The 115343-nt window shown below is 71.7% G+C and carries 95 protein-coding genes and 3 pseudogenes (2 of these 98 cut by a window edge); 58 read left to right on the forward strand and 40 right to left on the reverse strand.

Translation table 11 applies throughout. From position 1 onward, the window contains the following. From ABEA46_RS10475 to ABEA46_RS10490, 4 genes are all read right to left on the reverse strand, one after another. A protein-coding gene (locus tag ABEA46_RS10475) for a VOC family protein (protein ID WP_345544491.1) crosses the window boundary here: on the reverse strand, positions 1 to 100 show its beginning. Its footprint begins 800 nt before the window's first position; 100 of the gene's 900 nt are visible here — the first part of the coding sequence; the start codon lies at positions 98 to 100; its stop codon lies off the left edge, out of view. A 219-nt stretch (positions 101 to 319) separates the two neighbouring features. Next, a complete protein-coding gene (locus ABEA46_RS10480; RefSeq protein ID WP_345544492.1) occupies positions 320 to 1651 on the reverse strand; it encodes a uracil-xanthine permease family protein in 1332 nt (443 codons plus the stop codon). A gap of 70 nt (positions 1652 to 1721) precedes the next feature. Next, positions 1722 to 2693 (reverse strand): phosphoribosylaminoimidazolesuccinocarboxamide synthase, encoded by a 972-nt coding sequence (locus tag ABEA46_RS10485; protein WP_425563180.1) that lies wholly within the window; start codon positions 2691 to 2693, stop codon positions 1722 to 1724. Between the two features lie 30 nt (positions 2694 to 2723). After that, the gene (locus ABEA46_RS10490) at positions 2724 to 3062 is read right to left on the reverse strand and encodes a hypothetical protein (RefSeq protein ID WP_345544493.1); all 339 of its coding nucleotides are present in this window, start codon (positions 3060 to 3062) and stop codon (positions 2724 to 2726) included. A gap of 86 nt (positions 3063 to 3148) precedes the next feature. Between ABEA46_RS10490 and ABEA46_RS10495 the strand changes: the two genes are divergently transcribed. Then, complete coding sequence (locus ABEA46_RS10495) at positions 3149 to 3769, forward strand: PadR family transcriptional regulator (protein WP_345544494.1); 621 nt, start codon at positions 3149 to 3151, stop codon at positions 3767 to 3769. Further along, the gene (locus ABEA46_RS10500; protein ID WP_425563181.1) at positions 3766 to 5325 is read left to right on the forward strand and encodes a DHA2 family efflux MFS transporter permease subunit; all 1560 of its coding nucleotides are present in this window, start codon (positions 3766 to 3768) and stop codon (positions 5323 to 5325) included. The genes ABEA46_RS10495 and ABEA46_RS10500 overlap by 4 nt, the downstream gene beginning before the upstream one ends. 81 nt (positions 5326 to 5406) lie before the next feature. On the opposite strand, the gene ABEA46_RS10505 is transcribed toward ABEA46_RS10500, so the two are convergent. From ABEA46_RS10505 to ABEA46_RS10515, 3 genes are read right to left on the reverse strand one after another with little or no spacing between them, the layout of a single operon-like run. Then, entirely contained in the window at positions 5407 to 6063 is a 657-nt protein-coding gene (locus ABEA46_RS10505; protein ID WP_345544495.1) for a response regulator transcription factor, read from the reverse strand. Beyond that, a complete protein-coding gene (locus ABEA46_RS10510) occupies positions 6060 to 7235 on the reverse strand; it encodes a sensor histidine kinase (RefSeq protein ID WP_345544496.1) in 1176 nt (391 codons plus the stop codon). Before ABEA46_RS10510 ends, ABEA46_RS10505 begins: the two co-directional genes overlap by 4 nt. Positions 7236 to 7239: 4 nt before the next feature. After that, positions 7240 to 7944 (reverse strand): DUF2306 domain-containing protein, encoded by a 705-nt coding sequence (locus tag ABEA46_RS10515; RefSeq protein ID WP_345544497.1) that lies wholly within the window; start codon positions 7942 to 7944, stop codon positions 7240 to 7242. A gap of 199 nt (positions 7945 to 8143) precedes the next feature. On the opposite strand from ABEA46_RS10515, the gene ABEA46_RS10520 reads away from it, so the two are divergent. Beyond that, a complete protein-coding gene (locus tag ABEA46_RS10520) occupies positions 8144 to 8296 on the forward strand; it encodes a hypothetical protein (protein WP_345544498.1) in 153 nt (50 codons plus the stop codon). 26 nt (positions 8297 to 8322) lie between these two features. Next, positions 8323 to 8811: an adenosine-specific kinase gene (locus tag ABEA46_RS10525; RefSeq protein ID WP_345544499.1), complete on the forward strand. Its 489-nt coding sequence runs from the start codon at positions 8323 to 8325 to the stop codon at positions 8809 to 8811. Positions 8812 to 8928: 117 nt separating this feature from the next. Here the strand turns inward: ABEA46_RS10525 and purD are convergent, their stop codons facing one another. After that, on the reverse strand, positions 8929 to 10203 hold the full coding sequence (gene purD, locus ABEA46_RS10530) for a phosphoribosylamine--glycine ligase (protein WP_345544500.1): 1275 nt from the start codon (positions 10201 to 10203) through the stop codon (positions 8929 to 8931). Positions 10204 to 10392: 189 nt separating this feature from the next. On the opposite strand from purD, the gene ABEA46_RS10535 reads away from it, so the two are divergent. From ABEA46_RS10535 to ABEA46_RS10545, 3 genes are all read left to right on the forward strand, one after another. Next, positions 10393 to 11253, forward strand: coding sequence for an alpha/beta hydrolase fold domain-containing protein (locus ABEA46_RS10535; RefSeq protein WP_345544501.1), 861 nt, complete (start codon positions 10393 to 10395; stop codon positions 11251 to 11253). Further along, positions 11250 to 12155, forward strand: coding sequence for a sigma-70 family RNA polymerase sigma factor (locus ABEA46_RS10540; protein WP_345544502.1), 906 nt, complete (start codon positions 11250 to 11252; stop codon positions 12153 to 12155). The genes ABEA46_RS10535 and ABEA46_RS10540 overlap by 4 nt, the downstream gene beginning before the upstream one ends. A gap of 70 nt (positions 12156 to 12225) precedes the next feature. Next, a complete protein-coding gene (locus tag ABEA46_RS10545) occupies positions 12226 to 12597 on the forward strand; it encodes a sterol carrier family protein (RefSeq protein ID WP_345544503.1) in 372 nt (123 codons plus the stop codon). A gap of 18 nt (positions 12598 to 12615) precedes the next feature. Here the strand turns inward: ABEA46_RS10545 and ABEA46_RS10550 are convergent, their stop codons facing one another. Genes ABEA46_RS10550 through ABEA46_RS10560 form a run of 3 tightly spaced genes read right to left on the reverse strand, consistent with a single transcriptional unit; the run spans position 12616 to position 15679 of the window. Next, positions 12616 to 13449 carry a heme ABC transporter ATP-binding protein gene (locus ABEA46_RS10550; protein ID WP_345544504.1) on the reverse strand — a complete coding sequence of 278 codons (834 nt, stop codon included), beginning with the start codon at positions 13447 to 13449 and terminating at the stop codon, positions 12616 to 12618. Continuing rightward, positions 13446 to 14528 (reverse strand): FecCD family ABC transporter permease, encoded by a 1083-nt coding sequence (locus ABEA46_RS10555; RefSeq protein WP_345544505.1) that lies wholly within the window; start codon positions 14526 to 14528, stop codon positions 13446 to 13448. The genes ABEA46_RS10550 and ABEA46_RS10555 overlap by 4 nt, the downstream gene beginning before the upstream one ends. After that, on the reverse strand, positions 14525 to 15679 hold the full coding sequence (locus ABEA46_RS10560) for a heme/hemin ABC transporter substrate-binding protein (RefSeq protein WP_345544506.1): 1155 nt from the start codon (positions 15677 to 15679) through the stop codon (positions 14525 to 14527). The genes ABEA46_RS10555 and ABEA46_RS10560 overlap by 4 nt, the downstream gene beginning before the upstream one ends. 143 nt (positions 15680 to 15822) lie before the next feature. On the opposite strand from ABEA46_RS10560, the gene ABEA46_RS10565 reads away from it, so the two are divergent. Together ABEA46_RS10565 and ABEA46_RS10570 are read left to right on the forward strand one after the other, a co-directional pair. Next, positions 15823 to 18987, forward strand: coding sequence for an HtaA domain-containing protein (locus ABEA46_RS10565; RefSeq protein WP_345544507.1), 3165 nt, complete (start codon positions 15823 to 15825; stop codon positions 18985 to 18987). Between the two features lie 95 nt (positions 18988 to 19082). Then, positions 19083 to 19436, forward strand: a complete 354-nt coding sequence (locus tag ABEA46_RS10570) for a potassium transporter Trk (protein ID WP_345544508.1) — start codon at positions 19083 to 19085, stop codon at positions 19434 to 19436. Positions 19437 to 19457: 21 nt separating this feature from the next. Here ABEA46_RS10570 and ABEA46_RS10575 read toward each other — a convergent pair whose 3' ends face one another. Beyond that, positions 19458 to 20069, reverse strand: coding sequence for a zinc-binding alcohol dehydrogenase (locus ABEA46_RS10575; RefSeq protein ID WP_345544509.1), 612 nt, complete (start codon positions 20067 to 20069; stop codon positions 19458 to 19460). Positions 20070 to 20188: 119 nt separating this feature from the next. On the opposite strand from ABEA46_RS10575, the gene purM reads away from it, so the two are divergent. Further along, entirely contained in the window at positions 20189 to 21346 is a 1158-nt protein-coding gene (gene purM / locus ABEA46_RS10580) for a phosphoribosylformylglycinamidine cyclo-ligase (RefSeq protein WP_345544510.1), read from the forward strand. A 38-nt stretch (positions 21347 to 21384) separates the two neighbouring features. Beyond that, positions 21385 to 22845 carry an amidophosphoribosyltransferase gene (gene purF, locus ABEA46_RS10585; protein ID WP_345544511.1) on the forward strand — a complete coding sequence of 487 codons (1461 nt, stop codon included), beginning with the start codon at positions 21385 to 21387 and terminating at the stop codon, positions 22843 to 22845. Positions 22846 to 22992: 147 nt separating this feature from the next. Here purF and ABEA46_RS10590 read toward each other — a convergent pair whose 3' ends face one another. After that, positions 22993 to 23559: a DJ-1/PfpI family protein gene (locus tag ABEA46_RS10590; RefSeq protein WP_345544512.1), complete on the reverse strand. Its 567-nt coding sequence runs from the start codon at positions 23557 to 23559 to the stop codon at positions 22993 to 22995. A 113-nt stretch (positions 23560 to 23672) separates the two neighbouring features. On the opposite strand from ABEA46_RS10590, the gene ABEA46_RS10595 reads away from it, so the two are divergent. Together ABEA46_RS10595 and ABEA46_RS10600 are read left to right on the forward strand one after the other, a co-directional pair. After that, positions 23673 to 24437 (forward strand): IclR family transcriptional regulator, encoded by a 765-nt coding sequence (locus tag ABEA46_RS10595; protein WP_345544513.1) that lies wholly within the window; start codon positions 23673 to 23675, stop codon positions 24435 to 24437. A gap of 73 nt (positions 24438 to 24510) precedes the next feature. Next, the gene (locus ABEA46_RS10600; RefSeq protein ID WP_345544514.1) at positions 24511 to 25755 is read left to right on the forward strand and encodes an MFS transporter; all 1245 of its coding nucleotides are present in this window, start codon (positions 24511 to 24513) and stop codon (positions 25753 to 25755) included. A 149-nt stretch (positions 25756 to 25904) separates the two neighbouring features. Here ABEA46_RS10600 and ABEA46_RS10605 read toward each other — a convergent pair whose 3' ends face one another. Continuing rightward, positions 25905 to 26102, reverse strand: coding sequence for a DUF3073 domain-containing protein (locus ABEA46_RS10605; protein ID WP_191170893.1), 198 nt, complete (start codon positions 26100 to 26102; stop codon positions 25905 to 25907). 166 nt (positions 26103 to 26268) lie between these two features. Here ABEA46_RS10605 and ABEA46_RS10610 point away from each other — a divergent pair, with 166 nt between their 5' ends. Further along, entirely contained in the window at positions 26269 to 26808 is a 540-nt protein-coding gene (locus ABEA46_RS10610) for a universal stress protein (RefSeq protein WP_345544515.1), read from the forward strand. 158 nt (positions 26809 to 26966) lie between these two features. On the opposite strand, the gene ABEA46_RS10615 is transcribed toward ABEA46_RS10610, so the two are convergent. Further along, positions 26967 to 27575, reverse strand: coding sequence for a PadR family transcriptional regulator (locus tag ABEA46_RS10615; RefSeq protein ID WP_345544516.1), 609 nt, complete (start codon positions 27573 to 27575; stop codon positions 26967 to 26969). Between the two features lie 2 nt (positions 27576 to 27577). Further along, positions 27578 to 28501, reverse strand: coding sequence for a DUF4097 family beta strand repeat-containing protein (locus ABEA46_RS10620; RefSeq protein WP_345544517.1), 924 nt, complete (start codon positions 28499 to 28501; stop codon positions 27578 to 27580). Positions 28502 to 28650: 149 nt separating this feature from the next. On the opposite strand from ABEA46_RS10620, the gene ABEA46_RS10625 reads away from it, so the two are divergent. Continuing rightward, on the forward strand, positions 28651 to 29448 hold the full coding sequence (locus tag ABEA46_RS10625) for a MerR family transcriptional regulator (protein ID WP_345544518.1): 798 nt from the start codon (positions 28651 to 28653) through the stop codon (positions 29446 to 29448). Positions 29449 to 29520: 72 nt separating this feature from the next. On the opposite strand, the gene ABEA46_RS10630 is transcribed toward ABEA46_RS10625, so the two are convergent. Then, on the reverse strand, positions 29521 to 29685 hold the full coding sequence (locus ABEA46_RS10630; protein WP_018173857.1) for a hypothetical protein: 165 nt from the start codon (positions 29683 to 29685) through the stop codon (positions 29521 to 29523). Positions 29686 to 30069: 384 nt separating this feature from the next. Here ABEA46_RS10630 and ABEA46_RS20385 point away from each other — a divergent pair. The 6 genes and pseudogenes from ABEA46_RS20385 to ABEA46_RS10660 all read left to right on the forward strand — a co-directional run. After that, positions 30070 to 30318, forward strand: a pseudogene (locus tag ABEA46_RS20385) (SDR family oxidoreductase); the annotation flags it as partial. A gap of 48 nt (positions 30319 to 30366) precedes the next feature. After that, positions 30367 to 30633: a DUF7218 family protein gene (locus tag ABEA46_RS10640; RefSeq protein ID WP_345544520.1), complete on the forward strand. Its 267-nt coding sequence runs from the start codon at positions 30367 to 30369 to the stop codon at positions 30631 to 30633. A gap of 46 nt (positions 30634 to 30679) precedes the next feature. Further along, positions 30680 to 31708, forward strand: a complete 1029-nt coding sequence (locus tag ABEA46_RS10645) for a DNA topoisomerase IB (RefSeq protein WP_345544521.1) — start codon at positions 30680 to 30682, stop codon at positions 31706 to 31708. Between the two features lie 9 nt (positions 31709 to 31717). After that, entirely contained in the window at positions 31718 to 32131 is a 414-nt protein-coding gene (locus tag ABEA46_RS10650; protein ID WP_345544522.1) for a fluoride efflux transporter FluC, read from the forward strand. Further along, a complete protein-coding gene (gene crcB / locus ABEA46_RS10655) occupies positions 32128 to 32505 on the forward strand; it encodes a fluoride efflux transporter CrcB (protein ID WP_345544523.1) in 378 nt (125 codons plus the stop codon). The genes ABEA46_RS10650 and crcB overlap by 4 nt, the downstream gene beginning before the upstream one ends. An 86-nt stretch (positions 32506 to 32591) precedes the next feature. After that, positions 32592 to 35723, forward strand: a pseudogene (locus tag ABEA46_RS10660) (efflux RND transporter permease subunit); the annotation flags it as partial. A gap of 1167 nt (positions 35724 to 36890) precedes the next feature. On the opposite strand, the gene ABEA46_RS10665 reads toward ABEA46_RS10660, so the two are convergent. Both ABEA46_RS10665 and ABEA46_RS20390 read right to left on the reverse strand, forming a co-directional pair. After that, positions 36891 to 37502, reverse strand: coding sequence for an antibiotic biosynthesis monooxygenase (locus ABEA46_RS10665; RefSeq protein ID WP_425563182.1), 612 nt, complete (start codon positions 37500 to 37502; stop codon positions 36891 to 36893). A gap of 140 nt (positions 37503 to 37642) precedes the next feature. Continuing rightward, positions 37643 to 38302, reverse strand: a pseudogene (locus ABEA46_RS20390) (DUF998 domain-containing protein); the annotation flags it as partial. 368 nt (positions 38303 to 38670) lie between these two features. Here ABEA46_RS20390 and ABEA46_RS10670 point away from each other — a divergent pair. Continuing rightward, positions 38671 to 40341, forward strand: a complete 1671-nt coding sequence (locus tag ABEA46_RS10670) for a DEAD/DEAH box helicase (protein WP_345544525.1) — start codon at positions 38671 to 38673, stop codon at positions 40339 to 40341. 190 nt (positions 40342 to 40531) lie between these two features. Here the strand turns inward: ABEA46_RS10670 and ABEA46_RS10675 are convergent, their stop codons facing one another. Further along, positions 40532 to 41089: a hypothetical protein gene (locus tag ABEA46_RS10675; RefSeq protein WP_345544526.1), complete on the reverse strand. Its 558-nt coding sequence runs from the start codon at positions 41087 to 41089 to the stop codon at positions 40532 to 40534. 79 nt (positions 41090 to 41168) lie between these two features. Between ABEA46_RS10675 and ABEA46_RS10680 the strand changes: the two genes are divergently transcribed. Beyond that, complete coding sequence (locus ABEA46_RS10680) at positions 41169 to 42587, forward strand: cellulase family glycosylhydrolase (RefSeq protein WP_345544527.1); 1419 nt, start codon at positions 41169 to 41171, stop codon at positions 42585 to 42587. Positions 42588 to 42620: 33 nt separating this feature from the next. On the opposite strand, the gene ABEA46_RS10685 is transcribed toward ABEA46_RS10680, so the two are convergent. After that, positions 42621 to 43946, reverse strand: coding sequence for a TlpA family protein disulfide reductase (locus ABEA46_RS10685; protein WP_345544528.1), 1326 nt, complete (start codon positions 43944 to 43946; stop codon positions 42621 to 42623). A gap of 234 nt (positions 43947 to 44180) precedes the next feature. Then, positions 44181 to 44840 (reverse strand): TetR/AcrR family transcriptional regulator, encoded by a 660-nt coding sequence (locus ABEA46_RS10690; RefSeq protein WP_345544529.1) that lies wholly within the window; start codon positions 44838 to 44840, stop codon positions 44181 to 44183. Between the two features lie 70 nt (positions 44841 to 44910). Here ABEA46_RS10690 and ABEA46_RS10695 point away from each other — a divergent pair, with 70 nt between their 5' ends. Together ABEA46_RS10695 and ABEA46_RS10700 are read left to right on the forward strand one after the other, a co-directional pair. Then, a complete protein-coding gene (locus ABEA46_RS10695) occupies positions 44911 to 45864 on the forward strand; it encodes an alpha/beta fold hydrolase (RefSeq protein WP_345544530.1) in 954 nt (317 codons plus the stop codon). 143 nt (positions 45865 to 46007) lie between these two features. Further along, a complete protein-coding gene (locus ABEA46_RS10700) occupies positions 46008 to 46403 on the forward strand; it encodes a hypothetical protein (protein ID WP_345544531.1) in 396 nt (131 codons plus the stop codon). A 28-nt stretch (positions 46404 to 46431) separates the two neighbouring features. Here ABEA46_RS10700 and ABEA46_RS10705 read toward each other — a convergent pair whose 3' ends face one another. Continuing rightward, positions 46432 to 47559: an Rv2578c family radical SAM protein gene (locus ABEA46_RS10705; RefSeq protein WP_345544532.1), complete on the reverse strand. Its 1128-nt coding sequence runs from the start codon at positions 47557 to 47559 to the stop codon at positions 46432 to 46434. Positions 47560 to 47678: 119 nt separating this feature from the next. On the opposite strand from ABEA46_RS10705, the gene ABEA46_RS10710 reads away from it, so the two are divergent. After that, entirely contained in the window at positions 47679 to 49025 is a 1347-nt protein-coding gene (locus ABEA46_RS10710) for a M15 family metallopeptidase (RefSeq protein ID WP_345544533.1), read from the forward strand. A gap of 4 nt (positions 49026 to 49029) precedes the next feature. On the opposite strand, the gene ABEA46_RS10715 is transcribed toward ABEA46_RS10710, so the two are convergent. After that, positions 49030 to 51555, reverse strand: coding sequence for an MMPL family transporter (locus tag ABEA46_RS10715; protein WP_345544534.1), 2526 nt, complete (start codon positions 51553 to 51555; stop codon positions 49030 to 49032). A 72-nt stretch (positions 51556 to 51627) separates the two neighbouring features. On the opposite strand from ABEA46_RS10715, the gene ABEA46_RS10720 reads away from it, so the two are divergent. Both ABEA46_RS10720 and ABEA46_RS10725 read left to right on the forward strand, forming a co-directional pair. Beyond that, positions 51628 to 52206, forward strand: coding sequence for a TetR/AcrR family transcriptional regulator (locus tag ABEA46_RS10720; RefSeq protein WP_345544535.1), 579 nt, complete (start codon positions 51628 to 51630; stop codon positions 52204 to 52206). Between the two features lie 79 nt (positions 52207 to 52285). Continuing rightward, positions 52286 to 53449 carry an acyl-CoA dehydrogenase family protein gene (locus tag ABEA46_RS10725; RefSeq protein ID WP_345544536.1) on the forward strand — a complete coding sequence of 388 codons (1164 nt, stop codon included), beginning with the start codon at positions 52286 to 52288 and terminating at the stop codon, positions 53447 to 53449. A gap of 69 nt (positions 53450 to 53518) precedes the next feature. Here the strand turns inward: ABEA46_RS10725 and ABEA46_RS10730 are convergent, their stop codons facing one another. The 5 genes from ABEA46_RS10730 to ABEA46_RS10750 all read right to left on the reverse strand — a co-directional run bounded on the left by ABEA46_RS10730 (position 53519) and on the right by ABEA46_RS10750 (position 58328). Beyond that, entirely contained in the window at positions 53519 to 54091 is a 573-nt protein-coding gene (locus ABEA46_RS10730) for an ECF transporter S component (RefSeq protein WP_345544537.1), read from the reverse strand. After that, the gene (locus ABEA46_RS10735) at positions 54088 to 54963 is read right to left on the reverse strand and encodes a siderophore-interacting protein (protein WP_345544538.1); all 876 of its coding nucleotides are present in this window, start codon (positions 54961 to 54963) and stop codon (positions 54088 to 54090) included. The genes ABEA46_RS10730 and ABEA46_RS10735 overlap by 4 nt, the downstream gene beginning before the upstream one ends. A gap of 40 nt (positions 54964 to 55003) precedes the next feature. Beyond that, on the reverse strand, positions 55004 to 55855 hold the full coding sequence (locus tag ABEA46_RS10740) for an energy-coupling factor transporter transmembrane component T (RefSeq protein WP_345544539.1): 852 nt from the start codon (positions 55853 to 55855) through the stop codon (positions 55004 to 55006). Further along, positions 55852 to 57693, reverse strand: a complete 1842-nt coding sequence (locus ABEA46_RS10745; RefSeq protein WP_345544540.1) for an ABC transporter ATP-binding protein — start codon at positions 57691 to 57693, stop codon at positions 55852 to 55854. Before ABEA46_RS10745 ends, ABEA46_RS10740 begins: the two co-directional genes overlap by 4 nt. A gap of 83 nt (positions 57694 to 57776) precedes the next feature. Continuing rightward, positions 57777 to 58328: an ECF transporter S component gene (locus tag ABEA46_RS10750; RefSeq protein ID WP_345544541.1), complete on the reverse strand. Its 552-nt coding sequence runs from the start codon at positions 58326 to 58328 to the stop codon at positions 57777 to 57779. A 142-nt stretch (positions 58329 to 58470) separates the two neighbouring features. Between ABEA46_RS10750 and ABEA46_RS10755 the strand changes: the two genes are divergently transcribed. Then, on the forward strand, positions 58471 to 61476 hold the full coding sequence (locus ABEA46_RS10755) for a S8 family serine peptidase (RefSeq protein ID WP_345544542.1): 3006 nt from the start codon (positions 58471 to 58473) through the stop codon (positions 61474 to 61476). A 152-nt stretch (positions 61477 to 61628) separates the two neighbouring features. Here the strand turns inward: ABEA46_RS10755 and ABEA46_RS10760 are convergent, their stop codons facing one another. Both ABEA46_RS10760 and ABEA46_RS10765 read right to left on the reverse strand, forming a co-directional pair. Next, positions 61629 to 62621, reverse strand: a complete 993-nt coding sequence (locus ABEA46_RS10760) for a pirin family protein (protein ID WP_345544543.1) — start codon at positions 62619 to 62621, stop codon at positions 61629 to 61631. A gap of 20 nt (positions 62622 to 62641) precedes the next feature. Then, positions 62642 to 62956 (reverse strand): GNAT family N-acetyltransferase, encoded by a 315-nt coding sequence (locus tag ABEA46_RS10765; protein WP_345544544.1) that lies wholly within the window; start codon positions 62954 to 62956, stop codon positions 62642 to 62644. Between the two features lie 176 nt (positions 62957 to 63132). Between ABEA46_RS10765 and ABEA46_RS10770 the strand changes: the two genes are divergently transcribed. The 3 genes from ABEA46_RS10770 (at position 63133) to ABEA46_RS10780 (ending at position 67551) form a co-directional block, all read left to right on the forward strand. Beyond that, positions 63133 to 63999, forward strand: coding sequence for an SGNH/GDSL hydrolase family protein (locus tag ABEA46_RS10770; RefSeq protein WP_345544545.1), 867 nt, complete (start codon positions 63133 to 63135; stop codon positions 63997 to 63999). Positions 64000 to 64219: 220 nt separating this feature from the next. Continuing rightward, positions 64220 to 66769, forward strand: a complete 2550-nt coding sequence (locus ABEA46_RS10775; protein WP_345544546.1) for a DEAD/DEAH box helicase — start codon at positions 64220 to 64222, stop codon at positions 66767 to 66769. 14 nt (positions 66770 to 66783) lie between these two features. Continuing rightward, positions 66784 to 67551 carry an SDR family NAD(P)-dependent oxidoreductase gene (locus ABEA46_RS10780; protein ID WP_345544547.1) on the forward strand — a complete coding sequence of 256 codons (768 nt, stop codon included), beginning with the start codon at positions 66784 to 66786 and terminating at the stop codon, positions 67549 to 67551. A gap of 35 nt (positions 67552 to 67586) precedes the next feature. Here ABEA46_RS10780 and ABEA46_RS10785 read toward each other — a convergent pair whose 3' ends face one another. Further along, positions 67587 to 68462: an SDR family oxidoreductase gene (locus tag ABEA46_RS10785; RefSeq protein WP_345544548.1), complete on the reverse strand. Its 876-nt coding sequence runs from the start codon at positions 68460 to 68462 to the stop codon at positions 67587 to 67589. A 105-nt stretch (positions 68463 to 68567) separates the two neighbouring features. On the opposite strand from ABEA46_RS10785, the gene ABEA46_RS10790 reads away from it, so the two are divergent. Together ABEA46_RS10790 and recQ are read left to right on the forward strand one after the other, a co-directional pair. Further along, positions 68568 to 69104 carry a DUF1697 domain-containing protein gene (locus ABEA46_RS10790; RefSeq protein WP_345544549.1) on the forward strand — a complete coding sequence of 179 codons (537 nt, stop codon included), beginning with the start codon at positions 68568 to 68570 and terminating at the stop codon, positions 69102 to 69104. Between the two features lie 94 nt (positions 69105 to 69198). After that, positions 69199 to 71208: a DNA helicase RecQ gene (gene recQ, locus ABEA46_RS10795; RefSeq protein WP_425563186.1), complete on the forward strand. Its 2010-nt coding sequence runs from the start codon at positions 69199 to 69201 to the stop codon at positions 71206 to 71208. Positions 71209 to 71350: 142 nt separating this feature from the next. On the opposite strand, the gene ABEA46_RS10800 is transcribed toward recQ, so the two are convergent. Beyond that, a complete protein-coding gene (locus ABEA46_RS10800; RefSeq protein WP_345544551.1) occupies positions 71351 to 72637 on the reverse strand; it encodes a TetR/AcrR family transcriptional regulator in 1287 nt (428 codons plus the stop codon). A gap of 126 nt (positions 72638 to 72763) precedes the next feature. Between ABEA46_RS10800 and ABEA46_RS10805 the strand changes: the two genes are divergently transcribed. The 3 genes from ABEA46_RS10805 (at position 72764) to ABEA46_RS10815 (ending at position 78194) form a co-directional block, all read left to right on the forward strand. Further along, a complete protein-coding gene (locus ABEA46_RS10805) occupies positions 72764 to 74068 on the forward strand; it encodes an MFS transporter (RefSeq protein ID WP_345544552.1) in 1305 nt (434 codons plus the stop codon). Continuing rightward, positions 74068 to 75867 (forward strand): glycoside hydrolase family 3 protein, encoded by a 1800-nt coding sequence (locus ABEA46_RS10810; protein ID WP_345544553.1) that lies wholly within the window; start codon positions 74068 to 74070, stop codon positions 75865 to 75867. Before ABEA46_RS10805 ends, ABEA46_RS10810 begins: the two co-directional genes overlap by 1 nt. 221 nt (positions 75868 to 76088) lie before the next feature. Next, on the forward strand, positions 76089 to 78194 hold the full coding sequence (locus ABEA46_RS10815; RefSeq protein WP_345544554.1) for an acyl-CoA dehydrogenase family protein: 2106 nt from the start codon (positions 76089 to 76091) through the stop codon (positions 78192 to 78194). 242 nt (positions 78195 to 78436) lie between these two features. On the opposite strand, the gene ABEA46_RS10820 is transcribed toward ABEA46_RS10815, so the two are convergent. Further along, the gene (locus ABEA46_RS10820) at positions 78437 to 78838 is read right to left on the reverse strand and encodes a glucose-6-phosphate dehydrogenase (protein ID WP_345544555.1); all 402 of its coding nucleotides are present in this window, start codon (positions 78836 to 78838) and stop codon (positions 78437 to 78439) included. Between the two features lie 132 nt (positions 78839 to 78970). Between ABEA46_RS10820 and ABEA46_RS10825 the strand changes: the two genes are divergently transcribed. The 6 genes from ABEA46_RS10825 to ABEA46_RS10850 are packed head-to-tail and all read left to right on the forward strand — an operon-like array spanning position 78971 to position 81929. Beyond that, positions 78971 to 79543, forward strand: coding sequence for a DNA-3-methyladenine glycosylase I (locus ABEA46_RS10825; protein ID WP_345544556.1), 573 nt, complete (start codon positions 78971 to 78973; stop codon positions 79541 to 79543). A 36-nt stretch (positions 79544 to 79579) separates the two neighbouring features. Beyond that, on the forward strand, positions 79580 to 79786 hold the full coding sequence (locus ABEA46_RS10830) for a type II toxin-antitoxin system VapB family antitoxin (RefSeq protein ID WP_345544557.1): 207 nt from the start codon (positions 79580 to 79582) through the stop codon (positions 79784 to 79786). Continuing rightward, positions 79783 to 80181, forward strand: a complete 399-nt coding sequence (vapC, locus tag ABEA46_RS10835; RefSeq protein ID WP_345544558.1) for a type II toxin-antitoxin system VapC family toxin — start codon at positions 79783 to 79785, stop codon at positions 80179 to 80181. Before ABEA46_RS10830 ends, vapC begins: the two co-directional genes overlap by 4 nt. A 56-nt stretch (positions 80182 to 80237) precedes the next feature. Continuing rightward, positions 80238 to 80468, forward strand: a complete 231-nt coding sequence (locus ABEA46_RS10840) for a hypothetical protein (RefSeq protein WP_018170431.1) — start codon at positions 80238 to 80240, stop codon at positions 80466 to 80468. Beyond that, positions 80465 to 80893 carry a TA system VapC family ribonuclease toxin gene (locus tag ABEA46_RS10845; protein ID WP_345544559.1) on the forward strand — a complete coding sequence of 143 codons (429 nt, stop codon included), beginning with the start codon at positions 80465 to 80467 and terminating at the stop codon, positions 80891 to 80893. The genes ABEA46_RS10840 and ABEA46_RS10845 overlap by 4 nt, the downstream gene beginning before the upstream one ends. Positions 80894 to 80951: 58 nt before the next feature. Beyond that, the gene (locus tag ABEA46_RS10850; RefSeq protein ID WP_345544560.1) at positions 80952 to 81929 is read left to right on the forward strand and encodes an alpha/beta fold hydrolase; all 978 of its coding nucleotides are present in this window, start codon (positions 80952 to 80954) and stop codon (positions 81927 to 81929) included. Here the strand turns inward: ABEA46_RS10850 and ABEA46_RS10855 are convergent. Further along, positions 81916 to 82764 (reverse strand): glycosyltransferase family 2 protein, encoded by an 849-nt coding sequence (locus ABEA46_RS10855; protein ID WP_345544561.1) that lies wholly within the window; start codon positions 82762 to 82764, stop codon positions 81916 to 81918. The genes ABEA46_RS10850 and ABEA46_RS10855 overlap by 14 nt on opposite strands. Positions 82765 to 82859: 95 nt before the next feature. On the opposite strand from ABEA46_RS10855, the gene ABEA46_RS10860 reads away from it, so the two are divergent. The 11 genes from ABEA46_RS10860 (at position 82860) to ABEA46_RS10910 (ending at position 104845) form a co-directional block, all read left to right on the forward strand. Then, positions 82860 to 85088, forward strand: coding sequence for an LLM class flavin-dependent oxidoreductase (locus ABEA46_RS10860; RefSeq protein ID WP_345544562.1), 2229 nt, complete (start codon positions 82860 to 82862; stop codon positions 85086 to 85088). Positions 85089 to 85324: 236 nt separating this feature from the next. Further along, positions 85325 to 87712: an ATP-binding cassette domain-containing protein gene (locus ABEA46_RS10865; protein ID WP_345544563.1), complete on the forward strand. Its 2388-nt coding sequence runs from the start codon at positions 85325 to 85327 to the stop codon at positions 87710 to 87712. Positions 87713 to 87931: 219 nt separating this feature from the next. Then, complete coding sequence (locus ABEA46_RS10870) at positions 87932 to 93997, forward strand: Ig-like domain-containing protein (protein WP_345544564.1); 6066 nt, start codon at positions 87932 to 87934, stop codon at positions 93995 to 93997. Between the two features lie 55 nt (positions 93998 to 94052). After that, the gene (locus ABEA46_RS10875; protein ID WP_345544565.1) at positions 94053 to 95024 is read left to right on the forward strand and encodes an AAA family ATPase; all 972 of its coding nucleotides are present in this window, start codon (positions 94053 to 94055) and stop codon (positions 95022 to 95024) included. Next, on the forward strand, positions 95024 to 96286 hold the full coding sequence (locus ABEA46_RS10880; RefSeq protein WP_345544566.1) for a DUF58 domain-containing protein: 1263 nt from the start codon (positions 95024 to 95026) through the stop codon (positions 96284 to 96286). Before ABEA46_RS10875 ends, ABEA46_RS10880 begins: the two co-directional genes overlap by 1 nt. Then, positions 96283 to 98679 (forward strand): transglutaminase-like domain-containing protein, encoded by a 2397-nt coding sequence (locus tag ABEA46_RS10885; RefSeq protein WP_345544567.1) that lies wholly within the window; start codon positions 96283 to 96285, stop codon positions 98677 to 98679. Before ABEA46_RS10880 ends, ABEA46_RS10885 begins: the two co-directional genes overlap by 4 nt. After that, positions 98676 to 100226 (forward strand): RDD family protein, encoded by a 1551-nt coding sequence (locus ABEA46_RS10890; protein ID WP_345544568.1) that lies wholly within the window; start codon positions 98676 to 98678, stop codon positions 100224 to 100226. The genes ABEA46_RS10885 and ABEA46_RS10890 overlap by 4 nt, the downstream gene beginning before the upstream one ends. Next, a complete protein-coding gene (locus ABEA46_RS10895; RefSeq protein ID WP_345544569.1) occupies positions 100226 to 101089 on the forward strand; it encodes a PP2C family protein-serine/threonine phosphatase in 864 nt (287 codons plus the stop codon). The genes ABEA46_RS10890 and ABEA46_RS10895 overlap by 1 nt, the downstream gene beginning before the upstream one ends. Then, on the forward strand, positions 101089 to 102459 hold the full coding sequence (locus ABEA46_RS10900) for an FHA domain-containing protein (RefSeq protein ID WP_345544570.1): 1371 nt from the start codon (positions 101089 to 101091) through the stop codon (positions 102457 to 102459). The genes ABEA46_RS10895 and ABEA46_RS10900 overlap by 1 nt, the downstream gene beginning before the upstream one ends. Before the next feature lie 17 nt (positions 102460 to 102476). After that, positions 102477 to 104111 carry a serine/threonine-protein kinase gene (locus ABEA46_RS10905; protein ID WP_345544571.1) on the forward strand — a complete coding sequence of 545 codons (1635 nt, stop codon included), beginning with the start codon at positions 102477 to 102479 and terminating at the stop codon, positions 104109 to 104111. A gap of 8 nt (positions 104112 to 104119) precedes the next feature. Next, positions 104120 to 104845 (forward strand): hypothetical protein, encoded by a 726-nt coding sequence (locus ABEA46_RS10910; RefSeq protein WP_345544572.1) that lies wholly within the window; start codon positions 104120 to 104122, stop codon positions 104843 to 104845. A gap of 159 nt (positions 104846 to 105004) precedes the next feature. Here the strand turns inward: ABEA46_RS10910 and ABEA46_RS10915 are convergent, their stop codons facing one another. From ABEA46_RS10915 to ABEA46_RS10925, 3 genes are read right to left on the reverse strand one after another with little or no spacing between them, the layout of a single operon-like run. Beyond that, complete coding sequence (locus ABEA46_RS10915; protein ID WP_345544573.1) at positions 105005 to 105469, reverse strand: recombinase family protein; 465 nt, start codon at positions 105467 to 105469, stop codon at positions 105005 to 105007. A 46-nt stretch (positions 105470 to 105515) separates the two neighbouring features. Then, complete coding sequence (locus ABEA46_RS10920; protein ID WP_345544574.1) at positions 105516 to 107354, reverse strand: cation:proton antiporter; 1839 nt, start codon at positions 107352 to 107354, stop codon at positions 105516 to 105518. 39 nt (positions 107355 to 107393) lie between these two features. Continuing rightward, the gene (locus ABEA46_RS10925; protein ID WP_345544575.1) at positions 107394 to 108419 is read right to left on the reverse strand and encodes a malate dehydrogenase; all 1026 of its coding nucleotides are present in this window, start codon (positions 108417 to 108419) and stop codon (positions 107394 to 107396) included. A gap of 90 nt (positions 108420 to 108509) precedes the next feature. Here ABEA46_RS10925 and ypfJ point away from each other — a divergent pair, with 90 nt between their 5' ends. From ypfJ to ABEA46_RS10940, 3 genes are all read left to right on the forward strand, one after another. Then, positions 108510 to 109382, forward strand: coding sequence for a KPN_02809 family neutral zinc metallopeptidase (gene ypfJ, locus ABEA46_RS10930; RefSeq protein WP_345544576.1), 873 nt, complete (start codon positions 108510 to 108512; stop codon positions 109380 to 109382). Further along, positions 109379 to 110425, forward strand: coding sequence for a prolyl aminopeptidase (gene pip, locus ABEA46_RS10935; RefSeq protein ID WP_345544577.1), 1047 nt, complete (start codon positions 109379 to 109381; stop codon positions 110423 to 110425). The genes ypfJ and pip overlap by 4 nt, the downstream gene beginning before the upstream one ends. A 382-nt stretch (positions 110426 to 110807) precedes the next feature. Then, positions 110808 to 112391 (forward strand): DEAD/DEAH box helicase, encoded by a 1584-nt coding sequence (locus ABEA46_RS10940; protein WP_345544578.1) that lies wholly within the window; start codon positions 110808 to 110810, stop codon positions 112389 to 112391. A 267-nt stretch (positions 112392 to 112658) separates the two neighbouring features. Here ABEA46_RS10940 and ABEA46_RS10945 read toward each other — a convergent pair whose 3' ends face one another. Continuing rightward, positions 112659 to 113246, reverse strand: coding sequence for a TetR/AcrR family transcriptional regulator (locus ABEA46_RS10945; RefSeq protein WP_345544579.1), 588 nt, complete (start codon positions 113244 to 113246; stop codon positions 112659 to 112661). A 106-nt stretch (positions 113247 to 113352) separates the two neighbouring features. Here ABEA46_RS10945 and ABEA46_RS10950 point away from each other — a divergent pair, with 106 nt between their 5' ends. Further along, positions 113353 to 114591 carry an FAD-dependent monooxygenase gene (locus ABEA46_RS10950; RefSeq protein WP_345544580.1) on the forward strand — a complete coding sequence of 413 codons (1239 nt, stop codon included), beginning with the start codon at positions 113353 to 113355 and terminating at the stop codon, positions 114589 to 114591. 243 nt (positions 114592 to 114834) lie between these two features. Here ABEA46_RS10950 and ABEA46_RS10955 read toward each other — a convergent pair whose 3' ends face one another. Further along, positions 114835 to 115343, reverse strand: the end of a protein-coding gene (locus tag ABEA46_RS10955) for a GMC family oxidoreductase (protein ID WP_345544581.1). 1171 nt of this gene lie beyond the right edge of the window; only the last 509 of its 1680 coding nucleotides appear in the window; the start codon falls outside the window, past its right edge; it ends in the stop codon at positions 114835 to 114837.

Consider the following 115343-nt stretch of genomic DNA (forward strand, 5'->3'; position numbering starts at 1 on the left):
TGCCGTCGAGGTCGCCCACGAGCAGCGTGACGGCCCCCATCGCGGTGTCGGGGGCGAGTCGATCGGCCTGTGCATTCACATGAATGAGAACCTCCGGCATCCGCCGATCATTCCCCCGAGCCCCGGCGACGCCCCCACGGCCGTCGAGAACGCACGTTCTCGCCGAGACCGCATGTCTTCGACGTGAACAACGTGGGGTCTCGGCGAGTAACCGCGTTCTCGACAGAAATGGGGGCGGGGTGCGCGCGAACCCTCCCGAACGGTGGATGCCGCCCCCCGGAGGACGGGACGGCCCGGGGCAGCGGCATCCACGTCCTGATTACTGCGGGTCGCCGCCGAGCTGGCCGACGGCCGGGATCGGGCCGCCGTCGTCGGCGCCGGTCTTGCGCCAGCGGGCGATGAGGTTGCCGAGGTGATAGATCAGCAGGGCCGCGGCGGCGCCGATCACGATCGCGCCGAGCTGGAAGTCGCCCCACTGCATCGTGAAGCCCGCGATCGCGATCACGAGGGCGACCGCGCCGGTGTACTGGTTGACGGGGCGCGAGAAGTCCACGCGGTTGTCGACCCAGATCTTGATGCCGATGATGCCGATGAGGCCGTACAGGGCGGTGGTCACGCCGCCCAGCACGCCCGCCGGGATGGAGTTGAACACCGCGCCGACGACCGGTGACAGCGACAGCAGGATCGCGAAGATGCCCGCGACCCAGTACGCGGCGGTCGAGTACACGCGGGTGGCAGCCATGACGCCGATGTTCTCGCCGTACGTCGTGGTGCCCGAACCGCCGAACGTGCCCGCGAGCACCGTGGCGGCGCCGTCGGCGATGAGCGCGCGGCCGGTGTACTTGTTGACCGAGGAGTCGGTCATGGTCGCGACGCCGCGCACGTGGCCGACGTTCTCGGCGATGAGCACGAGCACGACGGGCAGGAACATCGCGATGACGCTCCACGTGCCCGGCGAGCCTAAGTCGGCGATGTGGAAGGTCGGCAGGCCCACCCACTGCCCGTTCGCCACGAGCTCGTTCACCGCGGTGAAGTCGACCTCGCCGGCGATGAGCGCCGCGATGTAGCCGATGATCACGCCGAGGAAGATCGAGATGCGTCCGAGGAAGCCGCGGAACAGCACGCTGCACAGGATGACCGCGACGAGCGTGATGGTCGCCGTGACCGGCGCCAACTGGTAGCTCCGCCACGCGACCGGCGCGAGGTTGAAGCCGATGAGCGCCACGATCGCGCCCGCGACCACCGGCGGCATGAGCTTCTCGATCCAGTCGAGTCCCGCGAACTGCACGATGAACCCGACGGCGGCGAGCAGGACGCCGACCGCGACGATGCCCGCGAGCGCCGAGCCCATGCCCTGCGACGCCGTGGCTGCCGTGACCGGTGCGATGAACGCGAAGGACGACCCCAGGTAGCTGGGGAGCCGGTTGCGGGTGATGAGCAGGAACAACAGCGTGCCGATACCCGAGAACAGCAGTGTCGTCGAGACCGGGAAGCCGGTCAGGATCGGTACCAGGAACGTCGCGCCGAACATGGCGATGACGTGCTGCGCGCCGATCGCGATCGTCGCGGGCCAGTTCAGGCGTTCCTCGGGACGGACGACCTGGCCCGGTTCGACGGTCCGGCCGTTGCCGTGGAGGGTCCACAGGGGCATGTGCGCTCCTTGCGCTCGGGTGATGTGCTCGCCTCACCCTAGCGGCGCGGAAGGATGCCGCCCGTGGGCGTCACGCCGAGGTCAGCAGCTCCAGCAGCTCGCGATAGCGGGCGGCCGTGCGCTCGACGATGTCGGCCGGCAGTGCGGGCGGCTCGCCCTCGCGCGGCGGGGCCCAGTTGGCGGCCAGCCAGTTGCGCACGATCTGCTTGTCGAAGCTCGCCATGCGCTCGGCCTCGGTCGTCCCCGAAGCCCAGGCGGCGGCATCCCAGTACCGCGACGAGTCGCTCGTGAGCACCTCGTCCGCGAGGGTCAGCACGCCGTTCTCGTCGAGGCCGAACTCGAACTTCGTGTCGGCGAGGATCACGCCGTGCGCCTCGGCGGTGCGGGCGGCGCGCGTGTAGATCTCCAGCGACAGGTCGCGCAGCTCGGCGGCGCGCTCGGCCCCGACCAGTTCGACCGTGCGCTCGTACGAGATGTTCTCGTCGTGCTCGCCCATCGGCGCCTTGTACGCGGGCGTGTAGATCGGCTCGGGCAGCCGGTCGCCGTTGTTCAGCCCCTGTGGGAGCGGGATGCCGCACACCGTGCCGCCGGCCTGGTACTCGGCCCAGCCCGACCCGGTGAGGTAACCGCGCACGACGCATTCGATGGGCAGCATGTCGAGGCTCTTGACGACCATCGCGCGCCCGATGACGGCATCCGGGATCAGGTTCTTCAGGTCGTCGGCGGTGTTCGCGACGCCGTCCTCACCGAGCCCCAGCGTGTGCGAAGCGGCGAGATGATTCGGGATGCCGCGCCCCCCGTCGGCGCCGGCCAGCTGGTCGAACCACCACAGGCTGAGCGTCGTGAGCAGCTCGCCCTTGCCGGGGATGCCGGGCGAGAGCACGTGGTCGAACGCGCTCACACGGTCGCTCGCGACGACGAGCAGGCGTTCGGGCTCCGCGCCCTCGGGCGTCTCGGCGGGCACGTACAGGTCGCGGACCTTGCCGGAGTAGACGTGTCGCCAGCCGGCGAGCTCGGTCGAGGGGGAGGGGATAGCCGTCACCCGTCCATTATCGTCACTGCGCCGAGGCGGTCACGGCGTGATCTCATCGAGGTAGGCGAATGCGTCGGCCATGAGCGGCGCCCAGCGCACTGCGCGGCCCTGGTCGACCACGACCCATTCGCGGGCGACGCGGCCGCGCATCTCCATGCGCTCGCCGTCGCCCGCGGCGACGATCGCGTCGGCCCCCGCTTCGGGCACCTTGATCACGAGCGCGCCCAGATGGTTGAGGAAGGCGAACACCTTTCCGCGCACGCGCAGGCCTTCGCTGCCGAACATCGCGCCGATGTCGACCTCGGGGCGCTCGAGGTACTCGGCGGCGATCGGGTCGAGGATCGCGTGCCCTGCCTCGACAGCGGCGGCGTCGGTCATGAGCACAGGCTACGAGCCGTTCCGGGCGTCGCGCGAGGGTGGTCTCGGGTGTATAGTCCATGTGGACTAGTCGACCTGGAGTGATCGTGACGGATGCCCTCGCCCGCCTGACCCCGCTGGGGGTCATGGTGCTCGCGCTGCTCGCCGAAGGCGACATGCACCCCTACGAGATGATCCGGCTGATGCACATCCGGCGCGACGACCGGATCGTGACGATCACGAACGGCACCTTCTACCACACCGTCGCCCGGCTCGAGCGTGCGGGGCTCCTCGCCGAAGTGGGCGTCGACCGCGACGGCAACCGCCCGGAGCGCACCACGTACACGCAGACCGAGGCGGGCGCCGAGGCGGTCGTGGAGTGGGTGCGGCGAGAGCTGCCGCGGGTGGATCGGCCCGCCGAGTTCCGCGTCGCGCTCGCCGAGGCGCACGGCCTCGAGCGAGAAGAGGCCGTCGCCCTGCTGCGTCAGCGCCGCACCACGCTGGCGGAGCTGCTCGACAGCGTCACGGCCGGCCGCGGGAACGCGCTGGCCAAGGGAGTGCCCGAGCAGTACCTCCTCGAGCTCGGGCGCGAAGAAGCCCTCGCGCGCGCCGACCTCGCTTGGCTCGACGCGACGATCGTGCGCATCGAGCACCCCGACTTCGAGTGGGGCCCCGAGCGGCTCCCCTCGGAACGCTATCTCGCCCAGAGAAAGGCTGCACGACAGTGACCGACGCTTCGACAAGCTCAGCGACCGGGCCGAACCCGGCCGCGCACCCGCCGACCGGCGCCTACGCCGCCGGGCACAAGCCCCGCAGTCCATGGCCCGCCCTGTGGGCGCTCGTCATCGGCTTCTTCATGATCCTGGTCGACACCACGATCGTCTCGGTGGCGAACCCCGCCATCAAGGCTGCGCTCGACCCCGACACCAACAACCTCGACAACGTCGTGTGGGTGACCTCGGCCTACCTCCTCGCGTACGCGGTGCCGCTGCTGATCACCGGCCGCCTCGGCGACCGCTTCGGGCCGAAGAACATCTACCTCATCGGCCTGTCGATCTTCACGCTCGCGTCGCTCTGGTGCGGCCTGTCGGGCACGCTCGAGATGCTCATCGTCGCGCGCGCCGTGCAGGGCCTCGGCGCTGCGCTCATGACGCCGCAGACGATGGCCGTCATCACCCGCACCTTCCCGCCGAACCGCCGCGGCGCGGCGATGGGCCTGTGGGGCGCCACCGCCGGTGTCGCGACCCTCGTCGGCCCGCTGGCCGGCGGCCTGCTGGTCGACGGGTTCGGCTGGGAGTGGATCTTCTTCATCAACATCCCGGTCGGCGTGATCGCGTTCGTGCTCGCGTGGATCCTGGTGCCCAAGCTCGAGACCCACCCGCACCGCTTCGACATCGTCGGCGTGCTGCTCAGCGCGCTCGGCCTGTTCCTCATCGTCTTCGGCCTGCAGGAGGGCGAGAAGTACGACTGGGCGCCGTGGGTGTGGACGATGATCATCGCGGGCGTCGCGGTGATGGCGCTGTTCATCTGGACGCAGGCGCGCACCAAGAACGAGCCGCTCGTGCCGCTGCCGCTGTTCCGCGACCGCAACTTCTCGGTGTCGAACCTCGCCATCTCTATGGTGGGCTTCACGGTGACGAGCATGTCGCTGCCGCTGATGTTCTTCATCCAGCTGGCGCGCGGTCTCACCCCGACCGAGTCGGCGCTGCTGCTCATCCCGATGGCCGTGCTGTCGGGCGTGCTGGCGCCGTTCGCCGGAAAGCTGCTCGACCGCACCGACCCGCGCTTCCTGCTGGTGCCGGGTCTGCTCCTGGTCGCGGGGTCCCTGTTCTGGTACTCGTCGCTCATGAACGTCGACACCCCGATCTGGGTGTACCTGCTGCCCTCGGCGCTCATGGGCATCGGCAACGCCGGCATGTGGGGTCCGCTCGCGACGACCGCGACCCGCAACCTGCCCCCGCGGCAGGCTGGCGCCGGCGCCGGCATCTACAACACGACGCGCACGATCGGCTCGGTCATCGGATCGGCGTCCATCGCCGCGTTCATGCAGGCGCGCCTGGAGGCGAACCTGCCCGGCGCCTCCGATGCCGCGGGCTCGTTCGGAACGGGCACGCTCCCGCCGTTCGTCATCGACGGCTTCTCGCAGGCCATGGCGCAGGCCATCCTGCTGCCCGCCGCGGTCATGCTGGTCGCGGTCGTCGTGGTGCTGTTCCTGCAGCGTCCGAAACTGTCGTCCGCCGAGGACTGGCAGGCCGGTCACGCCGCGGTGCCCGCCGCCGACTGAGCAACAGTGAGAACCGGATGCCGCGACCCTCGATCGACCGGGGTCGCGGCATCCACTCTCCGTTGCGGCGGCGCGCGCCGCTCAGAGCCGCCGGCGGGCGCCGCGCTCGTGCGCCCAGACGGCGAGCTCGACGCGGTTGCGCGTGCCGGTCTTGGCCATGATGCTCGCGAGGTGCGTCTTCACGGTGCTGAGCGAGATGTGCAGCTCGTCGCCGATCTCGGTGTTGCCGAGCCCGCGGGCGACCGCGCCGAGCACGGACTCCTCGCGTTCGGTGAGCGGGCTCGCAGGCGGCCGGGGCGGGGCGGGCGCGGTGCCCGCGAACGCCTCGAGCAGCCGCACCGTCACGGCGGGGTCGATCAGCGCGTCGCCCCGTGCGGCCGCCCGCACCGCCTCGGCGAGCAGGTCGGGTCCGGAGTCTTTCAGCACGAAGCCGCGCGCCCCCGTGCGCAGCGCGGCGTACACGTACTCGTCGAGATCGAAGGTCGTGATCACGACGACGGGGATCGGGTCCGTCGCCTCGGGCCCGGCGAGCTCCCGCGTCACCGCCAGCCCGTCCATGACCGGCATCCGGATGTCGACGAGGCACACGTCGGGCCGCACCCGCCGGGCGAGCGCGATCGCGGCCGCGCCGTCGGCCGCTTCGCCGACCACCTCGATCCCGTCCTGTGCGTCGAGGATCATCCGCAGTCCCGCCCGGACGAGGTCCTGATCGTCCGCGACCATCACCCGGATGCTCATGCGCCCCACCCCCTTCTCGGGAGCCAGACGAGGACCCGCCATCCGCCGTCGGGGCGCGGTCCCGCCTCGCAGCGGCCGCCGAGCAGGTCGGCGCGCTCCTTCATGCCGCGGATCCCGTATCCGGGGGAAGTGGATGCCTCGCCCGCATCCGGTGCCTGGTTCTCGGCCTCTCCGGGCACGGGCCGCGTCGCGCCCTGCCCGTCGTCGTCCACGGTGAGCCGCACGTCGTCGGGCCCGACCCGCACGGCGACGTCGATCCGCCGCGCGCCGCGGGCGTGACGCCGCACGTTCGTGACGGACTCCTGCGCGAGATGGAAGATCGCGGCCGCGACCGCCGCGGGCACGGCGCCCGTGTCCCCCTCCACCCTGACCTCGACCTCGGGGAAGCCGTCGGTGCGGGCCAGGGTCTGCAGCTGCGCGAGCGAGGGCGTCGGGGCCAGCGGTGCGGCATCCGCCCGCAGCACACCGACCATCGCTCGCATCTCGCGCAGCGTCTGCGCCGCCTCGGCCTCGATCGTGCGCAGTACCTCGACCGTCGCTGCCGGGTTCTTGGCCGCGACGAGTGCGCCGGCCTGCGCCTGGACCGCGATCGCCGACACATGGTGGGCGACGGTGTCGTGCAGGTCGCGGGCGAGCAGCACGCGCTCGGCGAGGCGCGCCTGCTCGAGGTCGCGGGCACGCACCCTGGCGCGCCAGCGCAGCGCGATGCCGAAGGCGCCGGTGGCCACCGCCACCGCGATGCCCCCGACGACGTCGCCGGGAGTCGTGTCGGAAGACGTCAGTGACAGCACGGTGCCGATCGCCACGAGCGCCCCGCCGACGAGCATCGCCCGGCCGCTCGCCCACCGGAACAGCGCATACAGCAGCACCAGGAAGTACGCCGTCGTGAACAGCTGCGGGTCGCCGGCCGTCCACAGGCCCACCGCGGTGCCCACGACCAGCGCGACGGCGAGCATGGCGAACGGGTGCGTGCGCCGCCACAGCACCGTGGCAGACAGCACGACGAGCACGACGGCCCACAGCCAGCGCCACGGCACGTCGGGCCGCAGCAGCGCCTCCGCCGGGGCGGCGACCACGATCGCGCCGACGAGCACCGCGTCGCGCCACACGAACCGCGGCGGCGGCGGGGCGGCCTTCGGGGCGTCCCAGAGAGCACGCACCGGGCTCGTCATGCCCTCATGATAGGGGCGGCGCCGACGGCGCCGACGGGCGGCCGGACCTCGTGGCGCGCGGTCCCGGCGACCGCCGGATCACGATCTCGGCGACGATGAGGTTGATGCCCCAGCCGGCGGCCATGAGGAGCGTGTGACCCATCGGGGTCGGCGCGCCCACGAGGAGCGTCCACGGCAGGAACGTCAGCACCTGCGTGCCCGCGCCCAGTCCGATGGCGTACGCACGCATCATCCACGCCCGGTGCGTGCGGACGTCGCCGCGCCGGATCGCCAGGAAGGCGACGACGATGCCGCCCGCCATGGCCGCCGCGAGCACGAGGCGCAGCGCCGACAGTCCCGGGCCGGTGACCGTCGACGGGAGGTCGTAGAACAGGGTCATCCATGCCGCCGAGAGGGCCGAGAGCAGACCGGCCGGGGCGACCAGGCGCCCCGAGCGGCGATGCCATGCCCGTCGTCGCAGCTCGGGGGCGAACTGCAGCGCACCCAGCAGCAGGAAGACCGTCGAGCCGACGATGTGCACGATCACGGGCACCGGGGATTCGTAGAAGCGGGCGTTCGCGGCTGTGACGGGCCCGCCGAGGGCGAGCTGCGACACGCGTGAGGCGCCCGCCACGACGGGGACGAGGCTCAGGGCGATCAGGCCCGCCGGGACGAGCCGGCCTCGCCAGGTGGCGCGGGTCCGCGGCGGTGAGAGGGGGTGCGAGGTCATGCCGCCATGCTCGCGGGCGGGGCCGCCGTGCCACATCGGCCGTCAGGTCCGAAACGCCTCGTCCGATCGGCCGAGGAGATGCCGGTGCGGCGGCTGCGGCATCCATTCCCCACATCCGCCGGACGAACGCGGGCTTGCGCGCCGCGGACGCGTTGTCAACCCGTTGGCGCGCAGGCCGCAGGCGCGTCAGGATGCCGTCATGACACTCGCAGTGATCCTTCTCGTCGTCGGAATCGTGCTGCTGCTGTTCGGCGTGTTCGTCGAGGCTGCCAAGTTCCTGCTGTGGATCGGCATCGTGATCATCGTGATCGCGATCATCGCCTGGCTGCTGCGCTACATCCGTCGCAGCTAGGCTGGCGGCGTCGAGGGAGGTCCGCCATGGCCGTGGACATCGAGGTCGTGCCGATCGACAAGCCGGACGACGTCAACGTCATCATCGGCCAGTCGCACTTCATCAAGACCGTCGAAGACCTGCATGAGGCGCTCGTCGGTGTGGGAGGAGGCCTGCGCTTCGGGGTCGCCTTCAACGAGGCATCCGGAGCCCGCCTCGTCAGACGCACCGGAAACGACGATGCCCTCGTGGAGCTCGCGATCGCCGCGGCATCCGCCATCGGCGCCGGTCACTGCTTCGTGATCATGCTGCGCGACGGGTTCCCGGTGAACGTGCTCAACCAGGTGAAGGCCGTGCCGGAGGTGTGCTCGATCTTCTGTGCAACGGCGAACCCGGTGCAGCTGCTCGTCGCCGTGACCGACGCCGGACGCGGAGTGGTGGGCGTGATCGACGGCGAGCCGCCGGTCGGCGTCGAGAACGATCAGGACGTCTCGGAGCGCAGGGAACTGCTGCGAGCCATCGGCTACAAGCTCTGAGTCGCGTCCACGCGGCCGGCGTCTGGAGAGCACGCCCAGCGACTCCCGACAGGCTGAGTGGGCGGCAGCGGCAGCGGCACCTCGACGTTGCCCGCGCCGCCCGGGGCGTCCAGCTCGTCAGAGGCCTTCGGCGACGCGCGCGGCGATGTCGGTGCGGTGCTGGCCGCCCTCGAGCCCGATCGTGTCGATGGCGCGGTAGACGCGCTCGCGGGCCTGGGCGAACGTCGTGGCCACGCCGACGACGTTCAGCACGCGTCCGCCGGTGGCCACGAGGCCGCCGTCGGTCTCGGCGGTCGCCGCGTGGGCGAGATGCACTCCCTCTACGCCCTCGGCCTCGCGCAGCCCGGTGAGCGGGCGGCCGGTGATCGGGGCGGACGGGTAGCCCTCGCTCGCCACCACGACCGTCACGGCGACGTCGTCCGCGAACGCGGGACGCGGCAGATCCTCGAGGTGGCCGGAGGCCGCGGCGAGCAGCAGCTCCGACAGCGGGTCGACGAGGCGGGGGAGCACGACCTGGGTCTCGGGGTCCCCGAAGCGGGCGTTGAACTCGATGACCTTGACGCCGGCATCGGTGAGGATGAGCCCGGCGTACAGCAGGCCGATGAACGGCGTGCCCTCGGCGTCGAGCTGGCGGATGACGGGTTCGGCCACCGTACGGGTGACCTCGTCGACGAAGGCGGCCTCGCTGCCGAACTTGCCGTCGAGCCACGGCAGCGGCGAGTAGGCGCCCATGCCACCGGTGTTGGGGCCCTCGTCGCCGTCGAGCAGGCGCTTGTAGTCCTGTGCGGGGCTGAGGGGGAGCACGTGGTCGCCGTCGCTCAGGAAGAACAGCGACACCTCGGGGCCGGCGAGGAACTCCTCGACGAGCACCGGGCCCGACGGCAGGTACTCGTCGGCGTGCGCGAGGGCCGCGTCACGGTCGGACGTGACGATGACGCCCTTGCCGGCGGCCAGACCGTCGGCCTTGACCACGTGCGGGGCCCCGAGCTCGTCGAACGCGGCCTCGACCTCGGCCCGCGTGGCGGCGCGCACGGCGCGACCGGTGGGGACGCCGGCGGCATCCATGATGCGCTTGGCGAACGCCTTGGATCCTTCGAGCTGAGCGGCCATGCGGCTCGGGCCGAACACGGGGATGCCGCGCTCGCGGACCTCGTCGGCCACGCCGGCGACCAGCGGCGCTTCGGGGCCGACGATGACGAGGTCGACCTGGTTCTCGTTGGCGAAGTTGGTGACGGCGGCCGGATCGTTCGCGTCGAGTGCGACGAGCTGCGCGTCCTGCCCGATGCCGGCGTTGCCGGGGGCGGCGAAGATCTCGTGCTCGGCCGCCTCCGACCGCAGCGCCAGGATGATGGCGTGCTCGCGCGCGCCCGAACCGAGGACCAGGATCTTCACCCGCCCAGCCTACCGGCGGCACCCCTGGCCGTTTCGGGCTCCGCGTTCGCCGCCCCTCCTCTCTGTTCGTTCGTCACCTGTGCACGCGACACGCCGGGCGACGGCGTGCACGGGTGACGAACGAACAGGGCAGCAGAGGGATCGGGGCGGGGCCGATTCCTTTCGGGGCACCGCGGCGTCTGAACATGCATGACCATCGATCACGTCATCGACCGCACCTCATCCGATGCCGTCCGCGGCTACTGGCAGGCCGTCGCCCGCGGCGGTGAGGTGCCGCCGTGGCAGGACCTCGGCGCCGAGCCGGTCGGCATCGAGGCGACGCGCATCGCCGATCCGCCGGGGCTGTGGCTGCAGCCCCCAGGTGCCGATACCGGCGCGGCGGTGCTCGCGGTCCACGGCGGCGGCTTCGTCAGCGGCTCGGCGCTCACCCACTCCCGGCTGTTCGGCCACCTGGCGCTCGCCGCCGGTGTGCCGGTGTTCGCGATGGACTACGGGCTGGTGCCAGGCCACGTGTTCCCGAGCCAGCTGGAGCAGACGGCCCGTGCGTACCGCTGGCTGCGCGGCCGTGCGTCGCGGGTGGCGCTCGCGGGGGACTCGTGCGGCGCGCTGCTCGTGCTCGGACTCGCCCTGCAGGCGCAATCCGCGGATGCCGCCTCCCGTGCCCTGTTCCTGATGTCGCCGTGGACCGACCTCGACGCCGCCGGCGCGTCGTACGAGCGCGGCACCGACCCGTTCTTCACCCGTGAGGTCGTGCGTGCCCTCGCCGATGCGTACCTCGCGGGCGCGTACCGCCATGACCTTCGCACCGCGCCGCTCGAGGCCGACCTGCGCGACCTGCCGCCGACGCTCGTGCAGGTCGGCGGCGACGAGGCGCTGCTCGACGACGCCGTCGCCCTCGCGCGCCGGCTCGGCCTGGCGGGCGCCGAGGTGCGACTGGACGTCGCGCCCGGCCGGCTGCACACGTTCCAGATGGCGGTGGGGCGATCGGATGCCGCCACCCGGGCGATCGCCGAGGCCGGCGCATGGCTGCGGTCGATACTGGTGCCGTGAGCGTGTTCGAGGCCGAGACGGCGGCGGCGCGGCACGAGCTGCTCGTGCACTGCTACCGCATGCTCGGCTCGCCCGACGACGCGGAGGACGCCGTGCAGGAGACCCTCGAGCGGGCGTGGCGGGCGTGGGACGGGTTCCAGCGCCGCTCGAGCGTGCGCACGTGGCTGTACCGGATCGCCACGCATGTCTGCCTGGACCGGCTGCGCACGCGACGGGCGCACGCGACAGTCGGGCTGGACGGCATCCCCGAGTCCGCGCACGAGCCCGCCGTCGTCCTGCCGTTCCCGGGCGGCGGCGACGACCTGCGTCTCGCTTTCGTCGTGGCGCTGCAGGATCTTCCGGCCTCGCAGCGTGCCGTGCTGCTGCTGCGTGACGTGCTGCGGTTCTCGGCGATCGAGACCGCCGACGCGCTGGACACGACGGTGGCGGCCGTGAAGAGCGCGCTGCAGCGGGCCCGGGCGCGGATCGCCCGCACCGCGCCGCGCGCCGACACGGTGGCCGAGCCGACGGATGCCGCCGCCCGGCGCGCGCTCGACACGTACGTGGACGCGTTCACGTCCGGGGACGTCGCCCGTCTCGTCGACCTGCTGCGCGACGATGCCGTGATCGAGCTGCGGCTGAGCGCCGAGGGGATCGCGGGCGGGGTGTTCGACGGCAAGGTCGCCTGCGTGGCGGTGCTGCGCTCGGCCGCCGTTCCCGGCGAGTGGCGCATGCGGCCGGTCGTGGCGAACGGACAGCCGGCCGCGGTGGCGCACCGCTCGGGCGACCCGTACGGCGTCGCGGTGCTGGACGTGCGGGCCGACGGGATCGCCCGCATCACCGTGTTCGCGGACGCGTCGCTCGTGGCCCGGTTCAGTATTCAGTCCGCAGGCATGCGTGATGGGCAGACCGTCGAGGAATGACGCGAGTCGGCCTGCAGGCCATCTGCCCGCAGACGGAATCGTGGACGCCCCGGGCGCGTACGGTGGAGGCATGGCCACGCGCAGGATCTCGACCGACGACGGCCGCGCGGCGCTCAGCGCGGTCGCGGCGGCGGTGGCCGCATCCGCCCCGCCCTCCCGCACCGACAACGCGACCGCGGTGCGCTACCTGCTGCAGCTGCTGGTCGAGAAGGCGCCGGGCAACTCGGTCGAGGTGCGCGTGCCGCCCTTCGGGGCCGTGCAGGTCGTCGAGGGTCCGCGCCACACCCGCGGCACGCCCCCCAACGTCGTCGAGACCGACGCCGCCACGTGGGTCGCGCTCGCGACGGGCGCGGAGGAATGGGTGGATGCCGCCCGCGCGGGCCGCATCAGCGCCTCGGGCACGCGCGCCGACATCTCGCACCTGCTGCCGCTGCGTCCCTGACCCCACGCGGCTGGATGCCTACCGCCGCGGGATGACCACCGGGATCCCCGTCACCGGGTGCGCGAACACGTCGACCCGCTGGCCGTAGACCCGCTCGATCGCCTCCGCGGTGAGCACGTCCGCGGCCGCGCCGGAGGCCACGACGTGGCCGCGGGCGAGGAGGGTCACGCGATCGGCCACCCCGAGGGCGGCGTTGAGGTCGTGCAGCACCACTGCCACTGCGGCACCCTCCCGGGCGCGCGCACGAGCGATGCGCAGCACGTCCTCCTGATGCCGGAGGTCGAGCGCGGCGGTCGGCTCGTCGAGCAGCAGCACGTCGCACGCCTGCGCGAGCACGCGGGCCAGCGCCGCGCGGGCGCGCTCGCCGCCGGACAGCGACGAGATCGCGCGCCCGGCCAGCGGCACGAGGTCAGTGGCGTCGAGGGCCTGCGCGACCGCCGCGTCGTCGTCACGCTCGGCCGGTGTGCGCGCCCACGGCGCCCGGCCCATGCGCACGACCTGCTCCACCGTGAACGGGAACGACACCGCGTTCTGCTGCAGGAGCACGGCGCGCCGCCGTGCCAGCTCACGCGGAGGGATGCCGCCGAGTGCCGCACCGTCCAGGTGCACGTCGCCGGCATCCGGGGCGAGGTCGCCCGCGAGCACGCCGAAGAGCGTCGACTTACCGGCGCCGTTCGGACCGACGAGGGCGTGCAGCTCTCCCGCGCGGATGTCGATCGAGGCCTCAGCCAGCACCGCTGCGGTCGACCCCGCAGGAGTCACGGTGACGCCCCTTGCGCTCAGGCGCACCGGCCCGGGGGCCGGCGGCGCGGGCAGACGGGCGACGGCGGTCGCGGCCTCCACGGATGTCATCCCCACCCCCCGGCGCGTCGACGCGTGCGCAGCAGCAGCCACAGGAAGAACGGGCCGCCCACGAGCGAGGTGATCATGCCGATCGGCAGGTCGGCGAGCGGCACCGCGGTGCGGGCGACGAGATCGGCCACCGCGATCAGGAGGGCGCCGCCGAGGGCGCTCGCGACCATCAGCGGCAGGTGCGCCGGGCCGATCGCCATCCGCATGAGGTGCGGCACGACCAGGCCGACGAACCCGATGATGCCGGCGAACGACACCGCGGCGCACACCAGCAGCGCGACCATCACGATGACGGTCACCCGCAGCAGCTCGACGCGCACTCCGAGATGGCGTGCGGTGCGCTCGCCGAGAGCGAAGAGATCGAGCCGGTGCGCGACGGCCACCGCCGCGGCCACGCCGACGACCACGAGCGGTGCGACGAGCGCGATGTTCTGCCACAGCGCGCCGTTGAGACTGCCGAGCTGCCAGAACACGATCTGCTCGCGGGTCGAGGTCGTGCCGAGGAAGGTCAGGAACGCCAGCCCTGCGCCGGCGATCGCGTTGATCGCGATGCCGGTCAGCAGCAGCGTCACCACCTCGGTGCGACCGCCCGAGCGGCTGATGAAGTAGACCGAGAACACCGCGATCAGGCCGCCGAGGAAGGCGAAGGCCGGCGTCGTCCACATGCCGAACACCCCCAAGCCGAACGTGATGCTCGCCGCGGCGCCGAAGGCCGCGCCCGACGAGACCCCCACCACGCCGGCGTCGGCGAGCGGATTGCCGAAGATCGCCTGCATGAGCACGCCCGACACCGCCAGCGCCGCGCCCACGAGCAGCCCGAGCACGATGCGCGGCATCCGGATGCCCAGGACGACGCCGGCTGCGGTGGGGGCGTCCGGCGCCCACGACGTGTCGATGCCGAGGGCCTGCAGCAGCACCCCGGTCACCTGCGCCGGGGTGAGCCAGTACTGCCCGAGCCCCAGCGACACGACCGAGACCACGACGATGGCCGCGCCGAGGGCGGTCGCGGTGAGCGCGAACCGGCGCGTACGGTGAGCCGCCGGCACCGACGTGACGACCTCGACGGTGGCGGCGGTCACGACGCGGGCTCCGCCGTCGCGACCGCGGGCGAGGGCGCCGGGGTCGGCGCGTAGACGGCGCGCGCGAGCGCCCGGACGACGTCGGCCGTGCGCGGTCCGAAGCTCAGGATCTCGGCATCCGCCATGTCGACCACGCGCCGGTGCTCGCCGGCAGGAGTCTGCATGAGGGCGGGGATGCGCTCCAGCAGGCCGTCCACACCGCCCACCGACGCCAGCCCGTCGGTCATCATCACGAGCACGTCCGGCTGCGCCGCGACCAGCGCTTCGGCGGTCATGGGCTTCATGCCCTCCCACCCGATCTCGGACGCGACGTCGACGCCGCCGACGGCGTCGATCAGCGAGTCCGCCCCGGAGTCCCGGCCGAAGATGTAGTAGACGTTCGCACTGCCCCGCACATAGAGGAAGAGCAGGCGAGGACGATCGGATGCCGCACCCGGTGCCACCTCGGCGACCTCGGCCACCGCAGACGCGACGTCGGCGTCGAGTCTGTCGGCGAGCTCCGCGCCGCGCTCAGGCACGCCGAGTGCCGCGGCGATCTCGGCTACGAGCGCTCCGGTCGTATCGGCGCGGCGCTCGCTGGAGACCACGACGACCGCGATGCCGGCATCGCGCAACTGCTGGCGCACCTCTTTCGGGCCGATGGTGGTGTCTGTGAGCATCACGGTCGGCGCCAGCTCGAGGATCGCCTCGGCGTTGAGGGTGTGGCCCGACTTCGTCACGACGGGCAGATCCTCGGTGCCGGCGAACGCCGTGGATCCGTCGCGGCCGACGACGGAGTCGCCCAGGCCGAGGCCGAACACCGTCGCGGCGATCGTGCCCGAGATGTCGACGGGCAGGATGCGGCTGACATCGGTGACCTCGACCGCCCGGCCCTCGGCATCCGTCACCGTCGCCGGCAGCTCGGGGGCGCTGTCGTCGCCGACGGGCTCGATCGCGTTCGAGGCCAGGCAGGCGGTGGACGGCCCCGTCGCGGTGCGGGGATCGTCGACGAGTGTCAGGGATGCCAGCGGCACGTCCGCGTCGGGGCAGGAGGGGTCGGCGGTCTGGGCTGTCGCGGCCGCACAGCCTGAGAGCATGACGGCCGCGACGACGACGGCGAGCGACCGCAGTGCGCGGGGAGCGCGGCGGTGGAGAGACGTCAGGAGAAACATTAGGTGAGCCTTACCTTAGGCTTGACGTCGGCTGTGAGAGTGCCGTACGTTCGAGTCGATATTAGGTTAGCCAAACCTAAGTAACCAACCCGAACCGCACTGATGCATCGGTGCGCTCCGGCGTGCCCGATGCCGGAGACCACGTGAACACGCAGCCGTTCCCGGAACGCAGCCGAGCCGCCATCGCCGCTCTGCTCGCCTTCCTTCTCGCCATCGCCGGCGCCCTGACCGCCGTCCCGGCCTACGCCGCCGACTCCGCCGCGCCGACAGTCTCGGCCACCGCCATCCCGCGCGCCGGCGGCACGATCACCGTCACCGGCAGCGGGTTCGCCGGTACGTCGCCGGGGATCTACCTGGGCGTCGGGCCGACCGGCCTCGCCGGGTTCTACCAGGGCGCGACGCAGATCACCGAGGTCGTGTGGATCGCACCGGGCAACGCTGACGGCTCGTCGGCCGCGGGACGCACCGCGCCGATGTCCGCGACGGGGACGTTCACCGTGACCGTGGCGGTCCCCGCGCTCGCCGACGGCGCGACGTACGCGATCTACACGTCCAAGGCCCACGGCCAGGGCTTCGCGGACCCGAGCCAGAACACGATCACCGCGCTCTCCTGGCAGGCGCTGCCGACGCCGACCGTGACAGTGTCGAAGACCAGCGGCCTCGACGCTGCGGGCGAGACCGTCACCGTCAGCGGCACCGGCTTCGTGCCCAGCGCGCCGTCGACGAGCGGCACGCGTCCTCCGCTGGCCGGCAAGTTCACCGGCGCCTACGTCGTGTTCGGCCGGTTCGCCGACACCTGGAAGCCCTCCGCCGGCGCCACGAGCGCCGCGCGCACCGTCGTCGCGCAGAAGTGGGGCGTGCTCGAGGCCGACCTCGCCACGATCGGCGGCGCGGCGGCAGGCGGCATCGTGATCGGTGCCGACGGGTCGTTCCGGACGACCCTCACCGTGTCGAAGACCGAGGCCTCGGAGCTCGCCGCGGGCAACTACGGCGTCTACACGTACGCGGCCGGCGGAGCGACCTACGCGCCGTTCGAAACCGCCACGCGCATCACGTTCGCGGCGACGCAGCCCGAGCCCGAGCCCACGCCGACTCCGACCCCGACCCCCACGCCGACCCCGACCCCCACGCCGACGCCGACCCCGACCCCGACCCCCACGCCGACCCCGACCCCCACGCCGACGCCCACCGTTCCGCAGCCCGAGCCCGGACCGACCGGCGCTCTGACCGTGACGGTGCAGGATGCCTCGCCCGCCCTCGGCGCGACGCTCCATGTCGCCGCGAAGAAGCTCCCCGACGTCACGGGCGCGTACGCCGCCGTGATCGAGAAGGGCACGGAGTCCCAGCTCACGGCCGCCGGCGGGTACGTCGCGTTCGTGCTGCCGTTCCCGGTGGTCGCCGACGGCAAGAGCTCGTTCACCGTCGTCGCGCCGACCGACGCCCTCGACCGCACGAGGCAGTATGAAGTGCTCGTGTGGCGCCAGCACTCCTCACCGACCTCCGACACGATCTACGCCCGCGCCGACGTGCCGCTCACCGCAGCGCTCTGGTCGCAGCTGTTCCCCGGCACGCCGGTGGAGCCGGGAACGCCTGTCGACCCGGGGACGCCGGTCGACCCCGGGACGCCGGTGGATCCCGGGACGCCGGTGGATCCCGGGACGCCGGTCGAGCCGGGAACACCTGGCGAGCCGGGAACGCCCGTGGACCCGACGGCGCCCGTCGAGCCGGCCACGCCGGTCGGTCCTGCCGCGCCGACCGGCGCCGGATCGCTGTCGTGGAGCATCTCGTCGAGCTTCTCGAACTACATCACGGGGCCTATCGCGAAGGGCGCGATCGACGTGACCGGCGGCGCGACCCGCGCGGGCGGCGCGTTCCAGTTCGGGCAGATCAGCAGCACGTACGACCCCGCGACCGAGGTGGGCACCGTCTCGTACGGCGGCAGTGTGCGCTTCACCGGTCACGGCGGCATCCTCGACGTCACGATCGCGAGCCCGCAGGTCCGCGTCGCGTCGTCCCACTCCGCGACGCTCTACGTCTCCAGCGGCGGCGCGCAGGTCGCGTTCGCGACGCTCGACCTCGACGCGGCCGTGCGCAAGAGCTCGGGGGGCACCGTGAGCTACTCGCGGGTCCCGGCGACGCTCACCGACGCGGGGCGCGCCCAGGTCTTCCAGGGCTACTCGACGCAGCTCGACCCGGTGTCGTTCACTGTCGGTGTGCCGGCCCCCGCGCCCGCAGGCACGACCGGGACCGTCGCCTCGGCCGCCCACGCGTCGGAGACGCGCACCGTGCAGTCGGGGATCCCCGCGGCCCCGCCGGCCGCGACCGGGATCGACCTCGACGACGCCGCACTGGCCGAACTGCAGGCCGGGCGATCCGCGACGGTCTCGGCATCCGGGTTCGCGGCGAACGAGACCGGCATCCAGGTCGTCGTGTACTCGACGCCGACGCACCTCGGTGAGGTGACGGCCGACGCCTCGGGCACCGCCACGTGGACGGGCGCGCTCCCGGCGGCGCTCGCCGACGGCGAGCACACCCTGACGTTCCAGGGATCCGTGGACCGCGGCATCCGCTTCACGCTCGCCCGCGCCGCAGCGGTCACCGGATGCTTCGTCGAGGCGGCGAGCCTCGAATGGGGCTTCAAGGAGTCGTTCCGCACGTACCTCGAGGGCATCGCCGCCGGCAGCTGGGAGCTCGCCGACGTCGTCTACGAGTACCCGCAGTTCGTCTGGGGCGCCGGCACCGGATCCGTGGATGCCGACACCCTGACCGGGCTGGTCGCCTTCGGCGGCGGCATCCGCTTCACGGGGCACCAGGGCGCGCTCGACACGACGCTCGCGAATGCGCGCGTCGAGCTCGCGGGCGACACCGGCTATCTCGTGTTCGACGTGACCGGCACGACCCAGGCGGGCGAGCCGGTCACCGCGGCGGGAGTGCGCTTCGCGCAGTTCGCCGTGCCCGACCTCGAGATCGGCGATGACGGGCTCGTGCTCGACGCGCTGCCCGCGACGCTCACCGACGCCGGCGCCGCCGCGTTCGGCACGTACGAGGCGGGGGAGGCGCTCGATCCCGTATCGGCCGTGCTGCCGGTGGCGGCGGACTGCGCCGTCGCCGCACCCGCGGTCGAGGAAGAGGCGCCGGTCGCCGAGGCGGCGCAGGCCGACGTCGAGACCGTCGTGGCGGTTCCCGCGACCGCGCCGGTGTGGCCCTGGGCGGTCGGGGGGATCGCCCTCGTGCTCGCCGCCGGCGCGCTCGTGTGGATCGTGCTCGCCCGCCGTCGCGCGGCGGCCGGAGCGGACACCTCCGTCTGAGCACGAGCGGCACCCCGACCCTGCTGAGCACCGGCCGGGTCGGGGTGCCGGGCTCGAGGGGCGCGACTGCCTCGGGCGAGTGGGACAATGGAGACATGCCCGAGCACAGCCAGGACCGTCTCGAGACCGTGCGCGTACGCCGCGCGCCGAAGATCTCGGTGTTCCTCATCCTCGGCGCACTGCTCGGCGTGTTCGTCGCGATGATCCTGACCTTCGCGTTCAACGGCACCGCCGAGGCGAGCCCCAACACCGGCATGGAGTACTCGCAGGGCCAGGTCTTCGGGTTCCTCGTGCTGATCTGCGCGCCGGTCGGCATCGTGCTCGCCGGCATCCTCGCGCTCATCCTCGACCGCCGTTCGCGTCGGCACACGAGGGAGATAGCGGTCGATCACGAGTCGGTGCACGTCGACCCCGAACCCGGCACGAACGGCGACGGCCCGGGGCACTGACCGCCGCGGCTCGGGGAGCCGCTACGCCAGCTCGGCGATGATCGGGTGGATCGCGGCGTCGAAGGCTGCGACGTCCCCGCGCAGTCCGTCGGTCACCGCGATCGTCAGCGAACCGATCCACCACAGCCCGCGCTGACCGAGCGGCAGCACCTGCACGTTCAGTTCGAACGAGTGAGCCCGGCGCCCGACCTGGCGCTCGTGCTCGGCGATGGCTCCGGCGTACGCACGGTACGTCGTGCCGGTGCTGTGCGACGCCTCTTTGCGGTATCGCTCGTTCGCGGCCTTCGCGAACGCGAGCGCCTCGGCGGCGTGCGGCACGACCGCCCGGCGCAGCTCCGCCGCCCCCTCGGACGGGAGCGCGAGCGACAGGCCGAACTCGTCGACCAGTTCGAGCGGCACCGTCGACGGATGCGCCTGCGGCTCCACCGTCATCGCCCAGTAGGCGCGCCACTGCTCTTCGAGCGCCTCCTGGGCCGCGGCGCTGCGGTCGTTCGCGCGCGACGGGATGCCGCGCAGCTGCGGCAGCTCCTCGGGGGAGCGGATGCCGAGCACCTGGCGCAGATAGAGCGCGAGAAGCACCGGCTGACCGGCGTCTTCGCGGATCAGCCACTCCGGAGCTCCGGCGCCTCCCATGCCCCTCATTCTAGGTCTGCGCGGCCCATGCGAGGCGGGTTTTCGCGGCCTCGGACGCCCTGTCGCCGGCGCCGAGACATCCGGCGTCCGCTCAGGCGGGCCGCCGGTAGGCTGGAGGCGTGGCCTCATCCGATCGCGATGCCCCCTCCCGCCCCCAACCGCCCGTGAACCCGTACGCGGCGGCCGGTGTCGACACCGCAGCCGGCGACCTCGCCGTCGAGCTGATGAAGTCGGCCGTGCGCCGCACCCACGGCCCCGAGGTGCTCGGCGGTGTCGGCGGATTCGCCGGCCTCTTCGACGCCACCGCCTTCAAGGCCTACGACAAGCCGCTGCTCGCGACGAGCACCGACGGCGTCGGCACGAAGGTCGCGATCGCGCAGGCGATCGACAAGCACGACACGATCGGCCAGGACCTCGTCGGCATGGTCGTCGATGACATCGTCGTGGTCGGCGCGAAGCCGCTGTTCATGACCGACTACATCGCGTGCGGCAAGGTCTTCCCCGAGCGCATCGCCGACATCGTCCGCGGCATCGCCGACGGCTGCGCGGCCACCGGCACCGCCCTCGTCGGCGGCGAGACGGCCGAGCACCCGGGTCTGCTCGGCGTCAATGACTACGACGTCGCAGGTGCCGCGACCGGCGTGGTCGAGGCATCCCGCGTCCTCGGCGCCGAGCGTGTGCGCGACGGCGACGTCGTGCTCGCCCTCGCCTCGAGCGGCCTGCACTCGAACGGCTACTCGCTGGTGCGTCACATCGTGGCCGGGTCCGGCATCCAGTACGGCGACAACGCGGCGGACTTCGGCACGACGTGGGGCGAGGCCCTGCTCGAGCCCACCCGCCTGTACACGCTGCCGCTGCTGCGCCTCATCGCCGGCACCGGCGATGCCGTGCGCTCGCTCAGCCACGTCACCGGCGGCGGCATCGCCGCCAACCTCGCGCGCGTGCTGCCGCAGGGCACGTGGGTCGAGGTCGACCGCTCGACGTGGTCGCCGTCCCCGGTGTTCCGCGTCCTCGCCGACCTCGGCAACCTCCACCTCGAGGCGACTGAGGGCACCTGGAACCTCGGCATCGGCTTCCTCGCGGTCGTGTCGCCCGAGAAGGCGGAGACTGCGGCATCCACTCTCGCGAGCGAGGGGATCGCCACCTGGCAGGTGGGCGTCGTGCACAACGGCACGCGCCCGGACGACACGAACGGCCACTGGGAACAGGGCGCCAAGGGCGTCGACGGCGGCGCTGTGCGCCTCGTCGGCCGCTACGCAGACCACGCGGCTCGCTGAGCCTGCGCACACAGAACGAACGAAGGCAAGCAACACCCATGTGCGGAATCGTCGGGATGGTGGGCCGTGGGTCCGTCAATCAAGAGATCTACGACTCCCTCCTCCTCCTCCAGCACCGGGGTCAGGACTCGACGGGCATCTCCACGGCCGAGAACAACGGCGTCGTGCACATGCACAAGGCCAGCGGGCAGGTGCGCGAGGCGTTCCGCACGCGCGACATGCGCGCGCTGCTGGGCGAGATCGGCCTCGGCCACGTGCGGTACGCGACCAAGGGCACCGCATCGAGCGAAGAAGAGGCGCAGCCGTTCTACGTCAACGCCCCCTACGGCATCGTGCTCGTGCACAACGGCAACCTCACCAACACCCGTGAGCTGACCGACGAGCTCTTCCACAAGGACCGCCGCCACCTCAACACGAGCTCCGACACCGAGCTGCTCGTCAACGTGCTGGCCAACGAGCTGCAGTCCTCGATCTCGGGCCTCGAACTCGACCCCGAGCAGGTGTTCCAGGCGGTGACCCGCGTGCACGAGCGCGTCGAGGGCTCGTACGCCGCGATCGCGCTGATCGCCGGTTACGGTCTGCTGGCCTTCCGCGACCCGTTCGGCATCCGCCCCCTCATCCTCGGCACGCGCAAGAACGCCGACGGCCACTACGAGTGGGTCGTCACCAGCGAGTCGCTCGTGCTCGAGAACGGCGAGTTCGAGGTCGTCCGCGACGTCGAGCCCGGCGAGGCGGTGTTCATCGACCTCGACGGAAAGCTGCACACGCGCCAGTGCGCGACCGACCCGCAGCTGATCCCGTGCTCGTTCGAGTACGTGTACCTGGCGCGTCCCGACTCGGTCATGAACGGCATCTCGGTGTATGAGGCCCGCCTGCGCATGGGCGAGCGTCTGGCCGACACCATCGCGAAGTACACGCCGCCCGAGGCGATCGACGTCGTCATGCCGATCCCGGACTCGTCGCGTCCCGCCGCGATGCAGGTGGCCCGCAAGCTCGGCGTCGAGTACCGCGAGGGCTTCTACAAGAACCGCTACGTCGGCCGCACGTTCATCATGCCGGGGCAGGCGGTGCGCAAGAAGAGCGTGCGCCAGAAGCTCAACGCCATGTCGAGCGAGTTCAAGGGCAAGAACGTGCTGCTGATCGACGACTCGATCGTGCGCGGCACGACCTCGAAAGAGATCATCCAGATGGCTCGGGATGCCGGGGCCAAGAGCGTCACGTTCGCCTCGGCCGCACCGCCCGTCCGCTACCCGCACGTCTATGGCATCAACATGCCCTCGCGTCACGAACTTGTCGCGCACGGCCGGACGATCCCCGAGATCGCCGAGGAGCTGGGCGCCGACTTCGTCGTGTACCAGGAGGTCGAGGACCTGAAGGCCGCGATCCTGGAGGGCTCGGACGTCGAGGACCTCGACATGAGCTGCTTCGACGGCCGCTACGTCACCGGCACCGTCACCGACGAGTACCTGGCCTGGGTCGAGGGCTCGCAGGAGTCCTGACACCCTGGGCGCCGCGCCTCGCTCGGAGATATCGCGTTTCTCGGACGGGTCGGCCCGAATCGTCCGAGTCGCGCGTGATCTCCGAGCTTCGCGAGGCATCGGCCCGCGGCGTCCCCCCGGAGGCCGCGAGCCGATGCGTTCGCGTGGCTAGGCCGTGACCTTCGCGCCCTCGAGCACCTTGAGGAACGCCTTCATCCACGTGCCGTTGTCGGGCCAGGCGCGGGCCGACACGAGGTTGCCGTCGACGACGCCGCCGCCGTTCTCGAACACGCCGCCGGCAAGCTCGACGTCGATCGCGAGCTCGGGGTAGGCCGACGACGTGCGGCCCTGCAGCACGCCGGCGGCGGCGAGCAGCAGCGGGCCGTGGCAGGTCGCTGCAACCGGCTCGTTGCTCTCGAAGAAGTGCCGCACGATGCGCTTCGCGTCGTCGTTGTTGCGGATGTACTCGGGCGCGCGCCCGCCGGGCACGACGATGGCGACGTAGTCGGCGGGGTCCACGTCGGCGAAGGCGACATCGGCATCCCACGTGTGCCCGGGCTTCTCGGTGTACGTGTCGAAGCCGTCGACGAAGTCGTGCACGACGAACTGCAGCTTGCGCTTCTCGGGGGCGCCGATGTGCACCTCGTAGCCGGCCTCCTGCAGGCGGTGGTACGGGTAGAACACCTCGAGGGTCTCGGCGGCATCGCCGGTGAGGATGAGGATCTTGTCTGACATGGCGGGTTTCCTCTCTGGACGTCAGTGTCTGGTCTCAGCGTCCGCCTGCGGCGGCCGCCGCCGCGAGCCGGATTCTCACGATGTGCGAAACGCTCCGGACGTACACTGACGGCATGAGCGCACCCCTGCGCGACACCGGCGGCATCCGCTCGGCGGATCGCGTGCTGCAGATCCTCCACGAGGTGTCGGGCGACGCCGAGGGGCTGACGGCGGCCGAGCTCGCGGGGCGACTGGAGCTGTCGCCGGCGACGACGTACCGGCTGCTGGCGACGCTGCAGACGCACGACTACCTCGTGCGCGGCGCCGACGCGCGCTACACGCTCGGCCGGGCGGTCGACGGCCTCGGCCGCGCGGTGCGCTCGCAGCTCGTCGCGACGCCCGAGGTGCGCGAGATCCTCGCCCGCATGCGCGATGCGGCGCGGGCGCCCGCCTACCTCACGGTGTTCCGCGGCGACGACATCGCCGTCGCACACGTGGCGGACTCCGCGGCGCACCCGCGCATCGGCCAGCTGCACGTCGGGTTCGCCGAGGCAGCGCACGTCACAGCCTTCGGCAAGCTCATGCTCGCGGCGCGCGACGACGCCGAGGTGCGGCGCTTCCTCGAACGTCGCGGCGCCGCCGCGGTCTCGCGCCGCTCGATCACGGGCGAGCGTGAACTGCTCGAGCAGCTCGACGAAGTGCGGGCGCAGCAGATCGCCGTCGAGGTCGAGGAGTACATGCCGAAGCTCGCCTGCATCGCCGCCCCGGTGCGCTCGCGCAGCGGGCGCACCGTCGGTGCGGTGTCGTTGTCGACGACGGCCGAGGACTTCGCCTCGCGCGCCCACGAGCTCGAACGGATCGTGCGTCGGGGCGCCTGGCACGTGTCGAGCAGCCAGTAGCCCGCCGCCGGCGACCTCGGACGAGGGGATGCCGGAGCCCCGGGCATCCGGGTCCCCATAGGCTGGAGGGGTGATGTCGACCCCGCGCCCGCTGTGGCAGGGGAGGACCCTCGCGGTGGTCGGGATCGTGCTGTTCGCGTTCTCGCTGCGCTCCGCGGTGGCCTCGCTCTCGCCCCTGTTCGATCACATCTCGGCCGAGTTCGACCTGCCCGCGGCCGTCATCGGCCTGATCGGCACGGCGCCGCCGGTCTGCTACGCCGTCTTCGGCCTGCTGACGCCGGCGCTCGAGCGCCGCTTCGGGCTGGAGCGGCTCGCCGTGGCCGCGATGGTCGTCGTCGCCGCGGGCCTCGTCGTGCGCAGCCTCGCTCCCAACTCGGGACTGCTGCTGGCCGGCACGGCGCTCGTCTTCGCCGCAGTCGGGACCGGCAACATCCTGCTGCCGCCGCTGGTGAAACGGTACTTCCCCGATCGCATCGGGCTCATGACGACCGTCTACTCCACCACGATGGCGGTGTCGACGGCGCTGCCCGCGCTCATCGCGGTGCCTGTCGCGGACGCGTCGGACTGGCACCTCTCGCTCGGCCTGTGGTCGGTGTTCGCGCTCGTTGGCGCGATCCCGTGGATCGGCCTGGCGGCGCGGCATCGGGCAGAGACGGCGACGGCGCAGGTCGCCGAGTCCGACGACGACATCGAAGAGCCGAGCCCGCGGGCGTTCGGGCGCATGTGGCGGCTGCCGCTGGCGTGGGGCCTGCTCGCGACGTTCGCGGCGTCGGCGACGATGGCCTACACGTCGTTCGCGTGGCTGCCGAAGATGCTCGTCGACATCGCGGGCGTCACGCCCGCCGCGGCCGGTGGACTGCTCTCGCTCTTCGGGTTCATGGGGTTGCCGGCATCCCTCGTCGTCCCGCTCATGGTCGCCCGCTGGAACGCGACCCGTCTGCTCATCGGCATCGCGATCGCGTGCGGCTTCGTCGGCCTCGGCGGTCTGCTGCTCCTGCCGACCGTCGCGCCGTGGCTGTGGGTGGCGTTGTTCGGTCTCGCGCCGCTGCTGTTCCCACTCGTGCTCGTGCTGCTCGGACTGCGCACGCGCACGCACGAGGGCGCGGTCGCGCTGAGCGGCTTCGTGCAGAGCATCGGCTATGGCATCGCCGCACTGTTCCCGCTCGGCATCGGCCTGCTGCATGACGCCACTGACTCGTGGACGGGCCCGCTGATCGTGCTCGCCGTCGTCGTGGCCGCCGTGATCCCGGCCGGCGTCGTGGTGGCGCGGCCGCACACCGTCGAGGACGAGTGGGAGCGCCGGCACGGCGCCTGGTGACAGGCGCGCGTCGGCGCTCGTGACGCGCGGCTCACCGCACGCCGGACGTCGCGGTGCGGCATCCGGGATCCCACGAATCGGGGAGATCCCGTGAGAGCGCGGACATCATCGCGCGTATGCGCGGTGCGACGGACGGTGCGCGCGGTGGCTTACGCCTGCGACGACGAGAGCGGACTCGTCTCGTCTTCGTCTTCGTCGGCGTACTTGTCGGCCCACTTGTCGACGTACTCGTCTTCTGATGGGTGTCCGAGCTCGCGCTCGAGTGCGGAGTAGTTCACGTTGTACGTGTCGTACTTCAGCTCACGGGCGATCTTGGTGTGCTTCGCCTTCTGACGGCCACGCCCCATGCGAGACCCCCTCATTTAGAGTTGCGGGCTTTTGCGGGCTGTCAGCCTCGCAAACCCGGGCATTCACGAATCCGGCTTCGAACCGGTAAGAGTAGCATTCAGGATAACACGGAGCCCCCGCACCACGGCGGCTTCGGCCCCACCGGTGCGGGAGGACTACGGACATATGACCGACGAGGCATCCGAGACCGAAGGTGACGCCGTCAGCAACGAGGCGCTGCACGGCGCGGTGATCGTCGGCGTCGTGCCCGACCAGTCCGCGCGCGTCCTGAAAGAAGGGGCGCGCTACGCGAAGCTCTTCCAGGTCCCGCTCGTCGTGGCCCACGTCGACGTCACGCGCTTCGTCACGTATGAAGACCCGGACGGGTACGTGCACTCCGCCCCCATCGACCTGAACATCGCCGCCGGCGAGGGGGATCTGACGAAGGTGACGGATGCCGCCTCCGCCGCACTCGAGGGGTCCGGCGTCGACTGGACCACGCGTCAGCTCGTCGGCGATCCCGCCATGGCCATCAAGCACCTGGCCGACCTGCTCGATGCCCGGCTGATCGTCGTCGGGACCCGCAAGCGCGGGTTCGGCGAGTCCGTGCGCGAGTTCTTCACCGGTTCGGTCGGCGCGCGCCTCGCCCACCGGCAGCACCGGCCCATCCTGATCGTTCCGCTGGGCGAGCCCGTCCCGGACGACGAGGAGATCTGGCCGTCGTAGGCCGAGCGCGCTCGTTGAGCGAGCTAAGCGAGACGAAACGCCGCCAGCCGCCCGTCGGACTCCGCCGTGTCCGCGACATGCGCGTGGGCTGAGTTCCAGAGAGCGCCTCACGGCGTTTCGTCTTCGCTCCTTCGTCGCTCCGGGGGCGCGACCGGTGGTCAGCCGCGCAGGGCCCGCGTCACGTCGCGGGCGACGCGGTCGAGCTCGGCGGTCAGCTGATCCACGACGGTCGCGGCGAGGTCGCCACCGCGTGCCACGTGGGTGCGCAGGTCGCTGCGCACGCGGGCGCGGAACTCGTTCACCGAGGCATCGGCACGCTGCAGCTGCTCGCGGGCGAACACGCGGGGGTCGTCCTCGCGCGGGCCCTGCGGCGTGGCGGCGCGCTCTTCGCGGGAGGCGGCGGCGAGGTCGGCGCGCAGGCTCTTCATGGCCTCGCGCACGCTGCCGCGCACCTCGTCGGCGATGAGCCTCACCGAGTCGGCGAGCCCCGCCTCGATGCCCTCGAGCTCGCCGGCGCGGGACTGCACCTCGGCGTGGCCGGCCTCGGTGATGGCGTACACGGTCTTGCGGCCGTCGACGGTCTTGGTCACGAGCCCTTCCTCCTCGAGCTTGGCCAGACGCGGGTAGATGGTGCCGGCGCTGGGCGTGTAGGTGCCGCCGGTGCGGTCCGACAGCGCCTGCATGATGTCGTAGCCGTGCCGCGGCCCCTCGTCGAGGAGGTTCAGCAGGTACAGGCGCAGGTCGCCGTGCGAGAAGACGGGAGGCATGCTCACAGCTCCTCTCGGTCGAAGCCGGCCGCCGCTTCACCGGTGGCCGCTTCGTCTACGCCGGCGGACTCGGCCGACGGTGCGGAGGAGCCTGCGGGGGCGTCCGAGGAGATCGCCCGTCGCAGCACCGTCACATCGCCCGACACGCTGTGCGCGCGGACGTCGGCGAAGCTGCCGCTGAGCTCGCCCACCGAGCCGGAGTAGTTGGTGGTGGGGCCCGAGCCGTTGCCCGAGCGCACGACGCCGTCGATCTGGACGCGGCCGCTCACGCTGCGCACGACGTAGTTGGCGGGGTAGCCCTCGTCGAGGCGCACCGTCGAGTTGCCGCTCACGGTGTTGACGCTGACGGTGAGGATGTCGCCGGTCGAGTCGACCAGCGCCGCCCCCGACACGGTGTCGATGGTGGCCTTGCGCAGCGCGCCGCTGGCCGCCACGTCGCCCGAGACGCTGTTGGCGCTCAGGGCGCCGACGAGCTCGCGCACCTGCACGTCGCCCGACACCGCGTTGATCGACACGTCGCCGGTGAGGCCGTCGACGATGATGTCGCCCGACACGGTGTTCAGCGACGCGTCGCCGCGCAGACCCGACACCAGACCGCTGGCGCTCACGACGCCGAGGGTGAGGGCGACTTCGCGGGGCACTGCGACGCTGATCTCGGCCTTGGGGCCGCCGGCGCCGAAGTTGCGGAACACCTCGAGGAAGTTGTCCCACCGCAGCTGCGGGTGGTCGATCTCGACGTGGTCGTCGGCGACCTCGATGCGGAGGTCCTTGATGGTGACGCCGTGCACCTCGATGCGGGCGCCGGGCTCGTCGTGGGCGATCACGTCGATCTGGCCGCCGACGAGGCCGATCTTGAGCGTGCGCACGGTCTCGATGTCGATCACGCGCGTCTCTCCCGGGTGGATGATCCACTTCTCCAGGGTCATGACTGTTCTCCTGCGGTTCTCTCGGGGTGGTCCGTCTCGCGATATATCGCGTATGAGGCAACCATAACACGATATATCGCGAGTGTGTCAAATGTTCCGGCGAATGTCGTCTTGACCTTGACGCAGCGTCAACCTTTACCGTGGTGGACATGAACGACGACGAGGAATGGTCGATCCAGCAGATCGCCAGGCTCGCCGGCACCACGAGCCGCACGCTCCGCCACTACGACGACATCGGGCTGCTCGCGCCGTCGAGCATCGGGCACAACGGCTACCGCTACTACGACCAGTCCGCGCTCGTGCGGCTGCAGCGCATCCTGCTGCTGCGCGAGCTCGGACTGGGACTGCCGCAGATCGGCCAGGTGCTCGGGCGTGAGGCATCCGAAGCCCACGCGCTCGAGAGCCACCTCGCGTGGCTGCGGCAGGAGCAGGACCGGCTGGCGCGACAGATCACGTCGGTCGAGACGACGATCACGGCATTGAAGGGAGGTGAACGACTGATGGCAGAGAACATGTTCGACGGCTTCGACCACACTCAGTACAAGGACGAGGTCGAACAGCGCTGGGGCACGAAGGCCTACGCCGACAGCGACCGCTGGTGGCGCTCCATGAGCGCCGACGACAAGGCCGCGTGGCAGAAGCGCGTGGCCGATCTCGGTCGCGACTGGATCGCGGCAGCGGAGTCCGGCATCCAGCCCGGCAGCGACGAGGCGCAAGCGCTCGCGAAGCGCCACGTCGAGTGGCTGACCGGCATCCCGGGGACCCCGGCGGCAGCGCCCGGCGGCGACGTCAAGGGCTATGTGCTCGGGCTCGGCGAGATGTACGTGGCGGATCCGCGCTTCGGCGCGCAGTACGACTCGGAAGCGCTCCGCGCCCGGGGCGGCCCCACGCAGGGCGCCGAGTTCGTGCGCGACGCGCTCCGCGTGTACGCGGAGGCGCATCTGTAGGCGCGACGCCTGTGAAGAGTGGATGCCGCGACCCGACGGGTCGCGGCATCCACTCTTCTCGTTCCTGGGGTGTCAGGTGCGATTGCTTCCGCTGAGAACGCGGAACAGGAACGCGATGAGGGCGATGACGCCGACGATGATGGCGACCCACAGCAGCCAGTTGAGTGCGGAGCTCAGTCCGCCCACGATCGCCAGGATGATGGCGATGACGATGATGATGATGAGGGCGATGTTCACGGGGAGTCCTCCTTCTGGGTGCCGGCGCACGTGCGCCGGTTGCCTCGTGGGCACGACACGACATTGGCACCGGTACCGCCAGGCGGCGTAGTGGGTTGACGAGGCCGCCTCGCCGGTGATAGATGGCCGTAGAGCGGCGGTGCGGGGAAGTCAACCCCCGTGATGGCCCGGGCGTCCGCTCCTAGCGTCGTCCGCATGAGCACTTCGACAGGCGCCGATCCGGCCACCGCCCACCCCACCGCCGGGTTCCCCGCTCAGGATCAGGAGCAGCCGGGGACGACCGGCGAAACGCGCCCCACTCCCGACCACGGCGAACTGACGTATCAGGGTGCACTGCGTCTGGCCGAACGGCGGGCCCTCATCACGGGCGGCGACTCCGTGACGGCGCTGGCCGAGGAGCTCGGGCCCGGGGGCATCCGAGTCGACGGCGTCGCCCCAGGACCCATCTGGACGCCCCTCATCCCCGCGACGGGGTGGGACGCCGAGCGCCTCGCGACGTTCGGGCAGGACACCCCGCTCGGCCGCGCCGGGCAGCCGGCCGAACTCGCGGGCGCCTATGTCTATCTCGCGAGCGACGACGCGACGTACACCTCGGGCGCCATCCTGCCGGTGACCGGCGGGAAGGGTCTGTGACGTCCGCATCCGAGCGCGAGCGCGGGTGCGGGGAGTGAAGGAGGAATCATGCCCGGACGACGAGGATCCGCCCTCAAGGACCGCGAGCTGTACGAGGAGCTGCGCGATGACGGCGCCTCGAAGGAGAAGGCCGCGCGCATCTCGAACGCGGCGGCGAACGAGGGCCGCGGGAAGATCGGCAAGCGCGGCGGCGAGGCGAAGGACTACGACGAGCGCACGGTGCCCGAGCTGCGCAAGCGTGCCAAGGAGCTCGGGATCACGGGATACTCGGGCAAGAAGAAGTCTGAGCTCATCTCGATGATCCGCCACCACTGACGCTCAGGGGCGAGGTCGGCGTCCGGGCTCGCGGAACGGAGGACGGATGCCGAGGCTCGCGCGGGTGCGCCCCTACCGGGATCCCGGCCTGCGGCGCGTGCGCGCCGGGTCGGGGTTCCGCTACCTCGACGAGAAGGGTCGCACGCCCGCAGCCCGCCACCTCGAACGCATCCAGTCCCTCGTCATCCCGCCCGCGTGGCAGGACGTGTGGATCAGCGCCCGTGCCGACGGGCACATCCAGGCCGTGGGTGTCGATGACGCCGGGCGCACGCAGTATCTCTATCACCCGCAGTGGACCGCGGGCCGGGACCGCGGAAAGTTCGCCCGCATGCTGGCGCTCGCCGAAGCGCTGCCCCGCGCCCGCGGCCGAATCACGACGTCGCTGCGCCGTCCTGCGCTCGACCGGGAGCGGGTGCTCGCGGTCGCATTCCGGCTCCTCGACGACGCGGCGCCGCGCATCGGGTCGGAGCGATACCTGTCCGCGCACGGCAGCCGTGGGCTGACGACGCTGCAGCGACGGGATGCCGCGGTCGAGGCATCCACCGTCTCGCTCGCGTTCCCGGGCAAGAGCGGCAAGCGGCAGCTGCTCGAGATCGACGACGCCGACCTCGCCGCCGCTGTCGAGCTGCTTGCGTCGGGTCGGCCGAGATCGCCACTGCTGGCGTGGGACCGGGCGGGGCGCCGCGTGGCGCTCACGCCCGCCGAGGTGAACGCGTACGTGCGGTCCCTCACCGGCGGGCGCTTCACCGCGAAGGACTTCCGCACGCTGCGCGGGACGATCCTCGCGGCGGATGCCCTGGCCCGCATCGGCACTGTCGACACCGCCGCGGACCGCAAGCGCGCCGAGGTGCTCGCCGTGCGGGCCACCGCTGACGCGCTCGGCAACACCCCCGCCGTCGCGCGCGGCTCGTACGTCGACCCGCGCGTCTTCACCCGCTACCGCGACGGGCACCTGCTCGACCTGTCGGTCGCCCCCGAGTCGGCGATCCGCGCGCTGCTGCGCCCGGGCGGCCCTCCGTTCGTTGAGCGAGCGACGAAGGAGCGAGCCGAAACGACCAGAACGCGGCCGGAGTAGCGTGGAGGGATGCCGCAGCCTGTCGATCCCCGGGTGCTCGGGGCTGTGGCAGTCGGCGGCGCCGTCGGCGTGCTGGCACGCGGGCTGATCATCGCGCCCGTCGCGGACCCGGCCGCCGCGCCGTGGACGACGCTCGCGATCAACGGCGTCGGATCGCTGCTGCTGGGCCTCATCGTCGGATGGCTCGACGACCGGCATCCGCTGGCGCGCGCGTTCCTGGGCACCGGGGTGATGGGCGGCTTCACGACCTACAGTGCGTTCGCGGTGTCGACGGCGCTGTGGCTGTCGACGCCGTGGCTCGCCGCCGGGCTGGCTGCGGCATCCCTTCTCGCCGGCGTCGTCGGCGCACTCATCGGGCTGTTCATCGGACGCCGCATCGCCGACGTGCCCGGCGAGATCGAGCCGATCGAGGACGCCGAGTGAGCCCGTGGCTCTGGGCCGCGGCGCTCGCCGGCGGCGTCGGCGCGGGGCTGCGCTACGCCGTGGACCGCTGGCTCACCCCCGCGCGCGGCGCGCGGTTCCCGGTCGGGATCCTCGTCGTGAACGTGTCGGGCTCGTTCGTGCTCGGCGTGGTCACCGGTCTCGGCTCGGCCATGGCGCCCGAGCTCTCGCTCGTGCTGGGGCTCGGCCTGCTCGGCGGCTACACGACCTTCAGCACCGTGTCGGTGGAGACGGTGCTGCTCGCGCAGCGGAAGCAGTGGCGGGATGCCGCCCTCAACCTGTTCGGCACGCTCGTGCTCGCGGCCGTCGGCGCCGGGCTGGGGCTCTGGCTGGGAGCGGTCCTATCGCGCCTGTGAGCGCATGAAATACTGAAAACCGATACACGTTCGTATCGTGCGGATTCCCGCATCCATGCACCACCTCACCCAGCGAAGGCATTGCTGTGTCGAACCTCGCCGTCCTGAGTCTCAAGAACCGCGCACTGATCGCGCTCATCACGATCGTGGCCGCCATCTTCGGCGGCCTCGCGCTGACGAACCTCAAGCAGGAGCTCATCCCCTCGATCGAGTTCCCCGCGCTGATCGTCGTCTCGACCTATCCGGGCGCGTCCCCGGATGTCGTCAACAACGACGTGTCCACACCCATCGAGTCCGCCATCCAGGGCGTACCGGGGCTGGAGGGCACCACCGCGACCAGCACGACGAACGCGTCGATCGTGCAGGCGACCTTCACGTACGGCACCGATCTCGCGACCGCCGAGCAGAAGATGACGCAGGCGATCAACCGCATCCAGTCGACGCTGCCGACCGGGGTCGAGCCGAACGTGCTGTCGGTGAGCATCGACGACCTGCCCGTGATCCAGATCGCCGTGACCGGGTACGACGACGAAGAGACCATCCAGGCTCAGCTGGAGGCATCCGTCATCCCCGATCTCGAGGATGTCGACGGCGTCAACGCCGCCCAGATCGTCGGCGGCGTCGGTCAGCGGGTGACCATCACGCCCGACCAGGCCGCGCTCGCCGCCGCGGGCTACACGCAGCAGGCGATCAGCGACGCGCTCAAGCAGAACGGCGTGCTGTTCCCGGGTGGTGCGATCACCGAGGACGACCAGACGCTGACAGTCCAGACCGGCAGCAAGATCACCTCCGTCGACGAGATCGCCGCGCTGCCGCTCGTACCGAGCGACGCCGAGCAGTTCGCCGGCGCACAGCAGACCATCGGCGATGTCGCGACAGTGGTGCAGGAGACCGACCCGGTGACCAGCATCTCGCGCGTGAACGGTGAGCCGGCGCTGACGATCGCCGTCACCAAGCTTCCCTCCGCGAACACCGTCGACGTCTCGCGCGGGGTGACGGCGCTGCTGCCGAGCCTCGAGGACGACATCGACGGCGTCCAGTTCACCGTGGTCTTCGACCAGGCGCCCTACATCCAGCAGTCCATCGACTCGCTCGCGCAGGAGGGCCTGCTCGGCCTGGTCTTCGCGGTGATCGTCATCTTCCTGTTCCTGCTGTCGGTGCGCTCGACCCTGGTCGCGGCGATCTCGATCCCGACCAGCGTGCTCATCACGTTCATCGGCATCCAGGCGTTCGGCTTCTCGCTGAACATCCTGACGCTCGGCGCGCTGACGATCGCGATCGGCCGCGTGGTCGACGACTCGATCGTCGTGATCGAGAACATCAAACGGCACTACGTCGGCGATGCCGACAAGAAGACCGCCATCCTGCGCGGCGTGCGCGAGGTGGCGACGGCGATCAGCGCGTCGACCATCACGACGGTCGCGGTCTTCCTGCCGATCGCCTTCGTGGGCGACGTGACCGGGGAGTTGTTCCGGCCGTTCGCGATGACCGTCACGATCGCCATGCTCGCCTCGCTGTTCGTGGCGCTGACCATCGTGCCGGTGCTCGCGTACTGGTTCCTGCGCCCGGGCAAGCCGATCCTCACCCCGGAGGGGGCGGCGATCGATCCCGAGGACCCGGCCGCGCCCCCGAGCCGCCTGCAGAAGTCCTACCTGCCGATCCTCACCTGGACGCTCAAGCACTCGTGGGTCACGCTGCTCGTCGCGGTGCTCGTGCTCGGCGGCACGCTCGCCATGGCGCCGCTGATGAAGACGAACTTCCTCGGCGACTCGGGGCAGAACACCTTCACGGTCACGCAGGACCTCGGGCCGGCGCCCAGCCTCGAAGCCGAGAACGCGGCGTCCCAGCCCGTCGAAGAGGCGCTGCTCGGCATCGACGGGATCGAGACGGTGCAGGTCTCGATCGGCTCCAGCGGCTCGGCCCTGCGCGACGCGTTCAGCGGCGGCAGCGCCGGGATCACGTACTCGATCACGACCGACCCCGACGCCGATCAGGTCGCGCTGCGCGAGGACGTGCAGAACGCGCTCGCCGACCTCGACGACGTGGGCACGCTCACCGTCGGCACCGGCAACGGCGGCTTCGGCTCGAGCGACATCGAGGTGGACGTCACCGCTCCCGACGCCGGGACCCTCACCGACGCGACCGATGCGGTCGTGGATGCCGTCACCGGCGCCGAGGGCGTCGGCCAGGTGTCGAGCAACCTGTCGGCCTCGCTGCCGTACATCGCGGTGACGGTCGACCGCGACAAGGCCGCCCAGCTCGGTCTGTCGGAGGTCGCCGTCGGCGGTCTGGTCTCGGCGGCCATGCAGCCGCAGCAGGCCGGCTCGGTCGAGATCGACGACACGACGCTGACTGTCTACGTCGCCGTCTCGGACCCGCCGGCCTCGATCGACGAGCTGCGCGCCCTGCCGGTTCCGAGCGCGACCGGACCGGTGCCGCTGTCGGACGTCGCGACTGTCGAAGAGAGCAACGGGCCCGCCTCGATCACCACCGAGGACGGCCGGCGCACCGCCACCGTCACCGTCTCGCCGTCCACCGACGACCTGGCCACGGCGACCGCGTCGGTCACGCAGGCGATCGCCGACGCCGATCTGCCGAAGTCGGCCGACGCCGCCATCGGCGGTGTGGCCTCACAGCAGGGCGACGCGTTCTCGCAGCTCGGCCTCGCGATGCTGGCCGCGATCCTCATCGTCTACATCGTGATGGTCGCCACCTTCCGCTCGCTGCGCCAGCCGCTGCTGCTGCTGGTCTCGGTGCCGTTCGCCGCGACCGGTGCGATCCTCCTGCAGATCATCACGGGTGTGCCGCTGGGCGTGGCCTCGCTCATCGGCGTGCTGATGCTGATCGGCATCGTCGTGACGAACGCGATCGTCCTCGTCGACCTGGTGAACCAGTACCGCGAGAAGGGCCTGACGACGCATGACGCCACCCTTGCGGGCGGATCCCGCCGACTCCGGCCGATCCTCATGACGGCGCTCGCGACGATCTTCGCGCTCACGCCGATGGCGCTGGGGATCACCGGCCACGGCGGGTTCATCTCGCAGCCGCTGGCGATCGTCGTGATCGGCGGTCTCATCTCGTCGACAGTGCTGACCCTGCTCGTTCTGCCGACCCTGTACAACCTCGTCGAGGGCGCCAAGGAGCGCCGCGCCGCACGCCGCAGCGGCGGTGACGGTTCGGGCGACGGCGGCGACGGCCCGGCTCCCGAGGGCGAAGGCCCCGACGAGGGGACGGATGCCGCAGCCGAGCACGAGGGCGAACTCGTGGCGGTCGGCGCGCACGGCACCGAGGCGGCGGAAGCTGCCGGTGCGGCGGGACCGGTCGCCGCCGGCGCCGCGGGTGCTGCCGTGTTCGAGACACGGCGTGAGCGTCGTGCGCGCGCGACGGCCGGTGGCCGCAAGGGCGCCGTCGCCGCCGAGACCGCCGCCGTCGCCGTGCCGGTGATCGAAGAGGGCCCCGACGTCGAGGTGTCGCCCACGCAGCCTGCGCCGGAAGCGGCTGCGGACGAGCCGGGCGTCGAAGCTGTGGTGGTCGAGGAAGGCCCCGACATCGAGGTCTCGCCGGCCGAGCCCGCGCCGGTCGCGGCGGAGGCTGTGCCTGACGAGCCGGTCGCGCAGTCCGCTCCTGCCGAGGCCGAGGCCGAGGGCGAGGCGAGTGGGGCCGAGGCGACTGCAGCTGAAGCCACCGAGGCAGAGGCCGCTCAGGCTGAGGCGTCGCCGGCGGGTGCCGTCGAGCCGGCCGCGGACGAGGTCGAGGCCGAACCCGCCGAAGACGAGGCCGAGCCGGTCTCGGCCGAGTCCTCAGCCGAGGACGCGCCTGCCGAGGACGCGGCCGAGGGCGCCACTGCGGAGGAGCCGGCCGACGCGGCGCTCGATGAAGCGGAGCCCGAGGAGGTCGCGGAGGCCGAGGAGCCGACGGAGGGGGCGGAGTCCGAGGTTCGGATCGAAGCCGCTGAGTCCGAGGCATCCGGCGACGACTCCGACTCCGAGCCCACCGTCCACGAGGGCGAGCCGGTCGAGGGGACGGATGCCGGATCCGACGAGGAGCCCGCGCAGCCGGAGCCCGACCAGACCGACCACGATCAGGTCGAGCTCGACGGTTCGGCGAAGCCCGAGCGCCGCGACGACGCCTGACGAGGACCCAGGAGGGATGGATGCTCCGCGGCATGCGGCATCCATCCCTCTCTTCGTCCCGGGCACGCGAGTCCGGGGATCCCGCGGCCGAACCAGGGGAATCGCGCCGAGACCGAGGGCGACACCCCCGGGTTCGCCGACAATCCCCGGTCTCGCCGAAGCGGGGGAACTGCTCGCCGAAGCGGGGGATCTGCTCGCCGAAGCGGGGGATCTGCTCGCCGAAGCGGGGGATCTGCTCGCCGAGGCAGGGGATCAGTGGTGGGGCTGCAGCCAGGGACGCAACAGCCGCGTGACAGCGGGGAGCACGGCGTAGGTCATGACAGGGGTGAGCAGCACGGTCGACAGGAGCACGCGCGCGATCAGCGGCCACTCCGCGAACCCGGGCACGAAGCCGAGCAGCCACGAGGCGAGGAGGTTCGTGGGGAAGAAGCCGAGCCAGATCGTGACGGCCTGCTTGTAGCGCGGCGGGGCTGCCGGGATGGGCTGCTGGATCGGGCCGGTGGCCGGTGCAGCGGGGCCCCTCGTCTCGACGTGGGTCGCGAACGGAGCGTCGAACCAGCCTTCGATGCCGGTGCGTCGCTCGACTTTGACCTCGCGGGCGAAAGCACGACCGGAGTCGAGCCACCAGCCGCGCTGCGGCGAATCCTCCCAGCCCTCGAGGGTCGGGATGTCGCGGAAGCGGTACAGCATGTACCAGAGGTCGCTGCCTTCGCCCGCACGGACCCAGCCCGAGCCGAGGAAGCCCTCGAAGCCTGCGGCCAGATCGGTGCCCGCTTGCATCCAGCTCGTGGCTTCTGCGGTGCGGGACGGGTCGATGCGACGTTCGATCGCGACGGTGACGGGGTGGGCCACGGGTTCTGCCATGGCATCCATTCTGAGTCCGCTCGCGCGGCGGCGGCGTACGGCGACTCCGCAGGCGCCGGCGCGGCAGCGAGCGCGCGCGGAAGGCACAGCAGCCAGATGCCCATGGTGACGAACGCGATGAACTCGAATAGCGCGAGTGTGATCATCCCGGCCGTGAGAACGACCATGCCGGTCGCCAGCAGCGTGACGCACAGCGTCGTCGCGGCGCGGAACCGGCGGCTGCGGCCGGGAAGGGCGAGTCCCGACGCGACGGTCGACAGGAACGACAGGCCGAGGCCCGTCGCGATCAGGTTGTGCATGTCGGGACTGACGGGGATCGGGACGAGTCCCACCGCCGTCAGGTGCAGTCCCGCCGAGACGACCGACCCACGGAATGCGCGCGAGGTGCGACGACGGATCCCCAGGGGCAGCGCCACCGCGACGAGGACGCCGTAGGCCGCCAGGACGAAGCCCGCGAAGATCGCGGTGGCGTTGAACATGCGGCCCGAGAAGTCCGAGTGCGTGCCCAGCTGCGAGAAGTGGTGCTGCCACCATGTCGGGTCGTTCGTCGTCAGCACGGCGATGAGCACGCCCGCCGGAAGCGACAGCACGGCGAGCCGACCGACGCGGTGCGCGACCACGACCGGCGCGGCGCCGGTGATCGGTGCGATCTGGGCGGCATTGTCCGGTATGGATGCCGTCGGCGGTGCGTCCGTGACGAGGACCGAAGTGACGGATCCGCCGGTGGCGTCTGAAAGGGTCGTGGGATGCATTCGACTCACGATCGGTTCGGTGCGACGCGTTGTCCGGTGTCGGCGCATCCCCAGATGGACCGATCCGGAGCCTCGTCGTGGTATGACGACAGATTCCCCAGTGGAACGGGGACGCCGAACTGCACAAAACCCCAGTTCAGCGGTGACCCCCCGGTCGGCGGCAAGCCGCTGTGGCAACAGTAGCCCGCGCCGTCGGCGGAAGGCTGGCCGTTGACACAACGCGACCCGGCGCAGGAGCGTGGCCGTCGCCGCGAAGTGGACGTCGGATCGGGCTCCTCGTGCCGGAACGCGGCGTCCGGCGTGACGGGCTTCGCCGGCCGGGGAACCATGCACGGGTAACCTGGACGGGCCGGCTCACGCACCGTGCCGCGCTCGCGGCGCGCGGGTGCCCGCGGACCGCGCCCAGGAGGAGCCGGATGCCCAAGAACAAGAAGCCCGGCGGCGGCCGGGCGCCCAAGAACTACGACCCGCGCTACAACCCCCGCGCGCGAGGCGCCCAGAGCGCCCGCGGCCGGGACGCGGCCGACGACCAGAAGCGCCGGCCGGGAGAATCGTCAGCGGGCAAGACCGGCAGTCGCAGCCCCGGCCACCGCGGGTACCGCGCCGAGTCCGCCGAAGCGCCCAAGCGCCGCTGGACCGAGCAGGAGCGCGCCGGCCGCGACGAGGCACGGTCGATCCGCTCGCACGCGCGTGACGATCGTCCGCGCGACGGCGACCGGCCGCGCCGGGCAGACGGTCCGCGTCGCGACGACCGCGCCCGTCGCGACGAGGCTCCGCGCCGCGACGAGCGCGCACCCCGGGACGAGCGCGCACGCCGGGACGACCGGCCGCGGCGGGACGAGGCTCCACGCCATGGCGACCGGGCCCGCCGCGACGACGGCGTCCGTGCCGACGTCGTGCACCAGCGCCTTCGTGCCGACGCCGTCGCGCCGGACCAGGCGGAGGGAGCGACGTTCGCGGGACTCGGCCTCGGCCAGAACATCGTCAAGACGCTCGACGAGCTGGGGGCGCGGCATCCGTTCGCCATTCAGGCCGCGACGATCCCCGCGATCCTCGACGGTCGCGACGTGCTCGCGCGCGGGCGCACCGGCTCGGGCAAGACCATCGCCTTCGGCGCGCCGCTCGTCGAGAGCGTGCTGCGCTCGCAGGCCGGCCAGAAGCGCGAGTTCGGGCGCCCGCCGCGCGCGCTGATCCTCGCGCCGACGCGCGAGCTCGCGCTGCAGATCGATGCGACGATCCAGCCCATCGCCCGCAGCGTCGGGCTGTTCACGACGCAGATCTACGGCGGAGTGCCCAAGGCGCGCCAGCTGGGCGCCCTCAAGAAGGGCATCGACATCGTGATCGGCACGCCCGGCCGCATCGAGGATCTCGTCGAATCCCGCGCGCTCGATCTGTCGGAGGTGCGCGTCGCCGTGCTCGACGAGGCCGATCACATGTGCGAACTCGGGTTCCTGCAGCCCGTGCAGCGCATCATGCGACGCACGCCGCGCGACGCGCAGCGGCTGCTGTTCTCGGCCACTCTCGACGGCGAGGTGTCGGCGCTCGTGAAGGAGTTCCTCACCGAGCCTGCCGTGTACGAGGTCGCCGGCGAGACGCAGCGCTCGGGCACGATCGACCATCGCGTGCTGGTCGTCGACCACCGCGACAAGGCCGAGATCCTGCGCTCGCTCGTCGACCGCGACGGCAAGACGCTCGTGTTCACGCGCACCAGGGCGTACGCCGAGATGCTCGCGGAGCAGTTCGACCAGGCCGGGATCCGGGCGCTCGCGCTCCACGGCGATCTCGACCAGGCCCGCCGCACGCGCAACCTCGAGAAGCTCACGTCAGGGCGCATCGACGTGCTGGTGGCGACCGATGTCGCCGCTCGCGGCATCCACGTCGACGACATCGACCTGGTCGTGCAGGCCGACCCGCCCGACGAGTACAAGACGTACCTGCACCGGTCGGGCCGCACCGGTCGCGCGGGGGCGTCGGGCACCGTCGTGACCCTCGTGACCCGGGCCCGCCGCGCACGCCTGGAGGAGCTGCTCGACCGGGCCGACATCGAGGCGCCGTTCACGGAGTTCCGCCCCGGCGACGAGCTGTAGAAGGCGGCGCGCGTCGACCGGTCGCGCCGCGGAGCGCTCCCGCGGGCACATCCCCGCTCGCCCCGCGGAGCGAGGAACGAGCGACGACGAAAACGTCGCAGGGCGCTCTCGAGAACCCGGCCCCCGCGTCCGTCGCGCGCGTGGCCGGCTCCGACGGGCGACTCACCGCGTTCCGTCTCGCTGCGCTCGCTCAACGACCGAGTGGAAGCGTTTCGTCTCGCAGAGACGGGGTCCGGGCCGTCGCGCCGACGAGCGCGGCCGCAGCGCCGACGAGAAGGCCCGGCACGATCGCCGTGAGAGCGGTGATCAGGATGCCGGCGGCCACTGTCGCGAGGTATGTGCCGAGATCGGCATGGACCACGAAGCTCGTGAACACCGCACGCACGAGGTTGCCCGCGACCATCGCCACGATGGTCACCCACAGCCCGCGGCCGAACGCGCGGCCGGCGTGCGGGCGAAGGTGCTTGCGCGAGGCGGCGCGGAGCATCGCCCAGGCGACCGCGAGCATCACGAGAACGCCGACGGTGTCGGCGATCCAGAACGCCCACGTGGTCTCGCCGAGGGGCATCAGCCGCAGCGGCGGCCACAGGAACGGCAGGCCCGCCGCGGCCGGGATCGCGATGTAGGGGACCCACGTCGTGAGCGTCCCGGTGAGCGGCCAGATGCCGGCCAGCACCGCGACGACGAGCAGCATGACGAGTGTGGCCACGTCCGAGCGGCCGAGAGCGGGGGGTGTCTTCGTCGGCACCGGACGATGATAGCCTCCGTTGCGCGCGGGTTCATACCCCCCCGGCCCGCGCCGGCCCCGTCGGAGAGGACGGTTCGTCATGCTCGGTCCGCGCGCCATCCTGGCGATCGCTCTCGGTGCGCTGGTGGTGGTCGGAGGCGCCGCGGCCGCGCTGCGGACGCCGGGCCCGGCATCCACGTCTTCCTTCGTCCAGGACGACGACGGACGAGCGGTCGTCGCGAACGGATTCAACACGGCCTCGAGCTCGAAGTCGGCGCCGGATGGAATGCCCGAGTTCACCGAGGACGACCTGGCCGCCGAATATGCCGACATGGGCACGGACTTCGTGCGGTTCCTGATCTCGTGGCGCAAAGTCGAGCCCGAGCCCGGGCAGTACGACCAGGACTATCTCGACGACGTCGCCGAGCGCGTCGGCTGGTACGCCGACCGCGGGTATCACGTGATGCTCGACATGCATCAGGACCTGTGGGGCAGCGGGATCACGCCGAGCGGCGACACCGGCAACGGCGCGCCTGAGTGGGCGACGTACCTGGACGGGCTGCCGGTCGCCGACCACGACATGTGGGAGCTGTACTACCTCGAGCCCGGGGTGATCCGCGCATTCGACAACTTCTGGAACACCACCGGTGAGCATCCCGAGCTCGCCGAGCATTACGCGAACGCGTGGCGCGCCGTCGCCGAGCGTTTCGCCGGCGAGCCTGCGGTGGTCGCATACGACCTCATGAACGAGCCCTACGGCGGCACCGTGCAGGGGCCGGCATTCGAGGCGGGTCCGCTGACGTCGCTGTACCAGCGCACCGCCGACGCCATCCGCGACGTGGATGCCGACACCTGGGTGTGCGTCGAGCCCCAGGCGCTCGGGTTCAACTGGGGTCTGCCGACGGGGCTCGGCCGCATCGACGACGCGCGCGACGGCGAGTCGCGCATCGCGTTCTGCCCGCACCTGTACCCGCTGCCGATGGACCTCGGCGACGGGTTCTCGGGCACCAGCCGCGACCTCGTGAAGGGCACGGTGTCGGCGTGGGCGTCGAACACCCTGCGCGCGGCCGAGGCGCTCGGCGGCGTGCCGGTGATCCTGGGGGAGTTCGGGCTCGACACGACACTCCCCGGTGCGCTGGACTACGTCGACCTCGTGTACCGCACCGCAGACGCCGCCGGCATGGGCGTCGTGTACTGGTCGCGCGATCCGGGCAGCTGGGGTCCATATGAGACCGACGGCACGCCCCGCAACCTGGTGGCCACGATCGACCGGCCGTATCCGCGCGTGGTGTCGGGCCCCGTGTCGTCGTGGACCGTCCGCGACGGCGAGCTGGTGCTGCACCGGGACGGCGAGGCCGACGCCGACGGTGCGAGTGAGGTGTACCTCCCCGCCGACCGCTTTCCGCAGGGCGGAGTGGTCGACGGCGGTGAGGTCGTCGAGTGGGATGCCGCGACCCGCGTCCTGACGTTCACCATCGACCGCGGCGCCCCGACCGTCACCATCACGCCGGCGGGCTGACGCGCCGGGTGGGGCATCCCTGGACCCCAGGAATCAGGGGAGCGTCGCGAGGTTCGCGGCCACCGCATCGACGTTGAACCGGAGCACCGGTCCGGCCGCGTCGGCGAGCTCGCCCTGCAGCCGGACGGCGCGCGCAGCAGCCTGGTCGAATGCGCGCCGGTCGAGGCTCTTCTCGATCTCGTCGATCGCCTTGAGCGCGGAGTGGACCGGGATCCCCGGCGCCGCGGTGAGGTCGGAGCGCAGCGAATCGAGGGCATCGCGCACCGGCAGTGACCGGTAGCCGGCGAGGATGCTGATCGTCACCCACTGATGGGTGTCGGCGTCCGCCGGGGCGCCTGGTCGGAACGGTGCAACCGTGCAGGTGATCGATCCGTCTGCGGCGACGGCGACCGTCGCCTCGCTGTGGATCGATTGCGGCTGCTGCCAGGGATCGTCGGGAATCCTCAGCAGGTCGACGCCGGTCCCGAGATCGACGCGCCACGCGCGGTCGGCGGCCCGTGGCGCGAGCGGTGCGAACTGCACGACGACCGGCTGGTCGAGTCCGAACCCCGCTCCGCCGTCGATGATGTCGACGTAGGCGATCTGCTCGAACGAGCCGTAGCCCACAGCCGCGCTCCCCGCGACGGACTCGTCCAGGCCTGCCCCGCTGCTCCGGGTCGCCGACACCCTGACCGGGGTGATCGCTTCGCTGAGCTCCGGCTGGTACGGCACGTAGATCGGCCAGTCGCCGGTGAGCGGGACGCCGCTGAGGCCGGCCAGGGCGGTCTGGACGGCGTTGACGTTCGCCTCCAGCTGGTAGTACCGGACCACTCCATCGGGATCGATGAGCAGGTACGTGGGCCAGCCCGGGGCCTCGGTCGGGCGCCCGTTGGCCTGCCAGATGTCGGTGTTGAGCGTCCGCAGCGGCGAGGCCTCGGCGCCGTCGCAATGGAGCACGAGGTCGTTGCCGAGACGGAACCTCTTCGACCAGCGTCGCGCATCGTCCTGCGTCGTCGCGTTGTGGGAATCGTCGTCGTTGACGACAGTCGCGACCTGGAAGTCGAGTCCGGCACTGTTGACGTAGTCGCTGAACGCCGCGTGCTGCGTGGCGGAGGCCAGGCACGGGCCGCACCAGGTGGCACACACGTCCAGGAGGATCCAGCCGCCCTTCTCGCCGCGCAGTCGGCGCGCGATGCCGTACTGGTCGTAGCCGGTGAGGTTCGGCATGCGCTGGCCCACCCGCCAGCCCGCAGGTCCGCCGGCGGCGCGGGCCGCATCGTGTGGCACGAGGATCGCGGCGGCGGTCGCCAGACCCACGCCGGCGAGCAGGAAGGTACGGCGGTCGACGACGACAGCCGGTCGCATGGTGCGTTCGTTCACGGTGGACCCCCTACATCGATCGGCCGCCAGAGTAGGTATCGCGCACGCATCGTCGCATCGGGCATTTGCCCTATCTGTGAAGGGACGGGCTGGTCCTGGGTGCGGGGAGAGGGGGATGCCACGCCGGGCGTCGTGCCTGTGGTGACGGCGTGCCGGATCGGTCGACCTGCGTCGTGCTCGCGATGCGAAGACGGTGATGGATGCCGGACGCCCGGCATCCGCCCGTCCGACGTGTCAGGCGGAGGGGGCGCTGACCGTGGCGACCAGCACAGGGTCGCCGCCGAGTGCGAGCAGCCGTGCGCGTAGCGCGACTTCGGCGCGGCGGTACGGCTCGGCGCTGTCGTAGAGCAGTGAGCGCATGTTCGTGGCCTCGAGGAACGAGGTGATCTCGAAGGTCAGCTGCCGCGCGTCGTCGAGCAGCGGGAGCTCACCCGCGGTCATGGCGTGCTCGATGCTGCCGGCGAGGTAGTCCTCCCAGTCCCGCATGGCGGCGACGATGGCGTCGCGCACGACCCCGGGCCGCGAGTCGAACTCGACCGACGTGGCGACGAAGAAGCAGCCGCCGCGGAAGACGCGGTCGTGCGAGTACGCGAGCCAGTTCGACAGGACCGCGCACACGCGGACGAGGCCCCGCGGCGTGTCCGCGCGCGCCGGGGCGATCACGGCATCGATGAACACCTCGCGGGCCGCGGCGACGACGGCGAGCTGCAGCTGTTCCTTCGAGCCGAAGAGTGTCGCGATCCCGCTCTTGCTGTGGCCGGAGGCATCCGCGAGCCGTCCGATCGTGAGGCCTTCGAGTCCGTCGACCGTCGCGGTCTGCACGGCGTGGTCGAGCACGACGCGCCGCGATTCGTCGCCGCGCAGGCGACGTCGGTCGATCGGGGCTTGTGTCACGCTCCAAGATTACCGTACGATCGTTCGTATTTATAAGTACGATCGTTCGTATTCATCGAATCGGAGCATCATGAATCCCGCACTCCGCCTGCCGGCAGCAGCCGTCCGCACCGCCGGAGCGATCTCTCCGCACGCGGGCGCCGCCGTCGCGATGCCGTTCTTCGCGCATGTCGCAAAACCCCGCCCGGTGCACGCCGATGACGCGCCCACCATGTCGCTCGCACGCCGACGCCGCGTGCGCATCCCCGGAATCGGCCGGCGCGGCGTCGACGTGGTGGTCTACGAATGGGGGAGCGGCCCCCGGACCGTCGTGCTCTCGCACGGGTGGCTCGGGCGGGCGAGCCAGTTCTCGGCGCTGGTGCGTGAACTGGTCGCCGAGGGGTACCGTGTCGTCTCGTTCGACGGCCCGGCCCACGGCGACTCGGACGGCCGGCACATGTACCTCGTCGACTGGCTCGACGTCTTCGCCGAGCTGCAGCAGCGGCATGGCCGCTTCGACGCGATCGTCGGCCACTCGTTCGGCGGGCTCGCGGCGCTCGTCGGCGTCGCCGGAGGAGTGGATGCCGCCCGCGTCGTCACGATCTCGACACTGGCCGACGCGGACGAGCTGCTGCGGCAGTTCCAGCGCCGGCTGGGGCTGTCCGACGCCGTGACGGCGCGGCTGCGGGAGCGTTTCGCCGCTCGGTACTTCGCGGGCGATCCCGACCCGTTCGCCTGGCTGTCGGCGGTTCGGCGACCGCTGCCCGCCGAGATGCCGCTGCTGGCGCTTCACGACGAGGGGGACCGGTATGTGTCGTTCGGCGAGTCCGAGCGGGTCGTATCGGCGAACCCCGGCGCGCGGCTCGTGCCGACACTCGGCCTCGGCCACAACCGCATCCTGGCCGCCGATGGGGTGCTCGACGCCGTGGTGGAGTTCGTGACCGCGGACGCCGCTCACGTGGCACGCGCACCGCTCCCCGGCGCGAGTGCCCCCGCCGGCCACCGCGGCGCTCGAGTGGCGCAGGTTGCCGGTTCCCGGGCGTGAGGCGGCACTCTGCGCCACATGAACGGCCGGGAGCCGGCGAGTAGCGCGGTTCCGGTGGCGATGGTGGCTGCTACACGAGGCCGGTGATCACCATGTGCGCCACTCGAACGCTCACGCCTGCGGACCTGAGGCACAATCGGAGGGTGCTGATCCGGTCTGCCAAGGAAGTGCTCACGACCGGCGGCGTGATCGCGTCGGTGGTTGCGGCACTCGCCGGCGCGGGGATGCTGTGGCTCGTCGCGGTGATGGTCGTGCAGACGGTCCATGACGGCACGGGCCTGTTCGAGATGGTCGGCATCGCGCGCCCCACGCCGCTGTGGCTGGGGATCATCGCCCTCTGCCTGCTCTCGTACGCGGGCGTCGCCTTCATCGTCGACGGCATCGGCTACCTCATCCGTGCCGCCCGGGGCGAGCTGCCACGCCCCGCGGGCGACCTCCGTGCCCGCCGGGAGCACGCGCGTCGCAAGGCGTCGCGGCATCAGCGGCAGGTGTGGGCGCGGTCTGCCGAGGCGAACCGGCAGCGCGACGCCGGCGAGTAGCGCACCGGAGCCGACCGCCCGTCGTGCCTCAGAAGAGCCGCGTGGATGCCTCGTCCGCCGCGCTCCGAACCCCCGGGCCCGCGGCACGCAAGCCCGCCGCGGCACGACCTCGCGAGGTTGTGATGATGGGCGGCGCCGCCCTGGCGTCGGCGCGGGACGCGAGACCGGCGACCGGACCCCCGCGTACGGTGTCGTCTTCGGCGTGCCCGTCGAGCCCGTGCACGCGCAGCAGCGGCCGCACCCGCTTCGCCAGCCATGATCGGTAGGCCTTGGGGGCGGTCGCGGTCGCACCGGGGTACAGGCCCCGGTATGACGAGACGAGCTCGGGATGCCGCTCCGCCAGCCACTGCAGGAACCACTGCTTCGCGCCGGGGCGCAGGTGCAGCGCGCCGTACACGACCCGTACTGCGCCGGCGGCCTTGATGCGGGTGAGCGCGTGGTCGATCGCGGCGATCGAGTCGGTGAGGTGGGGGATGATCGGCATCAGGAACACCGTCACGCGGAACCCTGCCTCGGTCGCCGCCCGCACCGTCTCGAGCCGGGCCGTCGCGTTGGGCGTGCCGGGCTCGATGAGGTGCTGCAGCTCGTCGTCGAACACGGCGATCGACATCGCGAGCGACACGTGCACCTCGCGGGCAGCCTCCTGCAGCAGCGGCAGGTCGCGCCGGAGCAGCGTGCCCTTGGTCAGGATCGAGAACGGCGTGCCCGACTCGGTGAGGGCCGACACGATGCCCGGCATGAGCTTGTAGCGCCCCTCGGCCCGCTGGTACGGGTCGGTGTTCGTGCCGAGCATGACAGGTTCGTGCTGCCAGCTGCCGCGCCGCAGCTCTCGGCCGAGCACCTCGGCCACGTTGACCTTGACGACCACCTGCGTGTCGAAGTCCCGCCCCGCGTCGAGCTCCAGGTACTCGTGCGTCCCGCGAGCGAAACAGTATACACACGCATGAGAGCAGCCCCGGTACGGATTCACGGTCCAGTCGAACGGCATCGCGGACGCGCTCGGCACGTGGTTGAGGGCGGACTTGCACAGCACCTCGTGGAACGTCACCCCGGCGAACTCGGGTGTCGTGACCGACCGCACCAGACCGTTGAGCTGCTCCATGCCGGGCAGGGCGGCCGCATCCGCCACGCCCAGTTCCTGCCCCTGCCACCGCATGCATCCATGAGAACAAAGCTTCGAACTTAAGTCAAGAGTGGCGCCGACAGAATAGAACACCGCGCGGAGGGATGCTGTGCGCCTGGCCAAATCCTGCCGTCGCGGCCAGAATGGCAGACGTGACGGAGCCTGGCGGGCTCGCCACCCCCCGAGCCGCCCCCGAGACTCGTCGCGCCGCCCGAGCGATGCGCGAAGAGGCCGAGCGGCGTGCCCGCGCGAGCACGCACCCTGTCGGCGAGGACGCTGTCCGCCGGGCCTCGCTCGACGCGGATCGGCTGACCGCCGAGGTCCCGATGCCGTCGCCGACCGACACCGTGCCGCTGTTCACCGTCGACACCGCGCCGGTGCTGACGGTCGGCCCGATGCCGATGGCCGACACCGGGCCGCCGGCATCCCTTGCTCCGCCGGGCGCCCCCGCAGCGCCGGCCCTCCCGCAGACCGTCGCCCCCGCAGTGCCGATCACCCCGACGTCGGCCGACGACGCACCGTCCCCCGTGCTCGGCGATCTCGTGACCGAGGTCGTGACCCCGGCGCGCCATGTGCGACCCCGCCGGATGACACGACGCATCGCCCTGGTGGCGGGCCTCGCGACCGGTGCGGCGCTGCTGCTCGGCTCGTCGGCCGCAGTGACCGCGATCATGGCGCCGCCGACCGAGCAGGCCGACACCGCGGCCGCCCTGTCGGTCGCGCCGCCCGTCGTCGAGCAGCTGCCGGTGCCCGATGTCGAGCAGTCGCCGCCGGCTGCCGACCTGTGCACGCTCTCGACGTTCGCGAGCGCGCTGCAGGCGGGCGACGACGAGGGCGCGGTGATCGCCGCCGGCGGGGGCGAGGCGTTCCGCGCCGCGGTCGTGGACGGGCGTGCGCCGTGCGTGGACCTCAGCGATTCGTCGCGCATCTGGACCGTGCTCGACAAGCACCGCCCGGCCAACCCGCTCGAGTACCGGCCGAACAGCCTCGTGCTGCCGGACGGGGTGCGCAACATCGAGGGCGGCGCACTGCGCGCCGACGCCGCCGGTGCGCTCTCGGCGCTCGTGACGGCGGCGCGCGATGCCGGCGTCGGCGAGATCGCGCTGGAGAGCGGGTTCCGTTCGTACCAGACCCAGCAGGTGACGTACGGGCGCCACTTCGCCGAGCGCGGCGAACGTGCCGACCTGGTGAGCGCGCGGCCCGGGTACAGCGAGCATCAGCTGGGCCTCAGCGCCGACGTCGTGGCGTGCGCGGGGAGCTGCACGAGCCTCGACGGTCTCGCGGCCTCGCCCCAGGGCCAGTGGGTGGCGGCCCACGCGTGGGAGCACGGCTGGATCGTGCGCTACGTCGAGGGGGCGACGCCGGTCACGGGCTACACGCCCGAGCCGTGGCACCTGCGATACGTGGGGCCCGAGCTCGCCAAGGCGTACCACGACGGCGGCTGGACCTCGCTCGAGGAGTTCTTCGGGCTCGAGGCCGCGCCGGCCTACCTCGGCTGACCGCTCACGTCGTGTGCGGGACGCCGCCCACCTGCATCCCCGGGTGGTCGCGCTCGAGCGAAACGCCCTCTAGGTCGACGTTGGGGATGACGCGGTCGAGCCAGCGCGGCAGCCACCATGCCGAGCGGCCGAGCAGGTGCATCAGGGCCGGCATGAGCAGCATCCGCACGACGAACGCGTCCAACAGCACGCCGAACGCGAGCCCGAAGCCGATCGACCGGATCATCGTGGACTGCGAGAAGATGAACCCGCCGAAGACCGAGACCATGATGAACGCGGCCGCGGTCACCACCGACCGGCCGGCGCGGAACCCCTGCGCGACGGCCAGCTTCGCCGACGATCCGTGGACGTAGGCCTCCCGCATGCCGGACGCCAGGAAGAGCTGGTAGTCCATGGCGAGTCCGAAGAGGATGCCGACCAGGATGACCGGCAGGAAGCTCAGGATGGGACCCGTGCTGTCCAGCCCGATCAGCGACGCGCCCCAGCCGTACTGGAACACGCCGACGATGAGCCCGTAGGTCGCGAACAGCGACAGCACGAAGCCGCCGGTCGCGATGATCGGCACGAGGAGCGAGCGGAACACCATCACCATGATGAGGAACGACAGGCCGACCACCACGAGCAGATAGATCGGCAGCGCATCGCTGAGGGCCTGCGAGATGTCGATGTTGCTCGCCGCCTGACCGGCGACGCCCAGGGTGAGGTCGCCGTCGACGGGCGGCAGGGCGCGGATGTCCTGCACCAGCTGCTCGGTCGACTCGCTGTTGGGGCCCTCCTCGGGCACCACCTGGAAGGCGAGGAGCGTGCCGTCGTCGGAGGTCGCGATCGGTGCGACCGCCGCGACGTCGTCGAGGTCAGCGAGCTGCTGCGCGACCGCGACCTGGGTCGCGACGAGGTCGTCGTCGCTGATCGGATCGGATGCCGTCGCCGTGACGAGCAGCGGGCCGTTCGCGCCGGCGCCGAACTCCTCCTCGATGATCTGGAAAGCCTGGTAGCTGGTCGATCCGGCCGGCTCGCTCCCGCCGTCGGGGAGTCCGAGCCGCATCGACAGAGACGGGATGGCGATGACCAGCAGCGCGACGACCGTGCCGAGCACCGTGAGGATCGCGCGGAGGTTCGACATCGGCTTGATCTGCTGGGGCGCCTTCGCCGGTGCGGTCTCCACGCCGATCGCGGCCTGCTTGCGACGCGACAGCAGTCGCATGCCCAAGAGCCCAAGGATGGCCGGAGCCAGGCTGATCGCGACGAGCACGGCCACCGCGACGCACACCGCGCCGACGGTTCCCATGAGGCCCAGGAACGGGATGCCCGTGACGTTGAGCGCGAGCAGTGCGACGATCACCGTCGAGCCGGCGAAGACGACCGCCGTGCCGGAGGTGCCCGTCGCCAGCCCGATCGACTCGCCCACCGGAACCCCGCGGAGCAGCTGTTTGCGGTGCCGGTAGACGATGAACAGCGAGTAGTCGATGCCGACCGCGAGCCCGAGCATGACGCCGAGGACCGGGGTGATCGACGCCATGTCGACGATCCCCGAGAACGACAGCGAGGCGGTGACGCCGACGCCGATGCCGACGAGCGCCGTGACGATCGGAAGAGCCGCCGCCAGCAGCGACCCGAGCGTGACGATCAGCACGACCGCGGCGAAGACGAGACCGATCGCCTCGCCGATGCCGAAGAGCTCCGGCACGCCCTGCGCGAGCTCTGAGCCGAAGTACACCGAGACGCCGTCGATGGGCTCGGACTCGAAGTGGTCGATCGTGGTCTGCTTGGCCTCTTCGGGCAGCTCCAGCCGGGTCTCGTCGAACGTGACGTTGACGATCGCGGTCGAGCCGTCCTCCGACACCACGCCGATGCCATCCGACAGATCGAGAAGCGTCGTGCCCAGCTCGACCTGCTCGGCCTGGTCTTCGAGTTCGGCGCGGGAGTCGTCGATCGTGGTCTGCTGCGTCTGCAGCGCCGCGGTCTGCGCGTCCAGCTGCGCCTGCTGCTGGTCGAGCGCGGCGAGCTGCTGCGGGCCGGCGCCGATGGCCTCGGCCTGCGCACGCGCCGCGTCGAGCTGGGCCTGTCCGGCATCGAGCTGCGCCTGCCCGGCGTCCAGCTGCGCCTGCCCGGCGTCCAGCTGCGACCGACCGTCCGTGATCTGCGTCTGGGCGTCGGCGAGCTGTTGCGCCCCGTCCGCCTGCTGCTGCTGCGCATCGAACGGGTCGATGACCGCGGCGATGTCATCGAGGTCCTCTGCGCCGGCCGCGGCATCCGAGATCGCTTGCTTCTGCTCGTCCGTGAAGGGTGCGCCATCGTCCGTCTGATAGACGACGGATGCCGTCATCCCGGCGCTGTCGGGCAGTTCCTGGGTGAGCTCGTCCACGACGGCACCCGAAGCGGTGCCCGGGATGTCGAAGCTGTTGCTGAGCGACCCGCCGAACGCGAGGAAGGCGCCGACCGAAACCCCCAGGATCACCACCCACGCGACGATCACCTGCCACGCGCGGCGAGCGGCGAACGATCCCAGGCGATAGAGCAGTGCAGCCATCGAGTTTGTCTCCTCACGACGCGTTTGATCATACGGACCGTCTCGTCTACTTTCTGGGAGTTAACTGGACGCATGAACGAGCATCGAACGGGTCCCGTCCGCAGCGCCGCGGCGCGGGAGGCGATCCTCACCGCTACGGCGACGATCTTCCAGCGCCAGGGGTACGACCAGCTGACGATCGAGGGGATCGCGAAGGAAGCAGGCGTCGGCAAGCAGACCATCTACCGCTGGTGGAACTCTCGGGGCGCGCTCATCGCGGACTGCCTCACCGAGGGACGCCTCTTCCCGGTCGACCTCGCCGCTCCGCACACCGGCGACCTCGTGGCCGACGTCGACGCGTGGACGGCCCGGGTGCTCTCTATCCTCGCGTCGCACAACGGCGAGTCGCTCCTGCGCTCGCTGGTCGCCGCCGCGGCGGAGGACGCCGAGGTCGGCGACCACCTCAGCGCGAGCCTCGGCGTCGACCGACAGCTCACCGAGCGGCTCCAGGTCGGCGTCGATGAGGGTCAGCTGCCGGCGGACGCGCCCGTCGATCAGCTCGGCCAGGCGATCATGGGCGCCATCGTCCTGCAGGTGCTGTCACGCCGGAGCGACTACAGCGGACCGCTCCGGCAGCTCGTGCGCTTCATCCTCGGCGGCCGTTCCGATTGAAACTGAGTACCATCGAGGGTGAGATGCGATGCCAACGCGTGCATCGTCCAGGGCTCGAGGACGAGAGAGGAAGGCGCACATGGAGCGCGACATCTACGACGAGGACCACGAGGCGTTCCGCGACGTCGTCAAGGAGTTCATCAAGCGCTACGGATCCGAAGAGAAGCGCAAGCAGTGGGACGCCGACGGTGAGATCGACCGCGCGACCATGCTCGCGGCGGGCGAGGCCGGCATCATCGGCCTGAGCGTGCCCGAGGAGTTCGGCGGCGCCGGCATGCTGCAGGACTACCGCTTCCGTGCCATCGTGCTCGAAGAGACCATCGGTGCGGGCCTCGGCTCGCTCGCCGGCGCGCTGGGCATCCAGGACGACCTCGCGGTGCCGTACATCGTGCACATGGGCACGCAGGAGCAGAAGGAGAAGTGGCTCCCCGGCATGGCGACCGGCGAGATCCTCGGCGCCCTCGCGATGACCGAGCCGGGTGCGGGCTCCGACCTCCGCGGCATCAAGACGACGGCCAAGAAGGTCGACGGCGGCTACATCGTCAACGGCGCGAAGACGTTCATCTCGTCGGGCAAGACCGCCGACATCGTCGTGACGTTCGTCAAGACCGGTGAGGGCAACCGCCCCGATGCCTTCAGCCTGCTGATCCTCGAGAACGGCATGGAGGGCTTCGACCACGGCAAGAAGCTCGAGAAGATGGGCTTCCACGGCTGGGACACCGCCGAGCTCTCGTTCACCGACGTGTTCGTGCCCGACGCCAACCTCATCGGCGGCAAGGAGGGCCTCGGCTTCATCCAGCTCATGATGAACCTTCCACTGGAGCGCCTGTCGATCGGTGTGGCCGCCGCGGCCGCCTGCGAGGCCGCGTTCCACTGGACGCGCGACTACGTCCTCAGCCGCGAGGCGTTCGGCGAGCGGATCGCCGACTTCCAGAACACCCGCTTCAAGCTCGCCGACATGGCGACGACGGTCGACGTGACGTGGGTCTACAACGACCGCGCCATGATGCTCTACAAGGACCAGAAGCTGACGGCCGAAGAGGCCGCCAAGGTCAAGTTCTGGTCGACGGACCGCGAGGCCGAGGTGCTCGACATCGGCGTTCAGCTGCACGGCGGCTACGGCTACATCACCGAGTACCCGATCGCGCGCGCGTACCTCGACGCCCGCGTGCACCGCATCTACGGCGGCACGAACGAGATCATGCGCGACATCGTGTCGCGTCAGATCGTCGGCAAGCGCTGACCTCACGAAGGGTGGATGCCGCCACCCGGCGCCCCGCGGGGGCCCGGGCGGCGGCATCCGTTCTTCGTGTCAGTGCTGTCCGGCGGGGCCGCTGCCGCGCCCGAGGCCGCGCCCGGCGAGGCCCCGGCGGCGTGCGAGCTTTGCGACGCCGGCCTTGCGAAGGCGGTCGGCGATGACGATGCCGAGCGCGGTGCCGCCGACGCAGCTCGCGACCGACAGCACGAAGAAGCCGATCTGGGCGCCGATGGTCATCGACGCGAGGTCGAACGACACCGCGGCGAGGATCGGGTACAGCACGCCCACGACGGCCGCGCCCGCGTAGTACTGCCACGTGCGCCAGCTGCGGTACGCGGCGAGCAGGAACGGCAGCTCGGCGAAGAACGCCCACCACAGGTTCGTCGCGAGGTAAGGGAAGACCACGAGCCCCGAGATGAGCCCGACCAGCAGGCCGGCGAGCGGGCGCTCGATGAGGCGCAGCGCGACCACGGCGGGCATGAGCCACAGGCCCGCGAGACCCACCGAGATGAACGGCACGACGGCGAACAGCAGCGTCGACAGCGCGGTCGCGCCCCACAGCATGACGCCGCCCGCGACGCCGATCGCCGCGCACGTCAGCAGGTACGCGGTGGTCGCCCGGCTCACGAGTGCGCCTCGGCGGTCGCGCGCTGGGACTTGGGGGCGGGCGAGGCGGCGCCGACGCGCCAGTAGCCGATGAAGCTCACGTGGTCCTTCGAGATGCCGCGCTCGCCGACGAGGTGGCGACGGCCGTCGGTCGCGAGCGCCTGCTCGCCCACGACGTAGGCGTGGAACGGGGATGCCGGCAGCGCTGCCTGCTGCAGTGCCGCGAGTGCGAGCGTGCCGGGCTTGATCTCGCCTTCGCGCACGACGAAGCGCACTGTGACGCCCGCCGGGTGCGCGAACTCGAGCGCGTCCTCGGCCGAGGGCACCTCGACGATCGCGAGGCCGGACGCGTCGGACGGAAGCGAAGCGCAGATGCCGGCGATCGCCGGCAGACCGGTCTCGTCCGACACCAGCACGATGCGGTCGGTGCCGCGCGCGGGGTTGAACGACAGCCCCTCGTCGATCACGACGACGCTCTCGCCCGCCTGACACGCCTGCGCCCACCGCGAAGCGGGACCGGCGGTGCCGTCGTGCGCCGAGCCGTGGACCACGAAGTCCACGTCGAGCTCGGCGCCCGCCGTCGCGGTGGCAGGACGGAACGCGCGCACCGTGTAGTTGCGCATGACCGGGCGCATGCCGTCGGGGATGCGCAGGTACTTCAGATATCCGAACACCTTGTTCGGCTTGGCGGGGATGCGCTCCAGGCCCGCGTCGCCGCCGAGCGGCAGGAAGATGCGGAACCACTGGTCGTAGCCCATCGGGTGGAACCTGTCGATCTCGCCGCCGCCGAGGGTCACCCGGATCCAGTGGGGCGAGAGCTGCCGGGTGCGCAGCACCGTGAGGTGCACGAGACCGGGTGTCTCGGGCTTGACGAGGCGAGGGGCCGGGGCCATCAGGATGCTCCGTTTCGGTCGAAGGTCGAGCGGGTGCGCGTCACGCGAGCCCCCACGGGAAGAGCGCGGCGAACAGTACGGCCGAGACAGCCCAGAACGCCACGACGAAGACGGTGTCGCGCACGCGCCACGGCACGAGGTGCCGCTCGGTGCGGTCGGGGTGTGCGCCGAAGGCGCGCGAGTCCATGGCCAGCGCCACGCGCTCGGCGTGCCGGATCGCGCCGGCCAGGAGCGGCACGATGTACCCGAACCAGCGCGCCACGGCGGCGAACGGACCCCGCCCGCCGTGGGCGCCCCGCACGCGGTGCGCCTGGCGGATGACGTCGAGCTCGTGCCCGAAGCGCGGCACGAAGCGGAACGCCGCCAGCGCCGTGTACCCGATCCGGTACGGCACGCGCAGCTGCTGCACGCTCGCGCGCACCAGGTCGGGCCCCGTGGTCGACAGGCCGGCGATGAGCGTCAGTGCGACGATCGAGGCCAGTCGGAGGCCCGTCGCGAAGCCGACCGCGAGGGCTCCGCCGTACATCGTCCAGCCGCCGAGCTGCCACACCACGACCGACTGGTCTACGCGCGCCGCGTCGGTCCACAGCGCGAAGCCGAAGCCGATGACCAGCGTGCTGAGCGGCACTGCGAGCAGCAGCACCGCCGCCAGGCGCCGCGTGAAGTTGACCCCCACCAGCAGCACGAGATACGCCAGCAGCAGGAACGCGGCCGGGGTGGCGGCATCCCGCACGAACACCAGCAGCACCATCGCCGGGAGCGGCCCCGCGAGCTTGGCCAGCGAATTCAGCCCGTACAGGAAGCGGACCGGGGATGCCGCGACCCGCCCCGCGTAGGGGTCGACCGGGCTGTTCACGGCCGTGGCCGCGGTGAGGGGTCCCGCGTCGGTCATGCCGCACCTCCCGCGGGCGCCTGGACGGCGTCGGGCAGGTCGGCGAGGCGCGTGACGCGCGAGAGCCCGGGATGCCGCACCACGCCCCGCAGCGCGCGCCGCAGCGGCGGCGGGCGCAGGCCGGCGCGGCGGATCAGCTCGTCGTCGGCGAACACGTCGGCGGTGGGGCCTTCGGTGAGGACGCGGCCGTCGGCCAGTACGACAGTGCGGTCGGCGTGGTCGGTGACCAGCTGCATGTCGTGCGTCACCACGACGATCGTGGTGCCCTCGGCATTGAGCTCCGACAGCAGCGACAGCAGCTCGTCGGCGCGGGCCCGGTCCTGCCCGAACGTCGGCTCGTCGAGCACGAGCACCGGGGCTCCCGCGACGAGCGCGGTGCCGACCGACAGGCGGCGCTTCTGCCCGCCCGACAGCAGGAACGGGTGGCTCTCGGCCTTGGCCGTGAGCCCGAATCGGTCCAGCAGCGCCTCGGTGCGCGCGCGGACCTCGTCCTCGCCGAGGCGCTGCAGTCGCAGCCCGTGCGCGATCTCGTCGAACACGGTGTGCGCGATGAACTGGTGCTCGGGGTTCTGGAACACGAAGCCGATGCGCGAGCTCAGTGTGCGCGCGTCGGCGCGTCCGACGTCGAGCCCGTCCACGTGCACCGTGCCCTTGGGAGGTGCGACGACGCCCGCGAGCGCCTGGATGAGCGAGGTCTTGCCGGCGCCGTTCGCGCCGACGACGGCGACGAACCTCCCGCGCGGCACGTCGAGGTCGATACCGTGCAGCACCTCGCTGCGTCCGCGCCGCAGGGTGAGGTCGCGCACGGTGATGAGCGGGTCGGGCGCGGTCTCGCGCCCGCTGTGCCGGGCCTCGTGGGCCGATCCGGACATCGGAGTCTCTCGCGTTCTCCGGAGGCTCGGGCCGGCGGCATCCGGAAACGGCGCGATCGTCCGATCTCCGGATGCCGGCGAGCGGGGTGCGACCGACGGCCCGGCCTCCGCCTCCAGCGACGCGTGCAGCTCGGCGGGCGTCAACGGCAGGGGGTCGAGCGCGAAGCCGGCGCGGCGCAGTCGCAGCGCGGCGATCGCCGACACCGGCAGCCACACGCCCATCGCGTGCAGCTCGGCGGCGCGGTCGCGCAGCACGTCGTCGACGGTGCCGTCGGCGGCGAGGCGGCCGTCCTGGTCGAGCACGACGACACGGTCGACGAAGCCGACGGCCGCGTCGAGGTTGTGCTCGACGAGCAGGATCGCGCGATCGCCCGCCGTGACCAGCTCGGCGAGGGCGGCGTAGACGTCCTCGATGCCGGCGGGGTCGAGGTTGGCGGTCGGCTCGTCGAGCACCAGCAGCGGCGAGCCCATCGCCAGGGCGCAGGCGATCGCGAGGCGCTGGCGTCCGCCGCCCGACAGCCGGTCGGGGTTCTCGGCGCGACGCTCCCACAGGCCCACGCGGCGCAGCGCGGCCTCGGCGCGCTCCAGCACCTCGGGCACCGGCATCCGCAGATTCTCGGGGCCGAAGGCCACCTCGTCGAGGAGCGTGCCGGTGACCAGCTGCGCGTCGGGATCCTGGAAGACCATTCCGACCCGCGTGCTCAGCTCGGCGACCGGCGTCGTCTGGGTGTCGAGCCCGTCGACCTGCACCGAGCCGGTCACGGTCGCGGGCACCGACTGCGGCAGCAGGCCGTTGAGGGTCAGCGTGAGCGTCGACTTGCCCGAGCCGCTCGGACCGAGCAGCAGCACGACCTCGCCGGGAGCGATGTCGAACGACACGTCGGCGGGGGCCGGGACCGCCTCGCCGTCGTGGGTGACGCCGAGCGCGCGCACCTGCAGCAGCGGCACGACAGCAGGCACGGGCATCCGATCGACGGAGGGAACTTAGGCTTTCCTAACCTACCCTCACCGCTCGGTGCCCACCAATCAGAATCGGCGGGCCGGATGCCTCACCCGCGGCTGCGGCGAGCGATCCCGGCGCGCCGCAGCGCGCGGCCGATCGCGAGGCCCACGGCCGTCCAGGCGACGGGGCCGACGACGAAGAGCGCGACGTAGACGACCTGGCCCCACACCGGGAACTTCGTCACGTCCGCGGCGAACCAGATCGCGGCGGCGATGATCGCGCCGACGATGACCGCCGACAGGAAGAACCGCCACGCGTCCCACTTGCGATACCGCGACGTGGCGGCGATGAGCTCCTGCAGGCCGCCGATGAGGATGGCTGTGCCGATGTACCGGCCGATCCACAGCGGCACCACGGCGCTCGCGACGAGCGCGGCGACGAGGTGCGTGATGAGGGCCACCCACGGGCGGCGCAGCAGTTCCTGGGCGACGACGCCCGGCAGCACGTGGACGCCCAGCACGAGTCCGTAGACGATCGGGGCGACGACCGTCACCGGCCCGCTGACGGCTCCGGCGATCGCCTGAAGAGCACCCGTCGCCACGCCGATCGCGGCGCAGGTGAGCAGAACGCTCGTAGAAAGTCGGGTTCGGGGGGCCACCTGCCCAGCGTACTGGCCGGAGGGCTTGCGATTCTCACGGGCTTCTCATTTACTGAGATTCCGCTGGGAGTTACGTTTGAGCGAGCTGCGCCCCAACGATGTGGCGCAGCGACTTCCTGCACGAAAAATTGGAGGGCCACAAATGGGTCGAACCTCCCTGAGAGCAGCCGCGGTCGTCACACTCGCCGCCCTGTTCACGGGCACAGCATCAGCCAGTTTCGGCGCGGTACCCGAGGAGGTGAACACCCCGGTTCTCACCGACGCCACGGACGGCCACTACATCGTCCTGCTCAAGGAGTCGTCCCTCGCCACCTACGAAGGCGGCACGAACGGCATCCAGCGCACCAAGCCCGACGCGGGCAAGCAGCTCGACGCGCAGTCGTCGAACTCCAAGGCCTACCTCGCGCACCTCAAGAAGCAGCAGGACAAGGTCGCCGCCGACACCGGTGTCACCGTGGACGCCAGCTACGCAGTCGTCACCAACGGCTTCTCGGCCGAGCTGACCGCCGCGCAGGCGACCAAGCTCGCGGGCGACAAGGCCGTGCTCGGGGTCTTCCCCGATGAGATCTACCACCCGACAGCGACCCCCTCGACGGAGTTCCTGGGCCTCGGCTCGGTCGACACCGGCACCGGCGGCGTGTGGGATGCCGTGGGCGGCGTCGCCAACGCGGGCAAGGGCATCGTCGTCGGTGTGGTCGACACCGGCATCGCCCCCGAGAGCCCGTCGTTCGCGGGCGACCAGCTCAAGAAGAAGGGCGGCGCCGGAGTCCCGTACACCGAGAACGGCGACACGATCGTCTTCGACAAGGCCGACGGCAGCCAGTTCCGCAGCAAGATCACGATCGCGCAGAGCTGGGACAAGCGCTCGTACAACACCAAGCTGATCGGCGGACAGTACTTCTCGTCGGGCGCCAAGGCCGCCGGGTTCGACTTCAGCTACGACTTCCTGTCGCCGCGCGACAAGGCCGGTCACGGCTCGCACACCGCCAGTACCGCCGCCGGCAACTTCGGCGTCAGCACGAAGGTCGAGGGCATCGACTTCGGCAAGATCTCGGGCGTCGCGCCGGCCGCGAAGGTCGCCGCCTACAAGGCCTGCTACGACGGTCCCGACGACCTCGTCACGACCGATGACATCTGCGCGGGCAGCGACCTGCTCGACGCCATCAACCAGGCCGTCGCGGACGGTGTCGACGTCATCAACTACTCGATCGGCGGCGGCGCGGCCACGTCCGTGTTCAGCTGGGACGACTACGCCTTCCTCGGCGCAGCCGCAGCGGGCGTCTTCGTGTCGGTGAGCGCCGGCAACGACGGCCCGGGCGCTTCGACGGCCGACCACGCGTCGCCCTGGTACACGACGGTCGCGGCATCCACCGTTCCGACGTGGGAGGGCACTGTCCAGTGGGACGGCCAGCAGGCCGCCGGCGCGTCGGTGTCGGTGCCGTTCGGCCAGTCGATCACCGGTCCGGTCGTCTACGCGGGCGACATCCCGGCTGCGGGTGTCGCGGCGGCGGATGCGGCGCTGTGCCAGCTCGGCACGCTCGACGCCGCCAAGGCCGCGGGCAAGATCGTCATCTGCGACCGCGGCGTGAACGCACGCGTCGAGAAGTCGCAGGCGGTCGCCGAGGCGGGCGGCACGGGCATGGTGCTCGTGAACGTCACGCCGGGCTCGCTCGACAACGACTTCCACTCGGTGCCGACGGTCCACCTGCAGAACACCCACCGGGCCGCGCTGCTGGACTACGTGCACACCGCAACGAACCCGACGGTGACCCTGGTCGGTGCGAACGTGACCGGTGTCGAGACCCCGACGCCGCAGATCGCGGGCTTCTCGAGCCGCGGACCGATCCTCGCCGACGGCAGTGACGTCATCAAGCCCGACGTCTCGGCCCCCGGTGTCGCGATCCTCGCCGCCACCGACAACGGCCCGAAGGAGAAGCCGACGTTCGGCATCATGTCGGGCACGTCGATGTCGTCGCCGCACGTCGCCGGTCTCGGTGCGCTGTATCTCGGCGTCCACCCGAAGGCGGCTCCGTCCGAGATCAAGTCCGCGCTCATGACCACCGCGTACGACCTGGTCGACGACGCGGGCAACCCGGTCACGGACCCGTTCACGCAGGGCGCCGGCCACGTCGACCCGACGCGGTACTTCAACGCCGGCCTGCTGTACCAGAACGGTCTGCGCGACTGGGCCGGGTACATCAACGGCGCGCTGGGCGAGCAGGTGTTCAACATCGCCCCGATCGACCCGAGCGACCTGAACATCGCGTCCATCGGCATCGGCGCCCTCGCCGGCACCCAGACGATCACCCGCACGGTGACGGCCACCGAGGCCGGCACCTACACGGCGTCGATCGACGTGCCGGGTGTGGATGCCGTCGTCACGCCGTCGACGTTCACCATCGCCGCGGGCGCCACGCAGAAGTTCACCGTGACGTTCACGACGACCGACGCCGCGATCGGCCAGTGGACGACGGGCTCGCTGACGTGGAAGAGCGCCACCAACTCGGTGCGCTCGCCCATCGCGCTCAAGCCGGTCGCGGTCGACGCTCCTGCGTCGGTCTCGGGCACGGGCGCCGAGGGCAGCGTCGACGTCTCGGTCACGCCGGGCTTCACGGGCAACCTGGCGCTGAACACGCTGGGCCTCGCGAAGGCCGACGTGATCATCGAGGGCAACGAGACCACCGGCGCCGAGACCGACGGCACCACGGTCAAGTTCGTCCAGGTGCCCGCGGGCACCGACGTCGTGCGGTTCGCCATCAACTCCGATGACGACAGCGCGGGCACGGACCTCGACCTGACCGTCTACAAGGTCAAGACCGAGGGCGGTCAGCGCACCGCGGTCTGGCAGTCGGCGACGGCCTCGGCCGATGAGGCCGTGCAGCTGGTCGAGCCCGAGGCCGGTTGGTACGAAGTGCGAGCGGACGTGTACGCGTACACGCAGCCGTTCACGTGGAACACCACCGTCACCTCGGTCACCCCCGACGGCGTCGGCGACTTCACCGCGTCGCCCTCGTCGATCGCCACGACGCAGTCCGTCAAGGCGGACTACTCGCTGTCGTGGTCGGGGCTCGAGTCCGGCAGCTACCTCGGCGTCGTCCGCTACGGCGACTCCGACGTGCGCACCGTCGTCTCGGTCGACGTCCCGTAAGGCAGTTCCAGCACAGAAGAGGCGCCCGGGCTCCGGCCCGGGCGCCTCTTCGCCTGTCTGCGCAAGCCGCTCACCCGCGGCGCGGCGCGGGGCGGATCAGTGGATGCCGGGCGCCCCGCATCCGGTGCCTCACGAGCACCCGGCATCCGCCGTCACAGGCGCCGGCGGCGGCGCGTGAGGCGCACGGCGGGCAGCGGGGGTGCGGGGATGCGCTCGTCGCCGTGCCCGACGACGTGGCCGAAGCGTGCGGAGTCCGACTCCCAGGCCTCGCGGGCCTCGACGATCTCTTCGTGGGTGCGTCCGACGAAGTTCCACCACATGACGATGTCATCCTCGAACGGCTCGCCGCCCATGAGGAACAGCGTGGCACCTTCGGCACTGGTCAGCTCGACCGTGGAGCGGTGCAGCCCGAGGTACAGCAGGTGGGCGGTGTCGAGCGCGATCGCGGCCTCGCCGGCTCCGAGGTCGGGGACGGCGGCCTCGCCGTGCACGGCGACGAGCGCGTGCTCCCAGCCGGGGTTGAGCGGCACCCGCACGGTCGAGCCTGCGGGCACACGCAGCTCGGCGCCGACGATCGGCGTGTAGACGGTCGCCGGCGAGACCACGCCCGCGAGTTCGCCGAGCACGACGGTGGCCGAGCCGGCCTCGCCGTCGCCGGCATCGAGCGAGACCGAAGGCAGCACCGCGTGCTGCTCGAACGCGGGTGCGCCGTGGCGCCGCGACTCGGGCAGAGCGACCCACAGCTGCAGCGCGTCGAGAGGCGTGGCATCGTCTCCGACGGAGTACTCGGAGTGCGCGATGCCCGCGCCGCTGGTCATCAGGTTGAGGGCGCCGCGGCGCACCACGACGTCACTGCCGACGGTGTCGCGGTGACGCACCTCGCCGAGATACGGCCACGTCACGGTCTGCAGCCCGATGTGCGGGTGCGGCTCGACGCGCATGCGCGTCTGCTGCGGCCCGAACCGGTCGAGGAAGCACCAGGCGCCCACCAGCGGCAGATCCCGCTGCGGCAGCGACCGGTGCACCGACATCGCCCGCACCCCGCCGAGCGGGACCTCGCGGGCCTCGAGCAGCAGCGTGCGCGGGCCGTCGCACTCGACGGCGGTCTCGAGGTCGACGGTGTCGGAGGCTCCGAGGCGGGTCATGTGCGAACGCTATCGCGCGCTCAGGCCACGCGCGACGGCCAATGCACGTCCAGACCCGGCACCTCGTGCTGCTGCAGGTACTTCACGACGACCGGGCAGAGCGGCACGACGGTCTCGCCGCGCCGGGCTTCGTCGGCCATCGCCTCGGCCACGACGATCTGCGCGAGGCCGCGACCGCGGAACGCGGGGTCGACCTCGGTGTGCGGAAAGCGCTGGCGACCGCGGGCATCCGGGGTGAACTCGGTGAAGCCGGCGAGCACGTCGCCCACCCACACCTCGTAGCGGCCGGCGTCGTCGTTGCGGCGGACGGTGGTCTGGTCATCGGTGGCAGTCATGGCATCCCTTCGACGTCTGCTCCAACGTACGGGCGGGCGGGTCGATTCCGCGACCCGGCGCACCCCTGGCGTGACGGCATCCACGGGTCTATCGTCGGCAGCGTCTGCGGCTGGGATCCGCGGACCGGTTCTTGGGGCGGATCGTGTCGTTCTGTTCACGGATTCGAGGGGGAATCATGAAACGACGTGTCCTCGCCGCGCTCGCGGCACTGACGCTCGGAATGGGGATGCTGGCAGCCGGCGCAGCGAGCCCGGCGACCGCGGCGTCATCACCGCCCGTCGCGAAGTACGTCGCCCTGGGCGACTCGATCGGGGCGGGGCAGGGCGGCGGCATGCCGCTGGACGCCTGCGCGCGGACCGACGGCGGCTATGCCGCGCAGCTCGACCAGGCGCCGAAGTTCAACCTGCTGCGCAACGCCGCATGCACCGGCGCGACGATCGCCGACGTGCAGGCACAGCTGTCGCAGCTCAACCGCGGCACGACGGTCGTGACGCTCACCGTCGGCGCGAACGACCTCGGTCTCGATCAGGTCTACGCGGCGTGCGCCGCGGTCCCCGCCGGGGGCGACCTCGGCGCGTGTCTGGGCGCGGTGCAAGGAACCGTCGATGCGGCGCCGGATCTCGTCGAACCGCTCGCGATGCTGATCGCCGGGATGGCACAGCGCGCACCCAACGCCGCCCTGGTCGTCACCGGCTACCCGCGCCTGCTGCAGCCCGTGGACGTCGGGTCGTGCGCGCAGGTCGCGCCGGTGGAGCAGTGCCTGGCGCTGGGGAGCCTCGCCTTCGCGGTGACCGGCGCGACGGACGCGCTCGACGGCGCCATCGCGGCGGCTGCGGCGCTCGCCGCCGCACACGGTGCGCACGCGGTCTTCGCCGATGTGGTGCCGGCGTTCCTCGGGCACGGCGTGCAGCTCGTGCCCGGCCTGCCGAGCGACCCGTGGTTCGGCACCGACCCGGTGAACGACCCGGCCGGCTTCCTGCACCCGAACCACGCCGGGTACGCGGCCTACACGCAGGTCATCCTGGCCAAGCTCGGTCGCTGAGCCGGGGAAGAGTGGATGCCGGGCGCCCGGCATCCACTCTTCCCCGTCATGTTGCGCAGCCCCCTCTTCTGCCCGATCCGAAAATCGGAGGATCGCAGGTTCTCCGGCGGATCCGCGGCCGTGGCTCCGGAAACGGCGCGAAAGTCCGATATCCGGAGTGCCACAGGAGGGGCGCCGGCCCGGCGGAGGAAGGGATGCCGCGACCTGGCAGACTCGAGCGGTGAGCCTTCTCGACACCATCGCGGCTGCGGCCGAGGCCTCGGGCGCGCCCGGCGGGACGCCCGACGCCGACGTGCTGTACGACGCGTTCGTCGAGTGGGCGGGCGAGCAGGGCTTCGCGCTGTACCCCGCGCAGGACGAGGCGGTCATCGAGATCGTGTCGGGGTCGCACGTGATCCTGTCGACTCCGACCGGTACCGGCAAGTCCCTCGTCGCGGTCGCCGCCCACGCCGCCGCGGTCGCCGCCGGCGGACGCACCTATTACACGGCGCCGATCAAAGCGCTCGTGAGTGAGAAGTTCTTCGCCCTCGTCGAGATCTTCGGCGCGGCGAACGTGGGCATGGTCACGGGCGACTCGTCGGTCAACCCCGATGCGCCGATCGTGTGCTGCACCGCCGAGATCCTCGCGAACCTGGCGCTGCGCCAGGGCGCCGACGCGGCCGTCGACCAGGTCGTGATGGACGAGTTCCACTACTACGGCGACCCCGACCGCGGGTGGGCATGGCAGGTCCCGCTGCTGCTCCTGCCACGAGCGCAGTTCGTGCTGATGTCGGCGACGCTCGGCGACATCACGACGATCGCCGAAGACCTCGAGCGCCGCACCGGACGCACGGTCTCGCGCGTCACCGGCGTCGAGCGACCGGTGCCGCTGCACTTCTCGTATGCCCGCACGCCGGTGCACGAGACCGTGGAGGAGCTGCTGCAGACCGGCGAGGCACCGGTGTACATCGTGCACTTCTCGCAGGCCGCCGCGATGGAGCGGGCGCAAGCGCTGTCGAGCATCAAGGTCGTCAGCCGTGAGCAGCGCGACGCGATCGCCGAGGCCATCGGCGGCTTCCGGTTCACCACGGCGTTCGGCCGCACGCTCTCGCGGTACGTGCGCGCGGGCATCGGCGTGCACCACGCCGGCATGCTGCCGCGCTACCGCCGGCTCGTCGAGACGCTCGCGCAGCGCGGCCTGCTGCGGGTCATCTGCGGCACCGACACCCTCGGCGTCGGCATCAACGTGCCGATCCGCACGGTGCTCATCACAGCGCTGTCGAAGTTCGACGGCACGAAGATGCGCCAGCTCACGGCCCGCGAGTTCCACCAGATCTCGGGCCGCGCGGGTCGTGCCGGCTACGACACCTCCGGCACCGTCGTCGTGATGGCGCCGGAGTGGGAGATCGAGAACGAGGCCGCCCTGCGCAAGGCCGGCGACGACCCCGCCAAGCGCAAGAAGATCGTGCGCAAGAAGGCGCCCACGGGCGTCGTCAACTGGGGGCTCGGCTCGTTCGAGCGCCTCGTCGAGGCCGAGCCCGAGCCCCTCGCGCCGCAGCTGCAGCTCACCGCGGCGATGCTCATCAACGTCATCGGGCGCGGCGGCGACGTGTTCTCGAACGTGCGCAGCCTGGTGTTCGACAACCACGAGCCCCGCGCCCGCCGCTACGATCTCGCGCGCCGTGCGATCGCCATCTTCCGCACGCTGGTCGCCGCCGAGGTGGTCGAGATCGACCGCGAGGATGCCGGGCGCCCGGCATCCATTCGCCTGACCGTCGATCTGCAGCCGAACTTCGCCCTCAACCAGCCGCTGTCGCCGTTCGCGCTCGCCGCGATCGAGCTGCTCGATCCCGAGGACGCCGCCGGCGCGGTGGGCACCGGCCACTACGCGCTCGACGTCGTGAGCGTCATCGAGTCGACGCTCGACGACCCGCGGCCGATCCTGTCGCAGCAGGAGTTCAAGGCGCGCGGCGAGGCGGTCGCGGCCATGAAGGCCGACGGCATCGAGTACGACGAGCGGATGGCGCTGCTCGAGCAGGTGACGTACCCGAAGCCGCTGGACGAGCTGCTCAGTCAGGCGTACGAAGTGTTCGCGTCGAGCCAGCCGTGGATCCGCGACTTCGAGCTGTCGCCCAAATCGGTCGTGCGCGACATGTTCGAGCGGGCGTTGTCGTTCTCGGAACTCGTCTCGCTCTACCAGCTCGCCCGCAGCGAGGGCCTCGTGCTGCGCTACCTCTCGGACGCGTACCGCGCCATCCGCCAGACGGTGCCCGCCGAGGCGCAGACCTCCGACGTCGTCGACCTGGTCGAGTGGCTCGGCGAGGTCGTCCGGCAGGTCGACTCCAGCCTCGTCGACGAGTGGGAGGCGCTGGTCAACCCCGTCGACGACCCGTCGGCGCCGGTCGTCCCGCCCGCGCCGCCCTCGGTGCTGACGAACCGCCGCGCGTTCGGCGTGCTGGTGCGCAACGAGCTGTTCCGCCGGGTGCAGCTCGCGGCGCTGCAGCGCGATGACGAACTCGTCGAGCTCGACCCCGACGTGGATTGGCCGGCCGCGCTCGACGCCTACTTCGACGACCATGACGAGATCCTCACCGGCGGCGCGGCGCGCTCGCCGCGCCTGGTGACGGTGGACGAATCGGATGCCGCCGCCACAGGCCTGTGGCGGGTCGAGCAGACCATCGACGACCCGGCCGGCGACCACGACTGGCGCATCCGCGGCGTCATCGATCTCGAAGCGTCCGAAGAGGCCGGCACCGCCGTGCTGCGCGTGACCGCGGTCGTGCGGCTGTAGCGAGGAGGACTGCGATGACCGTCATGGACACCTTCGACCTGACCGGCAAGGTCGCGCTCGTCACCGGCGGCAGCCGAGGCATCGGGCGGGCGATCGCCCAGGCGCTCGGCGAGGCGGGAGCGGCCGTCGCCGTCACCGCGCGGACCGAGGATGCCGCCGAGCAGGCCGCCGTCGAGCTCCGGGGCGCCGGCATCCGTTCGTTCGGCATCGCCCTCGAAGTCTCTGACGCCGCCGACGTCGAACGCGCGGTCATCGCGGTGAGCGAGCAGTTCGGCGAGATCGACGTGCTCGTGAACAACGCCGGCATCAGCATCGGCGGCGCGGCGCTCGAGGTCGACGACCAGGTGTGGCGCGACGTGATGGCCACCAACCTCGACGGCGTCTGGTTCTGCTCGCGGGCCGTCGCCCGGCGGATGTCGACGCGCGGCGGCGGCACGATCGTGAACATCGGGTCGATGTCGGCCGAGATCGTCAACCAGCCGCGGTGGCAGATCTCGTACCTGACCTCGAAGGCCGCCGTTCACCAGCTGACGAAGGGGCTCGCGGCGGAATGGGCACCGCTCGGCATCCGGGTCAACGCGATCGCGCCGGGCTACATCCACACCGACATGTCGCCGGTGTACGAGCCGCAGTACAAGCCGTGGTGCGTGGACCCCGCGCCGATGAAGCGCGCCGGCGAGCCGCACGAACTCGGCCCGGCCGTCGTGTTCCTCGCGAGCGCGGCCTCCTCGTTCATGACCGGCTCGATCGTGACGATCGACGGCGGCTTCACCCTGCACTGAACTCGGCGAGGGGATGCCGCCGCCGGCCGCCGCACTCAGGCCAGGCGCATGCCGCCGTCGGTCGACAGCACCTGGCCGACCACCCAGGCTCCGGCATCCGTCGACAGCCAGGCGATGAGCCGGGCCGGATCGGCGGGCTCGCCGTAGCGGCCGAACGGCGTCGCCCGCATCCAGGACTCGACCTCTTCGAGCGGACGATCGGTGGTGTCGGGGTCGAGGTACCCGGTGTTCACCGGACCCGGATCGACAGTGTTGAGGATGATCCCGAGATCGAGCAGCTCGGCCGCGACAGTCGGCGTCGCGCCCGCGAGCGCGGCCTTGCTCGCGACGTACGAGACGAGCCCGCGCATCGGTCCGTGGATCTGCCCCGAGGTCATCCAGAACACGCGGCCGGTCGGCTCGGCGAACGGTCCGGTGCGGCCGATGCGCTCGCCGGGCTGCCGTCCCGGAGCCGTCGTGTCGGCGTGCAGCGCCGCGAACTCGCGCGTCAGCAGCAGCGTCGACCGGGCGTTGGTCTGCCAATGCGCATCGAGCCGTTCCGCGGTCATGTCGAGGATCGACCCGTCCTCGCCCGACAGCGCGTGGTTGCACACCAGGATGTCGAGGCGTCCGGTCAGCGCGCGCGCCGCGTCGATGACGCGGGGAATGGATGCCGCGTCCCGCAGGTCGGCGGCCAGGTCGCCGAGCTGCGCGCCCGGCGTCAGCTCGGCGCGCAGCCCGTCGCGGACGGCGTCGAGGTCGTCGGTGCCCCACGGCTGGTCGGCGTCGTGGGGCGCGTAGTGGTGGATGAAGACGTCGGCGCCGAGCCGGGCGAACTCGGACGCGACGGCGAAGCCGATGCCCCGCCGACGCGAGACGCCGGTGACGAGGGCGGTCTTGCCGCGCAGCGGCAGGGAGGTGCGGGGGTACATGCTGATGCCTTTCACGGACGCCGGGAGGCGGCATCCGGTTCTTCGTTTCGGTGAGGACGAAGTCACGGGCATTGCATGAGCACGACCATAGCGGATGATGGCGGTATGCCGACCTACGTGGCCTTCCTGCGCGCGATCAACCTCGGAGCGAACCGCAAGTTCGCGAAGGACGACATCCGGCGGGCTGTCGAATCGCTCGGGTTCGCCGACGTCGAGACGCACATCAACACCGGCAACGTGCGGTTCACGACGCCGCTGCGCTCGCGGGCGAAGATCGAGGCGCAGCTGGAGACCGCCTTCGCCGAGGACCGCGGGTTCGACGTGCCGACGATCGTGTTCACGGCGGCCGAGGTGGCGGCGATCGCGGCGGAGGCGGCGGAACTCGGCGACGAGCATCCGGAGCTGGCCCGGCACTACATCTACCTCTTGAAGGACGAGCTGCCGGCGGCGACCGCGGCCGAGGTCGGGGGACTCGCGAACGCGGCCGGCGGCATGGTCGTGCGCGGGCGCGTCGCGCACGCGCTGCTCGGCCCGGCATACCAGGCGGGCCAGGTCGACCCGCTGAACGCCGCCAAGCTGCTGGGCGTCGCGACCAGCCGCAACCGCACGGTGATCGCCGCGATCGCCGAGAAGTGGTGCTGACCGGCTCCTCCCCAGAGGCGGCGCCGCGCCGGCCCGCGGCGGGTTCCGCACCGGCGTGCCGGCGTCGGGGCGGGCGTCGGATGCCGCGGCTACCCTGGGACGGGTGACCATTCCGCAGGGCGACCCGTACGCCGATCTCGCGTGGGAGCCCGACGCCGCCGGTCCCCCCGTGGACGACTCATGGGCGCCGCCCGAGGACGGCTGGGCGCCGCCCGACCGCGCCGGGTGGTCCGACGCGGGGGCTGCCGCCGGCTTCGACCCGTTCGCCGGCGCCGGTCCGCGCCGCGACTTCACCGGGTTCGATCCGCGCACGGTGCTGCGCGAGGTGTACGGCTACGACGCCTTCCGCGGTGAGCAGGGCGCGATCGTCGATCACGTGATCGCCGGTGGGGATGCCGTCGTGCTGATGCCGACCGGCGGCGGCAAGAGCGTCTGCTACCAGGTGCCGGCGCTGGCGCGTCCGGGCACCGGGCTCGTCGTGAGCCCGCTGATCGCCCTCATGCACGACCAGGTCGACGCGCTCGTCGCCAACGGCGTGCGCGCGGCGTACCTCAACTCGACGCAATCGCCACCGGAGCGTGCCGCCGTCGAGCGGGCCTACCTCGCCGGCGAGCTCGACCTGCTGTACGTCGCGCCCGAGCGGCTCAACACCGAGACGACGCTGCGGTTCCTCGCACGCGGACGACTCAGCGTCATCGCGATCGACGAGGCGCACTGCGTGTCGCAGTGGGGCCACGACTTCCGGCCCGACTATCTCGCGCTCGGCGCGCTGGCCGAGCGGTTCCCCGGGGTGCCGCGCCTCGCGCTCACCGCCACCGCCACGCCGGCGACGCACCGCGAGATGACCGAACGACTGCACCTGCCGAACGCGCGCCACTTCGTCTCGAGCTTCGACCGGCCCAACATCCAGTACCGCATCGAGGCGAAGTCCGACCCGCGCCGTCAGCTCGTCGCCTTCATCCGCTCCCAGGGCTCGGGGGCGGCGGGCATCGTCTACGCGCTCAGCCGCAAGTCGGTCGAGCAGACCGCCGAGTTCCTCTCGGCGCAGGGCGTGGACGCGCTGCCGTACCACGCGGGCCTTCCGGCCGAGACGCGCGCGGCGAACCAGTCGCGGTTCCTCCGTGAGGACGGCGTGGTCATGGTCGCGACGATCGCGTTCGGCATGGGCATCGACAAGCCCGACGTGCGCTTCGTCGCGCACATCGATCTGCCGAAGTCCGTCGAGGGGTACTACCAAGAGACCGGGCGTGCCGGCCGCGACGGCGAGCCCTCGGTCGCCTGGATGGCGTACGGCCTCGGCGACGTCGTGCAGCAGCGCCGGCTCATCGACCAGTCGCCCGGTGACCGCTCCTTCAAGACGCGCCTGGGTCAGCATCTCGACGCGATGCTCGCGCTGTGCGAGACGGTCGGATGCCGCCGCCAGAACCTGCTGGCGTACTTCGGCGAGGCGTCCGAGCCGTGCGGCAACTGCGACACGTGCCTCGAGGCACCCGAGACGTGGGACGGCCTCGTCCCCGCCCAGAAGCTGCTGTCGACGATCGTGCGCCTGCAGCGCGAGCGCGGCCAGGCGTTCGGCGCCGGCCACCTGATCGACATCCTGAGGGGCGCCTCGACGGACCGCATCCGCCAGCAGGGTCACGACCAGCTGTCGACGTACGGGCTGGGCGCCGACCTCAGCGAGCAGGACTGGCGCAGCGTCATCCGGCAGCTCCTGGCCCGTGGCATCCTCGTCGCACGCGGTGAGTACGGCACGCTCGCGCTCGGCGACCCCGCGGCCGGCGTGCTGCGCGGCGAGACGCCCGTGCCTCTGCGCCGCGATGTCATGGGCCGGTCCGGCGGCGTCGCCCGCGTGCGCAAGTCGACCGCGCCCGAGAACCTCGACCCGGCGAACGTCGGCGTGTTCGAGGCGCTGCGCGCGTGGCGCGCGGGCGTCGCGAAAGAGCTCGGCGTGCCCGCCTACATCGTGTTCGGCGATGCGACCCTGCGGGCTCTCGCCGAGCGTCGCCCCGAGAGCCTCGCCGACCTCGACGGCGTCTCGGGCATCGGGGCCAAGAAGCGCGAGGCCTACGGCGACGCCGTGCTGGAGGTCATCGCCGCGGCGTGACGCCCGGTATCGGGCCGAGAGGGCCCCCTGGTCGTCGAGCGAGCGGAGCGAGTCGGAACGCGGTGAGCCGCCCGTCGGACTCGGTCACCTCCGCGACGTACGCGTGAGGCTGGGTTCTCGAGAGCGACCAGGGGGTGCGGACTCAGCGAGCAGACGGCGGCAGCACGTCGTCGAGGTGCGCCGTCAGCTGCGCGGCGACGTCGACGGACGAGCGGTCGTAGAGCCACTGGTACTGCAGCCCGTCCCACAGCGCGGTGAGCCACACGGCCTCGAACTCCGGGTCGCGGTGCGAGGGCAGATCGCCGTCCTGCTGGGCGGCACGCAGCAGCGCCGCGAAATGGTCGATCACGCCGCGCAGGCGCTGCTCGAAGTACGCGTGCGCGGGGTGGTCGGCGGGCACCGCCTCGCACGACAGCACCGCGTAGACCTCGATGAGGCCGGGGGCGGTCACGGCGTTCTCGGCGGCGCCGCGGGGGAGCATCCGCAGCTCGTCGGCGGCCCTGGCGGCGCGCACGTACGAGCCGCGGGTCTCGATCAGGCGGTCGCGCTCGCTGAGCACCGCGCTCAGCAGCTCCTCCTTCGAGCCGTAGTGGTGCAGCAGCGTCGACTTCGACACGCCGACGTGCTCGGCGATGTCACGCAGGCTCGTGTCGCCGTAGCCCTCCTGCGCGAACAGCGCGGTGGCGCCCGCGAGGATCTCGGCGCGCCGCTCGCGCCCGACGCGGTACCCGGCCTGCGGCGGCTCCGGCTCGCCCGAGAACGACGGCATCGGCGGGACGGGCATCGTGTGCCCGCCGGGCGTCGCGTCGTCGGGATCGCGCCAGCCGACGGGCAGGGCGAGGCCCTCCTCGTATGTCTCGAGCTGGGTCACGACGTCGACCCGTTCGGGCAGGTACTGCGCGAGCAGCTGGAGGCCGTCCCACGCGGCGGCGATGCGCACGGCCTCGCCGGCCGGGTCGCGGTCAGGCGCCACGGTGTCTTGCGCGATCGCCTCGTCGATGGCATCGGTCGACAGCTCCCGCAGCCGTGCGTAGCGGTCGCGCACGATGTCGTGGGCGGGATGACGCGGACTGGATGCCTCGCCCGTGAGCGCGGCGAACAAGGCGAGGTAGCCGGGCACCTCTGCGTTGCGCTGCGCGATCACGCTGTAGCCGAGAGCGCCGGGGTCCTCGGCAGCCAGCTGCTCGAGCAGGGCGAACTCGTTGTCGCGCTCGAAGGAGTCGACCACGGCGGCCAGCAGTGCGTCCTTGGTGGCGAAGTGGCGCAGCAGCCCGGGGTGGCTGATGCCGGCGGCGGCCGCGACGTCGCGCAGCGACGAGGCGCGGTAACCGCGGGCGACGAAGACGTCGTGTGCGGCCACGACGATGGCCGCGCGCGTGCGCTCGGCCTGTGCGCTGCGGGTGATCGCGGGCGCAGAGATCGTCGTCACGGCACCAGTCTAGTGAGCGCGATTACCAATCGGTCGAATTTGAGTTACCAAACGGTCAGGTTTCATGTATTCTCGTGAATCGACGCTGTCGGAGTCGACGTGCGTCGCACCCGAGAAAGGACTCCGATGACAGAGCTGTCTTCCGCCGCGACGGCCGCAGCCGCCGGCACGACCGGCTTCAAGGCGCCGGGCACGACGCCCGCCAAGACCCCGCGCGGCTACACGCCCGGACTCGCCGCGGTGAACTTCGGCGTCTATCTCGCCCTGCTCACGCCGGTCATGGTGTCGATGGCGTTCAAGATCCAGCACATCTCGCCCACGACCGAAGCGGCCACCGGCAACCTCGGTCTGGTGCTCGGCGTCGGCGCGCTGTTCGCGCTCATCGCCAACCCGCTGGCCGGACGCCTCTCGGACCGCACGACGTCGCGCTTCGGCATGCGCCGCCCGTGGATCCTGGGCGGCGCGCTGGTCGGCCTCGGCGGCTTCCTCATCATCGGTGTCGCGACATCGGTGTGGGTCGTCCTGATCGCATGGTGCATCGTGCAGACCGCGATGAACGCCGTGCTCGCCGCCGCCAACGCGACGCTGCCCGACCAGGTCCCGGCGGCCAGCCGCGGCAAGGTCTCGGGCATCGTCGGCATCACCACGCCGCTGGGCATCCTGGGCGGCACGTTCCTCACGAACTTCCTCTCCGAGGACTTCGCCCGCTTCGTCGTCCCGTCGGCGATCGCGACAGTCCTCGCGGTGCTGTTCGTCCTGGTCCTCAAGGACCGCGTCCGCACCGACAAGCCCGCCGACCGCTTCACCGTCGGTCAGTTGTTCGGCTCGTTCGTCTTCAACCCCGCCAAGCACCCCGACTTCGGCTGGACGTGGCTGACGAAGTTCTTCGTGATGTTCGGCTACGCTGGCATCGCGACGTTCCTGCCGTTCTACCTGACCGAGAAGTTCCAGCTCGACGAACAGACCGCCATCACGACGATCCTGCTCGCGAACCTCGCGTCCATGGCCGCCATGATGATCTCGTCGCCGCTCGGCGGGTTCCTCTCCGACAAGGTCGGCAAGCGCCGCCCGTTCGTCGCCATCGCCGGCGGCATCATGGTGATCGGCCTCGTGCTGCTGGCCTTCGCCCCCGACGTGGCGACGCTGATCGTCGCGCAGGCCATCATCGGCCTCGGCGCCGGCTCGTTCTTCTCGGTCGACCTGGCCCTGGCGACCGAGGTGCTGCCGAACCCCGAAGACACCGCCAAGGACCTCGGCGTGCTCAACATCGCCAACGCGCTGCCGCAGTCGATCGCCCCGGCGATCGCCCCGGGCATCATCGCGCTGGGCGCCGCCACGCCGCTCGGCGGCTACACCGTGTACTACCTCTTCGGCGCACTCGTCGCCCTCGCCGGCGCCGTGCTCGTCTACCGCATCAAGGGAGTGAAGTGATGACCGACACCACGATCGAATCGACGGATGCCGCACCCGGCGCTGCGGAGCGCCCCTGGCTCGACGCAAGCCTGCCGGTCGATGAGCGCGTCGAGCTGCTGCTCGGCGAGATGACGCTCGAAGAGAAGGCCGGACTCTTCTTCCAGACCATGATCACCATGGGCCCGGACGGCGAGCTCGCCGACGCCGACCCGATGTTCGGCCTGCCCTCGAACCGCGAGTACGTGCTCGAGCGCCGCATGAACCACTTCAACCTGCTCGGCGTCGCGCCCACCGCGGGTGCCATCGCGCGCTGGCACAACGCGCTCCAGGAGCTGGCGGCATCCACTCGTCTCGGCATCCCCGTGACGATCTCGACCGACCCGCGGCACTCGTTCACCGACAACCCGGGGGCGGCCATGCTCTCGGGCCCGTTCTCGCAGTGGCCCGACACGCTGGGCCTCGCGGCGACGCGTGACGCCGAGCTCGTCGAGCGCTTCGGCGACATCGCGCGCCAGGAGTACACGGCCGTCGGCATCCGCGTGGCGCTGCACCCGCAGGTGGACCTCGCGACCGAGCCGCGCTGGTCGCGCCAGCTGCAGACGTTCGGCGAGGACGCGGAGGTGTCGGGCGAGCTCGGCGCCGCCTACATCCGCGGCTTCCAGAACGGCGACTCCTTCGGCCCCGGCGCGGTCTCGACGATGGTCAAGCACTTCCCCGGCGGCGGTCCGCAGCAGGACGGCGAGGACCCGCACTTCGAGTACGGCCGTGAGCAGGTCTACCCCGGCGGTGAGTTCGAGCTGCACCTGAAGCCGTTCGAGGACGCCTTCGCCGCCGGCGTCCGCCAGGTCATGCCGTACTACGGCATGCCGGTCGGCACCGAGTACGAGGAGGTCGGCTTCGGCTTCAACAAGTCGGTGCTGACGGGCCTGCTGCGCGAGCGCTACGGTTTCGACGGCGTCGTCTGCACCGACTGGGGCCTCGTGACCGACGCCGAGATCATGGGCCAGCCGTTCCCGGCCCGTGCGTGGGGCGTCGAACACCTCACCCGCGAAGAGCGCATGGTCAAGATCATCGAAGCGGGCGCCGACCAGTTCGGCGGCGAGGCGTGCCCCGAGCTGCTCGTCGAACTCGTGGCGGACGGCCGCATCGCCGAGGACCGGCTGGACGCCTCGGCCCGGCGCCTGCTGCGCGAGAAGTTCGCGCTCGGCCTGTTCGAGGACCCGTTCGTCGACGCCGACGCCGCCGACCGCATCGTGGGCTCGGCCGCGTTCCGTGCTGCGGGCGACGCCGCGCAGCGTGCCGCGCTGACGATCCTCGCCAACCGCGACCAGGCGCTGCCGTTCGCGGCCGGCCTGAAGCTGTACGTCGAGGGCATCGCGCCCGAGACGGCGGCCGCGTACGGCACTGTCGTCGAGACGCTGGCCGAGGCCGACGTCGCCGTCCTGCGCCTGCAGGCGCCGTACGAGCAGCGCGGCGCGGGATTCGAGTCGTTCTTCCACGCGGGCTCGCTCGACTTCGCCCCCGAGACCGTCGCGCACGTCGCCGAGGTCGCCGCCGCCGTGCCGACGGTGGTCGACGTGTTCCTCGACCGTCCCGCGATCCTCGGCCCGATCGTCGAGGCCGCGCACGCGGTCGTCGGCAACTGGGGTGCGAGCTCGGCCGCTCTGCTGGACGTGCTGACCGGCGCGGCCGAGGCCAAGGGCCGCCTGCCGTTCGACATCCCCCGCTCGATGGCGGCCGTCGAGGCCTCGCGCCCTGACGTGCCGTTCGACACCGAGGACCCGCTGTTCCGCTTCGGACACGGCCTCTCGCTGTAGCACTCGCCCCCCGGCCCAGGAAGTGGATGCCGCACCGCGACCCGCGGTGCGGCATCCACTTCTTCCGGCGCTGTGCACGCAGGGCGGGCGGGCTGTGCGTCGCGCACAACCCGCGGACCACCCGTCTCGCATCGGAGTTGTACGAAACCACCAGTGGCTTTGAGGCTCGCTTGTGGGAGTCCTACGGTTGACGTGACCTTCCCCCTCCGAGAGGTGATGACATGGCTGACGCCGCCGTCCGCTCCAAGAAGCCCGCCGTCCACAAGCACACCCCCGCCGGTGGCGCTCCGACCGCTCCCCACAGCGCCGCCGAGGCCGCAGAGCCCCGCATCGACGTGAACGCGGTCACCGATCTGCTGCTCGGCACCTGGGCACACACCCGCCGTGAGGCCCGCGAGATGATCAAGGATCCCGCGTTCTGGCGCATCGACGGGCAGCCCATGCCCGAGCACCGCGAGCGCGTGCTGAGCCAGCTGCACCTGCTCGTCGAGCACGGCGGCTCGCGGCGCGCGTTCCCGAAGGAGTACGGCGGCCTCGAAGACAACGGCGCCAACCTCGCCGGGTTCATGGAGCTCGTGCTGGCCGACCCCAGCCTGCAGATCAAGTCCGGCGTGCAGTGGGGCCTGTTCGGCTCGGCCATCCACCAGCTCGGCACGAAGAAGCACCACGACCAGTGGCTGCCGGGCGTCATCGACCTCACGATCCCCGGCGCGTTCGCGATGACCGAGATCGGGCACGGCTCGGACGTCGCCGCCATCGGCACGACCGCGACCTACGACCCCGACACCGAGGAGTTCGTCATCCACACGCCGTTCCGTGCGGCGACGAAGGACTACCTCGGCAACGCGGCAATGCACGGCAAGGCGGCGACGGTGTTCGCGCAGCTCATCACGGGCGGCGTCAACTACGGCGTGCACTGCTTCTATGTGCCGATCCGCGACGACGAGGGTGGCATGCTCGACGGCGTCGTGAGTGAGGACGACGGCGTCAAGGGTGGCCTGAACGGGATCGACAACGGCCGTCTCGCGTTCGACCACGTGCGCGTGCCGCGCTTCAACCTGCTCGACCGCTACGGCCAGGTCGCCGCTGACGGCTCGTACACGTCCGATATCACGAGCCCCGGCCGCCGCTTCTTCACGATGCTCGGCGCGCTCGTGCAGGGCCGCGTGTCGCTCGACGGCGCCGCGACCACGGGCACCGCGCTCGCGCTGTACATCGCGCTCACCTACGCGAACCAGCGCCGCCAGTTCGACTCGGGCGCCGGCACCGAAGAGGTCGTGCTGCTCGACTACGGCAAGCACCAGCGGCGTCTGCTGCCCCTGCTCGCCCAGAACTACGCGCAGTTCTTCGCCAACGACGAGCTGCTCAAGAAGTTCGACAGCGTGTTCTCGGGCCGCACCGACACCCCCGAGGAGCGGGAGGACCTCGAGACGCTCGCCGCCTCGCTCAAGCCGCTCAGCACGTGGAACGCCCTGTCGACCATCCAGGAGGCGCGCGAGGCGTGCGGAGGGTCGGGCTTCATCGCCGAGAACCGCTTCGTCGGCCTTCACCAGGACCTCGACGTCTACGCCACCTTCGAGGGCGACAACAACATCCTGCTGCAGCTGGTCGGCAAGCGGCTGCTCGCCGACTATGCCAAGCAGTTCAAGGGCAAGGATGCCGCGGCCCTCGCCCGCTTCGCGGTCGGTCAGACGGCCGGCAAGCTCTTCCACGGGGCAGGGCTCCGCCAGCTCGGTCAGGCTGTCGCCGACTTCGGCTCGACCGCGCGCTCGGTGGAGTTCGGCCTGCGTGAGGACCAGCAGCACGAGCTGCTCGCCGGCCGCGTCCAGCAGATGGTGGCCGACGTCGCCGGCGCCCTGCGTCCGGCCTCGAAGCTGTCGCCCGCCGAGGCGGCTGCGCTGTTCAACAGCCACCAGGCCGAGCTCATCGAGGCCGCGCGAGCGCACGGCGAGCTGCTGCAGTGGGAGGCCTTCACCGATGGCATCCACCGCATCTCTGACGAGGGCACGGCCCAGGTGCTGACGTGGCTGCGAGACCTGTTCGGTCTGCACCTGATCGAGAAGCACCTGGCGTGGTACCTGATCAATGGGCGCCTGTCGACGCAGCGCGCGGCCTCGGTCTCGCGCTACATCGACCGCCTGGCGGCGCGGCTGCGGCCGCACGCGCAGGACCTCGTCGACGCCTACGGCTTCGAGCCCGAGCACGTGCGCGCGCCCATCGCGTCGGGCGCCGAGCGCAAGCGCCAGGACGAGGCCCGCGAGTACTACCGCGCGCTGGCCGCCTCGGGCGAGGCGCCCGTCTCGGAGAAGTCCCTCAAGAAGAAGTGAGCCGACGAGCCGGGGACACCCCAAAAGTCACGAAAAGGTAACGATGGCTTGAGAGGTGTCCCAGATCGGCTCGGGGCGGACATATCCCTTATGAAGGCAGCCTTCACCCGACTGCGCATACGGGCTTCGTGCGTCGGGAGCGTCTTCCAGGGGACCGCGAATCGGGAACGCGGTCCCCTTTCCTCTGCCCGGGAACGGCAGGGATCGGGATGCCGCGGGCGGCGGCATCCCCTCGTCTCAGGTCAGTTCTCGGACCAGCCGCACATGCCGCACTCGCCGGTCGCCGAGACCTCGACGAAGCAGTTCGGGCACATCGTGCGGACGCGCTCCGGGATGACCGGCTTGGGGGCGCGGCGCTCCGCGGCGGGCCGCGACGCCTTCGTGCGGGCCGCGGGAGCCGCGGTGGCGACCTGCGGCTTCGGGGCTGCCGCGGGCACGTGGAACGCGCAGTAGAAGCGGACGTAGCCGTCGTGGTTCTTGGGGTGGCGGTGCTTGTAGGCCCACAGCTCGGTGCGGGGGAGCAGCTCGGAGTCCGGGCCGCACGCGAAGCACCGCGTCGGTTCGCCCGGGACCACGTCGGCCACCAGCACGGGGTCCTCGAACGGGACGGCATCCCGCCAGTCCGCCGACGCGACGATCTTCATGGTCCTGCCTCCAGCCCGCGGGCGTGAACCGCCCGACATTCCAAGGTAAGCGACGCGCGCGGCATCCGGGAATCGGGCCGGTGACACTCGGCTTAACACCCGGGCGTCCGAGGTCGACCCTAGGCTGGCGCGGTGAGCACCGATGTCCGCACCGGAGCCGACGGCCGCGCGCGCTGCGCGTGGGTCGGCGACGACACCGAGTACGCGCGCTACCACGACGAGGAGTGGGGCGTGCCGCTGCACGGCGACCGCGCCCTGTTCGAGAAGCTGAGCCTCGAGGGGTTCCAGGCGGGGCTGTCATGGATCACGATCCTGCGCAAGCGGCCGCGGTTCCGCGAGGTGTTCGCCGGCTTCGAGCCTGACGAGGTCGCGGCGTTCGGGCCTGACGACGTCGAGCGCCTGATGGGCGATGCCGGCATCATCCGCAACCGCGCCAAGATCGAGGCGACGATCTCGAACGCGCGCCTGGTGCAGCAGCTCGAGCCCGGTGAGCTCGACGCGCTGATGTGGTCTTTCGCACCGGCATCCCATCGCCGCCCTTCGGCGTTCGCCGAGGTGCCGGCCACGACGCCCGCATCGGACGCCATGAGCAAGGCGCTGCGCAAGCGCGGGTTCCGGTTCGTCGGCCCGACCACGATGTACGCGCTGATGCAGTCGGCGGGCATGGTCGACGATCACGTGGATGGATGCTGGCGCACGATGTGACCACCATGATACACCAGGAGGTGTATCATGGTGTCTATGGCGCGTACGAACATCGACCTTGATGAGGCGCTCGTTGCCGAAGTGATGAAGCGGTACCGACTCGAATCCAAGCGCGGCGCCGTGGATTTCGCCCTGCGCAGTCTCATCACTGAGCCGATGTCGCGTGACGAGATCCTCGCCATGCGGGGGAGCGGAATCGAGTTCGAGAACGACGAGGTCGAGCGCGGGTGGTCCGCGGCGTGATCGTCGACACGTCGGTGTGGATCGAGTATCTGCGCACCGGCCCCTCGCCGGCAGGGGATCACCTTGCCGCGATGATCGAACGCGGCGATCGGATCGTCGTGCCCGAGACGGTGCTCCTGGAGCTCCTCAGCGGCCCGACCGACGAACTCGTCGCAGCCCGCCGGCGCCGCATGCTCGAGTCCTTTGAGATCGCACCAGCCGAACCCCTCATGGACGCCCTGCGCGCCGCAGCGCTCCAGCGCGAGTGTCGCCGTGCGGGCGAGACGGTGCGCAGCCTCGGAGACTGCCTGATCGCGGCTGTCGCCTTGCGGATGGAACTCGCCGTGTTGCACAGGGACCGCGATTTCGAGGTCTTGAGCGCCCACTGCGGTGTGCAGACGGAGTCTCTTCTCTGACGGCATCCTTCGCTCTCGTCGTTGACCGGTGATGCGTGATGCGTGATGATCGATGAATGCGCACCACGCTCACGATCGACGACGACGTGCTCGCGGCGGCCAAGCAGTTCGCCGACGCCCGCGGGCTGACCCTCGGCGAGGCGATCTCGCAGCTGGCCCGCGCCACGCTGACCGAGCGCCGCCGGCACGGCGGCACCCGCAACGGCATCGTCCTCCTGCCCGCGCAGCCCGAGGCCGGCAGGGCCACGCTCGACGACGTCACCGCCCTGCAGGACGACGCGCCGTGACCCGGCACCTGCTCGACGTCAACGCGGTCATCGCGCTCATCGATCCGCTGCACGTGCATCACGATCGTGCGCACCGGTGGTTCGCATCGCGCGGCGCCGACGAATGGCACACGTGCCCGCTGGTGCAGAACGGCGTGGTGCGGGTCGTGAGCCACCCGTCGTATCCCAACAGCCAGCCGGCGCCGGTGGTGCTGGCGAGCCTGGCGAGCCTCGCCGCGCGCGACGACCACGTCTTCCTGCCCGACACCGTGAGCCTGCTCGACAGCTCGGTGCACACCGAGCGGCTGCTCGCGAGCTCGCAGGTGACGGACACCTACCTGCTGCACCTCGCCGCGTCCAACGATGCGCTGCTGGCGACCTTCGACACGCGCATCGTCACGTCGGCGGTGCCGTCGGGCGCGACAGTGGTGTTCGCGATCCCGTAGCGCGCCTGCGCGACGCGTCGGATGATCCGGGGCCCGGACCCGGTCCTAGGATGCCGTCGTGGCGGTGCTTCCCGACGACGCAGGGGCGGACGCGCCCGTGGCGCGCGGCGGCGAACCCGTACCGCGCGACACCGACGCACCCGCATCCCTCCCCGCGGAGCGCATGGCGCGCGCGGCGGCGCGGGATGCCGTGCTGCTCCCGATCGACTGGAGCGTGCTGCCGCCGGGGGCGGTCCGTGATGCCGTGGACGCGCCGAGCGGGCGGCTCGCCCGCGTCACGCTCGGGCCGGCGGAGGGTCCGCGCGTCGTGCTGGTGCCGGGCATGACGGGGTCGAAAGAGGACTTCACGCTCATGATGCCGCTGTTCGCGGCGGCGGGGTTCCGCGTCGAGTCGTTCGACCTGGCGGGGCAGTACGAGTCCGCGGCAGCCGGCCCCGAGAACCTCGACCCGCCGCAGCGGCGGTACACGCAGCAGCTCTTCGTCGACGATCTGCTCGCCGTGCTCGATGCCGGCACCCGGCCGTCGCATGTGCTCGGCTACTCGTTCGCGGGCACGGTCGCCGAGGTGGTGGCATCCCGTCGTCCCGACCTGTTCGCGAGCCTGACGCTGCTGTCGGCGCCCCCGCTGCCGGGCCGTGCGCTGCGCGGCTTCAAGGTGCTCGGGCCCTTCAGCTATATCGTCCCCGGCCGTGCGCTGGGGCGGCCGTTCATCGCGGCGCTGCGGCACAACGTTCACCGTGCACCGCGCGAGCGCGCCGTGTTCGTGACGGCGCGCTTCGAGCTCACCCGGGCGTCGAGCGTGGGCGACATCATGGGCCTCATGCAGCGCACGCCGGAGCTGTCGAGTGAACTGCGGGCCGCCGGCATCCCGATCCTCGTCGCGACCGGGACGGGCGACGTGTGGCGCACTTCGGCGCACCGCGCGTTCGCCGAACGCCTTGGCGCGCGGCTGCTCGTGCTGCCGACCGGTCACAGCCCGTGCGAGACGGCGCCCCACCAGCTCACCGAGGCGATGCTCGAGCTCATGCGGGGTTGACGGGCCGCGAAGACTCCTCGGCGGTGGCGCGTCGTGCGCGTCTGCGCAGCGGTCCGGGGCGATGTGGATGCCGCAGCCCGAGCTCGCGCTGCCGCCGGCGCCGATCGCGCCGGCCCCGGGCGCACCCGATCACGCGGTGCGGCCAGCTGAGCTCGCGCAGGTTCACCCCCACGATGTGGAACGCCCACGACGCCCGCCGGCCGAATCCCGCCCAGCTCTCGAAGGGCCGGGCAGACACCTGCACGCGCAGGCGGGGGTCGAAGTCGATCCCCGCGTCGAACCCGAGCACCAGGCTGATGTCGAGGTCGTCGTGCGCGTGCGGGTCGTCGATGTGCACGCGGGAACGGATGCCGCGCCAGGCGTCGCTGCGCATCGCGAGGTTCGACCCGAACAGCGGGATGTGCCCGATGACCGCGCGGAATACGAACAGATACCCGCCGAGGTACACGTAGTGCCCGACGAAGTGCCAGAACCGGCTCCCGCCGTAGAACGTGCCGGTGCCGGTCAGCGCGGTCAGAGTCGGGTCGGCGCTGAAGCGCCGGTCGATGCGTGCGGCCCAGTCCGCGGCAGGGCGCGAGTCGGCGTCCAGCCGGCCCACGACGTCTCCCGTCGCGGCGTCGAAGCCGGCGGCGGTCGCGCGCAGCACTCCTCGCACCGGCTCGAGCACGACCCGCGCTCCGGCGGCGCGCGCGACCTCGGCGGTGTCGTCGTCCGAACCGTTGTCGACGACGATGATCTCGTCGGGCGCGCGGGTCTGCGCAGCCAGTGCGGCGAGGCAGTGGCGCAGCATCTCGGCGTCGTTCAGCGACGGGATCACGACGCTGAGAGTGGCCATCGGTCGTCAGCCTACGCATGCCGGGCGGCGCGAGGGAGAAGCATGCGATGGAATGAACAGTGGATGCCGGCGGTTGGCGTCCGCGGAGGCTCTACATGGACTACGGACACGCGATCGAATTCGGCGCGTTCATCACCCCCTCGGCGGCGGCCCCCGATGCGCCGGTCCTGCTGTCGCAGGTGGCGGAGGCATCCGGTCTCGATCTCGTCACCTTCCAGGACCACCCGTACCAGCCCGCGTTCCTCGACACCTGGACCCTCATGTCGTTCGTCGCGGCCCGCACCGACACGATCCGCATCGCCCCCAACGTGCTCAACGTGCCGCTGCGACCGCCGGCGGTCGTGGCGCGGTCGGCGGCGAGCCTCGACCTGCTCTCTGGCGGCCGCTTCGAGCTGGGTCTCGGCGCCGGCGGGTTCTGGGACGCCATCGAGGCGATGGGCGGCGGGCGCCTGACCGCGGGGCAGTCCGTCACCGCCCTCGGCGAGGCCATCGACGTGATCCGTGAGCTGTGGCGCACCGACGAGCGCGGCGGCGTCTTCACCGACGGCCGCTTCCACCGCGTGCACGGCGCCAAGCGTGGTCCGCGCCCCGCGCACGAGGTGCCGATCCTCATCGGCGCGTACAAGCCGCGCATGCTGGCGCTCGCCGGCCGCAAGGGCGACGGCTGGCTGCCCTCGCTCGGGTACATGAAGCCCGGCGACCTCGGCCGCGGCAACGCGGCGATCGACGAGGCGGCCGCCGGCGCCGGGCGCGACCCGCGCGAGATCCGCCGCCTGCTCAACATCGGGCAGCTCGCCGCCGACCCCCACGAGTTCGCCGAGCGGCTCGCGCAGCTCGCGCTGGAGGACGGCATCGGCACGTTCATCCTGGCCGGCGACGACCCGAACCTGCTGCAGTTCTACGGCGAAGAGGTCGCGCCCGCAGTGCGCGAGCTCGTCGCCGCCGAGCGATCGGCGCAGGACGTATCGGCCGCTCCGGTGCGCTCGTCGACGGCGCTCGCGGCCCGCCGCGACGGCATCGCCTACGACGATGTGCCCGCCGGACTCCGCGCCATCGAGCCGGGCGACTTCGACTACGGCGACGTGCGATCCACCTACATGCGCGGCGGCGCCCCGGGAATCGTGCTGCAGCCGGCCACCGCCGCACAGGTCGGCGAGGCTGTCGGGTTCGCCCGCCGGCATCCCGCGATACCGCTCTCGGTGCGCAGCGGCGGCCACGGCATCAGCGGCCGCAGCACCAACGACGGCGGCATCGTCATCGACCTGCGGCTGCTCAACGCCATCGAGGTGCTCGACGTCGACCGCCGGCTCGTGCGCATCGGCCCGGGCGCCCGCTGGACCCAGGTCGCCGCCGCGCTCGGCGAGCACGGCTGGGCGCTGTCGTCCGGCGACTACGGCGGGGTCGGTGTCGGGGGACTCGCGACCGCCGGTGGCATCGGCCTGCTCTCGCGCGAGCACGGCCTGACCATCGACCACCTGCGCGCCGCCGAGGTGGTGCTCGCCGACGGCTCGATCGTGCGGGCCGACGCCGCTTCTCACCCTGACCTGTTCTGGGCGATCCGCGGTGCGGGCGCCAACGTCGGCATCGTGACGGCGTTCGAGTTCGAGGTCGACGAGGTCGGGCAGCTCGGCCACGCGCAGCTGGCGTTCCAGGTCGACGACGTGCCCGCGTTCCTGGCGGGCTACGGTCGCATCGTCGAGTCGTCGCCGCGCGACCTCACGATGTTCCTGCTCACCGGCGCCCCGCGCCCGGGGCAGCCGCAGATCATGCAGCTCTACGGACTCGTCGACTCGGACGACCCCGACACGATCATCGCGCGCCTGCAGCCGTTCGCAGAGCTCGCGCCGCTCGTGCAGCAGCAGGTGCAGCTGACCACGTACGCGCAGGTCATGGCCAACGCCGACCTCGGTCCGCAGCACGGCGCCGGTGAACCGCACTCGCGCTCGGCCCTCGTCGAGCACGTGACGCCCGCGTTCGCCGAAGCGGTGGACGGGATGCTGCGCACCGGCGCCGTCCCGTTCTTCCAGCTGCGGGCGGTCGGCGGGGCGGTCGCGGACGTGGCCGAGGACGCGACGGCGTACGCGCACCGGTCGGCGAACTTCTCGGTCGCCGCGCTCGGCGGCAACCCTGATCGCCTCGACGCGGCGTGGCGCTCGCTCGCCGCGCACACGCAGGGGATGTACCTGAGCTTCGAGTCGTCCGACCGCCCCGAGCGCATCGCCGAGGCCTTCCCGCCCGCGACGCTGCGGCGCCTGCGCGGGGTGAAGGCCGCCTACGACCCCGATGCGGTGTTCCGCGACAACTTCGCGGTCGACCCGGCCTGAGTGTCCGGTCGGCTGCGGCATGCGTTCCCCGGTCGTTGAGCGAGCGAGGTACGAGCGAGACGAAACGCGGCGAGCCGCTCTCGAGAGCGAGGCGCGGCGCAACCGTCGCGAGGGCGGCCGGGTCCGATCGGCGGCTCGCGACGTTTCGTCTCGCTTCGCTCGCTCAACGACCGGGACTGCGCATCGAGCAGGAATGAGGAAGCGGGATGTCCGGGATGCCGGGCAGACTTGTGCGCATGGCATCCGATCCCCGCAGCGCCGAGACCCACATCGCCGACTCCCACGAGGTCATCCGTGTCGTCGGCGCCCGTGAGAACAACCTCAAGGACGTCTCGGTCGACATCCCCAAGCGCCGGCTGAGCGTCTTCACCGGCGTGAGCGGTTCGGGCAAGTCCTCGCTCGTGTTCGCCACGATCGCGAACGAGTCGCAGCGGCTCATCAACGAGACCTACCCGACGTTCGTGCAGCAGTTCATGGGGCAGCTCAACCGGCCCGATGTCGACGCGCTCGAGAACGTCAGCCCGGCGATCATCGTCGACCAGGAGCGCATGGGCTCCAACGCGCGCTCGACCGTCGGCACCGCCACCGACGCGCACGCCATGCTGCGGCTGCTGTTCAGCCGGATCGGGCAGCCCCACGTCGGCTCGCCGCAGGCCTTCTCGTTCAACATCCCCTCGGTGTCGGGGGCGGGCGCCGTCACGCTCGAGAAGGGCGGCAAGAAGATCAAGGAACGCCGCTCGTTCGAGATCACCGGCGGCATGTGCTCGCGCTGCGAGGGTCTCGGCGAGGTGAGCGACATCGACCTCGACGAGCTGTACGACAAGACCAGGTCCCTCGCCGACGGGGCGATCCAGGTGCCCGGGTACAACGCGGAAGGCTGGATGGTGCGCGGCTTCACCGAGTCGGGGTTCATGGACCCCGCCAAGCCCATCCAGGACTACACCGAGCAGGAGCTGGCCGACTTCCTCTACAAGGAGCCGACCAAGGTCAAGATCCAGAACATCAACATGACCTACGAGGGGCTCGTGCCCAAGATCACGAAGTCGATGCTCCAGAAGGATCGCGAGGCGCTGCAGCCGCACATCCGCGCGTTCGTCGACCGCGCCGTGAAGTTCATGGCGTGCCCCGACTGCGGTGGCACGCGGCTGAACGAGGGCGCACGGTCGTCCAAGATCAACGGGACGAGCATCGCGGATGCCGCGGCCATGCAGATCTCCGACCTCGCGGCCTGGCTCGACACGGTGGACGACCCTGCGGTGGCGCCGCTCATGGTCGGCCTGCGACAGACGATCGCCTCGTTCGTCGAGGTCGGACTCGGGTACCTGTCGCTGGACCGCGCGTCGGGCACGCTGTCGGGCGGCGAGGCGCAGCGCACCAAGATGATCCGCCACCTCGGCTCCGCGCTCACCGACATCACGTACGTCTTCGACGAGCCGACGGCGGGGCTGCACCCGCATGACATCCAGCGGATGAACGACCTGCTCGAGCAGCTGCGCGACAAGGGCAACACCGTGCTCGTCGTCGAGCACAAGCCCGAGGTCATCGAGATCGCCGACCACATCGTCGACCTCGGGCCCGGCGCCGGCCGTGCCGGCGGCGAGGTGCAGTACGAGGGCGACGTCGCGGGCCTGCGCACCTCGGGCACCCTGACCGGCCGCCACCTCGACGACCGCGCCCGGCTCAAGGAGTCGACCCGGGCCGCGAAGGGCGCACTCGAGATCCGCGGCGCGACGCAGCACAACCTCAAGAAGGTCGACGTCGACGTGCCGCTGGGCATCCTGACCGTGGTCACGGGCGTCGCAGGCTCCGGCAAGTCCTCGCTCATCCACGGCAACGTGCCCGGCTTCGACGACGTCGTGGTCGTCGACCAGTCGCCGATCAAGGGCAACCGCCGTTCCAGCCCGGCCACGTACACCGGCATCCTCGACACGATCCGGTCGGCGTTCGCGAAGGCCAACGGCGTCAAGCCCGCGCTCTTCAGCGCCAACTCCGAAGGGGCGTGCCCCGCGTGCCGCGGCCTCGGCGTCATCATCACGAACCTCGGCTTCACCCAGAGCGTCGAGACGCTGTGCGAGCTGTGCGAGGGCTCGGGGTTCAGCGACGAGGTGCTGGAGTACACGCTCGACGGCAAGAACATCGCCGAGGTGCTCGCGATGTCGGCGGGTGAGGCATCCGCCTTCTTCACGAAGGGCCCCGCCCACACGACGCTCGTCCGCATGATCGACGTGGGACTGGGCTACCTGACGCTCGGGCAGGCGCTCAACACGCTGTCGGGCGGCGAGCGGCAGCGCCTCAAGCTCGCGATCTCGATGGCCAAGAAGGGCGCGGTCTACGTGCTCGACGAGCCCACCACCGGCCTCCACCTGGCCGACGTCGAGAACATGCTGGGGATGCTGGACCGCCTCGTCGACGCCGGCAACAGTGTGATCGTGATTGAGCATCACCAGGCCGTCATGGCGCATGCCGACTGGATCATCGACATCGGGCCGGGCGCCGGGCACGACGGAGGGACGATCGTCTTCGAGGGCACGCCGGCCGACCTGATCGCGGATGCCGACACCCTGACGGCGAAGCATCTGCGTGAATACGTCGGCGCTTCGGCGGGCTCGGCGGCCGCGTCCTGAGTCCGCGCGGCCCGGGTCCCGAGACTCGGGCGAGCGGTTGCCCGCGGCGCCGGCGGGGTGCCGGGGGATGGGTGATTGTCCCCATGGCGGGATGACAGGTTCCCAGGTCGACGCGTTATTCTGGACCGGATCCCCCGTCTTCGTGCGCGTCCTGATCCCCCACGTCAGGTCCCCACCGTGCACGACCGGACACACGACTACTCCAGGAGTCGGAAGTCTATGAGGTCTTTCGCGTGGTTGCGCGCGCGCCCGCGCACGCTCGCATCCGCCGGCGTCGTGAGCGCGGCCGCTGTCGCCATCACGACGCTCGCGTTCGTCTATGACGGCCTTCCCACCACGGAGGTCGATCTGCACGACGGCGGCGTCTGGGTGACCAAGCAGTCGAGCCTGCTCGTCGGGCACTTCAACCACGAGTCCGAGGTGCTGGACGGCGGGCTGCGCACGCCCAGCCAGGACTACGACATCCTGCAGTCCGGCGCGACGGTGCTGATGGTGGATGCCGAGAACTCGACGGTCTCGACCGTCGACCCCGCGAACGTGGCGCTGACCGAGCCGACCGACCTCCCCGGCTCGGCCGAGGTGGCGCTGGGCGCGACCACCGTCGCCGTGCTCGACCCCGCGAAGGGCGACCTGTGGGTCGCCCCCGCCGGCGGGTCGCTCAAGATCAAGGGCGCTGACCCGGTCGCCAAGCTCGGCAAGGGCGCCGACGTCGCGGTCGGCCTCGACGGCACCGTCTACGGCGTCTCGCCCACGAAAGGCGAGATCGTGGTCGTCCGCACCGACGCCGAGGGCGAGCCCGGTGACCCGGAGCACCGGGGCCTGGACGGGCTCAAGAAGGATGCGAAGGCCTCGATCACCGTCGTCGGCGATCAGCCGGTGGTGCTCGACGCCGACAGCGGCACCGTGTTCGCCGGCGGCACGCAGACGACGGTGAGCGACGCGACGGTGCTGCAGCAGCCGTCCGCGGCGAGCGACGCCGTGGCGGTGGCATCCGGTTCCGCCGTCGTGCGGGTCCCGTTCGACGGCTCGAAGCCGACGACGCAGAAGGCGGGCGGCGACGGCGCTCCGGCGGCTCCCGTGTACCTCGACGGCTGCACGTACGCCGTGTGGAGCGGCTCGGGCCGGTTCCTCCGCGACTGCGCCGGCGAGGCCGACGATCTTGCGGCGGACGTCGAGGGCGTCAAGTCGTCGTCGGTGCTGACGTTTCGCGTCAACCGCGACGTCATCGTGCTCAACGACGTGGTCAGCGGCGCGACGTGGATGGCCTCCGACAGCCTTCAGCGCGTCGACAACTGGGACGATCTCACCCCTCCCGAGGGCGATTCGACCGAGGACGAACAGACCACCGAGGACACCACCGAGACGACGCTCCCCAAGCGCTCCGGCGTCAACACGCCGCCGACCGCGGTGGACGACGACTTCGGCGTGCGGCCCGGGCGCACCACGATGCTGGCCGTGCTCGACAACGACAACGACCCCGACGGCGACATCCTGACGGCGCGGGTGACCGGCGACGGCCCCGCGTTCGGCGACATCCAGCAGGTCGACAACGGGCGGGCCCTGCAGATCGCGGTGCCCAAGGACGCCACCGGAACCACCAGCTTCACCTACGAGGTCACCGACGGCCGCGGCGGCAAGGACTCCGCCACCGTCACGCTCGCCGTGCACGGCTGGGACGAGAACCAGCCCCCCAAGTCCAAGCGCGTGACGACGGTCGCCGTCGAGGCCGGCGGCACCGTCACCTACAACGTGCTGCCCGACTGGTACGACCCCGACGGCGACGACGTGTTCCTCAAGTCGGCGAACGCGGAGGACGGCGACGAGGCCGACTTCACGTCGGACGGTCGCGTGACCTTCCGTGCCGTGGGCGGCACGCAGGGCCGCAAGGACGTGGCCATCGTCGTGTCGGACGGCACCGACGACGCCGCCGGGGCGGTGCGGTTCGACGTCAAGCCGATCGGCTCGACCGTGCCCGTGACCAATGCGGACTACGTCGTGGTGCGGGTGGGCAAGACCGCGACGGTGTCGCCGCTCGTCAACGACGTCAGCTCGACCCGCGAGCCGCTGCGCCTGGCCCGCGTCGACGACGTCGACGGCGCCACGATCACGCCGGACTACCCCAACAAGACCTTCACCTTCCGCTCCGAGACGCCCGGCACGTACTACGTGCAGTACCTGGTGGCGGCGGGCGTCGATCCGGTGGAGGGTCTCGTCCGGGTCGACGTCATCGACGACGACGACAAGAACCTCGCACCGGTGGCCGTCCGCGACATCGCGCTGCTGCCCTCGGGCGGCGAGGTGCTGGTCGACGTGCTGCAGAACGACAGCGACCCCAACGGCGGCATCCTGGTCGTGCAGTCGGTCACGGCCGAGCCCAACTCGGGCATCGGCGTCGCGGTGCTCAACCACGAGACGCTGCGCATCACCGATCAGGGCGCGCTGACCGAGCAGGTGCGCATCACGTACCGCATCTCGAACGGGTCGAAGCAGGCCAAGGCCGACGTGATCGTGATCCCGGTGCCCGCGCCGTCGCAGCTGCGCCCGCCGGTGGCGAACGACGACCAGGCCGTGGTGCGCGCCGGCGACGTCGTGACGATCCCGGTGCTCGAGAACGACTACCACCCCAACGGCGACACGATCCACGTCGCCCCCGACCTGGTCGAGCCGCTGCCGCAGCCCGAGGACGGCGAGGCCTTCGTGTCGCAGGACACGGTGCGCTTCCGCGCGTCGGACGAGCCGGGCACGGCCTACGTCACGTACGAGGTCGTCGACAGCACCGGGCAGAAGGACGCCGGCTACATCACGATCCAGGTCGTGCCGGTGGATGCCGAGAGCAATGCCGCACCCAAGCCCCGTGATCTGACCTCGCGGGTGCTGACGGGCAGTCGTGTGCGCATCGCGGTGCCGCTGGACGGCATCGATGCGGACGGGGACTCGGTCGAGCTCGTCGGGATCGACTCGCCGCCCAAGAAGGGCCGCATCGTCGAGACCGGCTCGGACTACCTGATGTACGAGGCGTTCGACGACACCTCGGGCGTCGACGGGTTCACGTACCGTGTGCGCGACCGGCTGGGCGCCGAGGCCACCGCGACGATCAGCGTCGGCATCGCGCCGCCCGAGGCCGCCAACCAGGCGCCGTACGCGGTCAAGGACTCCGTCGTGATGCGCCCCGGCCGCACGGTCGCCGTGCCGGTGCTCGCCAACGACTCCGACCCGGACGGCGATCGCTTCGGACTGATCTCGAACGGCCTCGTGAAGCCCGACATCCCCGGTTTCACGGCCAAGGTGCAGGGCGACCGCGTGCTCGTCACCGCGCCCGACAAGCCGCTCGAGACCTCACTGCAGTACTCCATCAAGGACGTCCGCGGCGCCAAGGCCACGGCGGTGCTGCAGGTGACGGTCGCCGAGGACGTGCCGCTGCTTCCGCCGGTGGCCCGCGACGACTACGTCCGCGCGACCGATGTCGACGAGGAGGGGTCGACCGATGTCGAGGTGCTCGCCAACGACGAAGACCCCGACGGTACGGTCGACGCGCTGACGGTGACCGTACAGGGCGCCTCGGCCCGCGTGGTCAAGGACGGCAAGGTGCGCATCACGCTGACCGACGCGTCGCAGCTCATCCAGTACACGCTGACCGACGCCGACGGCAACACCGCGTCCGCGTTCATCCACGTGCCGGGCCTCGTCGCGCTGCCGCCTACCCTGACCACGACCGCGCCGATCGAGGTCAAGAGCGGCGAGACCGTCGAGATCCCCCTCGCCGACCACGTGCGTGCCGCAGACGGCGGCGCCGTGATCCTCACCGAGGCGGCGAAGGTCTCGGCCGTGCACACCGACGGCGCCGGTCTCGTCAAGGATGAGAAGACGCTGGTGTACACGTCGGCCGACCGCTACTTCGGCGACGACGCCATCACCTTCGAGGTGACCGACGGGACCGGGCCCGACGACCCGCAGGGGCGCAAGGCGACGCTGACGCTGCCGATCACGGTGCTGCCGCCCGACAACCAGCCGCCGACGTTCGCGAACGGCGCGATGTCGGTCGCACCCGGCGAAGAGGCGACTGCGCTCGACCTGACCTCGCTCACCACGGATCCCGATCCGGAGGACCTGGCGAGCATGAAGTACGAGATCGTCGGCGGCTCGCCCGACGGCATGACGGCGTCCATCGACAGCGGCTCGCTGCACGTCAGCGCCGAGGCCGACACCAAGAAGGGCACCGCGGCGACCATCAAGCTGAGGATCTCGGATGGGCACACCGACCCCATCGACGGCACGGTCAACGTCACGGTGACGGCATCCACGCGCCCCCTCCCGACGGCGAACGACGACGTGATCGACGAGGCGCACCAGGGCAAGACCCAGGCGGTCGCCGTGCTCGACAACGACTTCAACCCGTTCGAGCAGGACGGCAAGGCGCTCAAGGTCACGGCCGCGCAGGTCGACACCGGCAAGGGCGACGCCAAGGTGGTCGGCGACAAGGTCGAGGTGACTCCGGACGCCGACTTCTTCGGCACCATGGTCGTCCGCTATCGCGTGCAGGATGCCACGACCGACGCCGACCGCGAAGTCGAGGGCCGGATCCGGCTGACGGTGCAGGGACGCCCCGCCGTTCCCGGCACGCCGACGGTGTCGAGCGTCCAGGACCGCACCGTCGTGCTGTCGTGGACGCCGCCCGCCGACAACGGCGCCGAGATCACCGGGTACACCGTGAGCTCGGTCAAGGGCGACTACAGCAAGAAGTGCTCGTCGACGACGTGCACGCTGAACGGCCTGACCAACAACGTGAAGTACAACTTCACGGTGGTGGCGACGAACCGCGTCGGCGACTCCGACCCGTCGGCGCCGTCGGCCGAGGCGCGCCCGGACGCCCGCCCCGACACACCGCAGGCCCCGACGCTGGCCTTCGGCGACTCGAGCCTGACCGTCACGTGGGTGACGCCGCCGACGCCGGGCTCGCCGGTGCAGTCGTTCAACCTGCAGATCTCGCCGGCGCCGCCGTCGGGCGTCTCGCTCAAGAAGGGCGTGACCGGCAACTCGATGGTGTGGACCGGCCTGGAGAACGGCATCTCGTACCAGGTGCAGGTGCAGGCGGTGAACCTCGCGCCCGAGCCGTCGAGCTGGAGCCCGTGGTCATTGGGCGAGGTGCCCGCGAAGGCGCCCGAGCCGCCCGCTGCCCCTTCGACGAACCGTCTCTCTCCGGTGGGCGACCAGTCGCAGCTCGAGGTCGTGTGGAGCCCGCCGGTGACCAACGGCGCCGCGATCTCGGCCTATCAGGTGCAGGTGCTGCAGGGCGGCGCGGTCAAGAACACGATCGATGTGAGCGCAAGCGCGACCCGTCAGGCGATCAACGTGCCGAACTCGACGACTGACTACTCGTTCAAGGTCCGCGCGCAGAACAAGGCGGGCTGGGGCGACTGGAGCGACGCCTCGGCGGCGCGGCGCGCGTTCGGGACGCCGGGCGTGCCGACGGGCGTGAGCCTGACGACCCCGGACGGCAACAGCGCGGTGGTCGTCGCGTACGGCGACGCGCCGGGCAACGGCGCGGCTTCGACCGAAATCGGGTACGAGTACTCGCTGAGCGGCGGCGCGTGGACCTCGATGCCGGGCAACAAGACGATCGGCGGTCTGAACAACGGCACGACGTACACGATCCAGGTGCGCGCCTTCACGTCGATGGACGGCGTGCGGTACACCGGTGAGCCGTCGGCGGCCTCGAACGGCGCGGTCCCATACGGTCCGGTGAAGACCCCCGGTGCGAAGGCGGCCCAGAGCGGCCAGAGCATCGTGTACTCGTGGTCGGCCCCGGCCGACAACGGCCGAACCATCAAGGTCATGCAGATCAACATCGGCAACGGGTGGGAGAACGTCGGCCGCGAAGGCAGCCGCACCGTCGACTACGGCTACTCGCACACCGGCACCATCCAGGTGCGCGCCTACGACACCGAGGGCCAGGTGTCGGCGGTCGCGACGGACTCGGCGACCACTGTCGCCAAGCCCAAGCCGGTGGCGACGACCGGCCGCGCCGGCGACGCGCAAGGACAGCCGGGCTGCGGCAGTTCGGACTGTGCGTACATGACGGTCAGCGTCACCGACTTCCCTGCCGGTACGTACTCGCTGCACTGCAACGCCACGGGCCCGTACGGCGGCTCGTGGGGCTCCGGCACCCTGAAGGTGTCGGGCAGCGGGACCGGCAGCTCGCGGCTCAGCTGCTACTTCGGCGACGCGGGCGAAAAGGCTTGGGTGACCATCGAGGGCTGGGGCGACGCCTCCACGATCACGTGGTAGCGGCATCCATCCCCCTCACATACGACACGACACGCAACGAGAGAACGAGACTCAGATGACGATGACCCCTGAACAGGCGGCCTGGTTCCAGGGCACCTTCGCGCGACTGGTCGACAACGTCGACCAGGCCCTCATGGGCAAGCGCGAAGTGGTGGCGCTGGTGCTGTCGGCGATGCTCGCCGAGGGCCACGTGCTGCTGGAGGACGCGCCCGGCACCGGAAAGACGAGCCTGGCCAAGGCGCTCGCCGCGACGGTGCAGGGCACCAGCACGCGCATCCAGTTCACGCCCGACCTGCTGCCGTCCGATGTGACGGGCGTCACGATCTACGACCAGACCTCGCGCCGCTTCGAGTTCCACCGCGGTCCGGTGTTCGCCTCGATCGTGCTGGCAGACGAGATCAACCGCGCCTCGCCGAAGACGCAGTCGGCGCTGCTGGAGGTCATGGAGGAGTCGCGGGTCACCGTCGACGGCGTGGCGCACGAGGTCGGCCGCCCGTTCCTGGTGATCGCGACGCAGAACCCGATCGAGCAGGCGGGCACGTACAAGCTGCCCGAGGCGCAGCTCGACCGCTTCCTCGTCAAGACGTCGATCGGCTACCCCGACCTGGCTGTCGCCGAGCGCATCCTCGCCGGCGCGGCCGACCGCAACCCGTCGGCGCACCTGCCGGCCATCATCACCACCGGCGCCGTCGCCGACATGGCCGACCTCGCCGCCACGGTGCACGTCGACCCGGCGGTGCTGCGCTATACGGCGCAGCTGGCCGAGGCCACGCGCGACGACAAGGCGACGCGCGTGGGCGTCTCGGTGCGCGGCTCGCTCGCCATGGTCCGCATCGCGAAGGTGTTCGCCGCCGCGCAGGGCCGCCACTTCGTGCTGCCCGACGACGTCAAGGCGCTGGCCGGCCCGGTGTGGACGCACCGCCTCGTGCTCGACCCCGAGGCCGAGTTCGGCGGCACGTCGGCCGAGATCGTCGTGGGCCGTGTGCTCGAGTCCGTCGCGGCCCCGCAGGCGAGGTCCGCGGCCTGATGGCGACAGAGGCACTCGGGACGCACGCCGCGGCACAGGACCGCCGCGCGGGGAACGGCCGGCAGGCGCTGACCGTCCTGCGCGCCGCCGGTCGCGTGCTCGGCCGCATGCTCGGGGTCGTGCGCCCCGCCGCCTGGGTGCTGATCGGCGCCGCCCTCGTGCTGTGGACCGCCGGGCAGTCGCTCGGCTGGTGGGAGCTCACTGTGACGGCGGTCGTCATCACCGCCGTGCTGCTGCTGTGCCTGCTGTTCCTGATCGGTCGCACCGCCTACGACGTGGCGCTCGACCTCAACCGGACGCGCGTCGTCGTGGGGGAGCGTGCGGTCGGCGCACTGACGCTGTCGAACACCGGCACCCGCGCGATCCTGCCGTCGCGCGTGCTGCTGCCCGTCGGCAACGGCCGCGGCGTCTTCGACGTGCAGCGGCTTGCGGCGGGGGAGTCCGCCGAAGAGCTGTTCGCCATCCCGACCTCGCGCCGCGCGGTCGTCAAGGTCGGTCCGGTCAGCGTCGTCCGCGGCGACCCGCTCGGCCTCTTCGAGCGCGTGCATCGCCGCGACGAGCCGGTCGACCTGTTCGTGCACCCCCGCACCGTGCTGTTCGACGGGCAGTCGCTCGGCTTCCTGCGCGACCTGGAGGGTCTGCCGGCGACCGACCTGTCGCCGGACGACGTGTCGTTCCACGCGCTGCGCGAGTATCAGGCCGGCGACGACCTGCGCCACGTGCACTGGAAGTCGACGGCCCGCACGGGGCACATCATGGTCCGCCAGTACGAAGAGACGCGCCGCTCGCACTTCGTGATCGGCCTGTCGACGAGCCCCGCCGACTACCGCGACGCCGACGAGTTCGAGCTCGCGATCTCGGCTGCGGGCTCCCTCGGGCTGCGCGCCCTGCGCGACTCGCAGCGCGTCGAGGTGCGCGTGCAGGAGCGCGCGCTCCCCGCGGCGACCGGCAAGCAGTTCCTCGACGCCCTGTCGGGCCTGGAGCACTCGCGCGCCCGCGCCGGCGGCATCGTCGAGCTCGCCGGCTCGGTCGCCGCGACACTGGCTCTCGCGAGCGTCGTCGTGCTGGTGTGCGGCAGCAGGGTCGACCCGGCCGAGCTGCGCACCGCGTGCAGCCGCCTGCCGTTCGGCGCCCGTGTGCTCGCCGTCGTGGTCGCTCCCGCGGGCACGGCTCCCGCGCTGCGCCGCATCGGCGAGGCCGACGTCATCACGGTGGGCGCGCTCGAGCAGCTGCCGCTCGCGCTGCGGAAGGTGCTCGCATGACCGCCCCCGCGACCACGGCCGCCGCGGCGAAGGCCTCGGCGCCCCGTCGCACCGTCGTCGAGCCGCTGTCGACCCGCCGCTGGATCCTCGACCTCGTCGCCGTCGGCGTCCTGCTGCTGATCCCGATCATCGGCTTCTGGCCCACGTTCGACGGGCCCCGCTACCTCGTCGCGGCGCTCGGCGGGCTCGCGCTCGGCATGGGACTCGCCGTCCTCGGCCGCCGCTACCGCTGGGGCGTCCTGGCGCTGGCCGGTGCGACAGTGGTCGTCTACTTCCTCTTCGGCGGCGCGCTCGCGCTGCCGGCCACCACCGTCGCGGGCGTCGTGCCCACCGTCCGGACGCTGGGCCTGCTGGCCCTCGGCGCCGTGATGTCGTTCAAGCAGCTGCTGACGACTGTCGCGCCGGTCGCCGCCGACGACGGCCACATGATCGTCCCGTTCCTGCTCGCGCTGGTCGCCGCCGTGCTCGCGACGTCGTTCGCGCTGCGGCTGCGCAACGCCGCGTGGGCGCTGATCCCCGCCGGCGGGTTCCTCGCCGCCGAGATCGCGCTCGGCACCTCGCAGCCGTTCGTCCCGGTCGTGCAGGGCGTCGTGTTCGGCCTCGTCGCCGTCGTGTGGATCGCCGTGCGCCAGGCCTGGCGGCCGCAGGCCGCGGCCGTCTCGGTGGGTGAGGGGGCGGCATCCCGCACCGCGACCACGCGCCGCATCATGATGGGCGCCGGTGTCATCGTGCTCGCCGGCGCCGTGGGCGTCACGACGAGCGCGTTCGCCGCGCCGGCCTCGCCCCGCTACGTGCTGCGCGACGTCGTGATCCCGCCGTTCGACATCCGTGAGTTCGCCAGCCCGCTGCAGTCGTTCCGCGCGTACGTGCGAGACCACTCCGACGACACGCTGTTCACCGTCAAGGGCCTTCCGAAGGACGCCCGCGTGCGCCTGGCGACCATGGACGAGTACAACGGCATGGTCTACAACGTCTCCGACCAGGGCCTCGGGTCCTCGGGCGCGTTCTCGCAGGTGCGCACGAACATGTCGGCCGACGCGAAGGGCGCCGAGGCGAAGGTGCGGGTCGAGATCGGCTCGCTCGAGAGCGTGTGGATGCCGGACGCCGGCGCCGTCCGCAGCATCACGTTCGCCGGCGCCGACGCCGATGAGCTGCGCCGCTCGGCCCACTACAACGAGTACACCGAGACGGGTGTCGTGACGGCGGGTCTCGGCAAGGGCGACGCGTACACGCTCGACAGCGTGATCCCCCGGACCTGGAGCGACGAGCAGCTCGCCGAGCAGAAGTTCGCACCGGTGACGCTGCCGAAGCAGGATGGCGTGCCGAAGAGCCTCGCCGATGTCGCGTCGACCGCGGTGGCCGAGGCATCCACTCCCATCGAGCAGGTGCGTGCGCTCCAGCAGTTCCTCTCGGAGGACGGGTTCTTCAGCCACGGTCTGAAGAACCAGCCGCTGTCGCGCGCGGGGCACGGTGCGGAGCGCATCTCGACACTGCTCGGCTCGAAGCAGATGGTCGGCGACGACGAGCAGTACGCCGTCGCGATGGCGCTGATGGCGCGCGAGCTGGGCATCCCGGCGCGCGTCGTCATGGGGTTCTACCCCGACGAGGACGAGGCCGGCTCGGGCACCTTCGCGGCCAACGGCGACAACCTGCACGCGTGGGTCGAGGTGGCCTTCGACGAGGCCGGATGGGTGTCGTTCGATCCGACGCCCCCCGAGGACCAGGTCCCGAGCGACCAGACCACGAAGCCGAAGGCCGACCCCAAACCGCAGGTGCTGCAGCCGCCGCCCCCGCCGCAGGAGCCGGTCGACCTGCCCCCGACGGTGGCCGACGACCGCGGCTCCGACGACGACGACGGCTTCGACGCCGGCATGCTGTGGCTGATCGTGTCGATCGGCACGGGCGCGCTGGGCGTGCTCGCCGTGCTGCTCGCGCCGTTCATCGTGATCGGCCTGCTCAAGGCGACGCGTCGCCGGCGCCGGCGCCAGGCAGAGCGCGCCGCCGACCGCATCAGCGGCGGCTGGGACGAACTGGTCGACCGCGCCTCCGATCTGGGCGCCCCGGTGCGTCCGGGCGCCACGCGGCAAGAGGACGCCGGCGTGCTCACGACGGCCTTCGCCGAGCCGCGCGTGGCGACGCTCGCACACCGCGCCGACTCCGAGGTGTTCGGTCCGGCCGAGCCCACGCCCGCCGACATCGACGCGTTCTGGACCGAGGTCGACGAGCTGGTCGGCGGCATGGCCCGCAAGCGCTCGGTGTGGCGACGCCTGCGTGCGCGCCTGAGCCTGCGTACGCTCCTCGAAGGCACCCGCTTCGCGCTGCCGTCGCGCAGCGTCCCCGACGCCCGGCGCGCGCCCGTACGCGCCGATCCCCCCGCACAGGAGAACGAATGACAAGCAGCCCGCCAGGAGCCCCGGCCGCGGCATCCCCCGGACGCCGGGTGGGGGCGTACGCGATCGACCTCGCGATCGCCTACGCGATCGGCGGCGTGCTCGTCGGCATCACGGCCGGTGTCGTCCTCGGCGCGGCGCAGAGCATGCAGCCCACCGCGCTGGCGGCGGTCGCGCTGCTCGCGTACCTCGCTGTCGCGCTGCTGATGCTGGCGTGGATGCTGGTCTACACGGCGATGCAGGGCGGTCGCGGCTCGATCGGCCAGCGGGCGCTGCGGGTGCGCCTGCAGGACGCGACGACCGGCGGCGCCATCGGCTTCGGCCGCGCGCTGTGGCGCAACGTCGTCTTCGGCCTCGCGGGATCGATCGTCGTGGGCTACTTCTCGCCGCTGTTCGACCAGAGCGGTCGCCGTCAGGGCTGGCACGACCTCGCTGCCAGGGCTGTCGTCGTCGACGCCGGGGCGAGGGATGCCGCGTCCCCGGCGGCGTACGCGAGCCCTGCCGCGCGCGCCGCGGCCGGGAACCCCTACGTCGGGATGCCTACCGCGGCCACGACGGTGATGCCGGCGCCCGGCACCGCACCCGTTCCCCGCCCTGCTCCGGTCGCCGCCCCGGTCGCCGCACCCCCGGTGCCGCCGGTGCCCGCGCCCCCGGCCGGGTACTCGATCGTCGAGGACGACCTGGCCGGCGCCACCGAACTGCGCCCGTCGGCGGCGCCCGCGCGGCAGGCTCCCAGCGTCAGCCGTACCGCCGGGGTCACCCCTCCCGCCGCCGTGTACGCCTCGCAGCCGGCCGGCGTGATCGCCGAGGTGCCGTGGCACGGCACCGGCGCACCCGCCACGCCCGGCGCGCACGGCACGGCCGTCGCCAGGCCCCCCGCCGGGTTTCCTGAGATGACTGTCCCGTTCCCCGAGGCCACGACCACCGAGCCGCTGGGTGCGCTCGCCGCGCTCGTGGCTCCGGCATCCGCACCGGCTCCCGCTCGCGCGGCGCACCCGGCGCCGGCTCCGGCGGCGTACGCCCCTCCTGCGCCGGCTCCCGCTCCGGCGGCGCACCCGGTCCTCGCGCCCGTCGTGACTCCTGCGCCCGCCCCGGCCATGGCCCCTGCGGCGGTGTCGCCCGGGGCCGCGGGGGGTGCGGCATCCCTCGCCCTCGCCGGCGACGACATCGACGAGACCCGCCTGGCCGTCGCGCCGCCCGCCCAGCGCGCGGCGCTGTACCCCGACGCCCCGGTGATCGCCGTGCTGACGTGGGACGACGGCACGCGCATGGCCGTGTACGGCCGCACGCTGTACGGCCGCAACCCCGCCGCCGAGGAGGGCGCGGTCACGATCGCGGTGCGCGATGAGACGCTGTCGCTGTCGAAGACGCACTTCGAGCTCGGCGGCGACCCCGCCGCGGCCTGGATCGCCGACCGGCACTCGACCAACGGCACTGTCCTGGTACGCGACGGCGGTCGCATCCCGCTCGCGGCCGGTGTGCGCACGACGCTGCGCGCCGGCGACCGCCTCGAGTTCGGCGACCGTGCCGTGACGGTGGGTGCGGCATGATGGCCGGCCTCTCCGTCCCGATCGCGGTGGCGTTCGGCGCCGCGACCGACCCTGGGCTGCGCCGCCGCATCAACGAGGACTCCTACCTTGCGCAGGCGCCGCTGTTCCTCGTCGCCGACGGCATGGGCGGGCACAACGCCGGCGAGATCGCGAGTGCGACAGTCGTCGAGGTGTTCCAGCAGCTGGCCGGCCGTGAGAGCCTCTCGCAGGCCGACGTGCACCAGGCGCTCACGATCGCCCGCCGGCGAGTGGCCGAGCTTCCCCCGGGCGGGGGAGCGGGCGCGGGCACGACGCTCGCGGGCGTCGTCGTCGCCGATGTCGACGGCGACGGCTACTGGCTCGCCGTCAACCTCGGCGACTCGCGCACGTACCGCCTGAGCGACGGCGTCTTCGAGCAGGTGAGCGTCGACCATTCCTTCGTGCAGGAGCTGGTGGATGCCGGCGAACTCGACGCCCACCAGGCGCACACCGACTCGCGCCGCAACGTCATCACGCGCGCGATCGGCGCCGGGAGCGACTCCGAGGCGGACTACTGGCTGATCCCGGCCGAAGAGGGCGACCGCATCCTGGTGTGCTCCGACGGGCTGTCGGGCGAGCTGGAGCAGGACGCGATCCACGGCATCCTGCTGGCCGAGACCGACCCGCAGGCGGCGGCGACCAGGCTCGTGCACGAGGCCATGCTGCGAGGCGGCCGAGACAACATCACGGCCCTCGTCGTCGACGCGCTCGCGGTGCGCAGCCGGAACGCGCGATCAGGCGATCGCGATACGGTTCCGGTAGGTGCGCCCATGGCCGCCGTCGAGGCCGACTTCGACATCGACGCCGACACCCTCCCCCGGGCGGCCTTCTCTGGAGGATCCTGATGCCGACGCTGTACGCCCCCGGCACGACGCCCGTCGCGGTGACCCCGCGCGGGTTCGCGGCGCTCGAGCCCGGCGCGTCCGCCGCGCTGCTCGGCCGCGTGCGGACGGTCGTCGCCGACGGGCGCGGGCTGGGCGGCGTGATCGAGGCCCTGACCGGGGCCTACGGCACGTCGCTGACGGCGATCCCTTCGTTCGCTGTCGCGCTGGTCGAGGGCGACGCCGTGCGCCTGGCGGTGCGCGGCGACTTCGCATTCGACGTCGAGGGCGGCGCGTCCGAGCGCATCTCGGGCGCGGGTGTCACGACCTGGACCGAGCGCGTCATCCCCGGCGTCGTGCGCGTGGCGCTGCAGCCAGGCGACGCCGCTGATGCGTCCGGTCCGGCCGAGCTCCCCGTCGCGGATGCCGTCGTGCTCGCGTCGAAGATCGTGTGGGATGCCGCAGCCGCCCCCGCCGGGACAGGCCCGGTGGCGACGCCCGCCGCCGCATCCGCTCCTCCCGGGTCCGTCCCCGATCCTGCTCCGCAGTCACGAACCGCGGCGCGGCGCGGCGCCGAGCCGCAGAACCTGACAGCGGAGCCGATCGGCGATGCTGCAGCGCAGTCGGTCAGCGCGACTGTGGCGCCGGAAGACGCGCAGGAGCCGACCGTCGAGCCGGAGAAGGCGCCCTCGCCCGTCACCGCCGAGATCCCGATCGTGGACCCGGCGCCGTCGACGGCCGGGCTCATCGATTCGAGCGCGGTGCACAACCTCGCCGGCGACGAGACGCTGGTGCCGACCGATTCCGCACTGTCGCAGCCGCGCCCGCCCGCGCGCGAGCCGGTGGCAGCACCGGTCGAGGATCCTGCGATCGCAGCCACCGTGATCCGCGGCGAGACGGGCGGAACGGTCGCTCCCGCGCCCGCCGGCGATCACGACGGTGCGACGATCTCGCTCGCACAGGTCCGTGCGATGCGGGCAGGTGCCGCCGGTGCGGCAGGTGCGGCATCCACCACGACCACGCCGCCGCCGCTCGCCCCGCCGCGTCCGCCGGCGCCGGGGCGCATCCGCGTCTCGAGCGGCCAGGTGGTCCTGCTCGACCGCACCGTCGTGATCGGCCGCCGGCCGCGGTCCACCCGCGTGAGCGGCACCGACCTGCCGCACCTGGTGGCGGTCGACAGCCCGCAGCAGGACATCTCGCGCAGCCACGTAGAGCTGCGCGTCGAGGGCGAGAGCATCGTCGCGACCGACCTGCGCACCACGAACGGCACGACCCTGCTGCGCGCCGGCTCCGACCCGGTGCGGCTGCACCCCGGCGAGGCGACGGTCGTGATCCGCGGCGACGTGCTCGACCTCGGCGACGGCATCACCGTCGCGATCGAAGGGGTGTCGTGATGGCCAAACGCGCGCCCATGGCACCGCCCGACCTTCCGGGCTTCACCTACGTCGACCTGCTCGGCTCGGGCGGCTTCGCCGACGTGTACCTGTACGAGCAGGCGCTGCCCAAGCGCCGCGTGGCCGTCAAGGTGCTGCTCACCGACCGCATGTCGAGCGACTCGGCCCTGGAGTTCGCCGCCGAGGCCAACGTCATGGCGATGCTGTCGACGCATCCCGCGATCGTGACGATCTACCAGGCGGGCGTCGCGCGCGACGGGCGCCCGTACCTGGTGATGGAGTACTGCCCGCGGCCCAACCTGCAGGTGCGGTACCGGCGCGAGCCGTTCTCGGTCGCGGAGTCGCTGCGCGTCGGCGTGCAGGTCGCCGCAGCCGTCGAGACCGCGCACCGCGCCGGTGTGCTGCACCGCGACATCAAGCCGGCCAACATCCTCGTCACCGAATACAACCGGCCGGCGCTCACCGACTTCGGCATCGCCTCGACGACGACCGCCGCAGCGGAGTCGGCGGGTCTGTCGATCCCGTGGTCGCCGCCCGAGTCGTTCGCCGACGTGCCGCGCAGCGATCCTCGCTCGGACGTCTACGCGCTCGGCGCCACCGTCTACACGCTGCTCGCCGGCCGCTCGCCGTTCGAGCTGCCCGGGCAGCGCAACAACGCCGCCGAGCTCATCTCGCGCATCGAGACGCTGCCGCTGCCGCCGCTCGGCCGCGCCGATGCTCCGGTCTCGCTGCAGCGCGTGCTCGAGCGCGCGATGGCGAAGTCCTCGGCCGACCGGTATGAGAGCGCGCTGGCCTTCGCCCGCGCGCTGCAGACCGTGCAGATCGAGCTGTCGCACTCGGTCACGCCGATCGACATCCTCGACGACCAGCTGCCCGACGACATCGAGGACGACGAGGACGACGGCCTCACCCGTGTGCGCGGCGTCGTCAGCATCGACCCCGAGACGACCCCCGCCGCCGGCATGACCCGTCCCTCGGCGGCCACGACGCCGGTCGCGCCCCGCTTCGCGCCGAGTTCCACGGCACAGACGCCGCCGGTGTTCGACCCGGTCGACGAGGCGACGGTGATGCGCGTCGCGCCGACCGCGTACGCCGACACGACTCGCGGCGGGGCGCCAGTGGCAGCACCGGTCTCGCTCGATGAGACGGTCATGCGGGCGCCGGTGCCGCTCCCGGTGGCCACCAGCGCTGTGCCGACGGCGGAGGCGGAGGTGGATGCCGCGCCCCCGCGCCGCCGGACCGGACTGTGGATCGGGCTCGGCGCGGCTGCGCTCGTGGTCGTCGCGATCATCGTCGGGGTGTCGCTTCCCGGGATGCTGAACGGGACGCCGGCGCCGGCGGAGACCGCGGCGACGGGGAAGCCGCAGGACGTCGTCTCGACCGTCGTCGCGCCGGTGACCGACGTCGAGGGAAAGGTGACCGGGGACAAGGTTCGGTTCACATGGACGAATCCCGATCCGAAGGACGGCGACCACTACCTGGTCGAGGTCGTCTCCCTCGCGGATGCCGAGACCGAGACACAGAACGTCGATGAACCGAAGATCACGGTGGCGGCGTCCGTGTCCGGCGACACCTGTATCGATGTTCTGCTCGTGCGCAAGAACGGCACTTCCCAGGACAACGACCAGCCGACCCGGGGGTGCGCGAAGTGAGCGGCCCGGTGTCGGATCAGCTGAGCGTCGAGTTCGCCGGCGAGGAGTTCGCGGTGGCGCCCGACGAGGTGTTCACCGTGGGCCGCGAGGGCGACCTCGCGATCGACGACAACCTCTTCCTCCACCGCAACTTCTTGACGATCCGCAACGTCGAGGGGCTCTGGCTGCTGTCGAACGTCGGCACGCGCCTGTCGGCGACCGTCACCGACACCGGGGGCCGCGTCCAGGCGTGGCTCGCGCCGGGCGCGCGGCTGCCGCTCGTGTTCGCCGCCACGACTGTCATCTTCAGCGCCGGGCCCACGACGTACGAGCTGACCATCCACGCCGCCGAGCCGACGTTCCGCGAGACGCAGCCGCCGTTCGCCGACGACGATGACGGGCTGAGCACGATCGGCGACGTGCCCCTCACGCACAGCCAGCGGGTCATGATCCTCGCCCTCGCCGAACCGGTGCTGCGTCGCGAGGGCACCGGCATGAGCGAGCTGCCGACATCGGTGCAGGCCGCCGAACGCCTCGGCTGGACCCTCACCCGCTTCAACCGCAAGCTCGACAACGTCTGCGACAAGCTCGACCGCGCCGGGGTCCCGGGCCTGCGGGGCGGGGTGCGCTCCTATGCGACCAACCGCCGCGTGCGGCTGGTCGAGCACGCGATCGCCGCGCGCATGGTCACGCGCGACGACCTGCCGCTGCTCGACCTCGAGCACGACAACGCCGTGGGCCTCGCCGACGACTGAGACCCGGCGCCCCCTCGGTCGTTGAGCGAGCGGAGCGCGTCGACACGCCGCAAGCCGCTCATCGGAGCCGGCAACGCTCGCGGAATACGCGCCGTGCCCAGTTGCCGAGAGCGTCTCACGACGTCTCGTCGCCGCTCGCGGGGCGACCGGGCGGCGAGCTCAGCGCCCGGCGTCGTAGAGGTGCCGGCCGCCGTGGCTGACGACCTTCACCACGATGCCGCGGCGGTGCAGCTCGGTGACGGTGCGGGTCTCTTCGTCGATGTCGCGGCCGAGTGCGTGCACGTTCGCCACGACCACCACGTCGCCGCGCGTCAGGCGGCCGAACAGGCGGGTCAGGCGCTCCTCCCACGACTCCAGCGTCTCGGGCGCGGGGTGACGGAAGCCCTCGATCGGCACGCCGAACCGCGTCAGGTCGTTTCGCTGCTCGACCACCGACGGCATGTCGTCGCGGGCGATGACGAGCCCGACCAGGCGGGAACCGGCCGGCCGGGCCAGCCACCAGGTGCGGTCGCCCTGCAGCTCGGTGAAGCACTTCGGGCACTCGGCCGCGGTGTGCGGAAGAGTGAGCGGCGCAGTGTCGGGCGTGACGGCATCCGGACGGGTCGTCGGTGTCGTGTCGCTCATATGAGTGCCCCCTTGCTCGGCCCCCATTGTCTCACCCGGCCGGGGCTCAGTCGTCGCCCAGGCGCAGCTCGACGCTGAGCTGGTCCGCGTCGAGCTCCGCCAGCGCGTGGCGCAACGCGGCGGTGCTGTACGCGCCGCCGTGGCTGAGCTGCTCCAGCTCGGCGCGCATCGCGGTGATCGACGCGAGCCGCAGTTCGAACAGCTCGACGGGGTCGATGTTGCTCACCTCTTCGCGGGGCGGCTGCGCGAAGCGCGCTCGCTGCGCCATCAGCTCGGGAGAGAACGGGCGTCCGTCACGGCGCTTCAACTGGGGGTCGTGGAGAGCGGATGCCGCCGCAACGCGAAGCTCGTCATCCAGGCGTCCGATCTCGCGCTGCAGGGCGCCGTCGCCGGCGGCGACGGGGAACTTCAGCACCTTCACGAGCCACGGGAGCGTGGAGCCCTGGATCGCGAGGCTGCCCGCGGCGACCGCGAACGCGATGAGCACCAGCAGCTCGCGGGACGGGGTGTCGCGGGGAAGGGTCTGCGCCGCAGCGAGGGTGACGACTCCGCGCATGCCGGCCCACACGATGACGGTGCCGTGCTTCCATCCGAGCGGCTCGGACTGGTAGTAGTCGATGTCCTGCAGCGCGGTGGTGACCCGTCGTCGCATCGACGACACGCGCCGCTGCGTGCGCTCCTCGTCCATCGGAGCGCCCGGTCCTCCGCGGCGTCCGCCGCGCCCGCTCTCGCGGGGGCCGCCCCGCTCGCCCGCGCGAGAGCCGCCCCGCGGGAGGGCGACCGCGCCGTCCGCGATCTGGTCGAGCCGGTCGTTGAACGACTCCAGCCGTTCCTTCGACTGCTGCTTGCGGGCCGCGCGGCGGGTCTGCAGCCACACCAGCAGCGACACGTAGGCCGTGCGGACCACCATGATCACCACGAACGCGAGCGCAGCGATCTCGAGTCCGGTGCCGAGACCGTTGTGCTTGGCGAAGTTGTCGGTGACGATCTGCTTGAGCTCGAGGCCCATGATGAGGAACACCGCGCCCTCGAGCATGAGCTCGACCGTCCGCCAGGTGAGTTCGTCCGATCGGCGCTGCTCGGGCGAGAACCGTCGCGCGGCGCCCTGGCCTGTGACGATGCCCGCGACGACGGCAGCCACGAGCCCAGACCCGCCGAGGTGCTCGGTCGGAAGGTACGCGACGAACGGCACGACGAACCCGATCGCCGTGTTGGCGGCGGCGTGGTGCACGAGGGCGCGCAGCCGCAGGTTGATCCAGCCGACGACACCGCCGACGACGAGGGCGATGAACACGCCCCACGCGAACGCGGGCAGAAAGCCGAAGGCGGCGTCGGTGGCCTCGACGCCGGCCTCGCCCGCGGAGCCGCTCGACACCGCGAACGCGGCTGAGGCCACCATCGTGCGCATGAGCACCAGGGCAGTGGCGTCGTTGAGCAGGCTCTCGCCCTCGAGCATCGTGACGACGCGCCCCGAGATGCCGAGGCGCTTGACGATCGAGGTCGCCACGGCGTCTGTGGGGCTCAGGATCGCGCCCAGCGCGACGCCGAGGAAGATGTCGACGCCCGGGATCAGCCAGTGGAACAGCATCCCGAGCGCGCCCGCGCTGACCAGCACCAGCACGAACGAGAGCCCCGCGATCGCGCCGAAGTCGCGGCGGAACTCGATGGCAGGGATCGCGACCGCCGCCGAGTACAGCAGCGGCGGCAGCACGCCGACGAGGATCCACTCCGGATCGATCTCAGGCACCTCGACGAACGGCAGCAGCCCCACGACGATGCCGACGACCACGAGGATCAGCGGGCCGGCGATCCGCACTTTCGGGGCGATGGCCGTGGCGACCGCGATCGCGATCACGGCCAGGATCACGACGACCAGCGCTTCCATGGCCTTGAGCCTATTGCGCCGCCCCTGCCCAGAGCGCCGTCAGCCCAGGACGCCGAGAGCCGTGACCGCGTCGCGTTCGGCGACCAGCTCGGCGACGGATGCATCGATCCGGGCACGTGCGCGATCGTCGAGGTCGAGGCCCTCGACGATCTCGTACCCCTCGCCGTGCGAACGCACCGGGAACGAGCACACGAGCCCCTCGGGCACGCCGTACTCGCCGCGCGAGACGACGGCCGCCGATGTCCAGGTGCGGTGCGGCGTGCCCAGCTGCTCGTCACGCAGGTGGTCGATTGCGGCGTTGGCGGCCGAGGCGACCGACGAAGAGCCGCGCACCTCGATGATCTCGGCGCCGCGCTTGGCGACCCGCGGGATGAAGGTGTCGTCGAGCCACCGGGTCGCCGCTTCACGCCCGCCCAGCCGTTCTGCGAGCGCATCGATCACCATCGTGTCGTTCGAGTCGACGACGGCGTGCGCCACGTCGGGGAACTGCGACGCCGAGTGGTTGCCCCAGATCGTGACGCCCTCGATCCGGCCGGCACCGAGCCCCAGCACCTCGGCGAGCTGGCCGACGGCGCGGTTGTGGTCCAGGCGCGTGAGCGCGGTGAAACGGTCGGCGGGAACGTGGGGAGCAGCGGATGCGGCGGCGATGAGCGCGTTCGTGTTCGCGGGGTTGCCGACCACCACCACGCGCACGTCGTCGTCGGCGACGGCGCCGATCGCCTTGCCCTGCGGGCCGAAGATGCCGGCATTGGCGGCGAGCAGGTCGGCGCGCTCCATGCCGGCGGTGCGCGGGCGTGCGCCGACGAGCATCGCGATGCGTGTGCCGTTGAAGGCGGTGAGCGGGTCGTCGGTGACGTCGACGTCGACCAGCTGCGGGAAGGCGCAGTCCTGCAGCTCGAGCGCGGCGCCCTCGGCCGCCTTCATGCCCTGCGGGATCTCGAGCAGCCGCAGCCGCACCGGACGGTCGGGGCCGAGCATGTCGCCGGCGGCGATGCGGAACATCAGCGCGTAGCCGATCTGCCCTCCGCCGCCGGTGATGGTCACGGTCGTGGGTGCGCTCGCCATGCCCCGAGCCTATGCCCGCGGCATCCCGATTCCTGTGGAAAGCAGGCCTGTTCCGTGCTCCGATCAGGCTCTCGCGGTACCGTGACACACATGACGTTCAACGAGAACGCCAACGTCGGGGGGAACACGGCGCGGCGTCGCGGGGCGGGCGTGGCAGTCGCAGGCGGCGGGGTCGTAGGCCTCGGCGCCATCGCCGTCCTGCTGCTGCAGCTGTTCACCGGGCAGGATTTCTCGAGCGTCCTGCCGCTCGCGCCGCAGACCGGAGCGGCCGGCAGCGACTCCGGGATCGCCCAGTGCGAGACCGGCGCCGACGCCAATGCCGACGACTCCTGCCGGCTCGCCGCCGGCAGTGTCGTGCTCGACGAGTACTGGACGACGCAGGTGCAGGGCTACCGCGCCCCGACGCTCGTGATCGTCGACGGCTCGACCTCGTCGCCGTGCGGGACGGCATCCAATCAGACGGGGCCGTTCTACTGCCCGAGCGATGAGACGGTCTACGTCGACCCGACCTTCTTCGGCCTGATGCGCGAGCAGTTCGGCGCATCGGCGGGCGACCTCGCACAGCTGTACGTGCTCGCCCACGAATACGGGCACCATGTGCAGAACATCGCCGGGATCATGCAGCAGTATCCGACCAACGGCAGCGGAGCCGCCAGCAACGGCGTGCGCACCGAGCTGCAGGCCGACTGCTTCGCCGGCGCCTGGGTCGGGGCGATGACCGAGGAGCGCGACGAGAACGGGGTACCGTATCTGCAGGCCCCGACGCAGGCGCAGATCGCAGATGCGATCGATGCCGCGGGCGCCGTCGGCGACGACAACATCCAGCAGCAGTCCGGGGGCTTCGTGAACCCCGAGACCTGGACCCACGGCTCCAGCGCGCAACGACAGCGCTGGTTCCAGCTGGGCTACCAGGGCGGTGTCTCAGCCTGCGACACTTTCGGCGTTCCGGGGGGAAGCCTATGAACGAGCATCTCGACGACATCCTGTATCCGCCCATCGAGCCGTACGACACCGGCACGCTGCTGGCGGGCGAGGGCAACCGCGTCTACTACGAGCAGGTGGGCAATCCCGACGGCAAGCCCGTGGTGTTCCTGCACGGGGGCCCCGGCGCGGGTGCGTCGGCCTGGCACCGCCGCTTCTTCGACCCTGACGTGTACCGCGTCATCCTGCTCGACCAGCGCGGCTGCGGCCGGTCGACGCCGCACGCGAGCGAGCCGCGCGCCGACCTGCGCCACAACACCACGTGGCACCTCGTCGCCGACCTCGAACTGCTGCGCAAGAACCTCGGCATCCCGGCGTGGCAGGTCTTCGGCGGATCGTGGGGGAGCGCCCTGGCGCTCGCCTATGCGCAGGCGCACCCCGATGCGGTGACCGAGATCGTGCTACGCGGCATCTTCACGCTGCGCCGCCACGAGCTGGAATGGTTCTACGAGGGGGGTGCGGCATCCATCGTCCCGGATCTGTGGGAGGACTTCATCGCCCCCATCCCGATCCTCGAGCGCTCGCGCATGCTGCAGGCCTACCACCGCCGGCTCGCCGACCCGAACCCTGCCGTGCATGTGCCGGCGGCGGTCGCGTGGACCCGATGGGAGGCGTCGAACCTGACGCTGCTCCCCGATCCCGAGCTCGTCGAGGCGATGACGTCGCCCCGCGAGGCGGTCGCGTTCGCGCGCATCGAGAACCACTACTTCCTTCACGGCGGCTGGTTCGAGCCCGAACAGCTGATCGCCGGGGTCGACCGCATCCGCCACATCCCCGCCGTCATCGTGCAGGGACGCTACGACGTGTGCACGCCCGCCATGACCGCGTGGGACCTGCATCGGGCGTGGCCCGAGGCCGACTTCGTGATGATTCCGGATGCCGCCCACGCGGCCTCCGAGCCCGGCATCGCCGCAGCGCTCCGTGCCGCGACGGACCGCTTCGGCCGGGCGGCGGACGTCGCTGAGATCGAGGAGCCGGAGCCGGAGCCGCAGCCGGAGCCGGCGGAGGCCGATTCCGGTCGTTGAGCGGAAGCGCACTCGCACCCGAGCCCGAGCGCGCGACGCCTCTCTCCTCTGTCGACAACGCGGTTTCTCGCCGAGAAACCACGTCATGCCCGGCGACAACGTGGCCGTTCGGCGAGAAACCGCGTTGTCGACCAGGGAACAGGGGGATGAGGGGATGAGGGGCGGAGACGGGATGCCGGTGACGGGGAACGCCCAGCCGCTCACTGGTAGGGTGGAGAACCTTGCAGCGCGTTCCCCCGCGCTTCTCGCGTCGTAGAACGCTTCCCTCGCCGGCATCCCGAGATCCGAACTCGCACCGGCTGACATCTTTCGTACGGCGACCCGAGGGCGAGATCCGCCCCGGCCACCGACAGGGCACCGTCGTGCCCAGAGACAGACACTCATGACCGAAACGACTTTCGGCGCGCTCGGCGTGCCCCAGCCCCTCGTCACCGCGCTCGCCGCGGCGGGCAAGACCACCGCGTTCCCGATCCAGGTCGACACGCTCCCCGACACGCTCGCCGGCCGCGACGTGCTGGGCCGCGGCAAGACCGGCTCGGGCAAGACGCTCGCCTTCTCGATCCCGATGGTCGCGCGCCTGGGCACGACCCTCGCCGGCGGACCCCGCCGCAAGGGCCGCCCGCTCGGCCTCGTGCTCGCCCCGACCCGCGAGCTCGCGACGCAGATCGACGCGGTGCTCGCGCCGCTGGCTGCGGCCTACAACCTCACCACGACCACGATCTTCGGCGGCGTGAACCAGAACCGCCAGGTCAACGCCCTCAACGCCGGCGTCGACATCGTCGTGGCGTGCCCGGGCCGCCTCGAGGACCTCATGAAGCAGGGCTTCGTGCACCTCGACGCCGTCGAGATCACCGTCATCGACGAGGCAGACCACATGGCCGACCTCGGGTTCCTCCCGGGTGTCACCCGCATCCTGAACGCGACGCCGTCGGGCGGTCAGCGGCTGCTGTTCAGCGCGACCCTCGACAACGGGGTCGACAAGCTCGTGAACCGCTTCCTGCAGAACGAGGTGCTGCACTCGGTCGACGAGGCGCACTCGCCCGTCGCCGCGATGACGCACCACGTCTTCACGCTCGCCGACGCCGACGCCAAGAAGGACGTCGTCAAGGCGCTCGCGTCGGGCATGGGCCGCCGCATCCTGTTCATGCGCACGAAGCACCAGGCCAAGAAGCTCGCCAAGCAGCTCACCGCGCAGGGCATCCCCGCGGTCGACCTGCACGGCAACCTGTCGCAGGCGGCGCGCGACCGCAACCTCGCGGCGTTCTCGTCGGGCGAGGTGAAGGTGCTCGTCGCGACCGACGTCGCCGCCCGCGGCGTGCACGTCGACGACGTCGAGCTCGTCATCCACGTCGACCCGCCCATGGAGCACAAGGCGTACCTGCACCGCTCGGGCCGCACGGCCCGCGCGGGGGCGGAGGGTGCCGTGGTCACGCTCGTGCTCCCCGAGCAGAAGCGCGACGTGTCGCAGCTGCTGCGCAAGGCCGCGATCTCGGTCGAGCCTGTCGCCGTCACGGCCGAGTCGGCCGAGGTGACCGCGCTCGTCGGCCAGGTCGCGCCGTACGTCAAGCCGGCGCCGGTCGCGGCTCCCACCCGCGGTGGTGGCCAGAGCCAGGGCGCCAACGCCCAGCGCAAGCGCGCTGCGCGCGAGGAGCGGACGGATGCCGGCGGCCAGGGCCGCAACGGCGGATCCGGCCAGGGCGGTCGTCGCCGTCGCGGCGGCTCGGGCCAGGGCGGCCAGGGCGCCGGTCAGCAGGCTGCCGGCGGTCAGCGCCGGGACGCGGCATCCACTCACGAGAAGTCTTCGCACCAGCGTCAGGACCAGAGCGCCGGCCACGGCCGCTCAGGTCAGCAGGCAGCGGGCAACCCGCGCACGCCCGGTCGCCGCGCATCGTCCGGCGGTACCGGCAAGCTGATGGTCGGCTCGGTCGTCCGTCAGAACGGCGGCAACCGCCGCGGCGGCCGCTGATACGCAGTCCTTCCTCGAAACGCCCTGTCGCTCCTCGCGGCAGGGCGTTTCGTCTTTCGTCACCCGCGGGCCCCTGAGCGAACGACGAAGGATCAAGACGAAGCGCCCCGTCCGCACCGTGCGGCCGGGGCTGTCTCGGCGTCCGGCGCCGGCCTCGGCCGTCGAGGATTCAGGAGCAGCGCGCCCGCGCGCAGCCTCAGCGGCCTGGCACGCGGCGTGTCTCCTGAATTCTTGGCGGCGCAGCTGCGGCGCGGGAGAGGCCGCCGCTCAGTCGGCGACGGTGGCGCGGCCGTCGCTCGCGATCGCGGTGACGGCGCGCGCGAGCTCCTCGCCCGTCGGCAGGGACTCGGGGCTGATGATCCACAGCAGGCCGAGGCTCTGCACGATCACGAATTCGAGCTTGGCGATGGCGTCGAGGTCGGCGTCGGCGAGGTCGGGGCGTGCCTTGCGCAGCACCTCGACGATTCCGAGGTGGGCCTGGCCGACGGCATCCACGAGCGCCTCGCTGCCGCTCTTGTCGCGCGCCACGCGCACGGAGTTCTCCAGGCTCGCGAACAGCTCTTCACGGTTGCTCGCGAAGATCTCGGGCATGCGGTCGAACATGGCCGTGAACCCTGCGATCAGGGGGAGGGCGGAGGTCTCGTCGACGACGGCCTCCATGGCGTCGCCGATGCCGCTGCCGAGCGACTCCGTCAGCGCGGCGCTGATGAGCTCGTCCTTGGAGCCGAAGTGATACCCGATGGCGGCGAGGCTGACGCCCGCCGCCGTGGCGATGTCGCGGGCAGTCGCCTTGGCGACCCCACGCTCCAGGATCACCTGTCGTGCACCGGCCAGGAGGTCTTCGCGATTGCCCATGCGCCCATCGTACCCACGCGTCTTAGACAGACGTACTAGACAAGCGTCCAAATCATCTGTTAGACATATGTCTCATACAAACGTCTAACCGATGATGGGATGCCTCATGAACGACTTCGACAGCACGCCGCACGTCCTCGTCTCGGGCGGCGGCATCGCCGGCCTCGCCCTCGCCCTGCAGCTCATCCGCGCCGGCATCCGCACCACCGTCGTCGAGCGCGCCGACGCGCCGCGCCCGGGCGGCCAGGCCGTCGACCTCCGTGGCGCGAGCCGCGAGGTCGCCGAGCGCATGGGCATCATGCCCGGCATCGACGGGCTGCGCGTCCACGAGGAGGGCATGTCGTACGTCGACGGTGAAGGCAAGGTGTTCGGCCGCATGTCGATGGCCGACTTCGACGGCGAGGGTGCGGTGGCCGAGATCGAGATCGCCCGCGGCGACCTCGCGCAGGTGCTGCTCGATGCGCTGCACGCGGCCGCCGACGCCGCCCCTGGCCTGCTCGACCTGCGGTTCGGTGACCGGCTGACCGCCCTCGCGCAGGATGCGACAGGTGTCGACGTCGAGTTCGAGCACGCCGCTCCGGCCCGCTTCGACATCGTGGTCGGCGCCGATGGTGTGCACTCGGTCACCCGCCGCCTGGCGTTCGGACCCGAGGAGCGGTTCGCCACGTACCTCGGCGGCTACGCCGCGTTCTTCACGATGCCGACGCCCGCCGACCTCGAAGAGGGCTGGTTCGCCCTGCGCTTCGTGCCCGGCGCCACCGTCGGGATCCGCCCCGACCGCGACTCGTCGACCTCGAAGGCCATCCTGACGTTCCGCATGGACCGTGACTCGTCGCTGCGCGGCCACCGCTCCGCGCAGGAGGCGCTGATCCGCGAGCGCATCGCCGGAGCGGGCTGGCACACGCCGGCCGTCCTCGAGGCCCTGGGCGCGGCATCCGATCTGTACTTCGACGAGCTCGTGCGCATCGACGTGCCCGACGTCGCGAACGGCCGGGTGGTGCTGCTCGGCGACGCCGCGTCGTGCGGCTCGCCGATGACCGGGCAGGGCACCGCGACCGCGCTCATCGGGGCGTACCTGCTCGCGGCGCGTCTGGCCGCGATGCCCGGGGACGCCCCCGGGGCGCTGCGGGCGTACTCGGCCGATATCGCGCCGTTCGCCGAGAAGGGCAAGGAGATCCCGGGCGGCGGCATCAAGCGCATGGTGCCGGCGACGAGATTCGAGGCGGCCATGTCGCGCGCGATGACCCGGGTCCTGTTCTCGCGTGCCGCGCTGCCGCTCGTGCGCCGCATGTTCGCGGGCGGCGAGACGCTGCCGCTCCCCGAGGTCGCCGTGCCTGTCGTGTGACCTCGCGTCGAACGGAGGGGGAGTGGATGCCGGGCGCCCGGCATCCACTCCCCCTCTGTCGTGGCGTTCAGTGCCGACGTGTCCCGCTTTCCGACGCGGTCAGCGGCGGCGCACGACGCCGACCGTGCGCTCAGGGCGTTTCGTCTCGCTCGTACCTCGCTCGCTCAACGACCGGGACCAGTTGGTCGTTGAACGGAGCGCGCTCCGGCGCGCGCAGACGAAACGCTCCGGCGCGCAGCCGCTTCAGCGCCGCCCGCGCAGCAGGTCGGCGGCGACCTCGCCGATCACGATCGCGGGCGCGTTCGTGTGGCCGCGGATCACGGTGGGCATGACCGAGGCGTCCGCCACGCGCAGGCCGGAGACGCCGCGAACGCGCAGCTCGGAGTCGACGACCGACGCGTCGTCGGTGCCCATGCGCGCGGTGCCGACCGGGTGGTACAGCGTGTGCGAGTAGCGGCGCATCGACAGCTCCGCGCGCTCGGCGGGCGTCATGTGCTCGCCGCCGTCGGGCTGCACCCAGCCGCCCGTCGTGATCGTGCGCATCGCGTCGGTGTCGATGAGGCGCTCGCACTCGGCGAGGCCGGCGAGCATCGTCGCGGCGTCCACGCCGTCGGCATCCGACAGGTACGCGGGGTCGATGAGCGGCGCGGCGGCCGGATCGGCCGAGGCCAGCCGGACGGTGCCCCGGCTGCGCGGACGCAGCAGGATCGCGCCCACCGTCAGGCCGTGGCCCGGCGTCGGCACGAGCCCCT

Origin of the sequence: Microbacterium jejuense, from assembly GCF_039544225.1 — a bacterium.
In the GTDB taxonomy this organism is placed as follows: domain Bacteria; phylum Actinomycetota; class Actinomycetes; order Actinomycetales; family Microbacteriaceae; genus Microbacterium; species Microbacterium jejuense.

What these genes read in the sequence shown, in the direction of transcription:
- ABEA46_RS10480 (WP_345544492.1), bottom strand. Translation starts at nt 1,651, where the DNA reads ATGCCCCTGTGGACCCTCCACGGCAACGGCCGGACCGTCGAACCGGGC.
- ABEA46_RS10490 (WP_345544493.1), bottom strand. Translation starts at nt 3,062, where the DNA reads ATGACCGACGCCGCCGCTGTCGAGGCAGGGCACGCGATCCTCGACCCG.
- ABEA46_RS10505 (WP_345544495.1), bottom strand. Translation starts at nt 6,063, where the DNA reads ATGAGCATCCGGGTGATGGTCGCGGACGATCAGGACCTCGTCCGGGCG.
- ABEA46_RS10510 (WP_345544496.1), bottom strand. Translation starts at nt 7,235, where the DNA reads ATGACGAGCCCGGTGCGTGCTCTCTGGGACGCCCCGAAGGCCGCCCCG.
- ABEA46_RS10515 (WP_345544497.1), bottom strand. Translation starts at nt 7,944, where the DNA reads ATGACCTCGCACCCCCTCTCACCGCCGCGGACCCGCGCCACCTGGCGA.
- ABEA46_RS10520 (WP_345544498.1), top strand. Translation starts at nt 8,144, where the DNA reads ATGACACTCGCAGTGATCCTTCTCGTCGTCGGAATCGTGCTGCTGCTG.
- ABEA46_RS10525 (WP_345544499.1), top strand. Translation starts at nt 8,323, where the DNA reads ATGGCCGTGGACATCGAGGTCGTGCCGATCGACAAGCCGGACGACGTC.
- ABEA46_RS10535 (WP_345544501.1), top strand. Translation starts at nt 10,393, where the DNA reads ATGACCATCGATCACGTCATCGACCGCACCTCATCCGATGCCGTCCGC.
- ABEA46_RS10545 (WP_345544503.1), top strand. Translation starts at nt 12,226, where the DNA reads ATGGCCACGCGCAGGATCTCGACCGACGACGGCCGCGCGGCGCTCAGC.
- ABEA46_RS10550 (WP_345544504.1), bottom strand. Translation starts at nt 13,449, where the DNA reads ATGACATCCGTGGAGGCCGCGACCGCCGTCGCCCGTCTGCCCGCGCCG.
- ABEA46_RS10560 (WP_345544506.1), bottom strand. Translation starts at nt 15,679, where the DNA reads ATGTTTCTCCTGACGTCTCTCCACCGCCGCGCTCCCCGCGCACTGCGG.
- ABEA46_RS10570 (WP_345544508.1), top strand. Translation starts at nt 19,083, where the DNA reads ATGCCCGAGCACAGCCAGGACCGTCTCGAGACCGTGCGCGTACGCCGC.
- ABEA46_RS10575 (WP_345544509.1), bottom strand. Translation starts at nt 20,069, where the DNA reads ATGGGAGGCGCCGGAGCTCCGGAGTGGCTGATCCGCGAAGACGCCGGT.
- purF (WP_345544511.1), top strand. Translation starts at nt 21,385, where the DNA reads ATGTGCGGAATCGTCGGGATGGTGGGCCGTGGGTCCGTCAATCAAGAG.
- ABEA46_RS10590 (WP_345544512.1), bottom strand. Translation starts at nt 23,559, where the DNA reads ATGTCAGACAAGATCCTCATCCTCACCGGCGATGCCGCCGAGACCCTC.
- ABEA46_RS10595 (WP_345544513.1), top strand. Translation starts at nt 23,673, where the DNA reads ATGAGCGCACCCCTGCGCGACACCGGCGGCATCCGCTCGGCGGATCGC.
- ABEA46_RS10600 (WP_345544514.1), top strand. Translation starts at nt 24,511, where the DNA reads ATGTCGACCCCGCGCCCGCTGTGGCAGGGGAGGACCCTCGCGGTGGTC.
- ABEA46_RS10605 (WP_191170893.1), bottom strand. Translation starts at nt 26,102, where the DNA reads ATGGGGCGTGGCCGTCAGAAGGCGAAGCACACCAAGATCGCCCGTGAG.
- ABEA46_RS10610 (WP_345544515.1), top strand. Translation starts at nt 26,269, where the DNA reads ATGACCGACGAGGCATCCGAGACCGAAGGTGACGCCGTCAGCAACGAG.
- ABEA46_RS10615 (WP_345544516.1), bottom strand. Translation starts at nt 27,575, where the DNA reads ATGCCTCCCGTCTTCTCGCACGGCGACCTGCGCCTGTACCTGCTGAAC.
- ABEA46_RS10620 (WP_345544517.1), bottom strand. Translation starts at nt 28,501, where the DNA reads ATGACCCTGGAGAAGTGGATCATCCACCCGGGAGAGACGCGCGTGATC.
- ABEA46_RS10625 (WP_345544518.1), top strand. Translation starts at nt 28,651, where the DNA reads ATGAACGACGACGAGGAATGGTCGATCCAGCAGATCGCCAGGCTCGCC.
- ABEA46_RS10640 (WP_345544520.1), top strand. Translation starts at nt 30,367, where the DNA reads ATGCCCGGACGACGAGGATCCGCCCTCAAGGACCGCGAGCTGTACGAG.
- ABEA46_RS10645 (WP_345544521.1), top strand. Translation starts at nt 30,680, where the DNA reads ATGCCGAGGCTCGCGCGGGTGCGCCCCTACCGGGATCCCGGCCTGCGG.
- ABEA46_RS10650 (WP_345544522.1), top strand. Translation starts at nt 31,718, where the DNA reads ATGCCGCAGCCTGTCGATCCCCGGGTGCTCGGGGCTGTGGCAGTCGGC.
- ABEA46_RS10665 (WP_425563182.1), bottom strand. Translation starts at nt 37,502, where the DNA reads ATGGCAGAACCCGTGGCCCACCCCGTCACCGTCGCGATCGAACGTCGC.
- ABEA46_RS10670 (WP_345544525.1), top strand. Translation starts at nt 38,671, where the DNA reads ATGCCCAAGAACAAGAAGCCCGGCGGCGGCCGGGCGCCCAAGAACTAC.
- ABEA46_RS10680 (WP_345544527.1), top strand. Translation starts at nt 41,169, where the DNA reads ATGCTCGGTCCGCGCGCCATCCTGGCGATCGCTCTCGGTGCGCTGGTG.
- ABEA46_RS10695 (WP_345544530.1), top strand. Translation starts at nt 44,911, where the DNA reads ATGAATCCCGCACTCCGCCTGCCGGCAGCAGCCGTCCGCACCGCCGGA.
- ABEA46_RS10705 (WP_345544532.1), bottom strand. Translation starts at nt 47,559, where the DNA reads ATGCGGTGGCAGGGGCAGGAACTGGGCGTGGCGGATGCGGCCGCCCTG.
- ABEA46_RS10715 (WP_345544534.1), bottom strand. Translation starts at nt 51,555, where the DNA reads ATGGCTGCACTGCTCTATCGCCTGGGATCGTTCGCCGCTCGCCGCGCG.
- ABEA46_RS10720 (WP_345544535.1), top strand. Translation starts at nt 51,628, where the DNA reads ATGAACGAGCATCGAACGGGTCCCGTCCGCAGCGCCGCGGCGCGGGAG.
- ABEA46_RS10725 (WP_345544536.1), top strand. Translation starts at nt 52,286, where the DNA reads ATGGAGCGCGACATCTACGACGAGGACCACGAGGCGTTCCGCGACGTC.
- ABEA46_RS10735 (WP_345544538.1), bottom strand. Translation starts at nt 54,963, where the DNA reads ATGGCCCCGGCCCCTCGCCTCGTCAAGCCCGAGACACCCGGTCTCGTG.
- ABEA46_RS10740 (WP_345544539.1), bottom strand. Translation starts at nt 55,855, where the DNA reads ATGACCGACGCGGGACCCCTCACCGCGGCCACGGCCGTGAACAGCCCG.
- ABEA46_RS10745 (WP_345544540.1), bottom strand. Translation starts at nt 57,693, where the DNA reads ATGCCCGTGCCTGCTGTCGTGCCGCTGCTGCAGGTGCGCGCGCTCGGC.
- ABEA46_RS10755 (WP_345544542.1), top strand. Translation starts at nt 58,471, where the DNA reads ATGGGTCGAACCTCCCTGAGAGCAGCCGCGGTCGTCACACTCGCCGCC.
- ABEA46_RS10760 (WP_345544543.1), bottom strand. Translation starts at nt 62,621, where the DNA reads ATGACCCGCCTCGGAGCCTCCGACACCGTCGACCTCGAGACCGCCGTC.
- ABEA46_RS10765 (WP_345544544.1), bottom strand. Translation starts at nt 62,956, where the DNA reads ATGACTGCCACCGATGACCAGACCACCGTCCGCCGCAACGACGACGCC.
- ABEA46_RS10770 (WP_345544545.1), top strand. Translation starts at nt 63,133, where the DNA reads ATGAAACGACGTGTCCTCGCCGCGCTCGCGGCACTGACGCTCGGAATG.
- ABEA46_RS10780 (WP_345544547.1), top strand. Translation starts at nt 66,784, where the DNA reads ATGACCGTCATGGACACCTTCGACCTGACCGGCAAGGTCGCGCTCGTC.
- ABEA46_RS10785 (WP_345544548.1), bottom strand. Translation starts at nt 68,462, where the DNA reads ATGTACCCCCGCACCTCCCTGCCGCTGCGCGGCAAGACCGCCCTCGTC.
- ABEA46_RS10790 (WP_345544549.1), top strand. Translation starts at nt 68,568, where the DNA reads ATGCCGACCTACGTGGCCTTCCTGCGCGCGATCAACCTCGGAGCGAAC.
- ABEA46_RS10805 (WP_345544552.1), top strand. Translation starts at nt 72,764, where the DNA reads ATGACAGAGCTGTCTTCCGCCGCGACGGCCGCAGCCGCCGGCACGACC.
- ABEA46_RS10810 (WP_345544553.1), top strand. Translation starts at nt 74,068, where the DNA reads ATGACCGACACCACGATCGAATCGACGGATGCCGCACCCGGCGCTGCG.
- ABEA46_RS10815 (WP_345544554.1), top strand. Translation starts at nt 76,089, where the DNA reads ATGGCTGACGCCGCCGTCCGCTCCAAGAAGCCCGCCGTCCACAAGCAC.
- ABEA46_RS10820 (WP_345544555.1), bottom strand. Translation starts at nt 78,838, where the DNA reads ATGAAGATCGTCGCGTCGGCGGACTGGCGGGATGCCGTCCCGTTCGAG.
- ABEA46_RS10830 (WP_345544557.1), top strand. Translation starts at nt 79,580, where the DNA reads ATGGCGCGTACGAACATCGACCTTGATGAGGCGCTCGTTGCCGAAGTG.
- ABEA46_RS10840 (WP_018170431.1), top strand. Translation starts at nt 80,238, where the DNA reads ATGCGCACCACGCTCACGATCGACGACGACGTGCTCGCGGCGGCCAAG.
- ABEA46_RS10855 (WP_345544561.1), bottom strand. Translation starts at nt 82,764, where the DNA reads ATGGCCACTCTCAGCGTCGTGATCCCGTCGCTGAACGACGCCGAGATG.
- ABEA46_RS10860 (WP_345544562.1), top strand. Translation starts at nt 82,860, where the DNA reads ATGGACTACGGACACGCGATCGAATTCGGCGCGTTCATCACCCCCTCG.
- ABEA46_RS10865 (WP_345544563.1), top strand. Translation starts at nt 85,325, where the DNA reads ATGGCATCCGATCCCCGCAGCGCCGAGACCCACATCGCCGACTCCCAC.
- ABEA46_RS10870 (WP_345544564.1), top strand. Translation starts at nt 87,932, where the DNA reads ATGAGGTCTTTCGCGTGGTTGCGCGCGCGCCCGCGCACGCTCGCATCC.
- ABEA46_RS10875 (WP_345544565.1), top strand. Translation starts at nt 94,053, where the DNA reads ATGACGATGACCCCTGAACAGGCGGCCTGGTTCCAGGGCACCTTCGCG.
- ABEA46_RS10880 (WP_345544566.1), top strand. Translation starts at nt 95,024, where the DNA reads ATGGCGACAGAGGCACTCGGGACGCACGCCGCGGCACAGGACCGCCGC.
- ABEA46_RS10885 (WP_345544567.1), top strand. Translation starts at nt 96,283, where the DNA reads ATGACCGCCCCCGCGACCACGGCCGCCGCGGCGAAGGCCTCGGCGCCC.
- ABEA46_RS10890 (WP_345544568.1), top strand. Translation starts at nt 98,676, where the DNA reads ATGACAAGCAGCCCGCCAGGAGCCCCGGCCGCGGCATCCCCCGGACGC.
- ABEA46_RS10895 (WP_345544569.1), top strand. Translation starts at nt 100,226, where the DNA reads ATGGCCGGCCTCTCCGTCCCGATCGCGGTGGCGTTCGGCGCCGCGACC.
- ABEA46_RS10900 (WP_345544570.1), top strand. Translation starts at nt 101,089, where the DNA reads ATGCCGACGCTGTACGCCCCCGGCACGACGCCCGTCGCGGTGACCCCG.
- ABEA46_RS10905 (WP_345544571.1), top strand. Translation starts at nt 102,477, where the DNA reads ATGGCACCGCCCGACCTTCCGGGCTTCACCTACGTCGACCTGCTCGGC.
- ABEA46_RS10915 (WP_345544573.1), bottom strand. Translation starts at nt 105,469, where the DNA reads ATGAGCGACACGACACCGACGACCCGTCCGGATGCCGTCACGCCCGAC.
- ABEA46_RS10920 (WP_345544574.1), bottom strand. Translation starts at nt 107,354, where the DNA reads ATGGAAGCGCTGGTCGTCGTGATCCTGGCCGTGATCGCGATCGCGGTC.
- ABEA46_RS10925 (WP_345544575.1), bottom strand. Translation starts at nt 108,419, where the DNA reads ATGGCGAGCGCACCCACGACCGTGACCATCACCGGCGGCGGAGGGCAG.
- ypfJ (WP_345544576.1), top strand. Translation starts at nt 108,510, where the DNA reads ATGACGTTCAACGAGAACGCCAACGTCGGGGGGAACACGGCGCGGCGT.
- pip (WP_345544577.1), top strand. Translation starts at nt 109,379, where the DNA reads ATGAACGAGCATCTCGACGACATCCTGTATCCGCCCATCGAGCCGTAC.
- ABEA46_RS10940 (WP_345544578.1), top strand. Translation starts at nt 110,808, where the DNA reads ATGACCGAAACGACTTTCGGCGCGCTCGGCGTGCCCCAGCCCCTCGTC.
- ABEA46_RS10945 (WP_345544579.1), bottom strand. Translation starts at nt 113,246, where the DNA reads ATGGGCAATCGCGAAGACCTCCTGGCCGGTGCACGACAGGTGATCCTG.
- ABEA46_RS10950 (WP_345544580.1), top strand. Translation starts at nt 113,353, where the DNA reads ATGAACGACTTCGACAGCACGCCGCACGTCCTCGTCTCGGGCGGCGGC.